The following is a 114,777-nucleotide window of genomic DNA, read 5'->3' as shown; positions in this document are numbered from 1 at the left end:
GCAGGACGGCGCGAGCATCCCGGGTACCTCCGGGGCAGGAGCAGCGGCACAAAGCCGCGAGGCCGCCCTGGAAGCCGGGGATCGTGTGAGGATCGATACGCCGCGCCTGGCTGGTTCCATCAATCTCACCGGCGCGCGGCTGGATGATCTGCTGCTCAAGGATTACCACGTTACGGTCGACCAGGATTCGCCGAATATCGAGCTGCTCAATCCCTCTGCGCTCGAGAACGGCTATTATGTCGAGCTCGGCTACGTAGCCAACGACGCCGGCACCCTACCGGGAGCTACGACGGAGTGGAGCGTTGAAGAAGGCTCGGTGCTCTCACCCGGCAATCCGGTGACGCTCGGATACACCAACGAAAACGGCCTAACATTCCTGCGGACGTTCTCGGTCGACGACAATTACCTGTTCACGATCTCCGACACCATTCGCAACGACGCGGGCGACCCGGTCCAACTGCGCAATTACGGCCGCACCACGCGGATGGGGCATCCCACCACCGAAGGCTTCTACATTCTGCATGAAGGTCTGCTCGGTGTGACCGGCGAGGAGGGGCTGCAGGAGCTCAGCTATTCCAGCGTCGAGGATGACGGCGAGGTTCAGCCGAGCAAGTCCTCCGACGGCTGGCTCGGCATCACCGATAAATATTGGGCCGTGGCGATGGTGCCGCGTGCGAATGAAGTCTTTCAGCCGCGCTACTCCTATTTCGCCAATGGTCGCGACGGCTTCCAGGCCGACTTCCTGACCGATCCGCTGACTGTCGCGGCCGGCGGCGAGACCACCGTGGAAAATCTGGTCTTCGCCGGCGCCAAGGAAGTCAATATCGTCGATGGATACGAACAGCAGTACAACATCCACCAGTTCGAGCTTTTGATCGACTGGGGCTGGTTCTATTTCATTACCAAGCCCATGTTTTACCTGATCGACTGGCTCTTCAGGCTGTTTGGTAATTTCGGCGTGGCCATCCTCGCCACGACAGTCATCGTCAAGCTCGTCTTCTTCCCGCTCGCCAACAAGTCCTACAAATCCATGGCGAACATGAAGAAGGTGCAGCCTGCGCTTCTGGAGATCCGCGAGAAATACGCGGACGACAAAATGAAGCAGCAGCAGGCGATGATGGAGCTCTACAAAAAGGAGAAGATCAATCCGCTGGCCGGCTGCTGGCCGATCCTCATCCAAATCCCGGTCTTCTTCGCGCTCTACAAAGTGCTCTACGTCACCATCGAGATGCGGCACGCGCCCTTCTTCGGCTGGATCAGGGACCTTGCAGCGCCCGACCCGACATCGATCTTCAACCTGTTCGGGCTTCTGCCCTATGACGTGCCGTCGTTCCTGCTGGTCGGCGTGTGGCCGATCATTATGGGCATCACCATGTTCATGCAGATGCGCATGAACCCGACGCCGCCGGACCCGACCCAGGCGATGATCTTCAACTGGATGCCAGTGGTCTTCACATTCATGCTCGCGACCTTCCCGGCCGGCCTCGTCATCTACTGGGCATGGAACAACTTCCTGTCGATCCTTCAGCAGGGGATCATTATGAAGCGCCAGGGCGCCAAGATCGAGCTGTGGGACAATCTCGTGGGGCTGTTCAAACGAAAACCCGATCCGGCGGAATAGCCGGACGGGTAAAGACACATTCTCAAAAGCCCCGCATTGGCGGGGCTTTTTTATTCAGGATAGCCTTCAGCTCCGCAGCCATCCGCTTGTAAGCTGCTATGTGGAAGGGCGGAATGCCATACTCGCCAACGGCCTTCAAAAACACTGGACCCGGTCCACTGGGTGATTCTCAATGTCCAGCGCACGGCGGAAACGAAGCGTGGACCCCAGAGGCCGCGCCTGCAAAGTAACTCGTGTGTTTGCGGGCGGGCGGAAGCAGCGCTACATCTCCGAAAGATTTTCAATGAGGAGGTGTCATGTCTTCAGCCGGCTCTATCCCTGAAACAATGGCTGCGATTGTGCTCACCGGCCATGGCGGCCTCGAGAAGCTTGTCTATCGCGAGGATTTTCCGGTGCCGAAACCGGCCGCGGGCGAGGTGCTCGTCAAGGTCACCGCGACGGCAAAAAACAACACTGATCGAAAGGCGCGGGAGGGGCTTTATCCTGTCAAGGACAAGGGTGATGTGGCGAGCTTTCAGATGGGCGGCGAGCCGACACTGACCTTCCCACGCATCCAGGGCGCCGATATCGCCGGGCGCGTCGTGGCCGTGGGGGAGGGGGGCGATACCGGCCGCATAGGGGAGCGCGGCCTGCTCGACTTTAATATTTACGCCACCAAAGATCGGGACCTCAATTTGATGCCGGATTATTACGGCCATGGTGCCGATGGCGGCTACGCCAAGTATGTTGCCGTGCCGGCGGACCAGTTTCATACCGTCGAAAACGCGGAACTGGCGGATGCGGAACTGGCCGCAATGGGCATGTGTTCCTATCAGACCGCCATGCATATGCTGACCTCGGCCCAGGTCAGCGCCGGCGAGCGCGTTCTGGTGACGGGTGCCAGCGGCGGCGTGGGCACGGCGCTCATCCAGCTCTGCCGCATCATGGGTGCCATCCCCTACGCACTGAGCCAGCCGGACAAGTTCGATGCGCTGCTCAAGCTCGGGGCGGAGGCGGTTTTCGACCGCTCCGACATGGAGGGCTTTAGCGATAAGGTGCGCGAGGCGACCGGCGGTGAACCGATCGATGCGGTTATGGATCTCGTCGGCGGCGAGATGACCAACCATTTTATCGACACGATGATCTTCGACATGAAGCGCCGTTCGACCTACCCGCGCCTCAGCATCGCCGGTGCGAGCGGCGGCAATCTCAGCGAGATCATGTGGACCCGCATCTACCTTTACCAGGTGCGGATTTTCGGCGTTTCGCACGGCACGCGCGCCGAAGCCGAGCAACTGATCGAGTGGATTCGCGGCGGTGAGTTGAAGCCGGTGCTGCATGCCGCCTTCAAACTCTCCGACCTGCACCAGGCCGAGCGCTATTTCGTTGATCGCAGCAAGAACTTTCTGGGCAAGATCGTGATCGTGCCCGATTCGGAATGGGCCGAGCATGGCGCGCCTTTTGCGCTCTCCGATGACGCGTGAGTAGACAGGCGGACGCTCATCTCCGGGCCGGTGTTCCACAGCGGGAAAACACGCGCTCTTCGCTTGTTTGCTCCTCGCTCGCCTCACGGATATAATTATGCGGAATCGTAAGGAGATTGCTCGAATGATCAGCTAAGGGGACCGCAATGCCTGCCACGTTCGTTCGGGACCCGGTCCATCCCGATACGCTACGGCAACGATCGTGCGAACCCAAATACCCTGGCGATCATGGATCATCACATGCACGGACCTAATCCTGAAATCAAACACCCCATTCAGTTGCACAGGCGCGTTGGCTTTCTGAAGCCGCTGGTTGAGAAGCCGAATATCGAGATCGGTGATTACACCTATTACGACGACCCTGATGGACCGGACGCATTCGCCGAAAAGTGTGTACTGCATCATTATGAGTTCATCGGCGATAAGCTGATCATCGGCCGGTTCTGCGCCATTGCCGAGGGCGCCCGTTTCATCATGAATGGTGCAAACCATGTGCTTTCCGGCTTTTCCACCTATCCTTTCAACATTTTCGGCCATGGCTGGGAGGAAGGTTTCGACGAGGAAACCTGGCGCAACGAGGTGCGCGGCGACACCGTGATCGGCAACGACGTCTGGATCGGCATGGACGCCGTCATCATGCCCGGCGTGAAAATCGGCGACGGCGCCATAATCGGCGGCAAGGCCGTCGTCACCCGCGATGTGCCGCCCTATGCGGTGTATGCCGGCAATCCTGCGGTGCTTTTGAAGATGCGCTTCGATGACGACACGGTGAGGCGGCTGCTGGATATTGCCTGGTGGGACTGGCCGGCCGAGAAAATCACACGCAATCTGGACGCCATTCGCGGACAGGATCTGGCGAGGCTCGAGGCGGCAGATTGAATCAATCCGCATTGCCCCTATGGGGCGATTTCGAAGGGCTGTTGCTTCCGCCGTCGCTCAACAGCTTTTCTGCCAACAGCCGGATCGCCGGGCCGATTTCTTCGGCCCGGTTGGCACGCAGTGCGATGCCTTCGGCGGCGGCTATCAGGAGATAGCCGTAGCGCACTGGCTCACTATGACCGTCCTTGGCCAGCGCCTCGATAACTGACTTTTCGAGCCATTGATCGAGCGCGCCCAGATGCTGTGCCGCACCCGGTGGACGACTGCGGTAGAGCTCGTCTGCATGAGCGGACCCCTCCAAAAGCCGGAATACCGAACGATGCTTGGCCGCGAGCGCGTTGGCGGCGCGCTCCCAGCCTGCTCCGGGTTGGCTGAATGCGCGTGTGCATTCCTGCGAAAGCGCCTCGGCTATGCGTTCAACAACCGCGGCATAAACCGCGTCCTTGTCCGGAAACTGGCTGTAAAGTGTGGCCTTCGCCACGCCGGCCTCCCGGGCAATAGCTTCCATTGTCGTTCTGCGAATTCCATTGCGGAGGAAAAGGGTACGAGCAGCCGCAACGATGTGTTCACGCCGTGCGGTGCTTTTCGGACTTGAATGTTCCGGCAAAACAATTACCTTCTATACGAATTAAACGATATTCGTTCATTTAGTATTGACGGAAAGGTGAGTCATGTCGGATGTCGTTCTTGTTACAGGCGTTTCGGGGTTTCTCGGAGGACATATAGCGCTCGAACTCATTCGGCGCGGATACACAGTACTGGGCAGCGTGCGCGATCTCAAGCGTGCGGATCAGGTGCGCACCACTCTGGCGCGCCATGGAGCCGACGTTGGAAAGCTCGATTTCGTAACGCTCGATCTGACCAGCGACAAAGGTTGGAAGGAGGCGATGGAAAGGGTGCGCTTCGTCCAGCATGTCGCATCTCCCTTCGCCATAAGCATGCCGAAGGATCCGCAGGAATTGATCGGTCCGGCCGTCGGCGGAGTGGAGCGAGCCCTCAAGGCCGCCTTTGCCGGTGATGTTGAACGGGTTGTGATGACTTCCTCGATGGCCGCTGTCATGCAGGGCCACGGCGGGCGAACCCGCCCGTACAGCGACGAGGACTGGACCAATCTCGATTCCCGACGGGTCAACGCCTATTCGCGCTCGAAGACGCTCGCCGAGCGCCGTGCCTGGAAAATCGCAGAGGAATATGGGCGCACAGGAGATCTGGTCAGCATAAATCCTTCGGCCATCTACGGTCCATTGCTTGATGATGACCCCGGAACCTCGGCGCTCCTGTTGATGCGGCTACTGCGCGGTGAAATGCCGGGTGTGCCACCATTTAACCTTCCTGCTGTCGACGTGAGGGACATCGCCGCTTTACAAGTGGCTGCAATGACGGCTCCGGAGGCGGGCGGCAAGAGATTGCCGGTTTCGTCACAGTCGATCACGCTTCTTCAGATGGCGCGAGTGTTGGCAGATGCGCTGCCGGAGTACAAGAAGTCGCTTCCCCGCTTCCAGCTTCCGGGCTGGTTCACGCGCTGTTATGCGCTGTTCGACAAGGATGTACGCGATAATCTGGGCGAGTTGGTCTCGGAGCGCAAGATCGATAGCAGCCGTGCGCGTGAACTGCTCGGCGCTGAGTTCATTCCCGCCCGCGAAGCCGTTGCGGCCATGGGCCAAAGCATTGTCGCCCAGAAACTGGTCTGACCCTGTGGCGTTTCCGGTTGACAAGAGGCGTGCGAGGCATGATGCCGCTCAGCACTAGGTAGATGCGGGAGACAAGGCGTGCACGAAGAAAACGGCGTTACAAGTGGAGACGGATTGGACCGCCGCCTGTTCTCCCAGCCCTGGGTATTTATTCGCGGCGTGCCGTCCATGAAATTCCTGCCGCCGGAGGGGCCGCCGGAGGTTGCCTTTGCAGGCCGTTCCAATGTGGGAAAATCATCGCTCATCAATGCACTTCTGGGCCGGAAAGGGCTCGCCCGCACATCTAACACGCCGGGGCGTACGCAGGAGCTGAACTATTTTGTGCCCGATGGCTACAGCGGCGAGAAAGGCGACCTGCCGCCTATGGCCCTGGTCGATATGCCGGGCTACGGTTTCGCCAAGGCGCCGAAGGCGCAAGTCGACGCCTGGACTCGGCTCGTCTTCGACTATCTGCGCGGCCGGGTGACGCTGAAGCGCGTCTACCTGCTGATCGATGCCCGCCACGGCATCAAGGAGATCGACCGGGAAGTGATGGCGCTCCTCGACACGGCCGCGGTGTCATACCAGATCGTTCTGACCAAAGCGGATAAGATTAAGCCGCCTGCGGTCGCCCGGCTGGTTGAGGACACGGTGAAGGAAGTCCGAAAGCGCCCGGCGGCGTATCCCGAGGTGCTGGTGACATCTTCGGAAAAGGGCGCGGGGCTGGACGAGTCGCGGGCGGCGATTATCGACGCTGTGACAGGCGATATCTAGGAGGTACACGCCTAACTCAAGGTTCTGGTAACGCGCGGCTGTAGGCAATGCGGCCATTCGCGATCGCTAAAGTCCGATTGGGGCCTCCTGTCATTCCTGCGAGAAGCCGGATAGACTAGCAAATTGCCAGGGGGTCAACAAAGAACGCCCACCCTGCACTCTCGGTTTCCGCTTGCTTGCACTGCGAAAATCACATTGATTAAGCCGTCATCGGCGGTTCTTCGATAATGCCAGATCAGCGCCGATATCGCGGTCGATCGGGTGGAGGTGCCTTATGCCGGGGTTGGAATACTTGCTGCCGTTTCTGCTGACCGCCCTGCTCCTTTCTATTACGCCGGGGCCGGGATTGCTTTATATCGCCGCTCAATCGATTGGACGTGGCCAGAAAGCCGGCTGGTATTCAGCAATTGGAACGCACTTCGCCAGCTATGTTCATATTGTCGCCGCGGCGTTCGGACTGAGTTTGTTTTTTGTAGCGGTACCCACTGCCTATCTTGTTCTGAAAATCGTTGGCGCAACGTATCTTTTTTGGCTTGGTATTAAGTTTCTGATGACCGAGGAACCGGACACCGGGCAAAGCCTGAAGTCGCAACCATACTCGCATGTCCAAGCGCTTAAGGAGAGCTTAATCGTTGAGTTGACCAACCCGAAGTCCGCTGTGTTCTTCATTGCTTTTCTGCCACAGTTTTCGGATCAGAGTGCGCCTTATCCAATTTGGCTCCAGATTATCCTCTTGGGCATTATTGCGAACGCAATTTTTACCCTCGCGGAAATCTCGTGCGTGATCTTCGCAGATAAAGTCTCATCTTTTCTGAAGAAATCGCGATCTGCCGGTCGCTGGATGCGACGAGCTGCTGGATCGGTCCTGATAGCGCTTGGCGCAAATCTGCTTCTCTCTGAACGCTGAACCAGATCTGCAAGACAAAGTTCTGCCGACGGACAGCACTTCACCGATGTGGCGAACGGCAGCTTCGTCCATTTTCTGCGCGTCCAGGTCGGCGATGGGTGAGAGGCTGGTACTCCGGGCTGAGGTTAGCACGTCGGGGACGTGCGGATTCTTTCCGTCAAAGCAGCCAAGTTTGACCCTTTAGCGATGCAATGCCCGCAACGTTCCGAGCCGGCCTCCACCTCAGCCACAGGGCGTCAGGTTCTCGCAATAGCGCACCCTAAGCCGTTTCCTCCGGCTTGAAGGTCAGCGCCACCCCATTGAGGCAGTGGCGCTTGCCGGTGGGCGGAGGGCCGTCGTCGAAGATGTGGCCGAAATGGCCGCCGCAGCGGCGGCAGTGGCATTCGGTGCGGGTCATGAAGAGGGTGTTGTCGTCCTTTGTGCCGATCGCGTTTGGCAGCGATTCCCAGAAGCTCGGCCAACCGGTACCCGAGTCATATTTGACCTCGGAGGAGTAGACCGGCAGGTCGCACCCGGCGCAATGAAAGAGCCCGGCGCGCTTCTCGTCGTTAAGCGGGCTGGAGAAGGCGCGCTCCGTTCCCTCCTCGCGCAGCACGGCGTATTGCTGCGGCGTAAGGATCTCCCGCCACTCGTCATCGGCTTTCGTGATTTCGAAGTTCTCGGCGGCGGCGGAACCTCCTGGAGCATTGCGCCAGAAGAGCGCGCCTCCCGAAAGGGCGGCAATCGCACCCGCGCTGCCGAGAAGAAAGCTGCGGCGTTTCAGCATTTAAATCCTCCATTTGCCAGAAGGATAGGGCCTCGCCGCCTCACCGGCAAATCAATGCCGCGTGATTGCGTGAGGAGAACTCGCGCCCGAGGATTTGCGCATCGCGAGGAATGCGATAGAAACGGGCAGTCGATCAGCCGGGGCATTGAGAATGACGGACACCGCAGAAACCGCCGAGACGCAAGCACGCGTGCTCTCGGCGGCGCTGCCATACATGCAGCGCTACGAAAACAAGACGGTCGTGGTGAAATATGGCGGCCATGCAATGGCCAGCGAAACGCTCGGCCGCGCCTTCGCCCGCGATATCGCGCTGCTCAAGCAGTCCGGCGTGAACCCGATTGTGGTGCATGGCGGCGGTCCGCAGATCGGCAACATGCTCAAGAATCTCGGCATTGAATCGAAGTTCGAAAACGGACTGCGCGTGACCGACCGGGACACGGTCGAGATCGTCGAGATGGTGCTGGCCGGCTCCATCAACAAGCAGATCGTGGCGCTGATCAATGCCGAGGGCGAATGGGCCATTGGGCTTTGCGGTAAGGACGGCAATATGGTCTTTGCCGAGAAGGCGCGGAAGACCGTGATGGATCCCGATTCCAATATCGAGCGCGTGATCGATCTCGGCTTCGTGGGTGAGCCGGTGCAGGTCGACCGTACGCTGCTCGACCTGCTCGCTCATTCCGAGATGATCCCCGTCATCGCTCCGGTGGCGCCCGGCCGGGATGGGCACACCTACAACATCAATGCCGACACCTTTGCAGGCGCGATCGCCGGCGCGGTAGAGTCTGAGCGCCTGCTTTTCCTGACTGATGTGCCTGGCGTGCTGGATGGCGATGGCAAGTTGATCGACGAACTGACCGTTTCCCAAGCCCGCGCGCTCATCAAGGACGGTACGATTGCCGGGGGCATGATCCCCAAGGTGGAGACCTGTATCAACGCCATCGAGCATGGCGTGCAGGGCGTCGTCATTCTCGACGGCAAGACCCCCCATGCGGTTCTGCTCGAACTCTTCACTGAGCATGGCGCGGGCACACTGATCGTCCCCTAACTGCCCGTCGCTGGAAAAGCTTCCCTTGACCTGGAGTTCACTCCAGAAAGTAGATGCATGTGTGCACACAATGGAGATGCACACATGCAGCAACAGATCATCATCGAAAAATTCCTCTCAGCCCTGAAAGCCGGCGATGTGGACGCGGCCACCGGCTTCGTGGCGAAGATGCCGTATTTGTCGGTCTTCGGCCCGAACCCGAGCCATCAAGCGCGCTATCGCGCCGAAGACGGCGGAAAGGAACACTCCCATGAATACTGAAGCCATCAAGGAGCGCACGGCGCTCGAAAAGGGCTGCGCCATCACGGCGAGCCTCAACCCTGAGCTGGAGGCAATTCTCGCTGACCGTTACGACGGCGCATTACCCGGTTTTTCTGAAACGCTGATCGAAACCGCCTATGGCCGTCTCTACGCCCGTGAGGGGCTGGACCTCAGAACGCGCCAACTCGCCACCGTCGCGGCGCTGACCGTGCTGGGTGGACAGACGGCGCCGCAGCTAAAGGTCAATATCGAGCACACGCTGGCCGCAGGCGCGAGCGAGCGTGAAATCCTCGAAATCATCCTGCAAATGGCGGCCTACGGCGGCTGGCCCGCCGCCATCAACGGCATCAATTCAGCGCTCGAGTTCTTCGCCGAACGGGAGAAATCGGCAGAAGCGTCTGCTTGGGACGGCCAGTAGCGCTATAACAGCACCAGAACGAGGATGCCGGCGACGATCAAAGCACAGCCGGCAATCTCCGTTCGGTTGATCTTTTCGCGAAAGAAGTAAACCGACGAGGCGAAGGTGAAGATCATCTCGATCTGCGCCAGCGCCTTGACGAGCGCGGCCTGCTGCAGCGTCATCGCAGTGAACCAGCCGAAAGAGGCCGTGGCGCCCACGAGGCCGGTGAACAGTGCCGGCTTCCACGCCAGCCTGATGCGCGCGATCTCGCCGCGGTCTTTCCAGAGCATCCAGCCCAGCATGAGAACGGTCTGGAAGGAGATGGTGTAGAGCAGCGTGGTTGCGCTCTGCATGAGGAAATGCGGCCCCCCGAGTGAGAGCGAGGCGGCGCGATAAGCGACGGCGGAAACGCCGAACAGCGTGCCGGAGGCGAGGCCGATTAGCGCATTCCGGCTGACGAGCGAAGCAAAGAGATTACGCCAGTTCATCGGCACATGCGCGACCGAGATCAGCATGACGCCGACCACCGTGATGGCAATGGCTATCAAGGCACCCGGCCCGGCAAGCTCGCCGATGAAGATCAGGCCGAAGATGGCGGCCTGCACGGGTTCCGTCCGGGAATAAGCCGTTCCGACTGCGAAATTGCGGAAAGAAAAGAGATAGATGAGCAGGAACTGCGCGCCGATCTGCCCGAGGCCGCCGACAAGCACCCACGCGAGGAAAGTTCCGTTCGGCTGTGCAAAGGGAATGCCGGCGAGGAAGTAGAGCCCCAGCACGAACAGAACCGCGAAGGGCAGGCCGAAACCGAAGCGCACGAAAGTGGCGCCGGTTGTGCCCATCACGCCCCTCAGGTGCTTTTGAGTGGCCGAGCGCAGGTTCTGCAGAAAGGCCGCGGCAATCGTGATCGGAATCCATAAAGGCATGAAAGAACCGGCTAACGGGAAAGTCGCCGGAGGTTTATTCCCGGACGGGTGTAGACGCAAGCGTGAAGCCGAGGGGCTCTTGTCAGGCCGCGACAGATCCGCTCGCCGGCATGACCACGAGATTACGGCCCCGGCTCTTGGCCTCATAGAGTCGCTTGTCCGCTTCGTCCATCAGTTCGCAGAACTCAGCGCCTTTTTTCGCGACGGCCACGCCGATGCTGACGGTGAGTCGCGCTGACCCGTGATCGCCCGGCACGAACCGGATCATCTCCACGGCATGGCGTGTACGCTCGGCGATGGCCGAGGCCTGCTCAAGCGTTGCCCCGCTGATGAAGACGCCGAATTCCTCGCCGCCCAGCCGCCCCTTTAGATCGTCCTTGCGCAGGGCCATCTCCAGTCCCCGCGCGATCTTGCGCAGTGCTTCGTCGCCGGTGAGATGGCCGAACATGTCGTTGATCTTCTTGAAATTGTCAGCGTCCACGAGGAGGAACGCACCCGGCGAATCCTGCGCGCATTTCTCCTCGACCGCGTCTATGAAGGCGGCGCGATTGAGAAGGCCGGTCATGTCGTCATGCCGCGCTTTCTCGGCCAACCGCCTATGCATTGCCGCAAGTTCTTTGTGGGCGGCCGTGAGAGCCTCGTGGGCTTTTGCGATCTTTCGTTTCTGCCGGTGATTGTAGGCACTGACCGGAAATGCCACAAGAAGGGGCACGAGGATGAACATGATGATTGTGAACGTGTCCATGGAACTGCCCATTATGGTTAGTGCAAGCCAGAAAGCCCCTAGGGACAGCACGGCGGCAAAAAAGGTTACCATTCCGGCATGCACTATACTTTTCTTCATGGATTCTCCTCTTAAAACTCCTATGGCAGAACCGGTTTTCTCTTTCCTTTCCTGCTTACATAAAGTTTGAAACAAGCAGCCAAAAACTGGCACAAGGCCCCATGACAGACCATCCCAACCCGACTGATTTCGCCAATATCCGCGATTGGGTCTTCGACCTCGACAACACGCTTTACCCTCATCACAGCAATCTGTTTTCACAGATAGACGTGAAGATGACCGCCTATGTGTCGGAGCTCCTCAACCTGCCGCGCGAGGAAGCGCGTAAACTGCAGAAGGAACTCTACCGGGAATACGGAACCACGCTCAAAGGCCTGATGGAGAAGTATCGGGTCGATCCGGACGATTTTCTCGAGAAGGTCCATGACATCGACTATTCCTGGCTGGAGCCCAACCCTGCCATGGGTGAGGCCATCCGTGCTCTGCCCGGCCGCAAGTTCATCTTCACCAACGGTAATCGCGACCATGCCGAGCGCGCGGCTCGGCAACTCGGCGTGCTCGATCATTTCGAGGATATTTTCGATATCGTCGCCGCCGGCCTGCAGCCCAAACCCGCTAAAGAGACCTATGACATGTTTCTAGACCTGCACCGGGTGGTGGGTTCAAATGCCGCCATGTTTGAGGATCTGGCGCGGAATCTGCGCGTGCCGAAGCAGCTCGGAATGAGGACCGTGCTCATCGTGCCGCGCAATTTCGAGCCGACTTACTCCGAAATCTGGGAGCGTGACCCGGAGAAGGACGACGAGGTCGACTACGTCACCGACGACCTGACAGGCTTTCTCCAGGCCGTTTCAGGCTGAATGTCACCGTTTTTTAGGATAGGCGGCGCGCTTGATCGCAGATTCCGTTTCGCTCTCCCGATCAGGCGGGATCAGCTCGCCGAGACCGCGATTGGCGCGCGTATTACTCTCGATGTGAGCTTCGGAGGTTTCCTTCTCCGCGTCCTTGGCCTTTCGAGGCTGCGATTTGGTCGCGTGACCAAGATCCTTCGCCTGCTGCTCGTCCATCATGTCGTCTTCGGGTGCGCTTCTGGGCATCGGTATCTCCTGTTCTTTGCCCATGAAAACGCCCGTAAAGGCGCAAGCGTTCCAGTGCAGAGGCGCGCTTTTCGGTCCCCGGCTAGTGCTCGTGCGCGTCCATGCCTCGCCCGGTGCTGGCAGGCAGGACGGGCAGGTCGAGCGAGACCGCGCCTGCCTTCTCGAACTCCAGCGTGACGGGCACCGTTTCGCCTTCGGCGAACGGTTCTTCCACCTGCATGAACATCAGGTGAAAGCCGCCGGGTTCAAGCGCGACACTTTCACCGGCGGGAATTTCGAGACCATCTTCGAGCGGCCGCATGATCATGACGTCGTCCTGCATAGTCATGGTGTGAATTTCGACTTTGCCCGCCGCGGGAGAGGAGACGGAGATGAGCCTATCAGCTTCCTCGCCATCGTTGCGGATCGTCATGTAGGCTCCGCCCGTCGGTTGCCCGGGAAGCATCGCGCGTGCCCAAGGATCCGATATGTGAAGACTGCCGGAACCGGCCTCGCCGGAAAGCGCCGAAAGAGGCGCGCCGACGAAAAAGAGAACCGTTAAGGTCGCCAGGATCCACTCACGCATGAGATACCCTTTCTCCGCAGCTGCGTATGACGTCTCCTCAGTAGACGAGCCGCGACGCCTGCGCCAGCCGCAAACCGTGCGACATGCGAGCGCGGCTAAAGCTCGTAGAACTCCGCGATACGTGCCCATGCCTCGTCGGCCGTTTCGACGAAGGTGATGAGTTCTTCGTCGCCGGGCGAAATCGTGCCCTGCTCGGCAAGAAAGGCGAGATCGATGGCGCGGCTCCAGAACTCCTTTCCGAACAGGACGACCGGCACGCGCTCCATGCGGCCGGTCTGGATGAGGGTCAAAGCCTCGAACAACTCGTCCATCGTGCCGAAGCCGCCGGGAAAAACGGCCACAGCCTTCGCCCGCATCATGAAATGCATCTTGCGAATGGCGAAGTAGTGGAAGTTGAAGCACAGATCCGGCGTGACGTAGGCGTTCGGCGCCTGCTCGTGCGGAAGCACGATGTTGAGGCCGATGGTCGGCGCGCCGACCTCCACCGCGCCCCGGTTGCCGGCTTCCATGACGCCGGGGCCGCCGCCGGTGACCACCACATACTCGCGGTAATAGGATTGGGCCGACTGCTCGGAGCAGAAACGCGCGAATTTGCGGGCTTCCTCGTAATACCGGCTGTTGGCCTCCAGATTCTTCTTCTGCACCTCGTTTTTGGCCGCCCAGGCATTGCCGCCGGGCTCCGGGATGCGCGCGCCGCCAAAGAGGATGACCGTGGAGCGGATGCCGCGTTCGGCCAGTGCCATCTCGGGCTTGAGCAGCTCGAGCTGCAGGCGCACGGGCCTGAGTTCGCGCCGCGTCATGAAATCTTCGTCGTCCCAGGCCAGCCGATAAGTTTCGGCGCGCGTTTGCGGCGTATCGGGCACGCTGCGTGCACGCTTCAAATCCTCGTCCGAATGCGGCAATGGCGTCCAGCCGTTGCTATCCTTGGGATTCATGATGTCCGTCCCATTCTGTTTGCGCATTGCGAGATGCAAGCGCGATTGACCCCTATCGGCGCTTGGCATACGGTCCGCGCCGCGTGTCACCCGACTTGCTCTTAACCTTATGTAGCAGCCCTTTAACAGCTCGTGTAGCGGAGGCCACTTTCAGATGAAAACCCCCGACGTCGTCGCATTGGAACAGACCATCGAAAACGCCTTTGAGGAGCGCGACTCCGTTTCGGCCGAAACGCGCGGCGAGATTCGCGATGCGGTCGAGGCGGCGCTGGAATTGCTCGATAGCGGCACTGCGCGCGTGGCCGAGCGACAGGACAACGGCGATTGGCACGTGAACCAATGGCTGAAGAAGGCGGTGCTTCTATCCTTCCGGCTCAATCCAATGCAGGTCATCGACGGTGGGCCCGGCGGGGCAACATGGTGGGACAAGGTGCCCTCCAAGTTCGACGGCTGGAGTGCCAACGAGTTCGAGAAGGCCGGATTCCGTGCCGTGCCGAATTGCGTGGTGCGCCGCTCGGCCTTCGTGGCGCCGGGCGTGGTGCTGATGCCGTCCTTCGTCAATCTCGGTGCCTATGTTGGGCGGGGGGCCATGGTGGACACGTGGGCGACGGTCGGTTCCTGCGCGCAGATCGGCGAAAACGTCCATCTGTCCGGCGGTGTCGGCATCGGCGGCGTTCTGGAACCGATGCAGGCGAACCCGACGATCATCGAGGACCACTGCTTCGTGGGCGCGCGCTCCGAGGTGGTCGAGGGCTGCATCGTGCGTGAGGGCTCCGTCCTCGGTATGGGGGTCTATATCGGCAAGTCGACCAAGATCGTGGACCGCGAAACCGGCGAAATCTTCTATGGCGAAGTGCCGCCCTACTCGGTGGTGGTGGCCGGTACCATGCCCGGCAAACCGATGGGCAATGGAGAGCCTGGCCCGAACCTCTATTGCGCGGTAATCGTCAAGCGCGTGGACGAAAAGACCCGCGCGAAAACCTCGGTCAACGAGTTGCTCCGTGACTGAGCGGGAAGCGATGAGGCGTAAGGTTGGATAAAAAGGCGTTCATGTGGCTCTTTTTCGGCCTTTCGGGTCGGATCAGCCGCTCGGTCTACTTCCTTGGAAACATCTTTGCCGGCCTGTTTCCGCTGTTCGCATTTTACCGATTGTCGCTGCTTCCGGAAGGTGCGGATACGGAATCCGGCTGGGCACTCTTTTTTCTCGTGTCAGCCGTTATCGCCATCTGGTCGCAGCTCGCACTGGGGGTGAAGCGGTTCCACGATTTTGGCAGGCCGGGGATCTTTGCCGCCTCGCTTTTCATCCCGGTCATCTCGATCCTGGTCTTCGTGGCGCTTTGTCTTTATCCGGGCGATGAAGACACAAATGAATATGGTAAGGTGACCAACGAGCCGCAGTAAACATGACAGTTCTGCGTTGTTCCTCTATCCCTTTCGCCATGACGTTGTTGACGAACCCCGCTGACAATCTTGCTGCACTCATCCGGTGTCCTTCCGTGACGCCGTCGGAGGGTGGTGCCCTCGGCGCGCTTCAGGCCATGCTGGAGCCTCTCGGTGCGAGTGTGGAACGGCCCGTTTTCAGGGAAGATGGCACGGCGGATATCGAAAATCTCTATGCGCGCCTGGGTGCCAAGGGGCCGCACCTGATGTTCGCCGGCCATACGGACGTGGTGCCGCCGGGTGACGAGAGCGCCTGGACCCACCCGCCCTTTGCCGCCGAGATCGCGGATGGCGAAATGTTCGGGCGCGGCGCGGTGGACATGAAGGGGGGCATTGCCTGCTTCGTCGCAGCACTTGCCCGCTATAAGGAAAAGCACGGTGCGCCGGAGGGCTCCGTCTCCTTTCTGATAGCGGGAGATGAGGAAGGTCCGGCCATCAACGGTACGGTGAAGCTGCTCGAATGGGCGGCGGCGAACGGCGAGCGGTGGGACGCGGCAATCGTCGGCGAGCCGACGAACCCGGAGCGGCTCGGCGACATGATCAAGATCGGCAGGCGCGGTTCACTGTCGGGCACGATCACGGTGACGGGGCGGCAAGGCCATGTCGCCTATCCGCATCTGGCCGACAATCCCGTGCCCGGCCTCCTCGCACTGTTCCAGGCGCTCATGCCGCCCTTCGACGACGGGACGAAACACTTCCAGCCGACAAATCTGGAGATCACGACTGTGGACGTGGGAAACCCGGCCACGAACGTCATTCCCGCGCAGGCGAGGGGGAGCTTCAATGTTCGTTTCAACGAAACTTGGAGTGCTGATACGCTGAAATCGGAGATCATGAGCCGGCTCGAGCGGGCGGCCGAAGCTCACGAGAAAGCGCTTGGCCGCATGGTGCCGCTCAGCTTTACTCTGGGATGGCGCGAGCGCCCGAGCCCCGTCTTCCTGACCCATGATGAAAAGCTGACGAAGACGCTCTCCGCTTCCGTGCGGGCGGTCACAGGACGAACACCGCAGCTTTCCACATCCGGCGGCACATCCGATGCGCGATTCATAAAAGATTATTGTGCTGTGGTTGAATTTGGCCTGACCGGACAGACCATGCACATGATAGATGAACGTGTCGCGCTGGCCGACCTTGAAACACTGACGCAAATCTATTTGCGTTTCATCGAAGATTGGTTTTCGTGAATGCCGTCGAGCCTGGAAGTTCAGCAATATTTCATTGGCGTGTGGCGCATGATGATGGGCCGTGAAGACGGGATGAAGCTGCTCGACCTGTCTGCGGATGGCTTCTGGAACTCGTTTTTTGCCATAGTCGTGGCCCTGCCGCCAATGATCGTGGCCTGGGTCGGAGCCGCGAACGGCATTGCCGGTCTTGATACCTTCGGGACACGGCTTTCGCTGGTAAGCCGGCTCTTCGTAGCCGACATCGGCGCCTGGTTGCTGCCGTTAGGCATGCTGGCGCTTGTGTCCAGGATGGCAGGCATTGCAGATCGTTTCGTGCAGTACGTGGTTTCCAGCAACTGGGCATCCGCCCTCTTTGCCTGGGTTATGCTACCTCCGGCTCTCCTGCGCCTTTTTGCCCCTTTCGCCGAGGGGTTGGCGGCGTTTCTCTCGCTCCTCCTGTTTGCGGCCACGCTGTTTCTATTTTGGCGTCTGACGGTCGTCGTGATCGCAAAAGGAGTGGCCGTCGGCTCGGCCGTCTTTTTCGGCATGCTCGTCGCGTCCATAGCGGCGTTGCTTGTTCTGCAGGGAATTCTCGGACTGGGCTATCAGTAATCGACCCTAAGGAGGTAAAGGCCGTCGGCGGGTGCGACTGGTCCGCAGGCTGTCCGGTCGCGCGCTTCCAGTGCGGCCGTGACGTCGTCGGCGGTCCATGCGCCTTCGCCCACCTTCTTGAGCGTGCCTACCAGAGAGCGCACCTGATTGTGAAGGAAGGAGCGCGCCGAGGCGCGGATCTCGATCTCCTCGCCCATCCGCGAGACATCCAGGCGGTCGAGCGTCTTTACCGGACTCTTCGCCTGGCATTGGACAGAGCGGAAGGTGGTGAAATCATGATGGCCGACAAGGCGTAGCGCGGCCGTATCCATAGCTTCCGCATCGAGCCTCTTCGCCACATGCCACGCGCGCCCTCGCTCGAGCGCCGGCGGAGAACGGCGGTTGAGAATGCGGTAGAGGTAGTGCCGTGCGGTGGCGGAAAAGCGCGAATCGAAACCCGCCTCTGCGGGAGCCGCGTTGAGGATTGAAATGGTTTCCCCGGCCATGCCCAGATGAGCATTGATCGCGTCGCGTACGGTGTCGTTTTTCCACTCCCGTGAAAGGTCGAAATGAGCCACCTGCCCAAGCGCATGCACGCCTGCATCCGTGCGTCCGGCGCCGCGCAGGGTGACCTCTTCGCCGCAAAAAGCGGCAATCGACCTCTCGATGGCCTCCTGCACGCTCGGCTGTCCCGCCTGGCGCTGCCAGCCCGCGTAGGGCCCTCCATCATACTCAATGTCGATGCGAAAGCGCGGCATGGGGATCAGCCGAGTTCCGAAAAGGCGGCCGGATAGTCGAGATGCCCGGTATGGGGCGCATCATCCCAGGCGAGTGCCTGCAGCGCTTCGCCCTGATAGACGCTGTCGAACCCTGACGCTCGCCCGTGGCGGTAGCCGAAACGCTCGTAATAAGCGGGATCGCCCAAAACGATCGAAAGGCGTTCATTCTGCGCCTGAAGTCGCAAATGGGCTTCTTCCACCAGTGCCGACCCTATGCCTTCGCCCTGATGATCGCGATCGACCGCAAGCGGCGCCAGCGCGACCGCACGGAAAGCCTTCTCGCCGTCACGGAGGAAAAGACGCGAGAAGAGGATGTGTCCTCTGACATCGCCGTCGCGTTCGGCCACGAGCGACAACACGACTTCGTCATCCCGTCGGAGCGCATCCACCAGCCGCGCTTCGCCATCACTGCCGAAAACCGTTTTATGCAGCGCGTGGATGGCGGTCTTGTCGTCAGCCTCCTCCGGGCGAATGATGAATGCACTCATGACAGCTGCGCCTCCTTTTCCAACCTGACACCGCGCAGAAAGTCATCTGCCGCTACCGCCTTGCCTCCGGCGCGCTGCAGCTTGGCAAGACGCACGGCGCCTTCGCCGCAGGCAATCGTCAGATCCCCATCCAGGACCTCGCCCGGACGGCCGCTTCCCTCGGTGCGCGTGGAGCGCAGGAGCTTCACTCGCTCCATTTTTCCGGAAATTGGCATCTCGCACCATGCACCGGGGAAGGGCGAAAGCCCGCGAATGTGATTGTGAACCTCATGCGCGGGGCGGGTCCAGTCCACACGCGTTTCGTCCTTCGCAATCTTCGTGGCGTAGGTGGCGCCTTCGACAGGTTGCGGCGTCAAGCCGAGTTCGTCCTTTTCGAGCTTTGCCATTGCCTCGACGATCAGCCGCGCACCCACCTCCTTCATCTTGTCGTGAAGTTCGCCGGCCGTCATGTCCGGGTCGATGGCGACGCGCTGCGCGAGAGCGACCGGACCGGTGTCCAGCCCTTCTTCCATCCTCATCACCATCATGCCTGTTTCCCGGTCTCCGGCCATAATGGCCCGCTGGATGGGCGCGGCACCCCGCCAGCGCGGGAGGAGGGAGGCATGCCCATTGAACGCGCCAAGGCGCGTCCCCTCCAGGATCGGTGTCGGGAGGATGAGCCCATATGCGACGACAACAGCAGCGTCCGCCTCGAGCGCTTGGAAGGCGCGCTGTTCATCGTCACTCTTCAGAGAGCGCGGTGTGCGCACCGGGATGTTGAGCGCCCCGGCGGCCATGTGCACAGGGGATTTGGTCAGCTCCAGCCCGCGGCGGCCGGCCGGGCGCGGCGGCTGTGTGTAGACGGCGGCGATCTCGTACCCCGCATCGGCGAGTGCCTGAAGTGCTGGCACGGAAAAATCCGGTGTTCCCATGAAAATCAGGCGTAGGGGCATGGCCTCCTCCAATCGGCGGCCGCGCCGCTTATCCCACCATGCGCGCCGGCGGGTTCTCCCTGGCGAGCTTCTTGAACTTCCGCACGACCATGTCGCGCTTCAGCCGCGAAAGATAATCGATAAAGAGAACGCCATTGAGATGGTCGATCTCATGCTGAAGACAGGTCGCCAGAATGCCCCCCGCTTCAACGGTCTGCTCTTTCCCGTCCAGATCGATGTACTTGACCGTCACGTCTGAGGGGCGCTCCACCTCCGCATAATAATCGGGGATGGAGAGACAGCCTTCCTCATGCACGTTGCGCTCATCCGAGCTGGCGACGACTTCCGGATTGATGAAGACCCGCGGATCGCGCTCTTCCTCCTTTTCCGACACATCGAGCACCAGCATGCGCCGGGGCTCTCCCACCTGAATGGCGGCAAGGCCTATGCCCGGCGCGTCATACATAGTCTCCAGCATGTCGTCGGCAAACTTGCGCACGTCGTCGTCCACGCGCTCGACCGGTTTTGAAACCTCGCGCAACAACCGATCGGGAAGAAGTATCAACGGGCGGACTGTCATGGCGCTCACGTAATGCCTTCGCTGAAAAGCGTCAATATGCGGGATAGCGAAGGACAAGGCAATTTTTGTTCATGTTTTGATCTTCCGCGGCGGCGGCGAATCGCCTAGGGTGCGCGCATGAATGACGCTGCTTCACTCTTTTCATCGCCCGTGCTCCAGCTTGGCGCGACCACGATCTCGCTTGGCAATCTGCTGATTGCCGGGGGCGGGCTGTTCCTCCTCCTGCTCGCGCTCCTCGTGGTGGCGCTTTGGCGGGCAGGGCGCGCGCGCAGCGATTCCGCGGCGGAAGCCGCCGCGCGGGCCCGTGAGGCGGAAGCCCAACTGGCTGAGCTCGCCAGGGCACAGTCGGAGCTTCAGGGGCGGATGGGCTCCATCGCCGAGATCTTTGGTGCGCGCCAGGCGGAATTAACGAAAACCATTTCGGAGCGGCTGGATGGTATGAGTTCCCGCCTCGGACATTCTATCACCGAGCAGACCAAATCCACGCACGAGAATCTGGCCAAGCTTCAGGAGCGGTTGGCCGTGATCGACACGGCGCAAAACAACATACAATCGCTGGCCGGGCAGGTGGTGCAGCTTCAGCACATACTTTCCAACAAGCAGACGCGCGGCGCCTTCGGGCAATCGCGCATGGAAGCCATCATTGCCGACGGGCTGCCGCATACGGCCTATGAGTTTCAGGCCACCCTTTCCAACGGCAGTCGGCCCGATTGCGTGGTAAAGATGCCGAACGATGCGCCTTCGCTCGTGATCGACGCCAAATTTCCGCTGGAATCGTGGAACGCGATACGTGCCGCGGCGGAAAGCGAGGGGGGTGCCCAGGCAAGCAAGGCGGCCGAAACTTCGTTCCGACGCGATATAGAGGTGCATATTAAGGCAATTTCGGAAAAATATCTCATCAATGGCGAGACGCAGGACACGGCTTTCATGTTCGTGCCCTCCGAATCGATTTTCGCCGAGATCCACGAGAATTTCGAGGCGCTGGTCCAGCGCGCACACCGCGCCCGCGTCGTCATCGTCTCGCCTTCGCTTCTGATGCTGTCGATTCAGGTGATCCAGGCTGTCCTAAAGGACGCGCGTATGCGCGAGCAGGCGCATCTGATCCAGGGCGAGGTGACGAAGCTGATGCTTGATGTCGTGCGGCTGGACGATCGCGTGCGCAAGCTTCAGAACCATTTCCAGCAGGCGAACAAGGACATTGACCTGATCCTGACCTCTGCGGACAAGGTGACCAAGCGCGGCGAAAAGATCGAGGCGCTTGAGCTGGGTGCGGCAGAGGAGGAAGCGGAGAAGAATGCTTTGCCGAAAGCCGAGGGCGAGACGGACGAGACCCGGCGCGCCGCCGCGGCGAGCAGCTCGAGTTCGCTGCGCTTGCGCGTGGTGGATGAGTGAGTGCGATCGTCATCAACTTCTGCAGGAGCTGATGAGGCGTCAGGACGTTATCCTCCGGAACAGATCGGTAGCTATTCAGTAATAGCGACGCATGCCAGAGCGGTGACGAACGCACAAATGCTTCCGAACAACCACCCATACGCGCGTCACGAACTCCCTCAGACGCATGACGTGGGCGAGTAGTTCTCTCAGGCGCTCGTCCCGTCCAGCGCCGCCGCCATATCCTCGATCAGCTTCGCCTCTTCGTCCGGCCGCTCCCTCTTGGCCATCACCAGACAAGCCTGGGAGCGCAGGATAACACCATCGTCCAGGACACGCAGGTGATTGGCCTTGAGGGTCGAGCCGGTTGAGGTGATGTCCACGATAACATCAGCGGAGCCCGCAGCGGGGGCGCCCTCCGTCGCACCGAGGCTTTCGACAATGCGGTAGACCTGGATGCCGTGTTTCCGCGAGAAGAACTGCTGTGTCAGCCGCCCGTATTTGGTGGCAATCCTGAGGCGGCGCCCGTGTCGCTGGCGGAACTCAGCGGCAACGTCGTCGAGATCGGCCATGGTGAAGACGTCGAACCACACGTCCGGTACGGCGACAACCACATTGGCCCGACCGAAGCCGAGCCGGGCGGCAATCTCCACCTTCCGCTCCCAATCGGGTATCGTCTCGCGCACGAGATCTTCTCCCGTAACACCGAGATCGATGGTGCCCCGATCCAGCTCGCGGGCGATCTCCGAAGCCGACAGGAAGGCGATCTCAAGCCCGTCTATACCGTCCACCGCCGCGCGATAACTGCGGTCGTTCTCCGGCAGGCGAACGGGATAGCCCGCCCCTTGAAGACGCTCGATCGTCTTGTCCTTGAGCCGGCCTTTGGAGGGAAGCGCGAGCGTGACACTCATTCGGCCTGCTCCTTGAGTGCGGAGACACGGTCGAGCCAAACGGAAAAGCCCACGCCGGGAATAGGCTTTTCCGCGCCGAGCAGCGTGAGCAAGCGGTCGTAGCGCCCGCCACCCACCAGCGTTTGATCCATCCCCTCCGCGCCGATCTCGAAGATAAAACCAGTGTAGTAATCCAGCGGGCGACCGAAATGGGCGCTGTAGGAAATGCCGGAAAGCGGCACGTCCTGTTCCACGATGCGGGAGATCCGCTCGTTGAAGTTCTCCACGGCTTCATCGATGAATAGACCCGCCTCGCCCGCAAAGGCGGCAAGGCGCTCGCCAGCCTCGGCCAGCGGGGCCCGGATGGCAAGGAAGGACTTCAGCACGTCCAGCGCGGAGTCGGCCAGGCGCACGCTGCGCAGCTCGGCTTTCTCTATGAGACGGCGTGCAATTTCGCAGGGTTCCCGGCCGGCGGTGGCAGAGAGTCCCGCTGCCTCCATATCCTGCTGAATGCGGTCGGATAGCGCCGCCTCGTCCCCGCGGGCAACGAGGCTTGCGATCTCCCGCGGCAGGCGCGCTGCCGCCGGCGGGCTGGCGCATTCAGCGATCGCGGCGTCGAGCATCTCGGACGAACCGAAGGCGCGGGCGAGACGTTCCTGCCAGCCGCGCGGCAGCCCGAGCGCGGCCAGCACCGCCTCGAACACGGCCTGATCGCCCAGCGTGACGCGCAGGCCGCGGCCCGGCAGCACCCGCGCAAGAAGCGCATGAGCGTCGGCCAGCGAGCGTGCATCCGCGCCGGCCCGGTCGCCCGCGCCCAGATCCTCGATGCCGGCCTGGAAAAACTCCGCCCCACCTTCGCGTCGCTGGCGGAAGACTTCGCCGAGATAACCGTAGCGGCGCGGCGTGGTCGCCCGTGTTTCGATGTGGTCCCTGCAGACAGGAATGGTGAACTCGGGGCGAAGACAAAGGCTTTTGCCCGTCTCGCTCTCGGTCAGGAAAATACGACGGCGCAGATCCTCGCCCGCCATGTCGAGAAACGGATCGGCCGGCTGGATGATTGCGATGTCCGTCAGCGCCGCCTCGCGTTCTGCGAAGAGATCGAGGATTTCATTGGCAAAGGCGGGATAGCGCGTGGTCATGGACACTGCGGTCTGCTTCGTGCCGTAGGTACCGGTCTCCGGTCACACCGCCCTCTGTCTTGCGAAGGGGTGCCACCATTTCCGATAATGAGGACAGCGCAAAGCATCCCTATGTGTTCCGCTCCTCGGCCTGCGCCACAAGAACGCGTTTCACCGCCTCGACCAGCTCACCCTCGGGCACCGAGAACTGCGCGGGCCGGGCCTCGCGCCATGTAACATTGTCCTCGATCTCACCGGACAGCCGCTTGCCTTCCACGAGGTCCTTGATCTGCACTTCGCCCTTTTCGCGCTCGTCACCGCCCTGGATGACAACGCAAGGGGCGCCGCGCCTGTCGGCATATTTCATCTGCGCCTTCATGCCGGCGCCGCCGAGGTACATTTCCGCGCGGATGCCGGCCTGGCGCAGGTCGGAAACCATCTTTTGATAGCCGCCGAGGCTTTCCGTGTCCTTGTCCATGACAAGGACCACGACCGGCGCGACGGCCTCTGCCGTTTCCAGCTTGCCGAGATTCTTGAGCGCTGTCATCAGGCGCGAAACGCCGATGGAAAAGCCCGTCGCCGGCACCGGCTCGCCGCGAAAGCGCGAGACCAGCCCGTCATAACGCCCGCCGCCGCCGACGGAGCCGAACTGGACAGTCTCGCCCTTTTCGTTGGTGACGGGGAAGGTGAGCTCTGCTTCGAAGACGGGGCCGGTGTAGTATTCGAGACCGCGGACGACGGAAGGGTCGATTTTAACGCGACCGCCATAGCCGGAAGCCACTACTAGTTTTGCAATCGTCCTTAGCTCTTCAATACCTTGGCACGCTATATCATTTCCATGGAACCAACGCTCAAGTAGGTCGAATTCATCGAAGTGTTCTCCTTTCCCAACATCAATGACGATCTCATCCACCTCAATCCTTGCTGGGCCTGTCATGAAGCGAAAGGTGCCATTGTCCTCGGTTAGAGTTGCTTCGATAAAGTCGTCGGCAACCAGCCTACGAATGAGTCGAATATCTTCTTCTTCTAATCCTGCGCCCTTTGTAAAATCACCGCTCTCATCCATTCGGCCAGGGCCAAGCAGCTTCTCTATTTCCTCCCACGGAAACTTGTCTGCTTTGTCGATAGCGCGAAGAACCGTCAGCTTCTTGGCGTCATCCTGAAGCTTTATAGACGCTAGCACCCCATCCAGCACCTTCCGGTTGTTCACGCGGATCACATAATCCCCGCGCTTAATCCCCAGCGCCTCCATCACATCGGCCATCATCATGCACATCTCGGCATCTGCGGCGACGCCGGGGGTGCCGACCGTATCGGCGTCGACCTGCATGAACTGGCGAAAGCGGCCGGGGCCCGGCTTCTCGTTGCGGAAGACCCAGCCGGCGCGATAGCTGCGGTACGGCTTCGGCAGGCGCTCGAAATTCTCGGCCACGAAGCGGGCGAGCGGTGCGGTCAGGTCATAGCGCAGCGATAGCCACTGCTCGTCCTCGTCCTGGAAGGAAAAGACGCCCTCATTCGGCCGGTCCTGATCGGGCAGGAACTTGCCAAGTGCATCGGTATATTCGATCAGCGGTGTCTCCACCGGCTCGAAGCCGTAAAGCTCGTAGACCTCGCGAATCTTCCTGACCATCTCGTCGACGGCGCGGATATCGGGCGCATGGCGGTCGACAAGCCCGCGCGGGAGCCGTGCCTTCACCTTGTCTGCCTTTCCAGCCATTCTGAAAATCCGCCTTTGAATATGGAGAAACCGCGCCCTTTGCCGAGCGCGGCTGTCCTAGCCGATAAGGATGGGAGCGGCAAGGGCGGCGTGCCCGCCCGCGCCCCATCAACTCACCAGGCGCAGGTTCGACAGCTCGTCGGCGATCTCCTTGAACGTCTCGGAAAGCTCGTCGCCCCTGGTATTCCAGAAGAGCTTGATTGCGTTGCCATTGCCGTCGGTCCGGAAGCGGGACTCGGACGCGCATTCTTCCAGCGCCTCGATCTGTTCGCGCTCGTCGCGCTTGTTGCGATCGAGATCCAGCGACACCGTCATCAGGATCACGTTCTCGTCCTTGGCGGTCTGGCATAGCTCCAGCATGTGTTCGTTCATCGCCTCCGAATAGCGGCCATTGTTAAAGCCGCTGACCCGTGTGCCGGCGAAAATGCGCCGCTCATGCGCATAGCCATAGGCGCTGTAGATCGACCTGTTCTCGGCCAAATCGTTGCCGCCGCTCTGCCAGCCCGACCCTGAATATTCTTCCGCCCGTATGCTTTCAGGCGTGTAATAGGTATTCGCGCCGTCGGTCAGAACAATCACGACCTTGTCGTTGCCCTTGTTGTTATCGTCTCGGCCTTCGGTGAACGGAACTGCGCTGGAAATGACGTGCCAGCCCCACTCGATGCCTTGGGGAACATTGGTGGAACCGAGCGGCCACATCGCATCAATTGCAGCTTTAATAGCCTCCAGACCGTCCGCTTCGGTGACATCGGTCAGTGGCGTTATCGGCGCGGTGGTGCAGCTTAGATTGGGACCTTTTCCCACTTCCCTAGCGGCACTGGCGGCTTGCTCATTGAAGTATTTGGGCATGTATTCCTGCCGCTCGCGCGAACTAGGTCTGTCACTTTCATTGATCTTATCCGCCAGCCAGTTGTTGTTAGCCGGCCTGTTGCCATCTTTCTTATCAGTTTCATCCGGAGCAAACATCGGCACGAAGAGCGTGACGGGATCGCTCCTTGTGGGTACCGTGCCTTCCACATTGTGCGGATAAGGACGGGCTTCGACACATCCTCCCCAACGGATGTGATGTTGGTTGTCGAAGAGCGTAAAGCGCGTGACTTTTTCGCCTTCCTCCCGGTTCCAGGCGCGGCCGTTTTTTCTATAGATGCCCATGTCGTCCTGCTCGACACCCTTGTTTTTGTTCCACCCCTTCATGGTTGTCCATTCGAAATTCTCGTGATGGACCGGGGACAACCCGTCCGTATCCATCCACCAAGCATCTGCATATTGCGGCCCGATATTGACCGATGCTGCGAAGGGTACCAAGCCGAACTGCACTGGCTTATCGATTTGCTGAATCAGCCCCGCTTGGCCGGCAAGAGTCTCAACGAGCTGCTTGGAGGCGTCTTTCAGCAGATCGATGCGCTTGCTGCCTGAACCAAACCCCCGATAGTCCATCGAGCCCGAGTTATCCAGCACGAGGGCCACTTCGAGCGTGTTCTTCAGGCGGACCTCGCTGCAGATCGAATAGTGGATGGTCGTGTCCCCGTCATCGCCGCTGAGCATTTTGACGGCCGGCCAGAAATAGGGCGGGTATTTCAGGTCCGCGCAGGTCTTCAGCGTGCCGCCGCCGCCGCTACCGGTGGGTAAAGTGACGGAGACTTGCGGATCGGCCGTGTCGGACGGCTTGAAGTTGGCCTCGAAGTAATCCTGCGCGAATGTGCGCACCTGGCTTTCCGCAGTGCCGTCAAGATAGCTCAGCGCGATGGCGAGGCTGGTCGCGTCGAGCGCGTTTTGCGCCACCTGGCGTTGACGGCTCACTTCGCTGTAGTCGACGGCGATCGTAACCGCCCCCAGAATGGGTAACATCGCCAGCGCGGTGATTATTGCGTAGTTGCCGCGTTGGTCTCTGGCGAATTTGAGAAACATCGACCTTCCCCCGCTTTGTCTTTTGCGAGGGATGATTCCAGCCAATTCGGCAAAGACTTTCTTAAAAATGCATGAGAACTGTCCCGACTGGTTCATGAAGTCTTAACCCGCCGATGGTGCTTGCCCGAAAGCGGGTGACAGCTTGCGACCGATAGGCTAGAGCACCGGCGTTCCCATGCCGGCGTCGTGTTCCGGCCTCTTCAACACGGTCCAGAGAGTTTCCATGTCGCAACCGCAGATGATTGACCGCCTCGATTCGCTCTCCGAGCGTTATTCCGCAATTCTGTGCGATGTCTGGGGCGTTGTTCATAATGGCGTGAATGCTTTCGGGGAAGCAAGCGAGGCGCTTCGGCGCATGCGCCGGCAGGGCAAGGCGGTCGTGCTCATCACCAATGCGCCGAGGCCGCACGAATCCGTGGAGGAGCAGTTGCGCCGCCTGGACGTGCCGGACGATGCCTGGGATGCGGTGGTGACCTCCGGCGACGTGACGCGCGAGCTGGTGCGCGAGGCGCCGCGACGGATTTTCCACATCGGCCCGGAAAGAGACATGATCCTCTATGACGGGCTCGATATCGAATTGGTTGAGGATTTCGAGGCCGGTGCCGTGGTCTGCACCGGGCTCTACGACGACGAAACGGAGACGCCGGAGGATTATGCGGAGTTGTTACAGCGCCTGCGGGCGCGCGATCTTGCCATGATTTGCGCCAATCCGGACATAGTGGTCGAGCGCGGCGACCGGATGATCTTTTGTGCCGGGGCGCTCGCGCGCGACTATGGCCTTCTCGGCGGGCGCACGCTGATTGCGGGCAAGCCGCACCACCCGATCTATGAGGCCGCGCTTGAAGCCGCCGGAAAGGCGCTCGGGCGCGATGTGAAGCCTGAAGAGGCGCTGGCGATCGGCGATGGTGTTCTGACCGATGTGAAAGGCGCGGACGCAGCCGGTATCAACGTGCTTTTCGTCACGGAAGGGATTCACCACATAGAATACGCCGGTAACGGCGGGCCCGATCCGCAGCGTCTCGCGACATTCCTCGAGAAACACGGCCACCGCCCGGTGGCGGCGATCCAGAAATTGCGTTAGAGGCGAAGTGTGCGTGAGTTTGTTCGAAATGCCGGAGTGGAGAATCTTCCGGACACCCTGCGCGGGGGCGTCGTAGCTATCGGCAATTTCGATGGAGTTCACCGCGGCCATCAGACCGTGCTTCAACATGCGCTGGAGAGCGCGTACAAGCACAAGAGGCCGCCGGTAGTGCTGACTTTCGAGCCGCACCCCCGCAGCGTTTTCCGGCCAGACATCCCGCTTTTCCGCCTCACGCCGGCGCCGATGAAGGCGCGCCTGTTCGAGGCGATGGGCTTTGACGGCGTGGTGGAGCAGCCTTTTACGCGAGAATTCTCGCAGCTTTCGCCTGAGGCGTTCGTTCACGCGATGCTGATTGATGGGCTGGGCGCGGCGGAGGCCGTAACCGGTTTCGATTTCCATTACGGAAAGGGCCGCGCGGGCACACCAGAGACACTCAAGCAGGCGGGCGAGCGCTACCGGTTCGACGTTACGAGGGTGGACGCTTTTTCAGATGAGGGCGGTGAGGTGGTGTCCTCCAGCCGCATCCGTGCGCTGCTTTCGCAAGGCAAGGCGGCGGAGGCCGCCGGTCTGCTCGGCTATCGCTACACCGTCGCGGGCGAGGTGAAGAACGGCAAAAAGCTCGGCCGGACACTGGGGTACCCCACCGCGAACATGGTTTTACCGGAAGGGACAGACCTGCTTCACGGCATTTATGCCGTGCGCTTCCGCCGTGCGAACGGCACCATTCATGACGGTGTTGCGAGTTTCGGCCGCCGCCCGACCGTGGAAGACGAAGGGGCGCCACTGCTGGAGACGTTCGTTTTCGACCTGGACGCTGATCTTTACGGCGAAACCTGCGCTGTCTCGCTTTTTGGTCTGCTACGTGGCGAGGAAAAGTTCGACAGCCTGGACGCTCTTGTAGCGAGGATGAAGCAGGACGAGGCCGAGGCCCGCGCACTGCTTTCCGATGTGCGGCCGCTTTCGGAGCTTGACCGGTGCATCGCCTTTTCAACCTGAAAGGCGCGGCGTAGAAAGTAACCGTAAAGCTGCGTCGTTACAGCGGCAATGCCGACGTCTCCTTCAGCGTTTGCAAGACAATGGCCGTTTTCACGTGCTGCACGGATTCGTGCGGCAGGAGTACGTTGTTGACGAAGTCCGACAGGGATTTGAGGTCGGGTGTGACGACCTTGAGCACGTAGTCCATTTCACCCGTCAGCGCATGCGCCTCCTGCACCTCGGGCAAATGCGCGAGAAGGTCGGCGAAGCGGCGCGCGTTGTTCGGGTTATGCGTCGCGAGCGTGACGGTGATGACATTGACCAGCGGAAAGCCGAGCCGCTCTCTGTCCAGAACAGCGCAGTAGCCACCGATCAGCCCTTCCTCTTCCAACCTCTGGCGCCGGCGCGAGCACTGCGAGGGTGACAGGTTCACCCGTTCCGACAGGTCGTTGTTCGTCAGCCTCCCATCTCGCTGGAGGAGAGACATGATCTTGCGATCAAATTGATCGATCTGCGCGTCATTCATGCCCTGTTATCCTTTCGCGCACACTTCATGCGCTAGTGGTGCATATCACGATCGAGAATGCAAGCCGCTTGCGCTTACTCGGGGCTAGAATATGCCCAGATTCGGATTCCCACATACAGGAGGAGACGATGGGTCCCTTTCCGCATGATGCGCCGCCACCCGAGATCGGCCCCGAAAACCCGGCGGGCACGGACGGTTTCGAGTTCGTGGAGTTCGCCCATCCCGAGCCCGAGAAGCTTTCGGAGCTTTTCACCAGGATGGGATATGTCGAGGTCGCCCGGCACAAGGCCAAGAAGATTTCCGTCTGGCGGCAGGGCGACATCAACTACATCGTGAATGCCGAGCCGGGCAGCCACGCCATGCGCTTCGTCGACGAGCACGGTCCGTGCGCGCCTTCCATGGCCTGGCGGGTCGTCGATGCGAAACATGCTTTCGAGCATGCGGTCTCCAAGGGCGCGACACCCTATGAGGGCAATGACAAGACGCTCGACGTGCCGGCCATTGTCGGCATCGGCGGCTCGCTGCTCTATTTCGTCGAGACCTATGGCGAAAAGGGTTCGGCCTATGATGCCGAGTTCGATTGGCTCGGCGAGCGCGATCCGAAGCCCGAGGGCGTCGGCTTCTATTATCTCGACCACCTGACCCACAATGTCTATCGCGGCAATATGGACAAGTGGTGGGATTTCTACCGCGATCTCTTCGGCTTTAAGCAGATCCACTTCTTCGACATCGACGGCCGCATCACCGGTCTCGTCAGCCGCGCCATAACCTCACCTTGTGGCAAGATCAGGATCCCGCTGAACGAGTCCAAGGACGACACCAGCCAGATCACGGAATATCTGAAGAAGTACAAGGGCGAAGGCATCCAGCACATCGCGGTCGGCACGGAAGGGATCTACGACGCCACAGACAGGCTGGCCGATAATGGACTGAAATTCATGCCTGCCCCGCCCGACACCTATTACGAAAAGTCTCATGCCCGTGTGGAGGGGCATGACGAGCCCATCGAACGCATGAAGAAACACGGCATTCTGATCGACGGCGAAGGCGTGGTGAATGGCGGGATGACCAAGATCCTGCTGCAAATCTTTTCCAAGACGGTCATCGGCCCGATCTTCTTCGAATTCATCCAGAGGAAGGGCGATGAAGGTTTCGGGGAGGGCAACTTCCGCGCGCTCTTCGAGTCCATCGAGGAGGATCAGATCCGCCGCGGCGTCATCAAGGTGGATGCGGCGGAGTAGCGTCTCTGGCCGAATCGGATTTCAGCAATATGTACCCGGGAGGTCGCGGTTCAACGCGGCCTCTTCTCATTCGTTGATCTCATAACGGGGATAGAGCCATGTTTCGTTTCGCCAGCCTTCTGTCCGGTGCCCTGCTTCTCGCCGGCACCGCCTACGCCGATGTCGTCCGTCATCCGATACCCAACTCCGACTTCCCGATTGCGCGTGCTGTTGAGGTGCCGGACGATGCCACGACGGTCTATCTGAGCGGCGCGGTGCCAAGCGTCGTCAACGAGGATGCGGAGGAGACTTCCGTGGATGCCTATGGCGACATGGCGGAGCAGACCCGCAGCGTGTTCCAGTCCATAGAGCAGACACTTCAGGACATGGAAATGGCCATAGGCGATATCGTCAAGCTGCAGGTCTTCCTTGTCGGCCAGGATGGCGAGCCGATGGATTTTTCGGGCTTCATGGAGGGCTATACCGAGTTCTTCGGCACGGATGACCAGCCGAACCTGCCGGCGCGTTCGGTCTTTGAGGTGGCGGGGCTCGCCAATCCGGGCTGGCTGGTCGAGATTGAGGCCATCGCAGTGCGCGAAGACGACTGACATTTCGTTAGAAAACCGGCGGCGCGGTCAGGCGCCGCCGGTTTTGCAGAGTTGAGGCAGGCTTCTGCCAGCCTCAACGGCCTTCGTATTTCTCCACCGCTTGTTCAATGGCGCCGAAAATAGAGTGGCCGGCCTCGTCCTTCATCTCGATGCGCACAGTATCGCCGAAGCGCATGAACGGTGTCTTCGCCGCGCCGGTATCGATCGTCTCGATCATGCGGATTTCGGCGATGCAGGAATAGCCGACTCCGCCCTCGCTCACCGGCTTGCCCGGACCGCCCTCGAGCTTGTTCGAGACCGTGCCGGAGCCGACAATCGAGCCCGCACAGAGCGGCCGCGTCTTTGCCGCATGGGCGACGAGCGTGGGGAAATCGAAGGTCATGTCGACGCCCGCCTCGGCCCGGCCGAAGGGCTCGCCATTGTAATCGACCACCAGCGGCAGGTGAAGTTTCCCGCCATCCCAAGTATCACCCAATTCATCCGGCGTAACAGCGACGGGCGAGAAGGCGGAGGATGGCTTTGACTGGAAAAAACCGAAGCCCTTGCCGAGCTCGGCGGGAATAAGTCCGCGCAGCGACACATCATTGACCAACATGATCAGCCGGATCGCCTCGCGCGCCTCATCGAGGCTGGCGCCCATCGGAACATCGTCGACGATGACGGCCACCTCGCCCTCGAAATCTATGCCCCACGCCTCGTCGGCCATTTGGATGGGCGCGCGGGGGGCGAGGAAGCTGTCGGAGCCGCCCTGATACATCAGCGGATCGGTCCAGAAGCTTTCCGGCATCTCGGCACCGCGTGCCTTCCGCACCAGCTCGACATGGTTCACATAGGCCGAGCCGTCCGCCCACTGGTAAGCGCGGGGGAGCGGTGAGAGGGCATCATGCTCGTGGAAGCGTTCGGCCGGCACCGAGCCATGCTCAAGGCTTTCGGCTAGCGCCGACAGATGCGGTGCGACGCGCGCCCAGTCATCCAGCGCCGCCTGCAGCGTGGGGGCGAGGAAAGAGGCATCCGTATAGCGGGTGAGGTCGCTGGAGACGACCACCAGCTTTCCGTCGCGTGTTCCGTTGTTCAGCGTTGCGAGTTTCAAGGGGCGTTCCTCTCTATCAGTCTCGAATGACGTGGCGGTGCGTAATGCCCCTCTCTTGCGATTTCTAAGGGCTTAGCTTCGCTAAACCCAAGAAGTCGCTTTCTCTCCCACAAGGGGGGAGAGAAGGGCGTTCGACCGCACCGTTCAGCAAGTCACCCCAATTTGCAGATTGGTGAGACATCGGTGCAAGCGATATCTCCCCCTTGGCGGGGGAGAAAGCAAATTCTTAGGTTTAGCAAAGCTAAGCCTTAGAATTTGCAAGAGAGGGGGTCTGCTCTGCGGATCAACTCCAGTCGCCTTCCGGCGTGCCATTGAAGCGTTTTTTCAGATCCTTCCAGCAATCGATATAGTTGTCCTGCCGGGTCTCTGTTTCCGCCGCAAAACGGGTCAGTTGCTGGGGAAAGCGCGTTTCGAACATGAAGGCCAGGGTCTCCTCGAGCTTTACAGGCTTCAACTCCGCTTTCGTCGCCTTGTCGTAGCCATGCGCATCCGGCCCGTGTGGCAGCATCATATTGTGCAGTGAGATGCCGCCCGGCACGAAGCCCTCTTCCTTCGCATCGTACTGGCCTTTGATGAGCCCCATGAACTCGCTCATGATGTTGCGGTGATACCAGGGTGGGCGGAAGGTGTGCTCGGCCACCAGCCAGCGCGGCGGGAAGATGACAAAATCAACGTTCGCCGTGCCTTCCTCTCCGCTGGGCGCGGTCAGCACGGTGAAAATCGACGGATCGGGGTGATCGAACAGAATCGCGCCCACCGGCGAGAAGGTGGATAGATCGTATTTGTAGGGCGCATAGTTGCCGTGCCAGGCCACCACGTCGAGCGGCGAATGGTCGATCTCGGTGCGGTAGAAGCGACCGCACCATTTCACGAACAGCCGGCAGGTCGTCTCCTTGTCCTCGTACCACGCCTCCGGCGTCTTGAAGTCGCGCGGATTGGCAAGGCAGTTGGCGCCGATCGGACCGCGATCGGGCAGGGTGAACTTGGCGCCGTAGTTCTCGCAGATATAGCCGCGAACCGGGCCGTCCATCTCGACCTTGAAGATCATGCCGCGCGGGACGATGCAGATCTCCCCGGGTGTGACCTCCATCACGCCCATTTCCGTCATCACGCGGATGTCGCCTTCCTGCGGCACGATCAGAAGCTCGCCATCGGCATTGAAGAAATAGTCATCCGCCATGGAGGTGTTGGCGGTATAGACATGGGCGGCCATGCCGACCTGAGTCTGCGCGTCGCCGGAGGTTGTCATGGTGCGGATGCCGGAGAGGAAATCGGTCTCCTCGTTGGGCATCGGCGTGGGGTCCCAGCGAAGCTGGCCGATCGGCAGTTCGTGATCGTCCAGATTGGGTGCCGTCTTCCAGCTTTCAAAGGAGGTCGGCTTGAACCGGCCGGTGTGCTTCACGCTGGGGCGGATGCGGTAGAGCCAGGAGCGCTCATTGGTGCCGCGCGGGGCGGTGAAGGGCGAGCCGGAAAGCTGCTCCGCGTAGAGGCCGTAAGCAGGGCGCTGCGGTGAATTCTGTCCCTGAGGCAGCGCGCCGGGAAGGCTCTCCGTCTCGAAATCATTGCCGAAACCGGGCATGTAGCGAAAGGTCATGTCTCACTCCGTGATCGCGGGATTGACCAAGATGGTTTCATTTGTAACGGTTGGGAATGTAACTATCAAACGCGTTGCGAGTGATATAATGGCAAGCGAGATTCTGGTTCTCGAAGATTTTCTGCCTTACCGACTGAACCGGCTGGCGGACGCAATCAGCCGCGATTTTTCTAAGATCTATCGCGACCGTTATGGTTTGAACCGCCCCGAATGGCGTACTCTGGCCACGCTCGGCCAATACGGAACGATGACGGCGACAGAAATCGGCGCGCACTCGGCGATGCACAAGACCAAGGTTTCCCGAGCGGTCGTGGCACTGGCGAAGCGGGGCTGGCTCAAGCGCGAAGCGGATCCATCAGATCGCCGCGTCGAGCATCTGACACTGACAAGAAATGGCATCAGCGCCTATCGTGCACTTGTGCCTTTGGCCAGCGCCTATGGAGAGAAACTCCTGGCGGCACTGGCGCCAGAAGATCAGGCAAAGCTTTCCGAGGGCCTGCGCGCGCTGGAACAGGCCCTCAGCGGCAAATGCAATCGGCTCGTCAGTCGATCCGCACGGGATACTGCTTCCGCGGCGGCAACCAATGGTGCAAAAGCGCAAGCGAAATAAGGCTGATGCAGCCAATCAACACGACAACAAACAGGTTCGGCCCTTGAAAAGGAGAAGCCATCGCGACCAGCGGCAACGCACCTGCCGGTGGATGGGTCACACGCAGCATCAGCATCAGCGCTATGGCAATGCCGACCGCTAAGGCAGCCGCCAACCAGGACGCCGGGAAAAGCGCCATTGCGCCAGCCCCCACAAAGGCTGCGACCAGATAGCCGCCAAAAATATTCATAGGCTGGGCAAGCGGGCTTGCCGGCTGACCGAACAGAAGTACAGCTGTCGCTCCGAGTGGAGCTATCAGTAGCGGAAGCCCCGTCAAGGTGGACAAGCCGCCGACAAGCGCCATGCCAACCATGGCGCCGGAACCGGATTTCACATGGGAGATGAATGTCCCTCGCGGCTCATGTCTGGCGGTGAAAGGTCTGATGTGGCGGCGCATTGTGCAAACTGGTCCCCTCGGAAACATGTCGATAGCAAGGGAGGGCGACACCCGGCAATAAACCGGGTTCGAGATATGTCGGCGAAAGCGGAATTGTTTTCTCCTACAGCATCGACCCGAAAAATCGGGTTCGATTTTCGGAAAGCACGATGTGTAGTTTCTAAGATGTAGAGCATCCGTCGTGCGCCCAATTGGACGCAAGACGCTCCTATGGGTACCGGGATATCGGGCGAATTTTGTCACCGGCCGCGATAAAACACACAGGCAGTTTGAGCCGGTGAACAGCAAGGATGACAGCGCAAAATTCGCGCGCAGTCCTGCACTTCCTACCAATCCATCACGACCTTGCCGGCCTCGCCGGTCCGCATCGCATCGAAGCCCTCGCGGAAATCGTCCGCCCCGATCCGGTGGGTGATTAGCCCGGAGACATCGAGCGGACCCTGCACGAGCGCGATCATCTTGTACCAGGTCTCGAACATTTCGCGGCCATAGATGCCCTTCAGATGCAGCATTTTGAAGATGACCTTGTTCCAGTCGATCTCAAAGCCGGTCGGCGCGATGCCGAGAATGGCGATTTTGCCGCCATTGTTCATGGCGTCGATCATGTCGCGGAAGGCTGGCGCCGCGCCGGACATTTCCAGCCCGATGTCAAAGCCTTCCGTCATTCCAAGGCGCTGCATGACGTCGGGGAGCTTTTCTTCCGCTGCATTGACGGTGTTCTGAACGCCGAGCTTTTTGGCCAGTTCCAGGCGGCCCGGATTGATGTCCGTGATGACAACTTTGCGCGCGCCGACGCATTGCGCCACCAGCGCACCCATAATGCCGATGGGCCCGGCACCGGTTACCAGAACATCCTCGCCTACCAGGTCGAAGGAGAGGGCCGTGTGAACCGCGTTGCCCAGCGGATCGAAAATCGCGGCAATCTCGTCGGGCACGTCGTCGGGGATCGCCACGACATTGTGCTGCGGCAGGGCGAGATATTCGGCGAAGGCGCCGGGGCGCTGGACGCCGACACCCAGCGTGTTGCGGCAAAGGTGCCCGCGCCCGGCACGGCAATTGCGGCAATGGCCGCAGACGATGTGCCCCTCGCCGGAGACGCGCTGGCCGACGCGGTATTCGCTGACAGCCGAGCCGACATCTCTCACCTCGCCGACGAATTCATGGCCCGTGACGAGCGGCACGGGCACGGTCTTCTGCGCCCACTCGTCCCAGTTCCAGATGTGAACGTCGGTGCCGCAGATCGCGGTCTTCCTGACCTTGATGAGCACGTCGTTGGGGCCGATCTCGGGCAGCGGCACGCGCTCCATCCAGAGGCCTTCCTCCGGCTTTGCCTTCACCAGCGCTTTCATCATGTTGGACATGTCGTTTCCTATGCTGCCAAAGATGCAGGAAAGCACCCCACTCCGTCTTGCTTTGCAAGCCACCTCTCCCCCCGGCCGGGGGGAGAGGAAGGGCGCGCTAACGTGTCGACCAGTGCTTCCTCTCCCCCGTCGACCGGGGGAGAGGTGGTCCGCGAAGCGGATCGGAGTGGGGTCGATCCCACACATCATCCAATTAACCTTAATTCCCGCCCTACGCTCACAAACGCCTCCACAGCGCGGTCGATGTCCTCCGGCGAATGGGCCGCAGACATCTGCGTGCGGATGCGCGCCGCGCCTTTGGGCACAACGGGGAACGAAAAGCCGATCACATAAATGCCGTGGTCGAGCAGCCGGTCCGCCATTTGCGAGGCCAGCGAAGCATCGCCGACCATAACCGGAATAATCGGATGGCCGCTGCCTGCGAGCGTAAAGCCCGCCTTGGTCATTTCCTCGCGGAAGCGCTCTGCATTCTGATAAAGACGCCGGCGCAGATCGTCGCCGTTTTCGATCAGATCGAAAACCTTGAGCGATGTGGCCGCGATGACCGGAGCGAGCGTGTTGGAGAAAAGGTAGGGGCGCGAGCGCTGGCGCAGCCACTCGACCACCTCTTTCTTCGCGCTCGTATAGCCGCCCGACGCGCCGCCCAGCGCCTTGCCGAGCGTGCCGGTGACAATATCCACGCGGCCCTCAACGCGGCAGGCTTCCGGCGTGCCGCGGCCATGTTCGCCGACGAAGCCGATGGCATGGCTGTCGTCCACCATCACCATGGCATCATATTTCTCGGCCAGATCGCAGATCGCCGGTAGGTTGGCGATAATGCCGTCCATGGAGAACACGCCATCCGTGGCGATCAGCCGAAAACGCGCGTCGGCGGCCTCCTTCAAGCGCTCTTCCAGTTCGCCCATGTCATTGTTGGCGTAGCGATAGCGCCGCGCCTTGCACAGGCGCACACCGTCGATGATCGAGGCATGATTGAGCGCGTCGGATATGATCGCGTCTTCCGGGCCGAGCAGGGTTTCAAACAGGCCGGTGTTTGCGTCGAAACAGGAGGAGTAGAGGATCGTATCCTCGAAGCCGAGGAAATCGGAAATGCGCTTTTCGAGTTGCTTGTGTTCTTCCTGTGTGCCGCAGATGAAGCGCACCGAAGCCATGCCGTAGCCATAGCGGTCGAGCGCTCCCTTAGCGGTTTCGCGCAGTTCCTCATTGTCGGCGAGTCCGAGATAATTGTTGGCGCAGAAGTTTAGAACCGTTTTGCCGTCGCTCTCGATTTCAGCGGACTGCATGGAGGTGATGACGCGCTCGGACTTGTAAAGGCCGGATTGTTTCAAGCCCTCGATCTCGGTGGAGAGGTGTTTCAAGAAGGAAGCGGTCATTTGAACCTCGTTATATAAGCGGCGCGAGAGCCCTCTCTTGCGATTTCTAGTACCTAGCCATTGGTGAAGTGTTGAATCGCTTTCTCCCCCAAGGGGGGAGATATCGCTTTCATCAACGCTTCCGCCAATCTCCAGCATGGCGATTTGCGGAGGGAAGTGCAGGACAACTCCTCCCCCTTGGCGGCGGAGAAAGCAAATTCTTGGGTTGGCGCAGCCAAGCCCTTGGAATTTGCAAGAGAGGGGGCCCAGCACCATCCAAATTGGCCTGCCTTAGAAAAACGCCTGCAGCCCGGTCTGCGCCCTTCCGAGGATCAGCGCATGCACGTCATGCGTACCCTCATAGGTATTCACGGTCTCCAGGTTCTGCGCGTGGCGCATCACGTGATATTCTATCTGGATACCGTTGCCGCCGTGCATGTCGCGTGCCTGCCGGGCGATATCAAGAGCCTTGCCGCAATTATTGCGCTTGACGAGCGAGATCATCTCCGGGGCCATCTTCCCTTCGTCGAACAGGCGGCCGACGCGCAGGCTCCCCTGAAGTCCCAGCGCGATCTCCGTCTGCATGTCGGCGAGTTTTTTCTGGAAAAGCTGGGTCTGGGCGAGCGGCCGGTCGAACTGCTTGCGATCCAGGCCGTAATTGCGGGCGCGGAACCAGCAATCCTCCGCCGCGCCCATGACGCCCCAGGAGATGCCGTAACGGGCGCGGTTGAGGCAGCCGAAAGGCCCTTTCAGCCCGGAAACATTGGGCAGAAGCGCGTCCTCGGAGACCTCAACACCGTCCATGACGATCTCGCCGGTGATCGAAGCGCGCAGCGAAAGCTTGCCGCCGATTTTCGGAGCGGAGAGGCCCTTCATGCCCTTTTCCAGCACGAAGCCGCGAATCTTGTTGTCATGGGCGGCGGACTTCGCCCAGACGACGAAGACATCGGCGATGGGCGAGTTGGAGATCCACATCTTGGAGCCGGTGAGCCGATAGCCACCGTCAATCTTCTCCGCGCGGGTCTTCATGCCGCCGGGATCGGAGCCCGCATCCGGCTCCGTCAGGCCGAAGCAGCCGATCCACTCGCCGCTCGCGAGCTTGGGCAGATATTTCTTGCGCTGCTCCTCGGAGCCATAGGCATGGATCGGGTACATGACGAGGGAGGACTGCACGCTCATCATGGAGCGATAGCCGGAATCGATGCGCTCGACCTCGCGGGCAACCAGGCCATAAGACACATACCCGGCGCCAACGCCGCCATATTCCTCCGGAATTGTGACGCCGAGCAGGCCGGACTCGCCCATCTCGCGGAAGATTTCCGGATCGCTTTCCTCATTCATATAGGCGTGCTCGATGCGGGGGGCGAGCTTGTCGGCGGCGAAGCTTGCCGCCGCATCGCGGATCATCCGCTCCTCTTCGGAAAGCTGGTCTTCGAAAAGAAACGGGTCATCCCATTTGAAGGACGCGGCTGCGGCAGCGGGTTTGTCCTGCATGTTCATTCTTCCTGATGCCTTTTTGTTATCTCGGTCAGGTTTTGAACCTTTCCGGCGGGGCGGTCAAATTGCCTGCGCAGCAATTCGCTGTCATGCGACAATAGGGACGTTTTAATGGCACAAGCTCGGCCGGCCATATGCCACAGCTACGGACCATCTAAGGATACCCCATGACGGATGCAAAAACGCTGACCCAATTGGTTCAAACACACACATGATCGCCCGGCGGATTGTCGAGGCGACAAAGCCGCTGTGGCTCAGGATAGGGACTGTTGGTAGTCGCGCGGTGGCATTCCGGTGATGTTTTCTGGACGACCGGCGATCGGCCCAAAGGCGCATGGCTGCCGGATATAGGCATGCCCCCTTATCGCGGGCGTGGATAGCCTTGAGAACACCTAGTCCGTGCCTTCGCACACGTTGCGAATCCGCCTATGATGGCGACATGTCCATTCGTCAGCTCTCCGACACCGTCATCAACCAGATTGCCGCCGGCGAGGTCATCGAACGGCCGGCGAGCGTCGTCAAGGAACTGGTCGAAAACGCGCTGGATGCCGGAGCAAGACGGGTCGAGGTGGCAACGGCGGGCGGCGGATTGTCGCTTATCCGCGTGATCGACGATGGCAGCGGCATCTCCGCCGAGGAATTGCCGCTAGCTGTGTCTCGTCACTGCACATCGAAGCTGTCGGAGGATATTCACGACATCCGTTCACTCGGTTTTCGCGGCGAGGCGCTGCCCTCCATCGGCTCGGTCGCCCGCCTCAGCCTGCGCTCGCGCACGCCGGACGGTGACAGCGGCACGGAAGTGACGGTCGAGGGCGGGCACGTCGGCCCGGTCAAACCGGTGGCGGCCAACCGCGGCACGACGGTCGAGGTACGCGACCTTTTTTTCTCCACACCGGCGCGGCTGAAATTCGTCAAGAGCGCGCGAGCGGAAGGCACCGCCATCACCGACGTGATCAAGCGGATTTCCCTGGCCTTCCCCGCCGTGCGCTTTGCCCTTTCAGGCACGGATCGCGCAACGCTCGACCTCGCCGCCGTGCCGGAGGACGGCGATGGGCTGCTGCGCCGCTTGGGCCAGGTGATGGGCAAGGAGTTCCCGGAGAACGCGCTGCCGATTGAGGCCGAGCGCGAGGGTGTCAGCCTGACCGGCTATGTCTCGATCCCGTCCTTCACGCGCGGCAACGCGCTCAATCAGTTTGCCTATGTCAATGGCCGGCCGGTGCGCGACAAGCTGATCGCCGGCGCAATCCGCGGCGCCTATATGGATGTCCTGCCGCGCGACCGGCATGCGGTGACCGCGCTTTTTCTCAATCTGGACCCCGCGCTTGTCGATGTGAATGTGCACCCGGCGAAGGCGGATGTGCGCTTCCGTGATCCCGGTTTGGTGCGTGGTCTCATTGTCGGAGCGATCCGGCAGGCGCTTGAAGCCAGTGGAGTACGCTCATCCACCAGCGGGGCTGCGGCGATGCTGGACGCCTTCCGGGCACCTCAGGGCCGGGGCTCGGGCAATGAGCATCACCCTTTCACTGATACAAGGCCAAACCGCAACTGGGATTTAAATGAATCCCCTAGCCGTCCACTTGAGACGGTAGCCCCGACGAACGGCGGTTTCACCGAACCCGAGCAAGCCGGGTTCGATATCGGAGTGGCGATCAGCGCGGATGCACGCGCGGGAGAGATCGAGCCGGAACCTGTTTTTGCCCGGAGCCCGCTCGGCGCAGCACGCGCGCAGGTGCACGAAAACTATATCGTCTCGCAGACCGAGGATTCGCTCGTCATCGTCGATCAGCACGCCGCCCATGAGCGCCTTGTCTACGAAGCGCTGAAACAGGCGATCCATTCGCGCCCCCTTCCTTCGCAGGGGCTGCTCATGCCGGAGATCATAGATGTGCCGGAAGAGGATGCGGAGCGGCTCGACGCGCACGCGGAGTTTCTGGCGCGACTCGGCTTGCGGCTTGAGCGTTTCGGGCCGGGTGCCGTCGCGGTTCGGGAGACTCCGGCCATGCTGGGTGAAGTGGATGCCGCCGCGCTCGTGCGCGATCTGGCCGACGAAATCGCCGAGAACGACACTACTACCAGTCTCAAGGAGCGGGTTGACCGCATTGCGGCGACCATGGCCTGCCATGGCTCGGTGCGCGCCGGTCGCAGGTTGAAGGCGGAGGAAATGAACGCTCTACTGCGCCAGATGGAGGCGACGCCCGGCTCTGGAACGTGCAACCACGGCCGGCCTACCTACATTGAGCTTAAGCTGGCCGACATCGAGCGGCTGTTCGGGCGACGCTGACGATAAAGCAATACGTACGGGGGAACGGCTCCGCATCTAGCCAGTAATGGATAGACCCGCTAGAGACACAAGCAGAACGTGAAATCGTCAAAACCCCTTACTTGTGCGGGGCGTCGTTCATGAAGTTCGTTCCTGCCATATTGCTTCTGCTTTTTGCATCTGCCTTTCTCGGTCTTTGGGCCTTGGAGCGGAAACGTCGCTTCATCCTCACGCTTGGTGCCGGTTTCGCCTCGCTTGGGCTGGGGATGCTGCAGCAGGTAGGTGGCGTGCCGCAGAGTGTCGGCCTTGGAGCTGTTATCTCCGGTTTTCTCTACACCGCCGGTGTCCTGCTCGTTTGCAACGGAATTCTTGAACGCTCCGGCACGCGCATGCCTGCCGGGATGGCGGTTCTTTATCTCGCGGGCATCGTCGGCGGGCTCTGGTATTTCTATTATATCGACCGCGATCTCATCGCGCGCATCTACATTCTCAATTTCGGACTCGGACTGATTTTCCTGCACACCTGCTGGCTCGCGCGTTTCCTGCTGCGCGGGGCGTGGACGGACAAGGCGCTGTTTTTCCTCATGGCCGCCTTCGGCCTCCATTTTGCGCCGCGTACCCTGCTGACGATCAATTCGGTCTCGCGTGTTACCACGGCGCCGGAGTTTGGCCGTACCGACTTCTGGCAGACAGTCGTTCTGTCGAGTTCCGTCCTCGGTGCTGCCGGCGGCCTCGGTCTTCTGTTCATCCTGTTCGTCGATCACGTTGCCAAACTGCATCAGGAGCGCGATATCGACCCACTGACGGGGTTGCTGAACCGTCGCGGTTTGGAGCGCTCGTATTCGCGGCTTGCCCGCGCTCGCGAGGCGCGCTTTCTGGCAATCTGCGACCTCGACAAATTCAAGGCTATCAACGACAGCTACGGCCATCCCACCGGTGACCTGGTGCTCTCGGCTTTTGCCGACATCCTCCGCCGCAACATGCGGAAAACCGATGTGGTGGCCCGCATCGGCGGTGAGGAGTTCGTGCTGATCCTGTGCGACGTGACAGAGGACGAGGCGCTGGCGTTTTCCGAGCGTCTGCGCAAGATCCTGGAAAACACCAGATTTCGCGAAGTCGCCGCCGTCGGTCCGGTTACAGGTAGCTTCGGGCTGGCACGCATCGGTGCGGGCGAGCCACTCCTGGGCGCACTTGAGCGCGCGGACCGGGCGCTTTACGAAGCCAAACGCACCGGGCGCAATCGAATTTGTGCCGAGTGGCTCATGGATGCCATCCATGCCACGCGGCTGAGGGGACGCAAGACGGCATGAGCTGGCGCCAGTTTAAAGGACGCGGCGGCCCAGAATGGTTGGAGGCGCCAGCCAATAAAACTATATGCTGGCTGGGAGGATGGTTTTGGACGGCATGTCGGGCTAGGCGGCTTGACGAGCCGGAAGAAATATGGCGCAAACGCTCTGAACAGAGGCGACTGGCATGAACCGTTTTGAAGGCCCGGGGGGCCGGGAAGCGAAAATTCGGTATTTGGATGGCGATTTCCAGGTGTTGGCCCCCGGCGCCTTTGTGCGCTGCGCCGTCACCGGCGAGCCGATACCGCTCGAGGACCTGAAATACTGGAGCGTCGCGCGCCAGGAGCCTTATCGCAACGTTGAAGCCTCCCTCGAGCGGGAACTGGAGATCAACCCGCAGCTGGGCAAGCCGCGCTAATGCGGCCTGCCCAGAGTCCCTAGCCGCCTCTTCACGCGCTAAGCGCCACAATACGGTTTTCGGCCTGCGCCAGGGCGAACTGCTCGGCTTCGGCACCCATGCCTACCCCCTCGACACGAACGATTTCCACGTCGGTCAATCCGACGAACGAAAGTGCAGTCTTTAGATAGGGGATGGCATGGTCGAATTGCGCGGCGGAACCGCGCGAGTAGACACCGCCTGAAGCAAGCACGATATAGACCTTCTTGCCACGGATCAGGCCCTCCGGACCATCTTCCGTGTAGCGGAAGGTGATGCCTGCGCGCAGCAGGTGATCGAGCCAGGCCTTCAGGGTCGAGCTGATGCTGAAATTGATGAATCCTGTCGCGATGACGATCGCGTCCGCGGCAAATACCTCCTCCACCACCGCGTCGGAAGGAGCGACGGCGCGCGCCTGCTCCTCTGTGCGGTGCTCCTCCGGCAGATGAATCCCGCCGACGAAGTCCGGCCCGATATGCTCGAGTGGATCGCGGACGAGATCACGGTGCACGATCTGAGCCGACGGGTCGGCAGCGGCTAGGTTCCGGGCCAGTTGCGCGGCAACCCGTGTCGAGTGCGATGCCTCGCCGCGGGGGCTGGATGTTACAAGCAGGATCGATTCCATTGTAGGGTCTCCTTGGAAATGCTGTGTTGCGTGTCGCGTTGGAACCTGCCAATAAATTCCAATCAGAAAAACAGGTAAAATATAGGAGATACTTATCGGAAAACTTGATTGGATAAGGATGGAAGCTCATCCCACGCTCGACCAACTCGAGATCTTTCTAGCGGTGGTAGAGGAGGGCGGCTTCTCGGCAGCCGCCCGCAAGCTCAACCGGGCACAGTCCGTAATCAGCTACGGGGTTTCAAACCTCGAAGCACAGCTTGGGCTACAGCTCTTTGAGCGCACCGGCACGCGACAGCCGCGGCTGACGGAATCCGGCGCCAGCCTGCTACAAGACGCGCGCCGCATGATAGCCGGACTGCAAATGCTCCGTGCCCGTGCCCACGGACTTGCACAGGGGCTTGAAGGCGAGGTCCGGCTTGCGGTAGACGTGCTGGTCCCGATGCCGGTGCTAACGGTTGTCCTTGAAAGCTTTCGCACCGCGTACCCTACCGTGGGCGTGCGTCTCTACACCGGCGCCCTTGGCGCGGCCGCCGATGTCGTGATGCGTGGCGAGGCAAATATCGGCATTGTCGGCGAGGCAATGTCTTCCCTTCCCGAACTTGTCAGCCATCTTGTGGGTGGAAACCAGATTTCGCCTGTCGCGGCTCCCTCCCACCCACTTGCACGGGCTGATGCACCTGTTCCCAAGGCGGTTCTGCGCGAATATCCACAGGTGGTCATCAGCGACCTGAGCCGATGGACCGACGGGAGAGACTTTCATGTATATGCGCTCAACACCTGGCGCGTCAGCGATCTCGCCACGAAGCACGCACTTATTTCCGCCGGGCTCGGCTGGGGCGGGCTGCCGGTCTGGCTGATCCACGACGAACTCGAAAGCGGCCGCCTCGTCGCCCTTTCACTGGAGCCTTATCCGCCCTCGAACTACTCTATGTTTGCCATCCGACGGGACGATAAGCCCTTTGGGCCGGCTGCATCATGGATGGCGGAGCGCTTCGAGGCCGCATTCGCGGATTTCAGCCGAATCAGGAAATAGGTGCGAGACGCGAAGCTCTATCGCTACAAGCTGCGCTCGCGCCAGGCGGTCACCGTTTCTGCAACGATGCGCTCAGGCATTCCCGAGCTTTCGAATACCGCTTCCACCGGCAACAGCCGAACGGTCGCTGCAAAATCGCGGACGGGGCCGTGCCCGTGGTGGAGGCGCACGAGATCCTTCTCCGTGGTCACGAGTTGCAGCCTCTCCGCCTCGGCTTGCGCTGACAGCTCGGCCACGTCGTCCTCGCTGTAGGGATAGTGGTCGGGAAAGGAGCGCGTGGCCACCACCTCGGCGCCGATCATCCGCAAGGTATCGTAAAACTTGTCGGGGTTACCGATTCCCGCGAAGGCGAGTACGCGCGCGCCTTTCAATGCCCGGGTCCCCTTCGGCTTCAGGTGGGCGCTGAAGACGGACCTCCCGGCGCGAGCCGCCCTGCGCACCACATCCATCGCTGCCTGGCCATCGCCCATGGTCACGATCCCATTAGCGTAACGCAGTTGATCGATCAGTGGCGCGCGCAGTGGGCCGCCCGGAATGACATGCCCGTTTCCGAGCCCGCGCCGCGCGTCAACGACGATCAGCGCGTAATCCATCCGCAGACGCGCGCTCTGAAAACCATCATCCATGATGATGAAGTCGCACCCTTCGGCAATGAGCTTTCGCGCGCCGGCGACCCGGTCGGGCGAGACCACCGTCGGCGCATGGCGCGCCAGGAGCATTGGTTCGTCACCAACATGGCGTGGCGTGTCGTGCTTCCGGTCGACGAGATGCGGGCCGCCCGAATGGCCGCCATAACCGCGTGAGAGAAAGCCGACGCGGCGCTTTTGCCGCTTAGCCTCCTTCGCCAGCGCGATTGCGATCGGGGTCTTTCCTTCCCCGCCAACCGTCAGGTTACCCACGCAGAGGACGGCAGCCGAAACGTGCTGGCGTTTCGCGCCCGCCATGCGTGCGGACGCGACCAATCCATAAACAGCAGAGAGCGGCCACAGCGCCCAAGGCCGCCAGTCGGCTTGCTTCCACCAGAAGGGTGGTGCTTCACTTGCCGCCATTACTCACTCCGAACCGCCGCCGCCGCCGTTGAGACGGCTTTTGACGATGAGTGGATGAATGAACGGCTCCAGCGCGGTCAGTGTGCGGCTGAGCGCGCCGGACATGCCCTCCACCGTAGAGCGCCCGGCCGCCATCATTCTGTGGCGCACGTCGTCGTTCTTCAGCAGGAAGTTCACCGCGCCGCCAAGCATACGGCTGTCATTGACCAGCTTCGTGCCGCCGCTTGCGACGAGGCAGCTAAATGCGTCTCGAAAGTTTTGCACATTTTCGCCGGAAAGCACTGCTGTGTCGAGCATAGCCGGCTCAAGCGGATTATGCCCCCCGCCTTGGCCAGTCAGCGAATTTCCCACAAAGGCGATTTCGGTCAACCGCAGATAAAGTCCCATCTCGCCGATTGTATCCCCAAGCAGGATATCCGTTTCGGGCCCGATGGGGGCGCTACTGCTTCTGGACACGACATTGAGGCCTTGTGCGGCGAACGCCTCCTTCAACGTCAGCGCGCGCTCGGGGTGGCGAGGCACTATGATCGTCAAGAGGCCCGGATGGTGCCTGCGCAGCAGCTTGTGCAGTTCGGCCGCGATCTGCTCTTCCCCCTCATGGGTGGATACGGCCGCCCAGGTCTTGCGGGCTCCGATGGCGGCTTGCATATTCGAAAGCACTTCCGGGGCAACCGGCGGGAGCTGGGTGTCTGCCTTCAGATTGCCGGAAACGGTGACGGGGCGGGCCCCTAACGCGTGAAAACGCTCTCCATCGGTTTCCGATTGGGCAATCACATGGGCCAGGTTCTCGAAAAGCGCTTCGGCGAAAAAGAGGCGCTTGCGCCATCGTGCGTAGGAGCGGTCGGACATGCGGCCGTTTACCAGAACCTGCGGCACGCGACGCGCGCCGAGTTCCAGGATCGTCATAGGCCAGATTTCCGACTCGGCCATGATGGCGAGATCCGGCTGCCAATGATTGAGAAAGCGACTGATGGCCGGCTTGAGATCGAGCGGCACATATTGATGAATGACACGCTGGCCCAGCCGCTCCGAGACGAGCTTTGCCGAAGTGACCGTGCCAGTCGTCAGCACAATGTTGATCTCGCTGGCCAGCAGATTCTCGATGAGATTGGAGACGGCGACGGTCTCGCCAACACTAGCCGCATGAACCCACACGAGCGGCCCGTCGGGACGCGGATGACTGGTGCGGCCATAGCGCTCGTGCCGCCGCAGTCGGTCTTCCTTTCCCTTGCTGACACGCCAGCCGATATAGCTGCCGACCAGCGGGTAGGCGGCGGCGCCTGCCCATCGGTAAGTGGTGAGAATGGCGCGCGCCCAGCGTTCGCTCATTGGCCACCGTCGATAAGCTGATAGGCATCATGGGTGGCGCTGTTGAGCGCATCGGTGATCTGCCGGCGCTTCTGCTCCATTCTTTCGTCGTCAGCTTCGGCGTCGACATAGATCGGGTCGCCGAAAATGATGGCGCTGCGGCCGAAAGGAAGATTGATCGTGGTCTTGTCCCAGGTTCCTTCGAGAACCTTTCGCCTGCTGGTCGCAACCGCTACCGGCACAACCGGGCGTCCGGAGAGCCGAGCAAGGGTAACGATACCGAGGCCCGCCTCGCGCGCCTTGCCGTGGGAAACGTCTGCAATCATTGCAACGTTGAAGCCTGAATCGATGTGGCGTTTAAGTTGAATGAGCGCCGATGCGCCCCCCTTCTTGACGCTCTGTACGCCTCCGCGTCCACCGGATCCGCGTACGATGGCAATACCCATCTTCTCGGCTACTAGGGCATTCAGCTCCGCGTCCGCGCTTCGGGAGAACAGGGCCACGACGGGATTGTCACGCGGGTATAACGCAGGCGCCAGCAGGTGCTGGCCATGCCACATGGCGAAGATCATGGGCGCGTTGCCCGCCACCTTTCTCTCCGCATCGTGTGAACCTTCGACAGTGGGGTTCGTGCGCACGACGAAACGGACGGCCGCCGCGATAAACGAGGCGATGATATTCTTGAGCGTAGGCGACTCTGCCAGCGGCTCGCGGATACGCCGCCAGAAGCTCTTCATAGGTCGCGCTCCGCCGCGCACACGCGAGCGCGCCTCGACCGGCGCCGAAGACATGGCTGTCTTGTTCGGCATGCGTTCAATCCTGCTTCGCTCCGCCGGTCGCGGCCGGATCCAGGAGACGGTGCAGGTGAACGATGAAATAGCGCATATGCGCGTTGTCGACCGTTTGCTGCGCCTTTGCCTTCCAGGCGGTCTCGGCGGACTTGTAGTCCCCGTAGATGCCGACGATGTCCAGTGCGTCGAGATCGCGGAACTCAGTTCCCGACAATGATTTCAGCTCACCACCGAAGACGAGGTGGAGAAGCTGCGTGTTTCCGGTTTCCTCACCCATTGCTCTGCCCATCCGCTCGAAAATGTTCTAGTCGGTGCCGGTACGGGAAGTCCTTGATCGACCTAAATGAAATCGCCCCGCAGTGATTTGCACGACCGCATCTGCCCATAGCGCACCGTCTGGCCCGCGTCACCCCTGGAGTTTTCCAACCACACCGGACATGATCCGCAGCAGATCGCCGCTGCCAGCTGCAAGCGCACCGAGCTGTGGATTGGGTCCGGCATACTGTGGACGCCGGTGCTTGCCGTCTACGATACTTCCCCCTGCTTCACTCAGGATCACATCTGCCGCGGCCAGATCCCAGTCATGGGATGCAGGTTTGATGAAGGTCGCATCCAGCATTCCGCTCGCCACCAGGCCGATTCTATAAGCAAGCGAGGGTACATAGGGATGCGGCGAAACGCGGGCATAAAGCGCCGGCGGCAATCGGTTCATCATATTTTTTGGCCCCGCGAGCGCCAGATCGCGGCCGGCATTCTTCACCCGGATCGGCTCCCCATTACGATGTGCACCGCCGCCCCGGGCCGCACTGAAGAACTCGTCGCTGGCCGGGCAGTCCAGAACTCCGGCAATCGCTCGTCCGTTCTCCACAACGGCAACGCTGACACACCACACCTCACGTCCATCGATAAAGGCGCGCGTGCCATCGATTGGATCGACCACAAAAGTGCGTGGTGCGAGCAGCCGCTCCTTGTTGTCCGCTGTTTCTTCCGATAGCCAGCCGTAGCTGGGGCGGGCCTGGAGCAGATGTTCGCGCAGGAACTGGTCAACCTCGAGATCGGCCTGGCTGACCGGGGAGGCGCCTTCCTTCCACCAGACTTCTGGGTCGCGACGGAAGTAGCGCATCGCGACGCGGCCGGCCTCGCGGGCTGCATCCTCGATAAACGCGAGATCTTCCTCCGGCGCATGAGTTTGAACGGGGTCACTCACCGGCAATGGTTATCCCTTCGATGAGCAAGGTCGGTGCCGCAGTGGCGAAATTTCGGTCGAGATCGTCGGCCGCGGTCATGTTCAGGAACATCTGCTTCAGGTTCGAGGCGATGGTGATCTCGGAAACGGGATAAGCGAGCTCGCCATTCTCGATCCAGAAGCCGGATGCGCCGCGGCTGTATTCGCCGGTAATCATGTTCACGCCCTGGCCGAAAACCTCTGTCACATAAAACCCGGATTTCACCGACTTTAACAGCTCTTCCGCAGACGTTCTCCCCGGCTCGATGGCGAAGTTCGTCGCCGACGGGTTGACCGAGGATGAGGAGCGCGAGCCCCGCCCGTTTGTCTCTAGCCCGAGCTCCCGCGCGACGGAAGAGGAGAGAAGCCAGTGCTTCAGAATGCCTTGCTCGACCGGCGTGATCGGCTCGCCCGCGACACCTTCGCCGTCGAACGGTCGGGAGCTCAGGCCGCGCTGCAGAAAGGGGTTGTCGGTTACGACTACGCCTTCGGCAGCGATCCTTTGGCCCATCATGTCGCGCAAAAAGCTTGTCTTGCGTGCGACGGAAGCTCCGTTGATTGCCGATGCGATGTGACCAGCAATACTGCGTGCCACCCGCGGATCGTAGACGACGGGGAAGACGCCGGTCTTTACGCGGCGGGGATTGATACGCCGGACGGCGCGTTCGCCGGCCGTCCGCCCGATCTTTTCCGGTGCTTCGAGATCGCTGAAGTGCAACCGCGAGGAATAATCGTAGTCGCGCTCCATCTTTGTTCCCTCTCCGGCGATGACACTTACCGAACGGGAAAACCGTGTTACTGCATATTGCCCAACGAATCCGTGAGACGTCGCCAGCACCAGGCCTCCGGATCCGGCGCTTGCCGTCGCCCCGCTGGAATTGGTGACACCGGCGACCGTCATCGCTGCTTCTTCCGCCGCAAGCGCGTCCTCCTTCAAGCGATCCGGCGAGACCTCCGTTTTGTCGATCAGATCAAGGTCGGGAAATTCCTGCGCCAGGCGGTTCGTATCCGCTAGCCCCTGGTGGGGATCTTCTGGAGAAACCCGGGCCATGGCGACCGCCCGCTCGGCCAGGGCCACCGGATCGGAGCCGACCGTCGCCGAAACGCTCGACACGCGCGCACCGACAAAGACACGCAAGGACATGTCGTCGCTCTCGGCGGATTCGGTCGCCTCGACTTTGCCGAGACGCACCGACGCGCTATTGGAGCGGGAACGGATCACCACCGCGTCCGCTGCATCGGCGCCGGCCTTTTTTGCCGCCTCCACCAGTGCTGCAACGCGATCGAGTAGTTTCTGCTGGTCGGACATTGTGTTCCTATGGGCCTGTGGTCGGTTGTTGTCGCGTCCGTGTCACCCACGGATAATCTGGCGGAGGTGGTGGAGTCGGCAAGACATCGATATCACAACCATTTATGACTCGAGGGATTGTAGCGCAATGGCAGCGAAGCAGCGTTAACCGGAACTTGAGCGAGGAATGCGATGGAAGCGGTAACCAACGGCATCTACTATGAGCCGCTGCTCCTGCTGGCTGGCGCTGTTATCGCGGTGCCCCTGTTCAAAAAATTGGGGCTCGGCACGATCCTTGGTTATCTCGCCGCTGGCGTTGCAATCGGTCCCGTTGCGCGGCTGATTGCCGATGGAGAAGAGCTTCTGCATGTTGCCGAGTTGGGTGTCGTCCTGCTGCTATTCATCATAGGATTGGAGCTCAATCCCTCCCGGCTGTGGGCCATGCGACGAGATATTTTCGGGCTCGGCTTGGTCCAGGTGACGGTTACCGGTGCCGTCCTGGCTCTTATCGGCTATTTCGCACTCGGTTTCTCGGCCTCCGCCGCCGTGGTGGCAGGATTTGGTTTGGCGCTTTCATCCACGGCCTTTGCCGTGCAGACGTTGGAGGAACAAGGCTCGCTCAACCAGCGCTTTGGGCAGACTGCCTTCTCGGTGCTGCTTTTTCAGGATCTGGCGATCGCTCCGTTCCTTGTCGTGGTCCCATTGCTTTCGCCGGGAGGCGAGGGGGCAGACGCCTTCAGCGGCGCGGACTTTGCAATCGCGCTAGCGTGTATCGTGGCGCTGATCGCCGCCGGCCGCTATCTGCTCAATCCGCTCTTTCGCATCATTGCCAGCACGGGAGCGCGGGAGGCTATGGTCGCAGCCGCGCTGCTGGTGGTCTTGGGATCGGCGACGTTGCTCCAGATCGCCGGGCTTTCCATGGCCCTTGGCGCCTTCGTCGCCGGTGTTCTGCTGGCCGATTCCTCGTTCCGGCATGAATTGACCGCCGACATCGAGCCATTCCGGGGCGTTCTTCTGGGGCTTTTCTTCATGGCCATTGGCCTGTCGCTCAATCTCGATGTGGTTATCGAGAGCTGGGTCATAGTTCTGGCTGCAGTGCCGGTTCTGATGCTGGTCAAGGCGCTTGTTTTATACGGCCTCTGCAGGCTGTTCAGCACCGAGCATGATGATGCGGTTCGTGTGGCCGCACTGCTGCCGCAGGGCGGCGAGTTCGGCTTTGTGCTTTTCACTGCCGCCTCGGCCGCGCTCATTTTTCCTGCTGCAACGGCGTCGCTGCTGACGGCCGTCGTCACGCTTTCAATGGCGGCGACTCCGCTCTCCGTGCGGCTGGGCACATATCTCACGAGCGCAGAAGAGCCGGACGAGATGGATGAAAGCTTCGACGGGGCCGGTGCGGATGTGCTGATGATCGGCTTTTCCCGTTTCGGCCAGGTCGCATCACAGATCCTGCTGGCCGGCGGCAGCGACGTGACGATCATCGATCACTCGGCGACGCGGGTGCGTGCGGTCGAGAAATTCGGCTTCCGCATCTATTTCGGGGACGGTCGCCGCAAGGATGTGCTGGAGGCAGCCGGAATTCGCCGCGCGAGACTTGTCGCCCTATGCACGAACGATCAAAGGACCACTGACGCCATTGTCGATTTGATCCGGTCTGAATATCCGCAAGTAAAGCTATACGTACGCTCCTACGACCGTGCACATACACTGTCGCTCAGGACTCGGGGCGTCGACTACGAGATACGCGAAACCGTCGAGTCGGCGCTGATGTTCGGGCGAAAATCGCTGGAGGCCCTTGGGGCCGACGAGGATCTGGCCCGCGCCGTGGCAGACGATGTGCGTAAGCGTGACGAGGAGCGCCTGGCCCTGCAGGCGGTTGACGGCTGGTATGCTGGGCAGGACAAGATGCATGTGCGCCCAGTGACGCCGGAACCGCTTGTCAAGCCTGCTCGCGAAGCAAGGCGGCTTAACCGCGCGACGGAAGACGCCGAAAGCTGATCCAGTCAGGCCACATGCCGCTCGAGAATGGATTCGACCGAGCGTTTCAACTCGTCCTTTATCGACTCCGTCTCCGCCATGATGGCGTCGATCTTCATGAAGTCGAGCACGCGAAAACCCGCTATCGACGGCCGTAGCAGAATGTCCGGACGCTTCTTTTCCAGTTTCATGGAGATGATCGACTGCATCATGAGCTGCGTGGCGCCGAACATCATCTCGACCGTGCTGGGGAGTTTCGGCGAGCGGACCGTCGGGACCCCGACCACGTCGACCGCTATCAGGATGTCGGCCTCACCTTCAAGAATGTCGAAGGGAACGGGATTGTAAATACCGCCATCGATCAGGGTCATGCCATCCCGCTCGATCGGGCGGAAAATCGAGGGCAAGGCAGCTGAGGCCGCCAGTGCTGAGCGCAATTCACCCTTGTCGAAGACGGCCAGACAGTGACCGTAATAGTCGGTCGCAGTGACGCGCAGTGGGATCTTCAGTTCCTCGAATGTGCCGGGGATCTCCTGCGGCAGGAAGGCCCTCAGAATGCGGTCGGCGTTGAATTGGCCCAAACGCAGGCCGCCTTCCATCATTTCCGAAAACTTCGCCGGACGCGCGCGCCAAACGCGGGCGGCCACCTCCGCCCGGCTTGCCAGCACCGCACGCGCATGTTCACGTATTTCAGAGCCGCGCATTCCCGCGGCCATGCCTGCCCCCATGATCGCCCCGATCGAGGAGCCGGAGATAACCGTCGGACGAATACCAAGTTCGTCCAGGGTCTCGATGACGTGAATGTGCGCCAATCCCCGTGCACCACCACCGCCTAGGGCGATCGCAAAGCTGGGTTCGGAGCGCGGCCCGGGACCTGCCGTCGCCTCCGCCGCCGGTTTGCTGTCAGCCATCATGTTTCCCACATTATACCCGCAGCCACCCGCCTTACTGATCGCCGTCCTCGACGGGGCCGACGATGAGCGTTGTCGGTTCCACTGAAAACATCTGGCGGGCGAGATCCTGCACGTCTTCAACGGTGACAGCATCAAAGAGTTCAACGCGACGTTCTAGATAGTCGCGCCCACGGCCAAGCCTCTGCAACCCGACCAGCGTGCGTGCGATGGCGCTTGTGGAACTGAGCTGGCTGATAGCATAGGAGCCGATGGAATATTGCTTGGCGCCATCCAACTCCTCTTGGCTGGGCCCGTCGGTCGCGAATTCCTCGATCACCTGCTGCGCTGCGTCGATGGCCTGTTCGGTCTGGTCGCCACGGGTGGAAAAATTAACCGTCAGGTCGCCCCATTCCGGCGCGCTGTCGAGATATGCTCCGGCGCTGTAGGTTAGCCCCCGTTCCTCGCGCAATGCCTCGAAGAGGCGGGATACGAGACCGCTGCCGCCCAGCATCTCGGCAATCAGACTGGCGGTGTAGATTTCCGCGTCTTTAGCTCCGACGGCGGGATATACCATCTGTATGGAGGATTGCGGCCTGTCATAGGTCTGGACCACTTTTTTACCGAAATTTATATCGGGTGGAGGGACGTCGGCCGGGTCGGCTTCGGCCGGAAGATCGCCGAAAACCTCGTCCAGAATCGTGGCTAGCCTCTCTTGATCAATGTTGCCGACGGCGCCGATAAACAGGTCCGAGCGGGCAAAAGTCTTTTCGTGGAGCGATGCGAGGTCATCGCGCGTGATCTCTTGCAGCGACTCGACGGTCGCCTGGCGGCCGAGTGGATGATCGCCATAAAGAGCGGCCATCAGCGCACGCTGGCCTTGATCGTCCGGGTCATTCGCCTCTGCCCTGACCCGGGAAATTGCCACCGACTGCTCCCGCGTGAAGGGCGCTTCGTCGAATCGGGGTTCGGTCAAAGCGAGCTTTAGAAGTTCCAGCGGTTCCTCCGTTTCGTCCGCCAGCATGCGTATGGTGCCTGCCACCAACTCCCGGCTTGATCGAAAGGAAAGATCGGCGCCTGTCTCGTAAAAGCGTTGCTGAAACGCCGAGGAGTCCAAATCCCCGGCCCCTTCATTGAGGAGCGAGGTCATCAGATCGGTCATTCCCTCCTTGCCTTCGGGGTCCTGGCTGGTGCCGCCCAGAAAAGCGAAGGAGATGACCACCATCGGATCGGTCGGATCCTCGACCAGCCATGCGGTAACGTCTCGCTCGGACGTAACCTCGGCAATGTCGAGTTCCGCATGGGCAGGCAAGACGAACGCGGAAAGCGCGAGAGCAAGCAGCGCTATGCTCGACGCCGCGTGATGGGAAAGCGACTGAAGCTTCATCGATCTATATCCTTTCATGCCGGATCCTCCTCCTGTGGCGGTTCCGGCAGAAGATAGCCGGCAGCGCTGCGCTGCGTGGTCAGGTAATTCTGCGCTGCCTCGCGAATATCGTCGACGGTAACGGCTTCGATGCGCTCTCGAGTCTTACCGAAATCCTCGACCGTACCGCCCGTCATCAGCATGGTGCCGTATTCACGCGCCCGCGACATCTGGTTTTCCTGGCTAAAGATGAGGCGGCTGGCCAGAACTTTCTTCGCCGTTTCCAATTCGCTTTCGGAGATGCCGTTCTCGATTACTTTCTGAAGTTCTTCGTTCACCGCTTGCTCGACCGCGTCGAGTTCCCTGGTCTCGATAGGTTGCGCATAGACGCCGAACTGCGCGTAATCGAGACGGTTGACGTCCATGAACGCGCCCGCCGCGGAAGCGATCCGCTGCTCCACGACAAGCGCTTGGTGCAGCCGGCTGCGCTCGCCACCACCGAGAATTTCCGATAGTACAAGGAGGGCGTCCGCGGTCTCTCGCTGTTCGGAGAAATAGGCGGGAGTGAACCAGTTCAGCGTAAAGCTCGGCAGGTTTGCGCGCGGGTCATGCAATCTCACTTCACGCTCCGGCCGTGCTGGCGGCTCGGTCGGCCGTTCGCGCGGCGGCAATTCCGGGCCGGTTTCCAATTGGCCGTAGGTTTTCTCTGCCAGTTCGCGCACTGATTCTACGTCAACGTCACCAGCCACGACCAACACCGCATTATTGGGCCGGTAATACCGGTCGTAAAACGCGATCAGTTGCTCGCGGGTCAGTGCCTCGATTTCATGCATCCAACCGATCACCGGCCGGCCATACGGGCTGTTGCGGTACAGAGCGGCGTTAATCGCCTCACGCAGTATGCCGGAGGGGCGGTTGTCGACCCGCATCAGGCGCTCTTCTATGACCACCTGGCGCTCGGTCTCGATCACCTCGTCGGTGAGCACAAGATTGCGCATCCGATCGGCTTCGAGCCGCATCATGTCTTCCAGTGCGTCCGGTGGCACCTGTTGGTAATAAGCGGTGAAGTCATAGCTGGTGAAGGCATTCTGCTCTCCGCCCACCGATTTCACCGCGGCATCGAAGACACCCGGTCCGTTGTTGGATGTGCCTTTGAACATCAGATGCTCGAAAAGATGCGCGATCCCGGAGTGTCCTGGCGCCTCATCGGCGCTGCCGACCTTGTACCACAGCATGTGCGTGACGACGGGGACACGCCTTTGCGGAATGACGACGACCTCCAGCCCGTTATCGAGCATGAAAGTCTCCACTTCCATATTTGCCGTTTCCTGCTGGGCGGTGTCCTGCGCATGGGCCGCCCCGACAAATAGGCAGAGCGCGGTGACCAAGGAGAGAAATTTCATCGAGATTGTCCTCGTGTCGGCTCAAAGGAATACCGCGATTGTTAGGGCCGCGGCGTTAAAAAGTCATTGGCCGGCAAGGATGGCCAAACTCAGGCAATCTCGCCAAAGCTCAACGTAGACCCGGTATAGTCCCGCCGCTCGATTAGCCGGATACCCTCCGGCGGCTCGAATGGCGTATCGGCAGCCTCTTCGACCACTATGAGAACCTTGGGCGCCAGCCAGCCGCCGGCAAGCGCCGCCTCTAACGCTTTCTCGCCCAGGCCACCCCTGTAGGGCGGATCAGCAAAGACGAGCGTGAAGGGCCGCATCGTCCCGATGGGCCCGAGTCGTGTGGCGTCGCGGCGAAACATGCGGGTACAGCCTCCAAGGCCAAGACTTTCCACGTTCTCGCGCACCAAAGCGCGCGCCGCGGCTGACTGTTCCACGAAAAGACAATAGTCTGCTCCACGCGAAACCGCCTCAATGCCGAGCGCACCGCTGCCGGCAAAAAGATCGAGCACCCGCGCCCCTTCGATCGCCCCCGGATAGCCATGCTCCAGAATGTTGAACAGCGCTTCGCGGGCGCGGTCGGTCGTGGGACGGATCGCGTCCGAGCGCGGGGAAGAAAGATGCCTGCCGCGAAATCTGCCGCCGACGACCCGCATCGTCACGACCTCTTCGGGCCGCTTCCTGGGCGATGAATTTTTCCACGGCCCGGTCGCCGCTCTGCAGCGCCTTTGCGGTTTTCCTCGCGGGGTTTTCGGTCTTTCCCCGCGAAAGACCGTTTAGGCGCAGTTTTTTCATCCGCGGGACGCGTTTCCTCTTCGGCCCGTTTCTTTCCGACCGGCCGGGCGCCCGGCGCCATCCAGACATTGGAGGCGCGTGAGCGGCGTTGCACGGGGCGTGACGGCCCCTTGCCATCGCCTTGGCGGGTGCCTGGCTTCGTCTGCAGCCGGTCGCGCACTTCCTCGCGCTTTTCCTCACGTTGCCTTTTGCGGTTGAGCGGCTTCCGCTTGTCTTCGCCTTCCGGATCGCGCTCTGCTTTTCTCTGCGTGTCCGCTCGGATCGGTTTGTTGGCAAAGGGCGTTGTGATCGGCGCATCGAAATTGGCGCCGGCCGCCTCGACGAGTCGCTGCCCGAGCTGATCGCGCAGCATACGGCCCTTGATTTCCTGCACCGCCCCTTCCGCCAGCTCTCCGAGCTGAAACGGGCCGTAGGAGACGCGAATGAGACGAGTGACTTCGAGGCCCAACGCCCCGAGGATGTTTTTGACTTCTCGGTTCTTGCCTTCGCGCAAGCCGAGGGTAAGCCAGGCATTCGACCCCTGCTTGCGGTCCAGCGTGGCCTCTATAGCACCGTAAAACACGCCGTCGACGGCAATCCCTTCCTCCAACTCGCCCAGTTTCACCGGATCGACATGACCATGAACGCGCACGCGATAGCGCCGCAGCCAACCCGTGGAGGGAAGCTCCAGGATCCGCGCCAGTCCGCCGTCATTGGTGAGAAGAACAAGCCCCTCGGTATTGATATCGAGCCTGCCCACGCTGATGAGGCGCGGCAAGGAGCTGGGCAGGATGTCGAAAATGGTTTTGCGCCCCTCCGGATCGCGTGTCGTGGTGACCACACCAGCCGGTTTGTGAAAGAGGAAGAGGCGGGTTCTTTCGATCTCGGGGATAGGTTTTCCATCGACCGCAATACGATCCGCGGAGCGCACGTTGAAGGCGGGCGTCTTCAGGACGTTGCCGTTCACGGCCACGCGCCCGGCCTCGATCATGGCTTCGGCGTCACGCCGCGAGGCAATGCCCGCCCGCGCCAGGCGCTTGGCTATGCGCTCGCCGCCTTCGCTCGCCTGAGTGGGGGTCGATGAGGTTTTGGCGCCCGCCGGATTCTTCGGCCCGCGCCCGCCGGCATTCTTCGGGCGCTGGTTGTTCTTCTTGCTCTTCATGGTGGCTATTGCCTTTCAACGCCGCTAGTTATCAACTCTGAAGTACGCTTGCGAGAGAAAAGATTGCACCGGCAACAGCCAAGTCACTACCGGAGTTTCATGGATGTCGCGCTCCAAGAAGCGCGCGCCGCGGCCGCACGCGGCGAAGTGCCTGTAGGCGCGGCGGTGGTGCGCGACGGAACACTTGTGGCGCAGGCGGGCAATCGCACCCGCGAGCATAACGACCCAACCGCCCACGCCGAGATCCTGGCGATCCGCGCGGCCTGCAAAACCGAAGAAGCCGAGCGCCTGACCGGTGCCGATATGTATGTCACGCTCGAGCCTTGCGCCATGTGTGCGGGCGCAATCTCTTTCGCGCGGATTCGCCGGCTATACTTCGCCGCAGGCGACGAAAAGGGAGGCGGCGTTATTCACGGGCCGCACTTTTTCAGCCAACCCACGTGTCACCACGCGCCCGAAATCTACGAGGGCCTGTGCGAAAGTGAAGCTTCCGCGCTGCTCAGGAACTTCTTCGAAGCAATGCGCTGAACGAACAGCGAGTGATGCCTTGGTTCACCAGGGCAGGAGCCGACCAATGCCGCGGCGCTCACCGCTCTGGCGTTTTCTGGCGCGTTCTTTCTTCCATTCGTCTTGGCCCGGATCTCCCGCCGGCGCACTTTCGGCCGCTTGCCGGTATTCGGTCGGCGGATCGCTGAGATAGCGCCGTGTCGTCGGGCTGCCCTGCTGCGTCATCTGTCGGCGACGCAAAACCTCTTCACGCTGCATGGCGCGCGTCCGGGGGTTGGTGATTCCCGGATTATTATCCTCGGAAGAACGGTTCACATCATGGATGATGTTGGGACGGTAGTGAAGATTGTCCTGGTTTGCGGTCGCTTCGGCGCGAACGCGTGCCAGCCGCTGTTCCGGAGATTCGGGCCATTGAGGGTTTTCCGTGGCCAGCTCGATCTGGGGCGGCGGCAAGACATTGGTCGAGGGAGGCTTAACGAGACCGGGCCGGGGCTCATAATCGATCTGCGCCTTGTTCTTCGGCGCCAGCGATAACGCACCGGTCAAGTCTTCGAGCAGGAGCTGTTCGGCCGGCTTTCCGGTGCCATAAGTCGGGCCGGCACAACCTGCCAGGACCGAGGCCGCAAGGACCGCCGCCGCACCCATGAGCGTGCGCGTTGTCAGCGTCCTGCCTTGCCGGTTTCCATTTTTCAAAAGTATTCTCCCCAGCGCCTATGGACGGATCAGAATCGCCCGAACCCTGTTTTCTTCGAAAATCCGACGATAAAATGACGCCTGCCCCGCTTTCTAGCCGAAAGAACGGGGCGGACGCAATGGCGGTTGAGCTCTACAAACGTCCCAACGCTCTCAGCTCGCGCAGGGCCGCGGCATCGCGCGCCGAGACATCCGGGAACTCGGGATCCGAGCCAACATCGTCCGTGTAGCGCCAGGAACGGGCGCATTTGATGCCGGATGCACGGCGGAAGACGACCGCCACACCCTTCACCTCGTCAAGGGTAAAAGCATCGGCCGGTGGTTCATCGTCGCGAATCTCGATCCCGCTGGTGATGCAGATCTCCGCCATGTCACGGTCGGCGATCGCCGCGCGCAGCTCGGGGTCGGTCACGTGAACAATGGGTGAAGCTTCAAGGGACGCGCCGATGGTCTTTTCCCTGCGCTCGATTTCGAGCGCCCCCATCACGACGCGCCGCACCTGGCGGACCTTCCGCCACTTTTCGGCCAGCTTCTCGTCGCGCCAGCTCTCCGGAATCTTGGGAAACTGGGCCAGATGCACCGACTCTGTGTTCGGATAGCGCTCCAGCCAGGCCTCTTCCGTGGTGAAAGGAAGCATTGGGGCCATCCAGGTGACGAGGCAATCGAAAAGATGACGCACCACCTGAAGCGCAGCCTTGCGGCGCGTGCTCGACGGCGGGTCACAGTAGAGCGTGTCCTTGCGGATGTCGAAATAGAAGGCGGACAGATCCACGACCATGAAATCGAGGGCGGAGCGCATGGCGCGCTTGAAATCGAAATTGTCGTAACTCTTATCCACCAGCGCATCGAGTTCCGCCAGCCGATGCAGCATCAGCCGTTCGAGCTCCGGCATTTCTGCAAACGGCACCTCCTCGCCCTCGTCATGAGAAAGCGTGCCGAGCATCCAGCGGGTTGTGTTGCGCAGCTTACGGTAGGCATCGATGTTGGTCTGCAGGATGTTTTGGCCGAGCCGCTGGTCTTCCCAGTAGTCGGTGGTGACCACCCACAGGCGCAGGATATCGGCGCCTGATTTGGCCATCACGTCCTGCGGCACGACCGTGTTGCCGAGCGACTTCGACATCTTGCGGCCTTCCTCGTCCATGGTGAAGCCATGGGTGATGACATTGTCGTAGGGCGCCCGGCCGCGCGTCCCGCAGCTTTCCAGCAGCGAAGAATGAAACCAGCCGCGATGCTGATCCGAGCCTTCGAGGTAGACATCTGCCGGCCATTTTAGGTCCGGCCGGTCTTCGAGCGTGAAGACATGGGTGGAGCCGGAATCGAACCACACGTCGAGGATGTCCATCACCTGGTGCCAGCGATCCTTGTCCTCGCGGCCTTCCAGGAACCGCTCCTTCGCACCTTCGGCGAACCAGGCGTCAGCGCCTTCCTTCTCGAACGCTTCGAGAATGCGGGCATTCACCGTCTCGTCCTTCAGGATTTCGCCGTCCTCGTCAGCGAAGACACAGATGGGCACGCCCCAGGCGCGCTGGCGCGAGAGCACCCAGTCCGGCCGCTCCTCGATCATGGAACGCAGGCGCGTCTGGCCGGCCGCCGGCACGAAACGCGTGTCATCGATGGCGCTGAGCGAGCGGCTGCGCAACGTGGTATCGTCACCCAGGTCCTTGTCCATATAGACGAACCATTGCGGCGTGTTGCGGAAGATGACCGGCTTCTTCGACCGCCAGGAATGCGGATAGGAGTGCTTCAGCCTCCCGCGCGCAAAGAGCATATCCTTTGCGATGAGCGCTTCGATGACTCCCTTGTTGGCATCGCCCTTCTTGCCCTTGTCGTCGATGACGCGGGCGGGGCCGCCGTCGCGGTCCGGGCCGAAGCCAGGCGCGTCCTTGGTAAAGAACCCGCCATCGTCCACCGTGAAAGGAATGGTCGTATCGATCCCGCGCGGCTCCAGTTCGGCGCGCGCGTCCATCCAGGCGTCGAAGTCCTCGCGGCCATGACCGGGCGCTGTGTGCACGAAGCCGGTACCGGCGTCGTCGGTGACATGCTCGCCGGGGAGGAGCGGAACATCGAAATGATAGCCGCCGCCAAGGCCCTTCAGTGGGTGGGCGCAGACAATTGACCTTAAGTCCTCAGATTTTACGTCCCACAAGCGCTTGTAGTCGAGCTTGGCTTTGGCGAACGATTCCTCCGCAAGCGCATCAGCAAAGATCAACTTTTCGCCGGCCTGTGGGCCGAAATCGTTCTCAGCCGCGGTAACCTCATAGAGCCCGTAGGCTATGCGCGGCGAAAAAGAGATGGCGCGGTTACCGGGTATTGTCCAAGGCGTCGTGGTCCAGATAACCACGTACGCATCCTGAAGATCGAGTGACTTCTCACTCTGCTCTGAAACTTCATCTTCCCTAGGGGGTAATAGATCACCTTCAGGTGTTACATCAGCGGAAAGACGCTCATAAACGCTGGCCTCCACGACCGGAAACTTCACCCAGATCGTATCGCTCTCATGGTCGTGATACTCGACCTCGGCCTCTGCCAGCGCCGTCCTCTCCACGACCGACCACATCACCGGCTTCGAGCCGCGGTAGAGCTGCCCCGACATCGCGAATTTCAGAAGCTCGCCGGCGATGCGCGCTTCCGCGTGGTAGGCCATGGTTAGATACGGGTTGTCGAAATCGCCGACCACACCGAGGCGCTGAAACTCCTCGGTCTGCACCTTGATCCAGTGCGTGGCGAAGTCGCGGCATTCCTTGCGGAACTCGTTGACCGGCACCTCGTCCTTGTTCTTGCCCTTGGCGCGGTACTGCTCCTCGATCTTCCATTCGATCGGCAGGCCGTGGCAGTCCCAGCCGGGCACATAGTTGGAGTCGTAGCCGCGCATCTGGAATGAGCGCGTGATGACGTCCTTCAGCACCTTGTTGAGCGCGTGACCGATGTGGATGTTGCCGTTGGCATAGGGTGGGCCGTCATGCAGCACGAATTGAGGCCGGCCCTTCGCGTCCTCGCGCAGGCGCTTGTAAAGGTCCATCTCCTGCCAGCGCGCGACGATCTCCGGTTCTTTCTTGGGCAGGCCGGCGCGCATCGGAAAATCCGTCTGCGGAAGGAAAAGGGTTTTGGAATAGTCCAGCTTGTCGGGTGTTTCGCTCATGGTCTCGCCGTGGAAATACGAAGCCCAGTTGGCCTCGCGGATGACAGTATCAAGAGGCGGAAGCGCCGAAACGGCGCGCAGAAATCCCGGACCTTCCGCGGCGTTCAGCCCGCTCGGAAGGCCGGGCCAGTAATTCGTATGGCAATCAGCGTAAAGCCGGCGCTCGTCATCATGTCCGGGCTTTTACCGAAGACGCGCGAAAGAATAAAGGGCCGATTCCTGTCTGCCAATGTAGCCGCGGCGGTTCTACAATGAGAAGGAGCTTCCGGAAGCTCGGCTATCTCTTCATTTCCTGCACCAGCGTATAAAGGTTGAGACAACGTCCGCCGCTGCGGCAATAGGCCAGCACCGGCCGGGGCAGCGTCTCCAACATCTCGCCCATTTCCCGCACGTTCTCCTCGGTGATGGCACCGGAAACAACGGGAAGGAAACGGAACTCGAGACCAGCATTCCGCGCTGCGTTCTCGACGTCATCGTGCGGCACCGCACCGTCTTCCGTGTCGGGACGGTTGCAGACGATGCTCTTGAAACCGGCACCGGCAATTTCGGAGACCTGCGCCGATCCGATCTGCCCCGTAACCGCAAAATCCTCGTTAACCCGGCGAATTTCCATTTCCCGTCCTTTCCGGTGTGTCTAGCCGATCTCCACAGCAAACGTGCGGATAAGCTCGGACATCTTTTCAGTCTGTTCGATGCAGGGCAAGTGGCCCGCATTCTCGATGATTTCAAGGCGAGCGCCCACGATCAAAGAGGCAAGCTCCTGCATCAGCTCGGGCGGCGTCGAGCCGTCCTGATCTCCGCCGACACACAGGGTGGGCACCTTCAGCGCTCGAGTCGACTCCGTCAGGTCGGCGTCGCGCAGAGCCGCACAGGTTCCGGCATAGCCATCGGCGGGGGTGCGCGTCAGCATCGCGGTGTACCCGATGAATTCCGGGTTACTCGGCGTGCGGTAGTCCGGCGTGAACCAGCGCTGCATGATGCCATCAGCGATAGCCGCGATACCGCTTTCATTGACGGCCTGAATGCGGCCGTTCCACAGATCGTCATTGCCGATCTTGTGGGCGGTATTGGACAGCACCAGTGCTTTCACCAACTCGGGCCTGCGCGTGGCCAGCCCCTGAGCGATCATGCCGCCGACCGACACCCCGACGATCATTGCCTTGGCTATCCCCAAATGATCCAGCAATGCCGCGAGATCGTCCACGTGGTCGGCAAGCTTGTAGGGCTGAGGCGTGGCTTCCGAGAGCCCGTGGCCGCGCTTGTCGTAGAAGACAAGGCGAAAGTCGTTTTCCAGCCGTGCCGCCACCTTCGTCCAGATCCGGAAATCGGTGCCGAGTGAGTTGGAAAAGACGAGGACAGGCTTGTCCGCTGGTCCTTGGACGTGATGATGCAGGACGACGCCGTTCACGCGCACGAACTTCATCTCTCAGCCTCCTTTCGGTCCGCTTCTGTATGAGGAAAACGATTGCCGACGTCAATTCAAGAGCTTGACCCAATCGGCTCTCAGATCATCGGCATTCGCGGGAGAAAGTCCGAGCGCATGAAATGCGCCTGCTGCGCTGGCCACGCTCGCCCTGTTGTCCGGCGCGAGGCTGCTGTCCGGCAGGTACAAATTGTTCTCGAAACCCACGCGGGCATGCCCGCCCAGCAGAGCAGCCATGGTCACACAGGCCGTCTCGCGCGCGCCGAAGGCGCAGACCATGAAATGAGAGAACTGGGGCATGTCTGGCGCGAGGAATGGCAGGAGATCGGCAGGCGCGGAACGCTGCCCTTCAGTGTAACGTCCGAGCACATAAAGAACCGGGATGTCGGTAAAGGGTACAAGTCCTCGCCGCATCATGTCGGCTAGCTGCCGAACCTCTTCCGGATGGTAGAGAATAATCTGCGGCACGATGCTCTCTTCCTTCATGAAGGCGAGGAAGCGGGCGAACTCTGCTTCATGCGCGGAATCCGGCACCAGCTCCTTGAGCGCCAGGGAGGCGGCCTCGGGCTTCACCGCGCGCACAACCTCCATTTGTTCTTGCGGCTGGTAGCGCCCCACTGCCTCGGTCGTGATCTGGATGACCAGCCGGTCACCGACCGCCTCTTGGACCGCCTCGATTGTTTCGCGATAGGCACCCGCATCCAGTATGTGTCGGCCTTCGCGATCGCGCACATGGCAATGAAGCATCGCAGCGCCCGCATCGAGACAGGCTGCGGCCGTCTCTGCCAGTTCCTTTGCGGTCTGCGGCAGGGCAGGGTGGTCCGCCCAGGTGCGCCGACCGCCATTGGGCGCCGCCGCAATTGTTACAGGTTTCCCCTCGGCATCGCTCGCCTTTTGTACCACGGAAAATCCTCCATTCATTGCAGCGTTTGCAACATTTGTTGCATACGCTGCAAACACCGTCTACGATGAAGATATGGACTGCGCCGCCTTTACTGACCAGATCACCCGGTCCGTTGACGTGCTCCCCGGCCAATTGGGAGCGGCGGCGCGGTATATCATGGAGAATCCCGGCGACGTGGCGCTGCTTTCCATGCGCGAGCAGGCGCGCCGCGCCGGCGTTCAGCCCTGGACCATGACGCGGCTGGCCAAGCGCTTCGGGCTGGAGGGCTATGAAGAGGTCCGACAACTTCACGGTGAGGCGCTGAAGGAGCAGGCGCTCGGTTTTTCCGGCAAGGCGGGGGCGCAGGTGGCGCGGCAGCGCGAAGCGGGTGGCCGAGCCCTGGGCGGCGAGATCGCGACGGTGACCGCCGAACAGATTTCGGTTCTCGGGCAGTCTGGCGCAGTCGATGCTTTGGTCGAAGCCGCAGGCGCCATAGCTAAGGCGCGCCGCATTTACTGCTTCGGCCTGCGATCCAACCGGCCGGTGGCCGATCATCTGGTGTATCTCCTGTCCTTTCTGGGCGAGAAGGCGCGCATGCTCGAACCAGACGGCAGCGCGGGTCTCGATTCTCTGCGCTTTGCCACTGCGGAGGACGTTTTCTTCGTCGCCACCGTGGCGCCCTATACGCGCGCCAGCGTCGAGGCTGCGCGCCATGCCCGGGCTCAAGGCTTGACGGTCATTGCACTGACCGACCGCCCGACGTCGCCAGTTGCCGCGCTGGCCCGCCACTCTATTCTTGTGGGCACGGAAAGCCCGTCCTTCTTCCATGCCGTGGCGCCCGCGCTCGCGGCGGTGGAGGTCATAGCGGCGCTCGTGGCCGGGGAGGGCGGCGAGGCGGCGCTGGAAGAGATCGCCCGGACAGAGCGGCAGCTCTCCGAACTCAATATACATGTTCTCGAACAGCCAACGGTTACGCGACAGGAAGGCAACCGATGACCCGAATCTTGCATCGCCAGATCCACGCGGACCTTCCCACCGCCGTTAGAGGCGAGGGCGTGCGGATATTCGACAGCGAAGGAAAAGCTTATATCGACGCGTCCGGCGGGGCGGCAGTCTCCTGTCTCGGACACAGCCACCCCGATGTCGTGGCGGCGCTCAAGAGCCAGGCCGACAAGCTCGCCTACGCACACACCAGCTTCTTCACCAACGAGCCGGCGGAGGCGTTAGCGGAAAAGCTGGTGAAGGCTGCGCCCGACGGCATCAGTCATGTCTATTTCGTTTCCGGCGGGTCAGAAGCCAACGAGGCCGCGCTCAAGATGGCGCGGCAGTATTTCGTCGAGAAAGGCGAGGATCAGCGCCGAAACATCATTGCCCGTCGCCAGAGCTACCACGGCAATACGTTGGGCGCACTCGCGACCGGCGGCAATGAATGGCGCCGTGCGCAGTTCCAGCCGCTGCTCATCGACACCCATCACATCGATCCCTGTTACGCCTACCGTTACCAACAGCCGGGCGAAAGCCTTGAGGCCTATGGCCAGCGCGCCGCACAGCAGCTTGAGGACAAGATCCTCGAACTCGGTGCCCATACGGTCATGGCCTTTGTCGCTGAGCCCGTGGTGGGGGCCACGGCGGGAGCTGTGCCTGCCGTTCCCGGCTATTTCAAACGTGTCCGCGAAATCTGCGACCGCTACGGCGTGCTGCTCATCCTTGACGAGGTGATGTGCGGCATGGGGCGCACCGGCACGCTCTTCGCCTGCGAGCAGGAGGGGATTGCGCCCGACCTCATCAGCATCGCGAAGGGCCTCGGTGGCGGGTACCAACCGATCGGCGCCGTGCTCCTGTCGCAACAGATTTTCAGCGCCTTCGAGTCCGGCTCCGGCTTGTTCCAGCACGGCCACACCTATATGGGTCACCCCGTCGCCTGCGCGGCTTCACTCGCGGTGCAGGAGGTGATCGAACGCGACGACCTGCTGTCCAATGTGCGCGAAATGGGAGGGTACCTGCGCGAGCGGCTGGAGAGTCGTTTCGGCAATCATCCGCATGTGGGCGACATAAGGGGCAGGGGCCTTTTCCTTGGCGTGGAACTGGTGACCGACCGGGCGAGCAAGGAGCCATTCGATCCTGCGTTGAAGGTTCACGCGCGGGTGAAGACGGAGGCGATGGCGCGCGGCCTCATGGTCTATCCGGCGGGCGGCACGATCGATGGCAAGCGCGGTGATCATGTTCTGCTGGCGCCGCCGTTCATCATCGACAGGCAAATAGCAGACACCATTGTCGAGCGCCTCGGCGAGGCGGTCGATGCGGCAACTGCATAGAGGGGAAACAAGGAGGAAGAGACAGGGAGGACAAGTCGCGATGCGTCACCATCTATTGGCGAATGATCGCAATAAGACGTTGCAACTTTTAGGAAAATGGGCAGTCTTTCATTGACTTGGGCGAGCGGGCGTTTAACGCTTCTCACTTGGGCTGCGCATGTTGCAGTCGGACATCGTGCACGCAGTGTCCGGCCGCGCGCTGCCCCGAACGGGCGGCGAATACAGCGTGCAAACAGTTACTGCACTAACACTCAGGGAGTCATTTAGATGAAACCAAATCGAATTCTCGGATTTGGCCTCGCTGCGACGATGCTCGGCGGCCTTGCTGGAACTGCCGCCGCGCAGGATCAGCAGTTCGTGTCGGTGGGCACGGGTGGTGTCACGGGGGTTTATTACCCGGTTGGTGGCGCCATGTGCCGCCTAGTCAACCAGACGCGCCGCGACCACGGCATCCGCTGCTCGGTTGAGTCCACCGGCGGATCGGTCTTCAACGTCAACGCCATCAAGGGCGGCGACCTTGAGTTCGGCGTCGTGCAGTCGGACGTTCAGTATAATGCCTACAATGGTGAGGCCGGTTTCGCCGACACCGGCGCGCATGAAAACCTGCGTTCGGTCTTCTCGCTGCATCCTGAGCCTCTCACTCTGGTGGCCCGCGCCGACGCCGATATCAGCGAGTTCGACGATCTGCAGGGCAAGCGCGTCAATATCGGCAATCCCGGGTCCGGTCAGCGCGCGCTGATGGACCTCCTGATCGCCGAAAAGGGCTGGACGAACGACGACTTTGCCCTGGCGGCAGAGCTCGCGCCGGCCGAACAGAGTTCCGCGCTCTGTGACAACAACATCGACGCCTTCGCCTACACTGTCGGCCATCCGGCGGGCTCCATCGAGGAGGCCACCACCACCTGCGACAGCGTCATCGTGCCGGTCGAGGGCGAGGCTGTCGACACACTGGTCGAGAACAACCCCTACTACTTCCAGGCGACCATCCCCGGCGGCATGTATCGCGGCAACCCCGACGACGTGAACACCTTCGGTGTCGGCGCGACCTTCGTGACCTCCGCCGACGTGTCCGACGACGTGGTCTACACCGTGGTCCAGTCCATTTTCGAGAATTTCGAGGACTTCCAGGGCCTGCATCCGGCGCTGGAAAATCTGACGCCTGAGCAGATGGTGAGCCAGGGCAACTCCGCACCGATGCATCCCGGCGCTGAGCGCTATTACCAGGAGCAGGGCTGGCTCAACTAAGCACGGCTTGCACCAGGGGCGCCCGCCAGGGCGCCCTTTTTCCGCATTGTCGCCGGGGAAAACAGCGGCAGTGCGCAATAAGCAAGAATTTTTCCGGGAACAGAGTGATGGCTGAGATGTCGAACGGCGCCGCAGGCGAGCAATCGCATACAGCGGACGATTTAAAGGATCTTGTCGCTTCCACCGATACCGGCGCGCGTAATCCCATCGGACCGACCGGCTATATCATTGCCGGCGTGGCGCTTTGCTGGTCGCTCTTCCAGCTCTACATCGCTTCGCCGCTGCCCTATATGCTTTCGAGCCTGACCGGGCTCAGCCTGGTCCTGAATCAGGCGGAGTCCCGCGCCGTCCATTTGGCTTTCGGTCTCTTCCTGGCCTATATGGTTTTTCCTGCCTTCAGCCGTAGCCCGCGTGACCGTGTTCCCGGGTTGGATGTGGTTCTGGCGGCCGCCGCCGCGGCTTGCGCCCTGTATAATTTCTTTTTTTACCACGAATTGGCCCAGCGGCCGGGCCTTCCCATTACGCGGGATCTGATCGTTGCCGGGATTGGCATGGTCTTGCTGTTGGAGGCTGCGCGCCGGGCGTTGGGGCCGCCGCTCGTCGTCGTCGCCCTTGTTTTCCTGGGCTACGTATTTTTCGGCTCCTCAACGCTTATTCCCGACATCATACGCTGGGGTGGCGCGTCCTATGGGCGCGCGATGTATCAGATGTGGCTGTCGCCCGAAGGCGTTTTCGGCGTGGCGCTCGGCGTTTCGTCGGCTTTCGTCTTCCTGTTCGTCCTGTTCGGCTCGATGCTCGACCGGGCTGGCGCCGGTAATTTCTTCATCAAGCTCGCCTTTGCGCTGCTCGGGCACTTGCGCGGAGGCCCGGCAAAGGCAGCGGTGCTTGCCTCGATGATGACCGGCATCATCTCCGGTTCCTCGATCGCCAACGTGGTCACAACCGGCACCTTCACCATTCCTCTGATGAAGCGGGTGGGATTCACGCCGGAAAAGGCCGGCTCCGTCGAGGTGGCGAGTTCGGTCAACGGACAGATCATGCCGCCCGTCATGGGCGCGGCTGCCTTTCTGATGGTCGAATATGTCGGCATCCCCTATCTCCAGGTCATCAAACACGCCTTCCTGCCGGCTGTAATCTCCTACATCGCGCTGCTTTACCTCGTGCATCTGGAAGCGGTGAAGAACGACATGCCGGTGCTCGAAAAGCCGCAGATACATCCAGCGACCGTGGCCCTCCTGCGCGCCGGCATCACGATCGCTTCGATAGTGATCCTTGCCGGGCTTACCTATTACGGCGTGTCGCTCATTCGCTACTTGATTCCCGACGTCTCCGGCCCGGTGTTGATGATCGCCATGCTCGGCATCTACGCGCTGCTCGTGTGGTATGCAGCACAAGCGCCGGACCTGGAACTGGACGATCCGGAAGCACCGGTGGTGGAACTGCCACTGGCCGTCGAGGTGCTGAAGACGGGGCTGCATTACCTCCTGCCGCTCGTCGTCCTCATCTGGTTCCTGATGATCGAGCGTTATTCGCCCGGCCTGTCGGCCTTCTATGCCGTGCTGCTGCTCATCTTCATCATCCTGACCCAAAAGCCGCTCAAGGCGCTCTTCCGCGGCATGCAGTCCCATGAACAGCGTGCCGCATTCATGGAAGGCTTTTACGATCTGGTCTCCGGCCTCATCACGGGCGCGCGCAACATGATCGGCATTGCCTGCGCGACCGCCACCGCCGGCATCGTCGTCGGCACCGTCACGCTGACGGGCATTGGCCAGGTCATGGCCGAGTTCGTGGAGCTCCTGTCAGGCGGCAACATCTTTCTGATCCTCGTCTTCACGGCGATGATCAGCCTTGTGCTCGGGATGGGGCTGCCGACGACGGCGAACTACATCGTTGTCTCCTCGCTCATGGCTCCGGTGATCGTGCAGTTGGGTGCCGCCAACGGCGTTTTAATCCCGCTGATCGCCGCCCATATGTTCGTCTTTTATTTCGGAATCATGGCGGATGTGACGCCACCGGTGGGTCTTGCCTCGTTCGCGGCGGCGGCCGTATCGCGTGGCGATCCGCTAAAAACCGGCTTTACTGCCTTTTTCTACTCGCTGCGCACGGTGCTGTTGCCTTTCATCTTCGTGTTCAACACCGACCTGCTGCTCATCGATGTCGGCTGGGTGGGCGCCGTCTGGATATTCTGCCTGGCGACGGTGGCCATGCTGATATTCGCCGCCGCCACCCAAGGTTTCTTCATGGTGAAGTCGCGCCTGTGGGAGTCGGCGGCCCTGCTTCTCGTCACCTTCATGCTGCTGCGGCCGGGCTTCTTCCTGGACATTGTCCAGCCACCTTATGACCAGATCGAACCGCAGCAACTTTTCCAGGTGACGGAACAGGAGCCGTCCGACGCGCAGATACGGCTCGTCATTCGCGGGCCGAGCTTCGACAACCCGGACGAGATGCTTCAACGCACAATGGCCTTCAGCCTTGGGCAAGCTGGTCCCGGAGGGGAAGAGCGCTTTGAGGAGGCAATCGGCCTTCCCGTGCGCATCGAGGACGGAACAGTCATTCTCGACGAGCCGCTCGACTTCAACAGTCTTGCCGGCCGCGCACTGTCGGACATGGATTTCTATGCCGAGGAGCCCGTGCAGATCACCGCGGTCGAGGTGACGGCGGAGCGAATGCCTCGCGAGGTGTTCTATATCCCGGCGGCTCTCATCCTGGCGCTGGTTGTGTTCCTCCAGCGCCGGCGCGGAGGCACGCTCGCGGGAAACCCAAACCCTGAGCCTGCTGCTCGGAGGGAAAAGGCACATGTATAGGAATATCCTCGTTTCCATCGACTTGGGCGACCCTGAGCACGAGACGCGTACGCTCGAAACGGCGGTGGATTATGCCCGCACCTTCGCCAGTCGCCTGCATGTGATGACCGTCGTGCCTGATTACGGCATGTCTATCGTCGGCGGTTTCTTCCCCCAGGGTCATGAGCAGGATGCGCTCGATCACGCGAACAAGGCGTTGCACGAGTTCACGAAAAAGCACGTGCCGGCAGACATCAAGCACCGCCACATTGTCGGCCACGGTTCGATTTATCGCGAGATTCTGCGCTATGCGGGTGTCGTAAAGGCGGATCTCATTGTGCTATCGGCCAAGCGGCCGGGCCCGGAAGACTATCTGCTCGGCCCGAACGCCGCCCGCGTCGTCCGTCATGCGCAGATCTCGGTGCTGGTTGTGCGATAGAGTGGCGATCGCCGCGTCAATGGGCTGTGCATGGTCCATGCCTGAGCAGTGCCCTAAACACACCAGCATTTCGGAAAACCACCGCACGCGGCATCATCCCGAACAGCCTTTACCTTGCGGCCTTCCGCTCCTCGACGACTGTGCTGAAATGTTTCAATCCTGTTTAACCGCGCTCTGCCCCAGCGGCGCCGTGCTCTTGCGTTCGACCAGCTCCACCGTCAGCACTTGGTGAGCGATAGTGCGCTCACGTCCCTCGCTGTTTATGCGCTCGATAAGTGCCTTGGCGGCGGTCGTGCCGATCTGGGTGCGGGGCTGGTGGATCGTCGTCAGCGGTGGAATGAAACGCTGGGCGATATCGATGTCGTCGAAGCCAACGACGGAAACGTCGTCGGGCACCGAATAACCTTCCATGCTCAATTCCGAGATAAACCCGCAGGCCATCTGATCACTGGCGCAGAAAACAGCGGACGGGCGCCGTTTCAGCGTAAGCCATTGGCGCGCCGCTTCCACGCCGGAGTGAAGTGAAAAGTCGCCACTGAAGAACCACTCCGGAGCGATCTCGACGCCCAGATCGGCCAGCGCGGCCCGTGTCCCCTCACGTCGCGTTTCGGTCAGCACGTTTCCGGGCGGGCCCATCACATGGCCGATACGCCGGTGGCCTAGTTCGTGAAGGTGGCGAACCGCTGTCGCGCTGCCCGCCTCGTTATCGATGACAACTTTTGAAAAAGGGCTGTCGGCGATCCATTCACATGCAAAGACAATCGGCGGCATTCTGCCGGGCGCATCCATCTCCCCCAGAAACTCGAGCGGCAGCGAACCGTCGAGTACGATCAGGCCGTCGGCCCGCGCGCTGTGGAGATAGGTGAAAAGCTGATTCTCGTTTGCGTGTGGTTGCTTGGTGTCAACAATGAGCACCGAAAAGCCGGCTTGCGCAGCAGCCTGCTCCACGCCGGCAAGAATGCGCGAGAAGAAGGGATTGCCGAGATTGGGCACAAGCACGACGATGGCGCCTGTGCGCCGCTGCCGCAGGTTTCGCGCGACCATGTTCGTGTGATAGCCGGTGCTCCGAATGGCCTCCAAGACAGCCTCGCGAGTCGCGGCAGAAACGACGGACGGATTGGAAATCGCCCGGCTCACGGTCGCGGTCGACACTCCGGCTTCCCGGGCGACGTCCTGAATGTTCGGCGTTTTCTTGTCCAAGTTCTATATTTTATCCGAGTCGTGAAAAAAATTGATCCAGGTGAGATGAAAAGGGTTGACACCTTTGGTCTCGCTAATCAAGCTTGATGTAATCGATTACAGGCACCGCGCGCAAGCGCCGCCGGTCGATTGTGTCGGCAGGAGGCCGATGCTGAGAGTTTCGGTCCATTGTGGACGCGAACGGGAGGAAAAGATGAAGCTTTTCAAGACGATATTGACCGCATCGACTTTTCTTGGTGCTGCCGCGGCGGTTCACGCAACCGAACTGGAGGTAACCCATTGGTGGACGTCCGGCGGTGAAGCCGCGGCCGTTGCCGAGTTCGCCAAGGCGTTCGATGCCACGGGCAACAAATGGGTGGACGGCGCTATTGCCGGTGGCGGCGGCACGGCGCGTCCGGTCATGATCAGCCGTATCACCGGTGGCGATCCGATGGCCGCTACCCAGTTCAACCATGGCCGCCAGGCCGAGGAACTGGTCGAAGCCGGGCTGATGCGTGACCTTACCGAAGTTGCGGAAAAGGAAGGCTGGAAGGATATCATTCGGCCCGCCAGCCTGCTGGAAAGCTGCACGCTCGACGGCAAGGTCTACTGTGTTCCGGTGAATATTCACTCGCAGCAGTGGTTGTGGCTCTCTAACAAAGCTTTCGAGGATGCGGGCGTGCCCGTTCCCACGAATTGGGAGGAGTTCGCTGCCGCGGCTCCGGCGCTGGAGGAGGCCGGCAAAATTCCGCTCGCGATGGGCCAGCAACCTTGGCAGACGACGCTGGCGTTCCAGGTTCTCCTGGTCGCGCTGGCCGGACCCGACGCCTATACCAAGATTTTTGGCGAACAGGATGCGGAATTGGCCGCAAGCCCCGAGATCACAAAGGTCTTCGAAGCTGCGGACCAGGCGCGCAGCATGTCGGCTGACTCCGATGTGCAGGACTGGAACCAGGCCACCAACCTCGTCATCACCGGTGAAGCCGGCGGCCAGATCATGGGCGATTGGGCGCAGGGCGAATTCCAGGTGGCCGGGCAAGTCGCCGGTGAGGATTATACCTGCCTGCCCGGTCTCGGCGTCAACGAGGTCATTATGACCGGCGGTGACGCGTTCTACTTCCCGGTTATCGACGATCCGGAAGTCTCTGCTGCGCAGGATCAGCTTGCCTCGGTCATGCTGTCGCCGGAGACCCAGGTCGCCTTCAACCTCAAAAAGGGATCGCTGCCGGTGCGCTCGGATGTCGATCTCGAAGCGGTCAATGATTGCATGAGGAAAGGCCTGGATATCCTTGACCAGGGCAACATCATCCAGTCGCCCGACCAGCTCATGTCGGCAGACTCGCTGGTGCAGATCAACGATCTGTTCGTGCAGTTCTTCAACGACCCGAACATGTCGGCCGAAGCTGCGCAGAACACGTTCGTCCAGCTCATCGAGAACGCCGATTAAGCAATAGCTTACGGCTTGGCCGGCCGGCTTCGTACCGGCTGGTTCCGCTCGTTGCATTTTCCGCTGGGAGGTCTTCATGTCTGCGTCCCGCCGACCGAATCAATTGTTCCGGAACCTGACCGCCAAGATCGCCGCCATTCCGATGATCCTGACCGCATCGGTGGTTTTTGTCGGCGGCACTGCCTGGACGGCCATTTACTCCTTCACCGATTCAGGGCTTTTGCCGCGTGGGGAATTCGTTGGGCTGAAGCAGTATGATCGCCTATGGGCCTCCAACAAGTGGCTCATCTCCATCGAGAACCTGTTTATCTACGGCGTCTGCACGCTGGTTCTCTCGCTCGTCATCGGGTTTGTCCTCGCGGCGCTGCTGGATCAGAGAATCCGCTTCGAAAACACGTTTCGCACGATTTTCCTCTACCCGTTCGCCCTGTCCTTCATCGTCACCGGGCTTGTCTGGCAGTGGCTTCTCAATCCGCAATTCGGCATCCAGCATGTCGTCCGTTCGATGGGCTGGGAAAGCTTCACCTTCGACCCGCTCTACAATCCCGAGATCGTTATTTACGGCATACTGATCGCTGGCGTCTGGCAGGGCACCGGGCTGGTCATGTGCCTGATGCTGGCGGGGCTCCGCGGCATCGATGAAGACATCTGGAAGGCCGCTCGCATCGACGGTATCCCGATGTGGAAGACGTATCTCTTCATTGTCATTCCCATGATGCGGCCGGTCTTCATCACCGCGCTCGTCATCATCGCCACCGGCATCGTGCGCGTCTACGACCTCGTCGTGGCCCAGACCGGCGGCGGACCGGGCATCGCGTCGGAGGTGCCCGCAAAATACGTCTACGATGCGATGTTCTTGTCGCAGAATCTCGGCCAGGGCTTTGCAGCTTCGACCATGATGCTGCTTGCCGTCATCATCGTCATCGTGCCTTGGGCCTATCTCGAATACGGGGGCAAGAAGCGCCATGTCTAGCACCGGTGCAATCAACATCGCGGGGGTGAGCGCCGACGCCAGCGCCGAAGATCTCGTCGGCCCACGCGGAGCGCGCCCGCGCCGCGCGCTCTCCCGCCGCAACATCATGCTCTACGGCACGCTCTTCGTCATCGCGGTTTATTATATTCTGCCGCTCTACGTAATGATCGTGACCTCGCTGAAGGGAATGCCGGAGATTCGCCTCGGCAATATCTTCGCGCCGCCCGTGGAAATCACCTTCGAGCCATGGGTGAAAGCCTGGTCGAGCGCCTGTACGGGGCTGAACTGCGAAGGACTATCTCGCGGCTTCTGGAATTCGGTCCGCATCACCATTCCGTCGATCGTTCTGTCCATCGCCATCGCCTCGGTGAACGGTTATGCCCTCGCCAATTGGCGCTTCAAGGGCGCCAATCTCTTCTTCACGATCCTCATCGTCGGCGCCTTCATCCCCTATCAGGTGATGCTCTACCCGCTGGTGATCATCCTGCGCGAAATGGGCCTTTATGGCAGCCTCACGGGGCTCGTTTTGGTGCACGCAGTGTTCGGCATGCCGATCCTGACCCTGCTCTTTCGCAACTATTTCACGTCTGTGCCCGAAGAGTTGTTCAAGGCCGCCCGTGTCGATGGCGCAGGTTTCTGGGGAATCTACTTCAAGATCATGCTGCCCATGAGCCTGCCGATCTTCGTCGTCGCGATGATCATCCAGGTCACCGGCATCTGGAACGACTTCCTCTTCGGCGTCGTCTACACCCGACCCGAATACTATCCGATGACGGTTCAGCTCAACAACATCGTCAACTCGGTCCAGGGCGTGAAGGAATATAACGTCAACATGGCGGCAACGATCATCACCGGCCTAGTGCCGCTGATTGTGTACTTCGCCTCCGGAAAACTGTTCGTGCGCGGCATTGCGGCCGGCGCCGTGAAGGGATGAGCAATGGCCAACGTCTCGGTTAAAGATCTCGACCTGAATTTCGGTGAGATCAAAGTCCTGCAGAACCTGAACATCGATGTCGGCGAGGGCGAATTCCTGGTCCTTCTGGGTTCGTCCGGATGCGGCAAGTCCACGCTCCTCAACTGCATCGCCGGCCTGCTCGACATCAGCGACGGGCAGATTTTCATCGGCGACCGGAATGTGACATGGGAGCAGCCCAAGGACAGGGGCATCGGCATGGTGTTCCAGTCTTATGCGCTTTATCCGCAGATGACGGTGGAAGGAAACCTTGCCTTCGGCCTCAAGAACGCCCGCATGTCGAAGGACGAGATCAAGAAGCGCATCGCGCGCGCTGCGGAATTCCTGCAGATCGAGCCGCTTCTGGGCCGCAAGCCGGCACAGCTTTCCGGCGGTCAGCGCCAGCGCGTGGCCATCGGCCGGGCACTTGTGCGCGATGTGGATGTCTTCCTGTTCGACGAGCCGCTGTCGAACCTGGACGCCAAGCTGCGCGCCGAGCTCAGGGTGGAAATCAAGCGCCTGCATCAGCAGCTCGAAAACACCACCATGATCTACGTCACGCATGACCAGATCGAGGCCATGACGCTGGCCGATCGCATCGCCATTATGCGCGGCGGATCGATTCAGCAGCTTGCCGCTCCGAACACGATCTACAACAAGCCGGTCAATAAGTATGTCGCCGGCTTCATTGGCTCGCCAAGCATCAACTTCATCGATGGCGAAGTCCGGTTCAACAGCGATCCCGTCTTCGTCGCGGGGGATACGAAAATCGATGTGGCGCGGTATGAATTTACCGGCAACGGGCCGAAACCCGGTCCGGTGACCTTCGGCATTCGCCCCGAGCATATCTTTCTGGAACGCGGTGGTGAGGACGAGCCCTTCACCGCCGAAGTGGAGGTGGACGTGGTTGAGCCCATGGGCGCGGACACGCTCGTCTGGTCGCACATGGGCGGCAACGAGCTGCGCTTCCGTGTCGACGGCCAGACCTCACTGTCAAAGGGTGACCGGGTGACGATCGGTTTCGATCCCGCCCGGGCGTCCATCTTCGACGCGGAAACCGAATTGCGTCTGTAAGCATGCGGCGCGCACGGCGCGCGGCTGCTTTCCCTCATTTCACGGCCGCAAATGGCTGTGGGGATTTTATGAGCGGCAGCCCCCGTGGGTGGCCGAATTGTGGAGAGATGTGGATGACCGAATTTTCCTACCAGCTTTATTCCTCTCGAGAGTTTCCGCCCCTTTCCGACACGCTCAGGATGCTCAAGTCCCTGGGCTACGCTCAGGTCGAGGGGTACGGCGGTATTTACGGCGACCTCCCCGCGCTCAAGGCAGCGCTGAGCGAGACCGGGCTTGCGATGGCTTCGGGGCACTTCGGCCTCGACATGCTCGAGCAGGAAACCGACCGAGTCCTTGATATCGCCAGCACTGTCGGCATGAAAGCCGCCTTCTGCCCCTTCCTCATGCCGGATCAGCGTCCGTCGGACGCTGCCGGTTATGCCCGCTTTGGCGAAAGGCTGCAGAAGGCGGGCGAGCCGCTAAGGAAAGCCGGCCTCGTCTTTGGGTGGCATAATCATGATTTCGAGTTCCGCCCGCTGCCCGACGGGGCTATTCCGCAGGCGGAAATGTTTAAGGGCGGGCCGGAGCTTGCCTGGGAGGCGGATATCGCGTGGATCGCGCGCGGCGGTGCCGACCCGATCGAATGGATCGAAAACTACGCGGACCGTATCGTCTCGATCCACGTCAAGGATATCGCACCCGAAGGCGAATGCGTGGACGAGGATGGCTGGGCTGATGTCGGCACTGGCACGATGGATTGGAAAAAGATCATGGATGCCGTGCGTGAGCAGACGAAGGCGCAGCTGTTCGTGATGGAACACGACAAGCCGAACGACCACGAGCGCTTCGCGCGCCGGTCGATCGAGAATGCGAGCAAGTATTAGGACAGAAACGTGGATTTGAACTGCTGGTGAGTGGCGTGCTCAGGCATGGATCTCGGGTCAGGCCCGTGCCTGAGCGTTGCCACCGCCGCCAGCGGCCAAGGTTAAGAGGTATAAACATGTCGAAGAAACTCGGGGTTGGAATCATAGGCTGCGGAAACATTTCCGAAGCCTACATGAAGCTGTCGCCGCTCTTCCGCGGGATTGAGGTCCGCGCCTGCGCTGACATGAACGCTGCGGCTGCCGAAACTCGTGCAAAGGAATTCAATCTGCGCGCCGATACGGTCGAGAACCTGTTGGCTGCCGACGACATAGACATCATCGTTAACCTGACAATTCCCGCGGCCCATTACGAAATATCGAAGAAGGCCATCGAAGCCGGGAAGCATGTCTATTCGGAAAAGCCTTTTGTGCTTACGGTGGAGGAAGGTAAGGCACTTGCCGCGCTTGCTAAGGAAAAGGGTGTGCGGGTCGGCTCCGCGCCCGACACTTTCTTGGGGGGAGCGCACCAGCTCGCCCGCCACATCGTGGATTCGGGTGCTGTCGGTGAGATTGTCAGCGGCACGTGCCACGTCATGAGCCACGGCATGGAGCACTGGCACCCGAACCCGGACTTCTTCTTCAAGCCCGGCGCTGGTCCTGTCCTCGACATTGGCCCTTACTACGTCACCAATCTCATCCAACTCATTGGCCCGGTGAAGCGCGTCGGCGCACTGGCCTCCATTCCGGCCAGGGAGCGGACGATCCTTTCCGAGCCGCGCAAAGGCGAAAAGATCAGCGTCGAGACGCCGACCACCATCCACGCCGTCATGGAATTCGCCAATGGCGCCATCGTCACGCTTGGGGCATCCTGGGACGTATGGCATCACAAGCACGCGAACATGGAGCTTTACGGCGAAAAGGGATCGCTGCACGTTCCCGATCCGAATTTCTTCGGCGGCGAACTCATCGTTACTGACGAAAAGAAGGTGGTGGATACGCCGAAATGGCAGCATCCCCTGAGCGTCGCCAATCAGGAGGGTAAGGACGGCAAGGCCTTGGCCAATTATCGCGCGGCTGGCTTGGCCGACATGGCGCTGGCGATCATTGAAGGCCGCCCGCATCGCTGTTCTCAGGAGATGTCGCTGCACGCGATCGATGTTATGACCTCTATACTGAGATCCGGCGAACTGGGCTCGTTCGTCAACCTGACGACGACCTGCGAGCGGCCGGCCGCTCTCGACATTGAGTCGGCGCGTGAGCTCTTGGAGGAAAAGGAATTCGCTTAAGGGCGGCAACGCAATGATAACGTGGCGTAGACGAAGAAGAGGAAGCGGCGGCGGTTATGCAGGTGCCCCTGTGGGCACTCCGTTCGGCACCTCCCTCGGCAAGGGGGAGGAGGGCGCCCTTCGTTGCACCCGATCCAATCTTGTCCCCGTCCTGAGCTTGTCGAAGGAGGTGCCGGCATGACTTGGCGTCCTGCTGAAGACCGTTATGAACGTATGCAGTATCGCCGCTGCGGGCGCTCTGGGCTTAAGTTGCCGGCGCTCTCGCTGGGCCTATGGCACAATTTCGGCGATGATCGCCCGCACGAGTTGAAGCAGGCGATTTGCCGCAAGGCATTTGATCTGGGCATCACCCATTTCGACCTCGCCAACAATTACGGCCCGCCGCCCGGCTCGGCTGAAAAAGCTTTCGGCGAGATCCTGCGCTCGGATTTTGCCGGCTACCGCGACCAGCTCATCGTCTCCTCGAAAGCTGGCTACGGCATGTGGCCCGGGCCGTACGGCGAGTGGGGCAGCCGCAAATATCTGATTGCAAGCTGCGACCAGAGCCTGAAGAGGCTCGGCCTCGACTATGTCGATATCTTCTATTCCCACCGCTTCGACCCGGAAACGCCGCTCGAAGAAACGATGATGGCGCTCGACCACATCGTGCGCTCGGGCCGGGCGCTCTATGCCGGCATTTCCTCCTACAACGCGCAGCGAACGCGCGAGGCCGCGGCAATCCTGAAGGAGCTGGGCACGCCCTGCCTGATCCACCAGCCGAGCTATTCCATGATCAATCGCTGGGTAGAAGACGACGGGCTTTTGGACGCGCTGGACGATCTGGGCATCGGCTCAATCGTCTTCTCGCCGCTCGCGCAGGGAATGCTCACCGACAAGTATCTCTCCGGCATTCCGGAGGAAAGCCGGGCGGCGCAAGGCAAGTCGCTGCGCAAAGAATTCCTGAACGAAAAGAACGTGGAGAACATCCGCGGGCTGAACGAGATCGCCAAGCGCCGCGGCCAGAGCCTCGCGCAGATGGCCCTTGCCTGGGTGCTGCGCGGCGGACGTGTAACCACGGCTCTCATCGGCGCCAGCCGGCCGGAGCAGGTTGAAGAGTGCGTCGGCGCGCTGGAAAACCCCGACTTTTCCGATGAGGAACTGGCCGAAATCGACAAGTTTGCGCGCGATGCCGACATCAATCTCTGGGCGGCTTCTGCCGAACGTAAAGGACCGCCGCGGAAATGATCGTCAATCCCATCCTGCCCGGTTTCAATCCCGATCCCTCCATATGCAGGGTGGGTGAGGACTACTATATCGCGACCTCCACCTTCGAGTGGTTCCCTGGCGTACAGATTCATCACTCTCGCGATCTGGTGAACTGGCGGTTGGCAAAGCGGCCGCTCGACCGCGCCAGCCAGCTCGACATGCGCGGCAATCCCGATTCCGGCGGCATCTGGGCCCCGTGCCTCTCCTATGCGGATGGGCTGTTCTGGCTGGTCTATACGGACGTGAAGCGGATCGACGGCAACTTCAAGGACGCGCACAATTACATCGTCACCGCACCTTCCATCGAGGGCCCCTGGTCCGACCCGGTCTATGTGAATTCCTCCGGCTTTGACCCTTCGCTCTTCCACGATGACGATGGCCGCAAATGGTTCCTCAACATGGTCTGGAACCATCGCTCCAATTCCGTAGGCGGCCAGCCAAAGCACCCGGCCTTCGCCGGCATCCTCTTGCAGGAATATGACGCCGAGGCAGGCAAGCTGATCGGCGAGGTGAAGAACGTCTTCGCCGGCAGCCCGCACGGGCTGGTCGAAGGCCCCCATCTCTTCAAGCGCGATGGCTGGTACTACATGACCGTCGCCGAGGGCGGAACGGGCTATAGCCACGCCGTCACCATGGCGCGTTCGCGACAGATCGACGGGCCATATGAGTTGCACCCGGACGTGTATCTCTTCACATCGAAGGACACGCCGAACGCCACCTTGCAGCGCGCGGGGCATGGCCAGATCGTCGAGACGCCCGAGGGTGCCATCTATCACACCCACCTCTGTTCGCGCCCGCTGCCGGGCACGCGCCGCTCGCCTCTCGGCCGCGAAACGGCGATCCAGAAATGCGTCTGGAAGGAGGATGGCTGGCCTTATCCCGAAACGGGAAGTCCCGTGCCGGAGGTCCGTGTGCCAGCGCCAACCGAGGCCGAACCCGCGCCGCCGCAAGCGAAAGAGCACGTCTTCAACGGCAATACCTTGCCGGAAGAGTTCCAATGGCTGCGCACGCCACACCCCGAGCGCATCTTCACATTCACCGGTTCTGCGCTGCGGCTGATCGGACGGGAATCCATCGGAAGCTGGTTCGAGCAGGCACTTGTCGCCCGCCGGCAGGAGCATTTCTCCTACCGCGCGGAAACCGAGCTCGACTTCCAGCCGACGACCTATCAGCAGGTGGCGGGGCTAACCGCCTATTACAATCGCCACAAGTTTCACTTCCTGGCCGTCACCTGGCACGAGGAACTGGGCCGTGTGCTAACCATTCTGAGCTGCCCGGGCGACTGGCCGGACGGGCGGCTCTCATTCCCGCTCGAGGAACCGGTGAAGCTACCGGAAGAAGGCCGGATCGGCCTGGCTGTGGAGGTCAGGGAAGCCGAACTGCAGTTCTTCTACAAAACCGATGGTGGCTGGCAGCCGGTCGGTCCGGTGCTGGACGCCAGCGTGATTTCCGATGAGGGCGGGCGCGGGGAGCACGGCTCCTTCACCGGCGCGTTCGTAGGCATGGTCTGCTTCGATACCAGCGGGTCCGCCATTCCCGCCGATTTCACGCGCTTCGCCTATCATCCGGAGACCGACGGATGACGAGCTTCCTGGAAGTCTATGACTGCCGCAGCGGGCAGTCCCGTGAGCTCTATCGAACACACGATTCGGGAGAGGTGCCGTCGCTCATAGAGGCCCCGAACTGGTCGCCGGACGGACGTTTTCTGGTCTTCAACGGCGGCGGGCTGCTTTACCGGCTGGACCTTGAGGAGGGTGCAGAGCCACGGCAGATCGATACCGGCTTCGCCGTCAACTGTAACAACGACCATGGCATTTCGCCTGATGGCTCGACGCTTGTCATCAGCGACAAGACCGAAACCTGCCAGTCCTGCATCTATACGCTCTCCGTCGAGGGGGGGACGCCCCGGCGCGTGACGGAAAACGTCCCGTCTTGGTGGCATGGCTGGTCGCCGGACGGGAAACGCCTCGCCTATACGGCAAAGCGGGATGACGAATTCGCCATCTACACCATTCCCGTAGAAGGCGGACCGGAAACGCGGGTGACCGACGGAAAGGGGCACAATGACGGGCCGGATTACACGCCGGACGGCGAGTGGATCTGGTTCAACTCCAGCCGTGGCGGAGCCATGCAGCTTTGGCGCGTGCGCGTGGACGGCAGCGGGCTTGAGCAGATGACCGATGATCAGCGGGTGAACTGGTTCCCGCATCCTTCGCCCGATGGCCGCTCGGTGCTCTATCTATCCTACGCGCCGGGCGTCGAGGGACACCCGCGCGACCACGAAGTGGAATTGCGCCTCATGGATATCAACGGCGGCAATGCCCGCACGCTGGTGAAACTCTTCGGCGGCCAAGGCTCGATCAACGTGCCGTGCTGGGCGCCAGATGGAAGCGCGTTCGCCTATATCCGCTATGCACGCCCAGACGAAATTCAAAGGGAGACTGACAATGCCTAAAACAATGAGGGGAGCGGGTATTTTCCTGGCTCAGTTCGCCGGCGACGAGGCCCCGTTCAACACACTGCCGAACATTGCCCGTTGGGCGGCCGGCCACGGCTATCAAGGTATCCAGATTCCCTCCTGGGACGGCCGGTTGTTCGATCTCGCCAAGGCGGCTGAATCCAAGGACTATTGCGATGAGGTGAAGGGCATCTGCAAGGAGGCCGGCGTGGAAGTCACCGAGCTTTCCACGCACCTCATTGGCCAACTCGTCGCCGTCCATCCGGCCTATGACATTCCCTTCGACGGATTCGCGCCGGAAAAGGTGCACAACAATCCGAAAGCGCGCCAGGAATGGGCCGTCGAAAACATGCTGCTCGCGGCCAAGGCCTCGCGCAATATGGGCCTGGATGTCAGCGTGTCCTTCTCGGGCGCACTGGCTTTCCCCTATCTCTATCCTTGGCCGCAGCGCCCGGAGGGCTTGATTGACGAGGCGTTCACCGAGCTTGCCCGCCGCTGGAAGCCGATCTTCGATGCCTACGAGGATTCCGGTGTGGATGTCGCGTTCGAGCTGCACCCCGGCGAGGATCTGTTCGACGGCGCCACCTTCGAGATGTTCCTCGACAAGGTGGATGGCCACAAGCGCTGCATGATCAACTACGATCCTTCGCACTTCCTGCTGCAGCAACTTGATTATCTGGCCTTCATCGACATCTATCACGAGCGCATTTCAGCCTTCCACGTGAAGGATGCCGAGTTCAATCCCGACGGCCGCCAGGGCGTGTATTCGGGCTATCAGGGCTGGGTGAACCGCGCCGGCCGTTTCCGCTCGCTGGGCGACGGGCAGGTGGACTTCAGCGGCATCTTTTCCAAGCTCGCGCAGTACGACTATGACGGCTGGGCAGTGCTGGAATGGGAATGCGCGCTGAAACACCCCGAGCAGGGAGCGGCCGAGGGTGCGCCTTTTATCGATCATCACATCATCCAGGTGACCGAGAAGGCGTTCGACGACTTCGCCGGCGGCGAGACCGATACGGCCAAGCTGCGCAAGATGCTCGGGCTGGGATAAGGAGAGAAAAATGGTTTCAGCATCCGCGACTTCATCCGCCACAAGCCCGATCCGCCTCGGCATGGTGGGCGGCGGGCAGGGCGCCTTCATCGGTGCGGTTCACCGTATGGCCGCGCGTCTCGACGGGCACTACACGGTGGTGGCCGGCGCGCTTTCCTCCGATCCCGAACGGGCAAAGGCTTCGGCCGCCGAGATCGGCCTCGACCCCGAGCGCTCCTATGGCAGCTTTCAGGAAATGGCCGAGAAAGAGGCCGCCCGCGAGGATGGCATCGAGGCCGTCAGCATCGTCACGCCCAACCATATGCACTATCCGGCGGCGAAGGCCTTTCTGGACGCCGGCATTCACGTCATCTGCGACAAGCCGCTGACCTCCAGCCTGGACGACGCGAAAGCACTGGCGGAGACGGTGAAGACGAGCGGCAAGCTCTTCGTGCTGACGCATAATTATTCCGGCTATCCGATGATCCGCCACGCCCGGCAGATGGTCGAGGACGGCACGCTCGGCGACATCATCCTCGTGCAGGCGGAATACCCGCAGGACTGGCTGGCCGAACCCATCGAGGAGACCGGCCAGAAACAGGCCTCCTGGCGCACGGATCCTGCGCGTTCCGGTGCGGGCGGGGCCATTGGCGATATCGGCACGCATGCCTATCAGCTTGCCACCTTCATCACGGGTCTGCAGGCTGAAAGCGTGGCGGCCGATCTCGACAGCTTCGTGCCGGGACGGCGGCTGGACGACAACGGGCATATTATGATGCGCTTTCCCGAGCGCGGTGGCCGGCGGCCCAAGGGCACTGTCTGGGTGAGTCAGGTAGCACCCGGAAACGAGAACGGGCTGAAGCTGCGCGTTTACGGCACCAAGGGCGGCATCGAATGGGTGCAGGCCGATCCGAATTACCTCTGGTACACCCCCCTGGGTGAGCCCAAGCGCTTGATCACGCGTGCCGGGGCAGGGGCCAATGAGGCGGCGGCGGCAGTCTCGCGCATTCCTGGTGGCCATCCGGAAGGCTATCTTGAGGCCTTCGCCACGCTTTACACGGAAGCAGCAGGCGCCATTCGTCAGATGCGCGAGGGCAAGCAGCCGGAAGGTCTCGTCCTTCCGACCGTGGAGGACGGTGTTCACGGCATGCGCTTTATCCAGGCGTGCGTGAACTCCTCGCAGGCCGATGCCGCCTGGACGCGGCTCGACGCGGTGTGACCGAGTAGGGGAAGGGTGTGTTACCCCCTCGCGCAAACACTTGGGCTTGGCTGCGCTCAAGTCTAAGTGTTTGCTTTTTCTCTTCCTAGCGGAGAGATATCGCTTGCATCGCTCTCACCGCTGGTCGCCAGTGTTGGCGGTGCTGGGGCACCCACCTGTTCTCTTGTGGGAGAAAAAGCGGTTCCAACATCTTAGCTGGAGCGCAGCGGAAGCTAAGTGTTAGTTACGCCAAAGAGGGGTGAATCCACCCGGAAACCAGGGAGACAACATGGCGAGCGAACCGAGACGGATCGGCACATTCGACGGACGTAATGTGTTGGAGACGACGCTGGAAAGCGAAACCGGCGTGCGCATCTCCATCATGAGCTATGCGGCGGCGATCCGCGACTGGCAAGTGCCGGTTGGAAACGGGATGCGCTCGGTCGTTCTCGGGTTCGACCGTTTCGAGACCTATCCGGGATACAGCCCCTATTTCGGGGCGATAGCCGGTCGCATGGCAAATCGCGTTGGCGGCGCGCGTTTCACCCTGAACGAAAAAGAATACCGCCTTCCGGCAAACGAGGGCGAAAACCATCTGCACGGCGGGCCGAAGGGCATCGGCAAGCAGGTCTGGCGTATGGAACCCTTGGCCGGTGAGGAGGGCGTGCGCCTACGGCTTACCAGCCCCGACGGTGAAATGGGGTACCCGGGCCGGCTCGACATTTCAGTCACCTACAGGCTTGTAGGCAACCGCCTGCGCATCGATTTTGCGGCCGAGACGGATGCACCGACCCCAGTCAACATTGCCCAACACAACTACTTCAATCTGATGGGCGATGGTGATATCCGCGATCACACGCTGCAGGCGGCGGCAAATGCCTATACGGTGACCGGTGAGGATCTCATCCCCACGGGCGAGATCCGGCCGGTGGCCGGCAGCCATCTTGATTTCAATAATCCTCGCGAACTGAAGAACGAGGCCGGCGAGCCCATTGCCTACGACAACAATCTGGTTCTGAATACGGACCGCGATCCTTCCGCTCCTGTGGCAACCGTCACCGCGCCCGACAACTCGTTGATGCTGACCCTGAAAACCGATCAGCCGGGACTGCAGGTCTATACCAGCGACAAGCTGAATGTCACCGTTCCCGGCCTGGGTGGGCGGCGCTATCCGCGCTTCGGTGGTCTATGCCTGGAGGACCAGAACTTTCCCGACGCCATCAACCACCCGCACTTTCCCTCGCCCGTGATCACGCCCGAGCGGCCATACAGCCACTGGTGCGAGATCGAGATCGGAGCCCCTCATGGTTAGTTTGGCCCATTTTACCAATTGAATTCGGCTTGCGTCCCATCGCGGACGGCGGATGACAATTGATCAAGCAGTCTCGCTTGGGGGAATATCGGAGAACGCCGCGCAATAGAGAAAACAGAGCTTGTTGCCCTCGGGATCGCGGACATAAGCAGCATAAAAATCATCGCTGTAGATCGGGCGATCGCCAGGCCCGCCCTCATCTGATCCGCCGTTCGCGAGTGCCGTTCGCCATGCGGCATCTACCGCCTCGGGCGAGCTGCACATGAAGCTTACCTGCACCCCGTTTCCCGCTGAGGCGGGCTTGCCATTAAGCGGCGCGCGAAGGGCAAACTGCGGCCATCGCTGCCGATCTTTCTGCCATATGACGCCGGCAGGGCTAACGGATTGAAGAGAAGTTGTCCGGTCCAATCCGATGCGAGCTAGCACCGCATCGTAGAACGCGACCATCCTCCCCAAGTCGTTCGCACCGATCATCACATGGCTGAACATTGATCATCCGGCCTCTTGCTGCGCCCCACCCCGCAGGGATTATAAATACGTCCTCATCCTCGCCTTTTGGCAAAAATCCATGGCCAAAAGCCGAGGCGCGCGCGAACGATGACGGCCAGCGTAATGCTGAAACCGACTGTCGAGATCGCCGTTGCGACCGCAGCGCCGATAGCGCCCAGCCGCGGGATCAGGACCACATTCATCGCTATGTTGGCCAGCGCCGACACAGCCATTACCACCGAGAGGGACTTCTGCAATCCGGTCATGGCCATGGCGAAGCGAACCGGACCGATGGCAGCCTGGACGACAAGGCCGGACAACAGGATGACCAGCACAGGATAGCCGCTGGTGAAGTCGGGTCCAAACAGGTGCAAAACCTGCTTTCCCAGGACAACAAGAAAGATGGCACATGCCAGGGTTGGCAAAAAGCTCCACAACGCGAACTGACGCGAGAGATCGGCAATCCTTCCATTGTCTCCGTTGGTATGAGCCTGAGCGAACGGCCTGGCGGCGGCCGAACCTGCCGCCATTTGAAAGAAGAAAACAAGTGCGGCGATCTTGGCGGCCGCGAAATAGACCGCGATTTCGGCATCTGAGACGAAGGCCTTCAGGATGACGATATCGGTATGTGAAATAATGAGGTAATAGGCATCCACGAAGACGAGAGGGGCCGACGTTGCAAGCCAATAGCGGCCGTGGGTGGTGTGCATCCGACCCGTCGACGTATCTTTGGTGCGGCGCGCGATACGCAGCCACTGGAGACCGAGAGTCGTAAGCAATGCTACCAGAGAGATGATCATCAAGGTTTCCGGTCGCACCGTAACACCTGCCACGACCACTAGAAGGGTGAGCGTGATAATGACCAGGGGGCGCTCCAGAAAGCTTGGCGAATAGGCAAGCACATTCCAACCAAAGCCGCGGGCCACGCCCCTGAGCATTTCACCCATGGCAAAGACGGGGATACATGCTGCCGCGACGACGAGGGGCGCAAAGTCCGGCGAGGCATACCACTCCCCGATGACCAGGGCCGTGACCGCCATGAAGGCCGCAGCCACCAGACAGCCGAACAGGAAGACAAAAATGCTGGCGAAGCGCGTAAAGCTTTGTGCGCGGCGCAATCGGTGCTTCTCAACATACTGCGCGACGAAACGCGTCGCCGATGTGCTCAGACCCAGATGCGACAAGGTCCCCAGGATGATGACCCAGGTCCAGGCGAAGGAGAACAGCCCGTAACCCTGAGTGCCGAGCAACCTGGCGAAAAAGATGTGACTGAGAAATCCGACGCCGGCTCCGCCCGTTCGGACCGCCAGCGTGACAAAAGCAGCCACGGAGTTGGCATCGCTCAAGCGCGCGAAAAGCTTTCGCACATGCTTCGCCGCACTTGCGAAAGCGGTTGGCTTGGCCGGTGGCTTGTCCGGCTTGTCAGCCTCAACTCTGAGGGGTGACATTCCGGCTTTCCGGTAGCTTCTGCTTGCGTTGATTGATGCGGCCGACCAGGACCCGGGGGAGAGCGGTGATTTCTCGGAAGCCGGGTGCGAAGTCCTTCCGGTCGAAGCTGTCAAAGCAAAGATTCCGCGGTCCCAGCCCCACCCCTTTCAAGGCTGCCATGCCGATATCGGTGAAACTTGACCAGATGCCTTTCCAGCGACGCCCTTCGCTCCTGAACAGATGATCGTAGACGCTGTTGACGAGATTTTGTGCCTGGCAACCGATACGGTAATCCGGCTGTTTGGGCTGTTTGCCTTTAACCAGCATCTCGTAGAGCATGCACGGGAAATCCACGCCGGCAAATATGGCCAGGGGCAGCGAACCCCAGAATCTGGGGTTGACCTCCACCAGTATGGCCTCGCCCGTTACCCGATCGCGCCTGAATTCGAACATCGCAACACCATTCAGCACGGTTCGTTGGGCCAAACTGCGGCAGGCCTCCAACAGCTGTGGATCGAGCTGTTCGCTGATGCGTATCGAACTTCCGCCTCCGCCGGCCGGCTCCAGCAGTCTGGCATGTTGGAAAGCAATCAGCACAGTCCCTTTACTGGCCAGCACCGACACACCAACGCCCTGTCCTTTGCCGGAAGGTGGGAAGTAACCCTCGACGAGGTGAGGCTCGGCCGGATCCAGGTCCGCAAGGGCTGCGCTAAGCTGCTCGGGCTTGCGGGCAATGGAGACCTTGCTGCGGTAGTCGAGTGACTCGATGCGATAGGATGCCGTATTCTTGATGACGATGGGCAGATCGAACTCGTCGATCAGGTTGTCGGCATTGTCGCTCGTACGCAGCAAACGGCCGGGCGCAACGGGCACGTTGCATGCAAGAGCAAGCGATTTGGTTTCGGCCTTGTCAATGAAGGCAGCAAGCGCCTGTCGCCCCGGATGAGCAATCTGCCCGGGTTCGAACAGGTCCTCATACTTCACCAACGGCAAGAGAGAGCGCTCGCACATCGGAACGATCAGGTCATAGCCTCGGCGCTTGACGATTTCCGCAGTTTCCTCGGCCCACCGGCGGGGATCCTGGGAAGGATGCGGCAAGTAATGAATGTTGCTGATGTAGCGCGAGTGCAAAGCCGGCGATTTCCAGTCGAACGGCGCAACGTCGATCTCAAGGCCGGCTTTGCCGAGTGAGCGAACAGTCGCGAGGAACGCGCGCATGTCATCGCCAATCAGCAGAACTCGACCGGAAGGGCTTTCCGGGACGAGATGGGGGTTATGAAGGGCCATTGACCAAAGCTATTCCACCAGAGACATCCGCGCGACTCTTCACCTCGCGTCCTGAATGCTTCTTTGTAAGTTGGTTAACCATGCGGGCATCGTCGGTGCTTGAGGGTCGATATCGACTCGTATAAGGAGGGCGGCATGTCCAGTTGGTAAACAAGCCGCCGATTTTTGAAAGAATCGTGCGAGGAAGGGCGATACAGCGATTTGGCCCAGCCTGGAAAGCCCTGTCTCCGAACGGATTCGGAAACGCTCAAGTGTTGTGGCGGCACCAATCGCGGAAACTGGCGAGCACTTCAGCTTCCGCCTCTACCTTGTGTCCGGCCTGCGGATAGCCGCCGGAGCGTACGTCTTCGGCGAATTCGCGGTAGGCGTTGACGCGCTCCTCCTGCAGCCGGGCGTATTCGGCCGCGAAGTTGCGGTAGGTTTTGGCGTGTCGCGGCACGTGCCCGGTATTGGCGCCGAGCACGTCGCCGGAGAATAGGTATTGCGCATCGCAGCCCGCACCCGCGCCCATGGAGATCATGAAAAGCGACGTGCGGCTTGCGATTTCCGTGGCGATGGCCTCGGGCACCACCTCGATTTCCGCCGCAAAGGCGCCGCCTTCCTCCAGCGCTTTGACTTGGCGCCAGACGAGCTGCGCAGTCTCTAGCGTCTTGCCGACCGCCTTGAAGCCGCCCGTCCATGTGGCCTTGGAGGGGATGAGGCCGACGTGGCCGCACACGGGGATGCCTTCTCCGGCAAGCCGGCGGATGGTGCCTGTGCCGGCCGAGCAATAGATGGCGTCCGCGCCCGCCTTGTAGAGCGGGAATGCCCAGTGGATGAAATCGTCTGGCGTGCCGATCTCGAAGAAGTTGTCGCCGGGAATGGCAAAGACGGTGGGAGCGGCGTCGCGGAAAGCGGAGTCGAGGATCAACGCTGGCGGCACGGAGACCATATCGATGCGGGCACGCTCGGCGGCCTCGGCTTCCTCAAGCGTTTCCACACGCAACATGACAAGCTGGCGCTTGCCCTTCAGCGCGCGCAGATCCGCAACTGTCATCCGGTTCGGCCGCTTCATGCCGGTATCCCCTTCAAAAGCTTTTTCAGATTGACTGCCGGGTCGGCGAGCTGCGCGGGATCCGGCCTGATGCCCTTTTCCATCATCATTTCGGCAAGGCGGATGTTCTTGGCCACGGCATTGCCGATGCCGACGCCGCTGGCCGAGACGAGACGTCCGTCCGCTCCGAACTGGAACAGGATGAAGGCGTCGTCGAGAGTGCGGCGCACATGACCGAGCGACGGATCGGGAATGCCGGCCACCTGCAGCGTGAGATCGTACTGATCGGACCAGAACCACGGCACGCGGGTGTAACGGTCCTTTCTGCCCAGCATCGTATGCGCGGCGTGCGTCCCTTGGTCCTGGGCGCAGCGCCAGCTTTCAAGCCTCACGCGCTCTCCATTGTAAGGAAAAGAGCAGCAGTCGCCGGCGGCGAAGATGTGCGGGTCACTCGTGGCTAGCCGGCCATCGACAACGATGCCGTTGGCCACCTCGAGCCCGGCTTCTGCCGCAAGCTGCGTCTCCGGCTCCGCGCCGACACCGGCCACCACCATGTGAGCCTCGATCTCGCGCCCGTCGGCGAGCGTGAGACCGTCGGGCCGCACCGCGGTCACACCTGCGCCGAGGATCAATTCGACACCCTCGGCCCGATGCCGCTCAGCGACCGTTTCGGCGATCTCCGCCGGCACGATGCGCGCCATCAACCGGTCTGCCGCCTCCACCACGGTGACCCCGACTCTCAACTTGCGAGCGGTGGCGGCAAGCTCCAGCCCGATGAAGCCGCCGCCAATGATCGTAAGCCTGACGCCTGGCCGGACCGCGCCGAGTATGGCTCGCGCGTCGTCCAGACTGCGCAGAGTGAATGCGGCCTCCATGCCGAGGGGACGGCGCGCGCGGGCGCCGGTGGCGATCAGAAGCTTGTCGTAGGAAAAGGTTTCGCCCGTCGACAGCCGCACGCGCTTGCCAGCACGGTCGATGCTTTCGACGCGGCTGCCACGCATGAGCTCGATGTCCGCCTCACCGTAGCGGGCCTCTTCTGCGATGAGCTTCGGAGTTGTCGAAGCCGTCTTTGAAAGGGGCGGGCGCTCATAGGGCAGATGCGGCTCCTCGCCGATGAGCCGGATGCCGCCCTCGTGGCCGGTCTCGCGCAGGGCGAAGGCAGCGCGCACTCCGCATTCGCCGGCGCCGATGATGAGGATATCGCCCATGGCGCTCACGCCACGTCGATGAAGACGCGGTCGTCCTCGACTTTGACCGGATAGGTCTTCAGGTTGACGCAGACGGGCGCGCCCTGGGCCTCGCCGGTGCGGTAGTCGAAGCGGCCGTTATGCTTGGGACATTCGATGATGTAGTCCATCACCAGCCCGTCGGCGAGAAACGCATGCTCGTGCGTGCAGATGCCATCGGTCGCGAAGAACTCGTCATTCGGGCTGCGATAGACTGCAAAGACCTTGCCGTCATGGTCAAAGCGGATGAGATCCTCCTCCTCCACATCGTCGACGGCGCATGCATCCACCCATTGGGACATGTCTTGCCTCCCCTTGGTTTTTGTTTCTATTCGGCCGCCTCAGGCGCCACATCGTGGAACTCGGCCCGGTAGGGCCTTGCTGTCGGGGGCAGTTCACGTTTGATGAAGTAATCCTCGTAGCGAAGCTGGCGCAGGAAGGCAGGCAGCATCTCCCGGTAACCATCGAGGATCGACATACTCGGCGCCGGCAGGTCATGCCTGATCATTTCATGCAGCCTGGGCAGCGCGTGATAGGGCACCATCGGGAACATGTGGTGCTCCACGTGATAGTTCATGTTCCAGTAGATGAAGCGGCTGACCGGGTTCATGTAGACCGTGCGGCTGTTGAGCCGATGATCGGTCACGTCCTCGGCAAGCCCGCCGTGTTGCAGAAGCCCCGTCATCACATGATGCCAGGCGCCGTAAAGGCGCGGACCGCCGATGATGAGGAACGGCAGGATAGAACCGGTGTAGACGGCGGTCGCCCCCGTGGCGACATAGATGGTCACCCAGATGCGGGCCACGAAGATCGCCTTCGATTGCTCCTGCTCGGGGATGAAAGTCTTCTCCTCCGCACTGACGACGCCGGCCGCATTGCGCACCATGTCGACCATGGCGTGCCAGACATCGAGAATGCCGAAAAAGTTGAGTGTCAGGCGCAGCAGATCCGGCGGGCGCATGACGGCGATCTCCGGATCGCGCCCGACGATGATCGTGTCGGTGTGATGCCGCGCGTGGCTCCAGCGCCAGGTGACGGGATTGCGCATCATGAAGAACGATGCGATCTGGTAGACCGCATCGTTCATCCAGCGTGTCTTGAAGGCAGTGCCGTGGCCGCATTCGTGCCAGCGCGAGTCGCCGGCCGAACCGTAGAGTACGCCGTAGGCGAGGAAGAAGGGGGCAGACCAAAGCGACGGCCACAGCCAGACGGCCGTACCGGCCAGTACGATCATCGAGCCGAGCCAGATAACCGTGTCGCGGATGGCTGGACCATCGCTGCGCCTCATCAGCGCCTTCATCTCCTTGCGTGAGACGTCCGTATGATACCATTCCGCCGAGGCGAGGCCAGTTTCGACTGCACGGTGGGCGTTCGGTCCGATAAGGCTGTAATCGCGTTTGGCCATATCAACACCTCCTCCAAGTCGCCCAGCATGCTATGCGCGGGGAAGAGACACCTCAAGAAGTATGCAATCTTTTATATCATTTCCTATCAGAATGTGATTTTATTTCATGATAGATTACTATCAGAGAGGGACCCTGCATGGGCCAGCGCCCGACAATTGCCGATGTGGCCCACGAGGCCGGAGTAAGTGTTGCCACCGTGGATCGGGTGCTGAACGGTCGGCATCGGGTGCGTGAGGAGACGGCGCGGCGCGTATACGAAGCCGCCCAAGCGGTCGGCTATCATGCGGCGGCGCTTATTCACCAGCGCATTACGGCCGAGCTGCCGGTGATGGACTTCGGCTTTCTCCTGCAAAAGGAGGCACAGCCCTTCTATCAGGGGCTGGCGCGGGCGCTGACGGAGGCCGCGGTGGGCGTGCGAGACGTGCGGGTGCGTCCGCACATTGCATTTGCGGAGGGGCAGGCCCCCTCCGCAATCGTGGCACAGCTGGAGCCGCTCGCCACTCGCACCCAGGCCATTGCAGCCGTTAGCGTCGACCATCACAGCGTCACGCAGGCCGTGGAGGCGCTTAAGGTCAACGGCAAACCGGTCTTTGCGCTCCTGTCGGATTTCGCCCAAGGGGTGCGGGAAAGCTATGTTGGCTTGAACAATATCAAGGTGGGGCGCACGGCGGCATGGCTCATCGCGCACACGGCGCGCCGGCCCGGGAAAGTGGCGCTCTTCGTCGGCGGCCATCGCTGGCACGGCCATGAGTTGCGCGAGACCGGTTTCCGCAGTTTCTTCCGCGAATATGCGCCGGAGTTCGAAATCCTTGAGACAATGGTCAATCTGGATACGCGCCGGCTTACCTACGAGGCAACGCTGAACCTTCTCGATCGCTACCCCGACATTGCCGGCTTCTATGTAGCCGGTGGCGGGATGGAGGGTGCGATCATGGCACTACGCGAGGAGATGTCTGAGAGAGACGGATCCGCCATGCGACCCTCGGTTATCGTCAACGAGCTGACGCCGGATTCGACTGCTGCCCTGCAGGAGCATCTGATTACGGGTATACTCGCGACGCCGCTGCAATCCATGTGTCGCTCATTGCTCGAGCACATGGTCAATTCCGTTCGTTCCGGGCAGGCCGAGACGTCGGGACAGCTTTTCTTGCCGGTTACAATTCATGTGCCGGAAAGTCTGTGATGTGGAATGATAGAAACAAGTCTCTTGAGAGACGAATTCTGTCATACTTGATAGGCTTTGTCGCACGTTCGCGTTGACGCCCCTGCGGGTCCCCGCCATGCTTCGATTAAAATCAAAGTCTATGGGGAGGCCTCTCATGACCGCAGGTACGCCGGCTTTTGCACTCAACCACATGTGCGCGCCCAACCATTCCATCTCCGATTTCTTCGACCTTGCTAAGGCAGTCGGGGCGACCGGCGTTGAAATCCGCAACGACATTCAGGGCAATGCCATTGCCGACGGGACCGATCCGGAGGCGATTGCCGAGGCCGCCGCCTCGCGGGGCTTGCGTATCGTCTCCATCAACGCGCTGCAGCGCTTCAACCAATGGAATGACGCGCGGGAGAACGAAGCGCGGGCGCTTGCCGCCTATGCAAAAGCGTGCGGGGCGGAGGCGCTGGTCCTGGTGCCCGTCAACGACGGCACAGGCAGCGCGAACGGCGAGCGTCAGGCAAACTTGCGTATCGCCTTGAAGGAACTGCGGCCGATCCTGGCCGAAGCTGGGATTGCCGGCCTAGTGGAACCGCTTGGCTTTGACACGTCTTCACTGCGCTACAAATCCGAAGCCATCGAGGCAATCGAGGGGCTCGGCGCCAGTGCGGTCTTCCGTATCGTCCACGATACGTTCCATCATTTCTTGTCCGGTGAAGAGTCAATTTTTCCAGCGCAGACGGGGCTCCTACACGCTTCCGGAGTGACGGACAGTGCCATCGGCGTAAATCAGATGTGCGATGGCGACAGAGTGCTGGTCGGCCGGGGGGACCGGCTCGACAATATCGTCCAGATCGCAGCCTTGCGCAGGGGTGGCTTTAACGGACCGCTATCATTCGAACCGTTCTCCGAGGCGGTGCACCGTCTGCCCGATCTCGCCTCGACGATAGCCGACAGCATGACATTCATCACAGAAGGTATGCGACAACTCGCTTAACCGCAGCGCAAGCGGCCACAAAATGGAATTCGCCTTGACGTTAGGTCAAAAAATGGAATAAATATTTTATATTGAGCATCTCGCGGTGATGGCGTTCCATTTTGGAGGAGAAGGTGCCGTCGTCATTTATGGAGCGTCGCTGGGGGGCTCGCAAGTTCCCGGTACGGGAATCCGGCTGAAAACGGGTGCCGCCGGTCACCCATCTGCGGAGGAGCATCAAATGAAGAAGCTAATAATGAGCGCTGCGGTTTCGGCGCTGATGACGACGTCGGCCATGGCCGAGACCATCGGCGTGTCCATGGCCTTGTTCGACGACAACTTCCTGACTGTTTTGCGTAACGGTATGGAGGATTATGCAAACGAAATGGACGACGTGGATGTGCAGATCGAAGATGCGCAGAACGACGTCGGCAAGCAGCTCAACCAGATTCAGAACTTCATCGCATCCGGTGTGGACGCCATCGTCGTCAATCCGGTCGATACCGACGCTACCGTTGCCATGACCAAGGCAGCGGCTGATGCCGGCGTGCCGTTGGTCTTTGTAAACCGCGAGCCAGTCAACGTGGAGGATCTGCCCGAAAACCAGGCCTTTGTGGCTTCGGACGAGCGAGAGTCCGGAACGCTGGAAACTCAGGAGATTTGCCGTCTTCTACGGGAGCAGGGCAAGGACGATGGCGCCAAGATCGTCGTCATGATGGGCGAGCTGTCGAACCAGGCGGCGCGCATGCGCACGCAGGATATTCATGACGTGATCGCCACTGAAGAGTGCTCGTTTATGGAGATCGTCGAGGAGCAGACTGCCAACTGGCAGCGCACGGAAGCCGCCGACCTCATGTCCAACTGGCTTTCAGCTGGCGTCGAGTTCGATGCAGTGATTTCCAACAATGATGAGATGGCCATTGGCGCGATCCAGTCAATGAAGGCGGCGGGAATGTCCATGGACGAAGTGCTCGTCGGCGGCGTCGACGCGACCCAGGACGCGCTGGCCGCCATGGCGGAAGGTGATCTCGACGTCACCGTATTCCAGGATGCGGCAGGACAGGGGCATGGTGCCATCGATACAGCGCTGAAGCTGGCACGCGGCGAAGCGATCGAAGATCAGAAAGTCTACATTCCCTTCCAACTCGTCACACCCGACAACATGGATGAATTCACGAGCAAGAACTGAGGTGGGACAGCCGGCGGGAGGATTCCGCCGGCTATCAGGCGGCCGGCTGTAAGGCCGGCCAGCCCAAGAGGGAGGTCGGCATGGCGGAGAGAATGGCGACAGATCAGGCGGAAGCCGGGGCCACGCCAGATGTGGCGGAAGGAAAGAAACCGCGTTCCCATGAGTTGAATGCTCTTATCGGGCTCCTTGGGGTCGCAATCATTTTCGAGCTTCTCGGCTGGCTTTTTCAGGGTCAGAGTTTCCTGTTCAACACCCAGCGCCTGAGTATCATGATCCTTCAGGTTGCGGTGGTGGGAATCATTGCCGTTGGCGTGACCCAGGTGATTATCACCGGCGGGATCGACCTTTCCTCGGGCTCGATAGTTGGCTTGACAGCGATGGTCTCCATGAGCCTCGCCCAGGTCGGTACCTATCCACGCGCGGTCTATCCAAATCTGACTGACCTTCCAGTCATTATACCGATCCTTGCCGGGCTGGCTTGCGGGCTGGGGGCGGGATTCATAAACGGCGCGCTGATCGCCTACACCCGAATTCCGCCTTTCATCGCCACCCTCGGCATGATGGTCACAGCGCGCGGGGCCGCTAAGTGGTACACGCGCGGACAACCGGTGTCCTTCCCGACCGACAGCTATGCAGCCATCGGACAAGGCATGATGCCCGTCGTCATCTTTCTGGCCGTCGCGCTGCTTTTCCATGTCGCTCTGAAATATACTGTCTATGGAAAGCACACCTATGCCATCGGTTCGAACCAGAATGCGGCGAGGGTTTCCGGCATCAGTGTCGAGCGCCACTTGGTCCTTGTGTATTCCATCGCCGGTCTTCTTGCCTCTCTCGCCGGCATTGTCGTCGCCGCCCGCGGGCTGACCGCTCAGGCCGGGATGGGTATGATGTACGAGCTGCAAGCCATCGCCATGGCCGTCATTGGCGGCGTATCGCTGACGGGCGGACGCGGCTCGGTGGTGGGCACGGTGATCGGTGCCGCCATCTTCGGCGTTATCATCTCCGGCTTCACCTTCTTGAAGCTCAGCGCCTACTACCAGGAGATGATCATGGGCGCGATCATCATCGCGGCCGTGGTTGCCGACGTTTACCGCCAGCGATTCCGGACGAGCACCTAGTCGCTGCCAAGTGGGAGGATAAAGTGGCCGATAGCAATTCCAAGATCATCCTGCAGACGGAAAATCTGACCAAGCATTATGGGGGCGTTCATGCGCTCGAGGATGCGGATTTCACGCTGCGGGAAGGCGAGCATGTGGCCATTGTCGGCGACAATGGTGCGGGGAAATCCACTTTCGTGCGTCAGATCACCGGCGTTGAACAGCCCACGGCGGGCAAGATCTTCTTCGAGGGAAAGGAGGTGACGTTCAGCAGCCCGCTGGATGCGCGCGATGTCGGCATCGAAGCAGTCTTCCAGAACCTCGCGCTGGCGGACGATCTGGACGTTCCGTCCAACATCTTTCTCGGCCGTGAGGAGGTCTACTTCAATCTTGGCCCGTTCAGTTTCCTCAATGAGAGAAAGATGTATCGTCGGTCCATGGAGGCGCTGGAACGCACCGGTATTAAGATACCAAACTTGCATAACCCGATCGCCAATATGTCCGGGGGCCAGCGCCAATGCGTCGCCATCTCGCGCGCGGCGAGCTTCGCCTCCAAGCTTATCATCATGGACGAGCCGACTGCGGCACTCGGCGTTCAGGAAACCACGCAGGTGGAGAACATTATCCGTGGTCTCAAGAAGCAAGGGATCCCCCTTATTCTCGTTAGCCACAATCTGCGCCAGGTCTTCAATCTCGTGGACAAGATCTGGGTGTTCCGGCGCGGGCGCATCGCCGGAATGCTGGAGGCCGACAAGACCGACGGCAACGAAATCGTCTCTTTGATCACCGGGGTGAAAGCCGGTGTGCACGAGAACGCGAGCTATATTTAGAGCTGACCTGTTTCACGGCACAGCCCCGGCTACGAGGGAATACTTGAGCCATGCCAAATTCGCGCATTAGCGCCGCCGTTGTTGGCGGAACCCAGGAGCTCGGGTGGGCAGTTACCGCCCAGGTTATTGCAGAAGGCTGCCGCGCCCTTGTCATACCGGCCCCGGGTGCCTATCCCGAACAAGGTGAGCCGCACCCGGAAAACACGAACGAAAAGGAAAGAAGAAGGATGACAGTACGATTCGGCCTGCTGGGTGCCGGGCGCATCGGCAAGGTGCATGCCCGTGCTATCTCCGGCAATAAGGGCGCGCAGTTGACGGCCGTCGCCGATGCGGTCGCCGATGCCGCCAGCGCGATCGCAGAGGCGCAGGGCTGTGCTGTGCGCACCATCGAGGAGATCGAGGCGGCTGCGGACATCGATGCCGTTGTGATCTGCACGCCCACCGACACCCACGCTGATCTGATCGAGCGCTTTTCCCGAGCCGGCAAGGCGATCTTCTGCGAAAAGCCCATCGATCTCGACTACGACAGGGTGAAGGCTTGCCTGAGAGTCGTTGAGGAGACGGATGCGACGTTTATGGTCGGCTTCAACCGCCGCTTCGATCCGCATTTTTCCGCCGTCCGCGCAGCGATTAACGAAGGCAGGATCGGCGATGTCGAGATGGTGCAGATCGTCTCCCGCGATCCGGGTCCGCCGCCGGCACAGTATATCGGCTCGTCGGGCGGTATTCTGAGGGACATGACCATTCACGATTTCGATATGGCGCGCTTCTTGTTGGGCGAGGAGCCGGACACGGTTTTCGCCACGGCTTCTGTCCTGGTTGATCCGGAGATCGGCAAGCTGGGAGATCACGACAGCGCATCGGTGGTGCTCACGACACCTTCGGGCAAGCACTGCACGATTTCGAATTCCCGCCGCGCCACCTACGGCTATGACCAGCGCATTGAGGTGCACGGATCGAAAGGAGCCATTTCAGCCGAGAACCAGCGTCCGGTCTCGATAGAGATCGCGACGAATACAGGCTACACGAAGCCGCCTCTGCACGACTTTTTCATGACGCGCTATACGGAGGCCTATGCGGCGGAAATGGCGGCTTTCGTCGCCGCTATATCGGAGGGAAAGCCCGCTTCACCATCGGGGCAGGACGGCCTCAGGGCCTTGGCGCTGGCCGATGCGGCGTATTTGTCGATCGAACAGGGCAGGGCGGTCAAAGTGTCTGAGGTGCTGGGGTAGCCTGGGAGGCCGGGAGTACCTTCATAAGGTAAGGGGATCCTTTGCCTGGGCTCTTGCAGATCGAGAGTGATTTGCAATCCGGTAAGCTCGACAAGCTTGTCGGTGGCCGGTTGACCTACACCGCCACCCTTCGCTCCTCGCGCGCTGCCGCCGCGATGGCGTGGATAACCCTTTCGTATTCCAGGGCCTCGAAAAAATCAGGTGAGGATTTTTCGCCTCCTGCGACCCAGCGCAGGAAGGCGCCGGCCTCCAGCGTCTTGAGGTCGTTGAAGCCGAGTTGGTGGCCCGGCGCCGGGCAGAAGTTCCCGTAAGGAGGGTGATCCGGGCCCGTGAAAATCGTTTTGAAGCCTTGCTGCGCCCGGTCTCCTTCATTCTGGTACAAGTGCAACTCGTTCATGCGCTCTTGGGCGAATACGAGCATGCCCTTGGTTCCATGGACTTCCCAGTCCAGCCGGTTCTTGCGGCCCCAAGCTGTCCGTGAAGTTGAGAGCGAGCCATGCGCGCCGCTTTCAAAACGCACGAGTGCAGAAGCGGTATCCTCGTTTTCCACCTTCTTGCGATCCGTCCCATCCGGCGTTGCGCGCGTTTCGTGGACGGTTTGCATATCCGCGACCAGACTGGCGATCGGCCCCATGAGGTCGTAGGCCATCGAAACGAGGTGGCAGCCCATGTCCCCGAGTGCGCCCAGACCGGCCTCCTCCAGTCGCGCGCGCCAGCTCCAGGGCAAGTCGGGATCCGCCTGGTAATCCTCGTCCACCCAACCGCGAAAATGGATGATGCGGCCGATAGCGCCTTCGCGGATCAGCGTACGGGCATGGAGAAAGGCCGGGTTCTTGATGTAATTGTAGCCGACGATCGTCTTGACGCCCGCCCGTTTGGCCGCCGCAGTCATCTCCTCGGCCTCGGCCAATGTCAGGCCCATAGGCTTTTCGCAATGCACATGCTTGCCCGCGGCGATCGCCGCAAGGGCGATCTCTCGGTGCATGTGGTTCGGGGTGGTGATTGAGACGATTTCCACGCGCGGGTCCTGTACGACCTCCCGCCAGTTATCCGTCGACCGGGCAAAGTCGAATTGCTCGGCCATTTGCCGGGCCTTGTCGGCCGGAGTATCGCAGAGGATCTCCAGCCGCGCCGCCGGCACATCACCCAGAACGGCCTTTGCCGTGCGATAGGCAAGCGCGTGGGCCTTGCCCATGAAACCGGTGCCGATTAGTCCAATGCCAATCTCGCGCATCTGCCCTCCTCATCCCCCGCTTTGATAGACTCGTACCATGGTAGAATTTTTATTCCAAAGGCGCTAGGATTGAGCAGGTGTACTGTCAAGCATAGAAAGTCACGCATGGACGCCCGTTCCGCCCCCGCTTCCATCGAGCAACTTCTCGACAGGATGTTGCAAATCTCCGACGATTTACCCAAGCGACTGAAGCAATGCGCCGATTACGTGGCAACCAACCCGGACCGCGTCGCCGTGTCGACCGTCGCGGAGATGGCGGAAGGAGCTGGCGTACAGCCGTCTGCCTTCATGCGCTTCTGCCAGGTGCTCGGGTTTTCAGGCTATTCGCAGATGCAGCGCCTGTTCCGGGAATCTTATGCGCAGAACTGGCCCGATTATGCGACCCGGCTGGAAAAGCTGCGTGAAAGCGGTGCGGGCCGACCTTCGGCGCTTCTGGCGGAGTTCGTCGAGGCGGGACGGCTGTCACTGGAAAACCTCGCCAAGACCATCGACCCGCAGGTGCTGGACTCGGCCATAAAGGCGCTCGCCGAGGCGCATATGGTCCATATCGTCGGCTTGCGCCGGGCTTTCTCCGTCGCCTCCTATCTTGCCTATGCATTCGAGAAAATGAACGTTCCCACCATGCTGCACGACAGCGTGGGCATGCTCGATAGCCGCCATGCCATTCGTGCAGACGATGCCGTGATTGCAATCACCTTTGCGCCCTATACACCGGAAACCGTGAAGTTGGCCGAAACCGCCCACCATGCAGGCGCCGACGTGGTGGGCATCACGGATTCACTGGCGAGCCCGCTGAGGCCGGTAACCACCCAAATTCTAACCGTTTCGGAGGCAGATTTCGGTGACTTTCGCTCGCTTTCGGCCACGCTTTCGCTTGCCGTGACTCTGGTTGTGGCGGTTGGAACGGAAATGCGTGCGCGGGAAAATGGAATTTCCTTGTTGAGGAGCGACGATAAATAGAATATATCTTCTATAACTCTTAAGGATCGAATAGCGGCCAGATTCCGCCATCCGAAGGAGGGAGGACGTGCGCTCAATGCGCGCAACAGCAGGGAGGCGCGATGTGACGAAAAAGCTTGACGTCATCACCATCGGCCGCTCGTCGGTTGATCTCTACGGCGCGCAGGTTGGCGGGCGGCTGGAGGACATGGCCTCCTTCAACAAATATATCGGCGGCTCCCCCACAAATATCGCGGCCGGCGCGGCGCGGCTCGGCCTGAAGTCGGCGCTGATCACTCGCGTGGGTGACGAGCATATGGGCCGCTTCATCCGCGAGGAGCTTCAACGCGAGGGTGTGGACGTGCGCGGAGTCAAGACGGATCCGGAGCGCCTGACCGCACTTGTCCTTCTCGGCATCCGTGATCAGGAGCAGTTTCCGCTGATCTTCTATCGCGAAGACTGCGCCGACATGGCGCTCAGCGAGGATGATATCGATCCGGACTTTGTCGCGGAGGCGCGCGCCGTTTGCGCCACCGGCACACACCTCTCCCATCCGCAGACGGAAGCTGCCGTGCTTAAAGCGCTGAAGCTCGCCCGTGAGAGCGGCGCCAAAACCGCGCTCGACATAGATTACCGGCCCAATCTCTGGGGCCTGGCCGGCCACGGCGCCGGCGAGAGCCGCTTCATCGAATCCGAGCGCGTAACGGCAAAGCTTCAGACGACATTACCGCTCTTCGACCTGATCGTCGGCACGGAGGAGGAGTTCCACATCGCCGGTGGTTCCACTGACACCATCGAAGCATTGCGCGCTGTCCGCCGCCTCACTGATGCGGTGCTCATCTGCAAGCGCGGGCCAATGGGTGCTGCGGCCTTCACTGGCGGGATCCCCGGCACGCTGGATCAAGGTGAGGCGGGCGAGCATTTCCCCATCGAGGTCTTCAACGTGCTGGGCGCCGGCGACGGTTTCATGGCCGGCCTTCTAAAGGGCTGGCTCGACGGGGAGGTCTGGCCCACCACGCTTAAATACGCCAATGCCTGCGGTGCCTTCGCCGTCTCTCGCCACGGCTGCACGCCGGCTTACCCCTCCTGGGAGGAGCTGCAATATTTCTTCCGCACCGGCCTAAAGAACCGCGCGCTCCGCAAGGATACCGTGCTCGAACAGGTGCACTGGTCGACCAACCGGAAGGGTGACTGGCAGGACATGCGGGTCTTCGCCTTCGACCACCGTAGGCAGTTGGAAGAGATGGCCGAAGCGGCTGGGGCGCCGGCGGAGCGTCTCGGTGATTTCAAGGTGCTGTGTTTGGAAGCCGCGAAGCAGGTTGCGGGCGACAGGCATGGCTATGGCATTCTGTGCGACGGGCGGCTCGGCCGCGATGCCCTGTATCAGGCTGCGGGCAGCGGTCTTTGGATCGGAAGGCCGGTCGAACTGCCGGGATCGCGCCCGCTGGAGCTGGAGCCGGAGATCGGACCGGATTTCGGCGGGCTGGCCGAGTGGCCGCTGGAGTACGTGGTGAAGGTGCTGTGCTTCTATCATCCGGATGATGACGCGGAAATGAAGGCGCGGCAGGAGGACGTGGTCAAGCGGCTATTTGCCGCCAGCCGCCGCAATCGGCTGGAGATGCTTCTGGAAGTCATACCTTCCACGGTCCGCTCCTGTGATGAAAGGACGACCGCGGCCGTCATCGAGCGTTTCTACGAGATCGGCGTCTATCCTGACTGGTGGAAGCTGGAGCCGATGACCTCGCAGAAGGCTTGGGCCAATGCTTGCGAAGCGATCACGCGAAACGACCCCTATACACGCGGCATTGTGGTGCTGGGGCTCGATGCGCCAGCCGACGAGCTGGAGGCAAGTTTTGCTGCCGCTGGCGGGTTCGATCTCGTTAAGGGCTTTGCCGTCGGACGCACCATCTTCGCCGACGCCGCGCGCCGCTGGCTGGCTGGCGAGATCGGCGACCGGGAGGCCGTGCGAGACATCGCCCAACGTTACCGAGCACTTTGTGAGGTGTGGGATCGTGCACGCGCGATGAAAGGGAGGGCCGCATGAAGACAATCAGGCTGACCGCCGCCCAGGCTGCAACGCGCTATATCGCCGCCCAGATGAACGAGGACGGCGAGCCCTTCATCGCCGGTGTGTGGGCGATCTTCGGCCACGGCAATGTGGCGGCCCTCGGCGAGGCCCTCCATGCCGTACGTGAGGAGCTGCCCACTTATCGCGGCCACAACGAACAATCCATGGCCCATGCGGCCATCGCCTACGCGAAGCAGCTTCGCCGCCGCCGCGCCATGGCCGTGACCTCCTCTATCGGCCCCGGCGCCACCAACATGGTGACCGCCGCTGCGCTCGCCCATGTGAACCGTCTTCCCGTGCTTCTGATGCCGGGAGACGTGTTCGCCGGGCGCGGTCCGGACCCGGTATTGCAGCAGGTCGAGGATTTCGGCGACGGCACCATTAGCGTCAATGACTGCTTCCGCCCGGTCTCGCGCTACTTCGACCGCATCACGCGGCCCGAACAGCTTCTGACGGCGCTTCCCCGCGCCTTTCGCACCATGACGGATCCCGCCGATTGCGGGCCGGTGACGCTCGCCTTCTGCCAGGACGTGCAGGCGGAGGCCTATGACTGGCCGGAAAGCTTCTTTGAGCGGCAAGTCTGGCGGATGCGCCGCGTGCAGCCCGACCCGGTTGAGGTCGAGCAGGCAGCAAAACTTATCGCCGCCGCGGAGAAACCGGTCATTGTCGCGGGCGGCGGCGTCCACTATTCGGACGCCCACGAGGCGTTCCGTTTCTTCATCGAGACGCATCAAATTCCGGTGGTGGAGACCCAGGCGGGCAAATCGGTACTGCCCTGGGATCACCCGCTCAATCTCGGCCCCGTCGGCGTCACCGGCTCGTCGAGCGCCAATGCCCGCTGCGCCGAGGCCGACATGGTTATCGGCGTCGGCACCCGCTTCCAGGACTTCACCACCGGCTCGTGGTCGCTGTTCTCACGCCCAGGACGCGAGCTCATCAGCCTCAACGTCAACGCCTATGACGCGGTCAAGCATGGTGCGACACCCCTTTGCGCGGATGCCTGCGTCGGGCTTGAAGCGCTGTGGCGCGCGCTGGGCGACAAGCGCTTCGATCCGCCTCCCGCCTCGCTCAAGGAAGAGTGGTTCGCCGCCGCCGATGCGGTGACCGCCGCGCCGACCGACACCAACGCGCTGCCCACCGACATGCAGGTGATCGGCGCGGTGCAGCGTGCCGCGACTGATGACACCGTGGTCATGTGCGCGGCCGGCACCATGCCCGGCGAACTGCACAAGCTCTGGAAAGCCGGCCGCCCCGGCTCCTATCATATGGAATACGGCTACTCCTGCATGGGTTACGAGATCGCCGGCGGGATGGGCATCAAGATGGCCGAGCCGGACCGGGACGTGGTCGTGATGGTCGGGGACGGCTCCTACATGATGATGAACTCGGAGGTGGCGACGGCAGTGATGATGGGCATCAAGATCACCGTCGTGATCACCGACAACCGCGGCTTCGGCTGCATCAACCGGCTGCAGATGTCGACCGGTGGGGCCGAGTTCAACAACCTGCTCGACCACGCCCAGCACGTAAATCCCTCCCAGATCGACTTCGTCGCCCACGCCGCTTCCATGGGCGCGCATGCGGAGAAAGCGAGTTCCGTGGCCGAACTGGAAGGCGCGCTGGCGAGGGCCCGTGAGGTCGATGGGCCCTTTGTCGTGGTGATCGATACCGATCCCTACCCGTCCACGGAGGCCGGGGGGCACTGGTGGGATGTCGCCGTGCCGGAAACGTCCGAGCGCGCCGAGGTGAAGAACGCGCGCGACAAGTACGAAGCCGCGCTGAAGAAGAGGAACTGATGATCCGCTACGGCACCAACCCAATCGCCTGGTCGAATGACGATGATCATTCGATCGGCGCGCATATCCCGCTGGAGCAGTGCCTGCGCGAGGCGGCCGAGATCGGCTTCGATGGGATCGAGAAGGGCCACAAAATGCCCGACGACGGGCAGGCGCTGAAAGAAGCGCTCGGTGCGCACGGCCTCGTCTTCATCTCCGGCTGGCACTCGACCAACCTGCTCGTCAACGACCTGGAGACCGAAAAGCGCGCGATCCAGCCGCATCTCGAAAGGCTGAAGGCGAACGGCTGCAGGGTCTGCATTGTCTGCGAGACCTCCAACGCCATCCACGGCAACGATGCCGTTCCGCTGAAGGACAAGCCGGTGCTGGCCGAGCCTGAATGGCCGGCCTTCTGCGCTGGGGTCGAGGCCCTGGGCGAATATTGCGGGAGCCAAGGCATAGACCTCGTTTATCACCACCACATGGGCACCGTCGTGCAGACGCGGGAAGAAATTGATCGCCTGATGATGGGTACGGGCCCGGCCACGAAGCTGCTGCTCGATGTCGGGCACGCATGGTTTGGCGGCGCCGACCCGGTGGCACTGGCGCGCGCCTATGCGGGCCGGGTGGGCCACTTCCATGCCAAGAATGTGCGCCACGAAATCCGCAGACAGGTGGAGGAGGAGGGCCTTTCCTTCCTTGAAGGGGTGCGCCGCGGTGTCTTTACCGTTCCCGGCGATCCGGAGGGTGCACTTGAGTTTTCGGCGGTGCTGAAGGTTCTGGCCGAGCACGGCTACAAGGGATGGCTTGTCATCGAAGCCGAGCAGGACCCGCTCAAGGCGGACCCGGTGAAATACCAGTCGATGGGACTGAAGGCACTGCGCGAGGCCGCGCACTCAGCCGGGCTGGAGGGGGGTTAGGCAAAGTGAGAGGGGCGGCACTCCTCCGTGCCCCGCTCTGTCCTGTCGGAAGGAGCGGGCAATGAAGCGCTCTCCCGTCGTCACCCGTCCCAGCGATTGCAACACTTTTGCAGCCTTTTATAGTGGCACGATGCATAAGCTCTTCGATCTTTATCATCCGTTCTTCCGTCCGCTCTGGCGGAGGGTCGCTGTCATCGTGGTTTGTCTCGGCTGGGGCATCTTCGAATTTTCCATGGACGAGCCCTTCTGGGGCGCGCTCTTTTCCGGCCTTGGCGTTTACTGCGCCTGGGTTTTCCTCTTCGACTACAAGCCTGACACAGGCACCGATAGCGACACGCAATAGGGAGCGAGACAAATGCCCAACCTCCTGGTCAAGCCCGCCGGCACGGGCGGCAAGGTCCACGATATTACGCCGAAATCGGCGGGCTGGGGCTATGTGGGTTTCAGCCTCTATCGTCTGAAGCCGGGCGAGACCGCCACGGAGGAAACTGGCGACCGCGAGGTCATTCTGGTGCTGGTCGAAGGTAAGGCGGAAATTGCCGCGGAAGAGAAAGACTTCGGTGAACTCGGCGAGCGCATGGACGTATTCGAGCGCCTGCCGCCGCACGCGGTCTATATCCCGAACGGGTCCCGCTGGTCCGCGAAAGCGACGACGGAGTGCACGCTCGCCGTCTGCTCCGCGCCGGGAGAGGGCGGGCATGATGCTCAGGTGATCGGGCCCGCGGGCATTTCGCTTGCCGAGCGCGGCAAGGACGCCAACACGCGCTATATCCATGCCATTGCCATGGAAGAGCGCGACGTCGCCGACAGCCTGCTGGTGACCGAAGTCTTCACGCCCCAGGGCAACTGGTCGTCCTATCCGCCGCATCGGCACGATGAGGATAACTATCCCGAGATGACCTATCTGGAAGAAACCTATTATCACCGCCTCAACCCGGCGCAGGGTTTCGGCTTTCAGCGGGTCTTCACCGAAGACGGTGAGTTGGACGAGACGATGGCCGTTTCCAACCACGATGTCGTGCTCGTCCCGCGCGGGCATCACCCCTGCGGCTCGCCCTATGGCTATGAGATGTATTATCTCAATGTCATGGCAGGCCCGCGCCGCGCCTGGCGCTTCCAGAACCACCCAGACCACGACTGGATTTTCCAGCGCGACAGCGCCTGACGGCCGGCATCACACGCCGATTGGCGCCCCTCATTTCGCCCGCGCCAGCAACGAGACAGGCCATGCCGTTGGCGTGGTCCTTGGCCGCGATCACCCGCCATCCACGTCCGTCTCTCAATCTCCCTCGAGTAAGGGATGCCCGGCAGGACAGAGGCGGGCGCGAAGGGGCGCTGAGTTCTGGCCTCATACATTCCGGGCGGTATAGGGCACCTCTCCTCCAGTACATTCGACACCGATTGCGACCACAACCTGTGGCAGAACTGACACATACGAACCACGACATCAAGAAAGCTGCAATTTTCTGGAGTGAGTGCTGAGTATTTTGAAAAAATCAGTAACTTCCTGAAAGACCCTTGCAGAATTTCCTGTCTTCCTGCCCTGGCGGAATCATCTGTTTGGGGTTGTTCCTGCCGAGGCATTGATGCAGCGCATTGGATTCATTGAAGAATTCACTGCAATGTTTCGGTAGTGCAGCTTGAAGCACAGGAAGCGGCCCCCTCCGATGATCGCAGATTGAGGGGGTCGTTCATGCATCTGCCAGCTTTGCTCAGCCGGGTAGCACACCGTCGGCAGAAATTCATTCAACTCACTCTGGCAACGGCGGTTGAAGCCCGAAGGAAACTGCGCGCCGCGCGACGCATCCTCACTTTGGGCGGGGCAGCGACCCTGGTGTCGCTCGCGGGTGTCCTGTCCGCAACGATGCCGGCAAATGCGCAGCAGACCCCCTTCGCCGCCTGTACGTCGACCATGTATCTGTCGATGGGCTACAATCCGACGCAGCTCCGCAGTATCGATACCAGCACCAACCCGTTCACCTATCCGACCATCGGCTCGCAGGACACACCCGGCTATAACGGCATCGGCTATCATCCCACCACCAACTTCATCTACGCGTCGGTTTGGAACGCCACAGGCGACAACAGGCATCACCTCGTTCGCATCGACAGCAATGGCGTCGTGCGGGATATGGGCGTTATCGGGGGGGGGAGTATCAATCAATCTCCTTATACCTCAGCGATCGCTTCGGGTGTAGTCGGGACGGACGGCTTTCTCTACCTCAAGCACAATGGGCTCGCGGGCAATGTAGGTTCGACCCGGATGTGGCGCGTCAACGTATCGACGCGGGTCGCGACAGCTATTGACCTTGACCGAGCAGTCCGTCACGGAGACATCGCCTGGCACAACGGGCTGATCTACGCTCACGATCTGGACAACGACCTGTTGGTCACGATGAATCCCGCCTCGGGGGCAGTGAACACAGTCGGGACGTCGGGTGTTCCCGCAGCTGGGTTCGGATCGTTGATCAGCGCCAGCAACGGCATTTTTGGTCGTTCGAATAGTACTGGAGGCTTCTACCGGTTCGATACGGCGACGGGCGCGGCAACGCTGATCTCCGATGGTCCATCCGGCGGCGGCGACGGCGCCAAATGCCCGACCACGGCGGTAACCCTGCCCGCCGACACGCAGATTACCAAGGACGACAGTTCGGATCACTATGCCAACGGCGGGCAGGTAACGTACGAGATCGTTGTATCCAACGCGGGTCCGTTCGGCGTGCAGAACGCGGTGGTCAACGATGCGCTGCCTTCCGGCGTCACCGAAGCGACGTGGACCTGCGGTGCGGCTACCGGTGGCGCAACCTGCTCCGTGGCGAGCGGCACGGGCCCCATCGAGGATATAGCCGTCAACCTGCCCGACGGCGCCTCCGTCACCTTCGAACTCACCATCGAGGTTCCGTTCAGCTACACCGGCGACCTCACCAATACGGCGACGGTCACCAACCCGGCCGACGTGCCTGACCCCGACACGACTAACAACACCGCGGCGGATACGGACACCGCGCAACCGAATTTTGGCGCCTGCGACGCAACCATGTATCTGGGGCAGCACACCCCGACCCGGCTCTTCCAGTTCGACACCTCGTCGAACCCCTTTGACGTTACGCCCATGGGAGATGCCTCCTCCTACACTTACAACGGCATGGGGTACAATCCGGACGACAACTACATCTATGCAATGGACCGGACGACAGCCGGCCAAGTGCTTCGCGTCGGCAGTGATGGCAGCGTGACGACGATGGGAGTGCCGACGGAACAGGGGACAGGCGATCCCCTGCCGGTTAGTCCCTACACGGGCGAGATCGCTCCCGACGGCACATTCTATATAGTGTCCGGCGCGACGCTCTATGCCATCGACATACCCAGCATGACGTGGACCTCCGTCGGGCTTACCCGGAGCGTCAACGGCCATGATATAGCCTGGCACGACGGACGCCTCTGGATAGCCGCGTCGAGCGATAACCCGCTTTATACGATCAATCCGTCGACCGGTCAGGTTTCGGCGTCGACCGGTACCACCGGCATTGCCAATAGCTTCGGCGCCATGTTCGGCAGCACCAACGGTGTCTTCGGCGCTAACAACGCTGGCGGCTTCTACCGCTTCAACCTGACCACCGGCGAGGCGACGCTGATCTCGAACTTGCCGGGCTCCAACAACAACGACGGCGCCAAATGTGTCAACACGGCGATGACGTTCCCGGCCGACACGCAGATCACCAAGGACGACGGCAGCACAACCTACGTGCCGGGCACGGATGTGGAATACACCATCGTCCTGTCGAACAACGGTCCGTTCGGGGTTCAGAACGCGCTGGTGAACGATCCGCTTCCCGCCGGCATCACCGCCGCCGATGTCACGTGGACCTGCGACACCCCGGTGAACGGCGCCACATGCGGCGCCGCGAACGGCACCGGCGCCATCACCGACGTTCCCGTGAGCCTGCCGGATGGCGGTTCCGTCACCTTCACCCTGACGATGAGCGTACCGGATGACTTCACCGGCGATCTCGTCAACACGGCGACGGTCGATAACCCGGCCGACGTTCCGGACCCGGACACCACAAACAACACGGCGACGGACACCGACGTCTCCGTCCCGCGCCTGACGCTCGAGAAGCAGGTGACGAACGACGATGGCGGGACGGCGGATACGGCGGATTTCACGCTCACCGCCGACGGGCCCGTGACCATTTCCGGCGTCAGCGGCAGTGCCGACGTGACGGATGCCGCGGTATCGGCGGGCACCTACACGCTGAGCGAGACGAACCAGCCGGGCTACACGGCCAGCGACTATAGCTGCGTGGTCGATGGCGGCTCGCCTGTCACCGGCAACGAGATCACGCTTGCAAACGGCCAGGTCGCCGTCTGCACCATCACGAACGATGATGCCCTGCCGACGCTTACCCTCGCCAAGACCGTCGTCAATGACGACGTGGGCACGGCCACCACGGACGATTTCACGCTTGAAGCATCGGGTCCGACATCGTTCTCCGGCGTCAGCGGCGACTCTTCCGTCACCAACGTGCCCGTCGAGGTCGGGACCTACACCCTGAGCGAAACCACCCTGCCGGACTATACCGGTTCCGACTACAGCTGCGTCGTCAATGGCGGTGCGCCGGTCTCCGGCAACATCATCGACATCGCGGTTGGCGACGACGCGGTGTGTACCGTCACCAACGACGACAACGAGCCGACAGACCTGGCGATTACCAAGACCAACGGCAGCGACACGTACAATCCGGGCAACCAGACGATCTACACGATCACCGTCAGCAACAACGGCCCCATCGACGTGACCGGTGCGCTCGTCAACGACGCCGTTCCCGGCCCCGCCTCGGGTGCGAGTTGGACGTGTATCGGCGACGGCGTGAGCGGCGTCTGCGGGGAAGCCAACGGCACTGGTGCCATAGAGGACGTGCCGGTAGACCTCGTTGACGGCGGCTTTGTCACGTTCACGTACACCGTCGATATTCCCGCGGGTACAGATGGTGAGCTCATCAACACCGCCACGGTCACGAGCCCGCCGGAAACGCCCGATTCTGATCTTTCCAACAACACGGCGACGGACGGGGACATTTACCCTCTCATCCACCGCATGAAGTCGCTGACGGGCGAAGATGGCCTAATCGACGGTGTCGCCGAGCCGGGCGAGACGCTGACCTATACGGTGGCGCTCGAGAACGCAGCAGGTTTCGACGTCGTGTTCGACCTCATCGACAACATAGACGACAACACCACCTATGTGGCGGGCACGGCGGCGGTGGACGGGAATCCGACGGAGCCGGATGTCACTGGCGATCCACTGGAATGGACTGACGTAGATGTTCCGGCGGGAACGACCGTCCTGGTTGAATACAATGTCCTCGTGGACAACCCGCTCCCCGATAGCGTGACGGAGATCCACAACGCGGCGACAAGCGATTGCGCTGGTTTCCCGGATGCGTGCACGACCACACCGACGCCGGGAACGGCTGTTCCGTCCAAGGAACTGACGGGCGAGGACGGGCTGGTCGACGACGTGGCCGAACCGGGCGAGACGCTGACTTATACGGTCACGCTCACCAATCCGGGTACTGTCGACGCGCTTCACGACCTCCGCGACAACATCGACGACAACACGACCTATGTGCCAAACTCGGCGACGGTGGGCGGAACACAGCAGGCGCCGGATCAGGACGGCGATCCCATTGAGTGGTACGATCTTGTCGTTCCCGCCGGTGGCACGCTGGAGGTGGTCTACGACGTTCAGGTGGCCGACCCGATCCCCGACGGTGTGACGGAGATCCGCAACGCGGCGACCGACGATTGCGGCGCCAATCCCGATGCTTGCGTTACCACACCGACACCGGCAACGGCCGTTCCGTCCAAGGCACTGACGGGCGAGGATGGGCTGGTAGATGATGTGGCAGAGCCGGGCGAGACGCTGACCTATACGGTCACGCTGACCAATCCAAGCGCTTTCGGCACGCTTCATGACCTGTCCGACAACATCGACGACAACACGACCTACGTAGCCGGCTCGGCGAGCGTCGGCGGCACGGCCCAGGAGCCTGTCGGCGCCGATCCACTAACTTGGGACGACATCGTCGTGCCGGCGAACGGCAGCATCGACGTGACCTATCAGGTGATCGTTGCTAACCCGCTTCCCGACGGCGTGACAGGGATCCGCAATGCCGCGACCGACGATTGCGGCGCCAATCCCGATGCCTGCGTTACCACACCAACACCGGGAGCGGCCGTTCCGTCCAAGGCCCTGACGGGCGAGGACGGGCTGGTCGACAATGTGGCCGAGCCGGGCGAGACGCTGACCTACACGGTCATGCTCACCAATTCGGGTACGGTCGACGCGCTTCACGACCTTCCCGACAACATCGACGACAACACGACCTACGTGGCGGGCTCGGCGATGGTGGGCGGAAGCCCGCGGGAGCCGGACACCGCAGGCGATCCCCTGGAGTGGGACGATCTCGTCGTTCCGGCAAACGGCACGCTTGAGGTGGTCTATTCGGTCACGGTGGCCGACCCGCTTCCCGATGGCGTGACGGAGATCCGCAACGCGGCGACCCTGGATTGCGATGCCTTTCCGGACGCTTGCGTCAGCACGCGTACGCCGGGCGTGGCCGCACCCTCCAAGGAACTGAGGGACGAGGACGGTCTGGAAGACGATGTCGCCGAGCCGGGCGAGACCCTCACATATACGGTCACGTTGACGAACGAGACCGAGGCCGGCGCACTTTTCGATTTGGCCGACAACATCGACGACAATACCGAGTATGTCGCCGGTTCCGCCACTGTGGGCGGGAGTAGCCAGGAGCCGGACTCCGCGGGCGATCCTCTGGTGTGGAACGATCTCGTCGTTCCGGCGAGCGGCACGCTGGAAGTGGTCTACCAGGTCTTGGTGGCCGACCCTCTCCCCGAGGGTGTCACCGAAGTCAGAAACGTCGCCTACGAGGATGGAACGCCGGAGCCCGATTGCAGCGCCAACCCCGGGCAGTGTGTCGTGATCGATTTGCAAGATCCTTCACTCGGCTTGTTCAAGGCCGGCGCGTACGAGGACGTGGATGGCGACGGCGCCTCCAGCCCCGGCGATCTGATCCGCTACACCTTCACCGTGACGAACACGGGCAACGTGCCGGTTTCCGATGTCGTGCCGCAGGACGAGGGCCCGCTCTTCGGTGGCGCCCAGGGCGAGAACGATCTTTCGGACTTCGAGCCGGAGAATCTAACCCTGGCTCCGGGAGAAGAAGGCACCTTCACTGCGACCTACTCTCTGGGGGAGATGGACATCGATAATGGAGCCGGTCTCGACAACGGCGTGGAGAACACGGCTACGGCGATCGGCTATGTCAACGGCACGCAAGTGACCGGCACGATGGTGGAGTCCGACGAAAGCGTGTCGGTGCTGTCGCTGCCGCTTGCGGCAAGCGATATCTCGATCATCAAGATCGCAAACCTCCGGCAGATCCGCCGGGGTGAGCAGGTGCCGTTCACGATCCGGGTGACGAACAATGCCGGTTCGTTGGCGGAGGGGCTGACGGTGATCGACACGATGCCGTCTGGTTTCCGCTATGTTGAGGGCTCGGCGTCAATTGATGATGCGGCTGTGGAGGCTGTTGTTGCCGGACGTCAGATCCGCTTCGAGGGCCTGTCTCTGGAGGGCAATGGCGAACGCGACATCCGGCTGCGGTTGCAGGCGTTGAGCACGGCCGGGCCGGGCGAGCACACGAACCGGGCGAGCGTCACGGATGTGAGCGGGCGGCGGCTGGGCGCGGAGGCCACCGCCACGGTGGAGATCCTGGCCGAGCCGGTGTTCGACTG

At 61.2% G+C, this 114,777-nt stretch carries 104 protein-coding genes and 1 pseudogene (1 of these 105 only partly in view); 57 read left to right on the top strand and 48 right to left on the bottom strand.

What is annotated here, in order from left to right; translation table 11 throughout:
* The 3 genes from yidC to LY631_RS18170 all read left to right on the top strand — a co-directional run.
* Positions 1 to 1,621, top strand: the 3' portion of a protein-coding gene (gene yidC, locus LY631_RS18180) for a membrane protein insertase YidC (protein ID WP_274427008.1). 218 nt of this gene lie to the left of the window's left edge; only the last 1,621 of its 1,839 coding nucleotides appear in the window; the start codon falls outside the window, past its left edge; its stop codon occupies positions 1,619 to 1,621.
* Positions 1,622 to 1,917: 296 nt separating this feature from the next.
* Positions 1,918 to 3,084, top strand: coding sequence for a zinc-binding dehydrogenase (locus LY631_RS18175; protein ID WP_274427007.1), 1,167 nt, complete (start codon positions 1,918 to 1,920; stop codon positions 3,082 to 3,084).
* Between the two features lie 228 nt (positions 3,085 to 3,312).
* Positions 3,313 to 3,963, top strand: a complete 651-nt coding sequence (locus tag LY631_RS18170; RefSeq protein WP_445082907.1) for a CatB-related O-acetyltransferase — start codon at positions 3,313 to 3,315, stop codon at positions 3,961 to 3,963.
* Position 3,964: 1 nt separating this feature from the next.
* Here LY631_RS18170 and LY631_RS18165 read toward each other — a convergent pair whose 3' ends face one another.
* The gene (locus LY631_RS18165) at positions 3,965 to 4,570 is read right to left on the bottom strand and encodes a TetR/AcrR family transcriptional regulator (RefSeq protein WP_274427005.1); all 606 of its coding nucleotides are present in this window, start codon (positions 4,568 to 4,570) and stop codon (positions 3,965 to 3,967) included.
* 64 nt (positions 4,571 to 4,634) lie between these two features.
* Here LY631_RS18165 and LY631_RS18160 point away from each other — a divergent pair, with 64 nt between their 5' ends.
* From LY631_RS18160 to LY631_RS18150, 3 genes are all read left to right on the top strand, one after another.
* Complete coding sequence (locus tag LY631_RS18160; RefSeq protein WP_274427004.1) at positions 4,635 to 5,654, top strand: NAD-dependent epimerase/dehydratase family protein; 1,020 nt, start codon at positions 4,635 to 4,637, stop codon at positions 5,652 to 5,654.
* A 78-nt stretch (positions 5,655 to 5,732) separates the two neighbouring features.
* Entirely contained in the window at positions 5,733 to 6,407 is a 675-nt protein-coding gene (yihA, locus tag LY631_RS18155; RefSeq protein ID WP_274427003.1) for a ribosome biogenesis GTP-binding protein YihA/YsxC, read from the top strand.
* Between the two features lie 274 nt (positions 6,408 to 6,681).
* Positions 6,682 to 7,314, top strand: coding sequence for a LysE family translocator (locus tag LY631_RS18150; protein ID WP_274427002.1), 633 nt, complete (start codon positions 6,682 to 6,684; stop codon positions 7,312 to 7,314).
* A 259-nt stretch (positions 7,315 to 7,573) separates the two neighbouring features.
* Here LY631_RS18150 and msrB read toward each other — a convergent pair whose 3' ends face one another.
* The gene (msrB, locus tag LY631_RS18145; RefSeq protein WP_274427050.1) at positions 7,574 to 8,077 is read right to left on the bottom strand and encodes a peptide-methionine (R)-S-oxide reductase MsrB; all 504 of its coding nucleotides are present in this window, start codon (positions 8,075 to 8,077) and stop codon (positions 7,574 to 7,576) included.
* 154 nt (positions 8,078 to 8,231) lie between these two features.
* On the opposite strand from msrB, the gene argB reads away from it, so the two are divergent.
* From argB to LY631_RS18130, 3 genes are all read left to right on the top strand, one after another.
* Positions 8,232 to 9,125: an acetylglutamate kinase gene (argB, locus tag LY631_RS18140; protein ID WP_274427001.1), complete on the top strand. Its 894-nt coding sequence runs from the start codon at positions 8,232 to 8,234 to the stop codon at positions 9,123 to 9,125.
* Positions 9,126 to 9,209: 84 nt separating this feature from the next.
* A complete protein-coding gene (locus LY631_RS18135; RefSeq protein WP_274427000.1) occupies positions 9,210 to 9,386 on the top strand; it encodes a hypothetical protein in 177 nt (58 codons plus the stop codon).
* Positions 9,376 to 9,804: a carboxymuconolactone decarboxylase family protein gene (locus tag LY631_RS18130; protein ID WP_274426999.1), complete on the top strand. Its 429-nt coding sequence runs from the start codon at positions 9,376 to 9,378 to the stop codon at positions 9,802 to 9,804. The genes LY631_RS18135 and LY631_RS18130 overlap by 11 nt, the downstream gene beginning before the upstream one ends.
* A gap of 2 nt (positions 9,805 to 9,806) precedes the next feature.
* Here the strand turns inward: LY631_RS18130 and LY631_RS18125 are convergent, their stop codons facing one another.
* Positions 9,807 to 10,709, bottom strand: a complete 903-nt coding sequence (locus tag LY631_RS18125) for a DMT family transporter (protein WP_274426998.1) — start codon at positions 10,707 to 10,709, stop codon at positions 9,807 to 9,809.
* Between the two features lie 82 nt (positions 10,710 to 10,791).
* A complete protein-coding gene (locus tag LY631_RS18120) occupies positions 10,792 to 11,553 on the bottom strand; it encodes a GGDEF domain-containing protein (protein WP_274426997.1) in 762 nt (253 codons plus the stop codon).
* Positions 11,554 to 11,654: 101 nt separating this feature from the next.
* Here LY631_RS18120 and LY631_RS18115 point away from each other — a divergent pair, with 101 nt between their 5' ends.
* On the top strand, positions 11,655 to 12,353 hold the full coding sequence (locus LY631_RS18115; RefSeq protein ID WP_274426996.1) for a pyrimidine 5'-nucleotidase: 699 nt from the start codon (positions 11,655 to 11,657) through the stop codon (positions 12,351 to 12,353).
* A gap of 3 nt (positions 12,354 to 12,356) precedes the next feature.
* On the opposite strand, the gene LY631_RS18110 is transcribed toward LY631_RS18115, so the two are convergent.
* From LY631_RS18110 to LY631_RS18100, 3 genes are all read right to left on the bottom strand, one after another.
* Positions 12,357 to 12,590 (bottom strand): hypothetical protein, encoded by a 234-nt coding sequence (locus LY631_RS18110; protein ID WP_274426995.1) that lies wholly within the window; start codon positions 12,588 to 12,590, stop codon positions 12,357 to 12,359.
* Between the two features lie 82 nt (positions 12,591 to 12,672).
* Entirely contained in the window at positions 12,673 to 13,155 is a 483-nt protein-coding gene (locus LY631_RS18105; protein ID WP_274426994.1) for a copper chaperone PCu(A)C, read from the bottom strand.
* A 95-nt stretch (positions 13,156 to 13,250) separates the two neighbouring features.
* Positions 13,251 to 14,090: an LOG family protein gene (locus tag LY631_RS18100; RefSeq protein ID WP_274426993.1), complete on the bottom strand. Its 840-nt coding sequence runs from the start codon at positions 14,088 to 14,090 to the stop codon at positions 13,251 to 13,253.
* A 154-nt stretch (positions 14,091 to 14,244) separates the two neighbouring features.
* Between LY631_RS18100 and dapD the strand changes: the two genes are divergently transcribed.
* The 4 genes from dapD to LY631_RS18080 are packed head-to-tail and all read left to right on the top strand — an operon-like array spanning position 14,245 to position 17,305.
* Positions 14,245 to 15,099, top strand: a complete 855-nt coding sequence (gene dapD, locus LY631_RS18095; protein ID WP_274426992.1) for a 2,3,4,5-tetrahydropyridine-2,6-dicarboxylate N-succinyltransferase — start codon at positions 14,245 to 14,247, stop codon at positions 15,097 to 15,099.
* A gap of 23 nt (positions 15,100 to 15,122) precedes the next feature.
* Positions 15,123 to 15,491 (top strand): DUF805 domain-containing protein, encoded by a 369-nt coding sequence (locus tag LY631_RS18090; RefSeq protein ID WP_274426991.1) that lies wholly within the window; start codon positions 15,123 to 15,125, stop codon positions 15,489 to 15,491.
* A 38-nt stretch (positions 15,492 to 15,529) separates the two neighbouring features.
* Positions 15,530 to 16,714, top strand: a complete 1,185-nt coding sequence (gene dapE, locus LY631_RS18085) for a succinyl-diaminopimelate desuccinylase (protein ID WP_274427049.1) — start codon at positions 15,530 to 15,532, stop codon at positions 16,712 to 16,714.
* Positions 16,715 to 17,305 (top strand): transporter, encoded by a 591-nt coding sequence (locus tag LY631_RS18080; RefSeq protein WP_274426990.1) that lies wholly within the window; start codon positions 16,715 to 16,717, stop codon positions 17,303 to 17,305.
* On the opposite strand, the gene truA is transcribed toward LY631_RS18080, so the two are convergent.
* Genes truA through def form a run of 4 tightly spaced genes read right to left on the bottom strand, consistent with a single transcriptional unit; the run spans position 17,299 to position 20,042 of the window.
* Positions 17,299 to 18,042, bottom strand: a complete 744-nt coding sequence (truA, locus tag LY631_RS18075) for a tRNA pseudouridine(38-40) synthase TruA (protein ID WP_274426989.1) — start codon at positions 18,040 to 18,042, stop codon at positions 17,299 to 17,301. The genes LY631_RS18080 and truA overlap by 7 nt on opposite strands.
* 5 nt (positions 18,043 to 18,047) lie before the next feature.
* Complete coding sequence (locus LY631_RS18070; RefSeq protein ID WP_274426988.1) at positions 18,048 to 18,551, bottom strand: GNAT family N-acetyltransferase; 504 nt, start codon at positions 18,549 to 18,551, stop codon at positions 18,048 to 18,050.
* Positions 18,548 to 19,483: a methionyl-tRNA formyltransferase gene (fmt, locus tag LY631_RS18065; RefSeq protein ID WP_274426987.1), complete on the bottom strand. Its 936-nt coding sequence runs from the start codon at positions 19,481 to 19,483 to the stop codon at positions 18,548 to 18,550. The genes LY631_RS18070 and fmt overlap by 4 nt, the downstream gene beginning before the upstream one ends.
* Positions 19,484 to 19,511: 28 nt before the next feature.
* Positions 19,512 to 20,042 carry a peptide deformylase gene (gene def / locus LY631_RS18060; RefSeq protein ID WP_274427048.1) on the bottom strand — a complete coding sequence of 177 codons (531 nt, stop codon included), beginning with the start codon at positions 20,040 to 20,042 and terminating at the stop codon, positions 19,512 to 19,514.
* A gap of 117 nt (positions 20,043 to 20,159) precedes the next feature.
* Between def and LY631_RS18055 the strand changes: the two genes are divergently transcribed.
* On the top strand, positions 20,160 to 21,434 hold the full coding sequence (locus tag LY631_RS18055; protein WP_274426986.1) for a DNA recombination protein RmuC: 1,275 nt from the start codon (positions 20,160 to 20,162) through the stop codon (positions 21,432 to 21,434).
* 188 nt (positions 21,435 to 21,622) lie between these two features.
* Here LY631_RS18055 and hisG read toward each other — a convergent pair whose 3' ends face one another.
* From hisG to LY631_RS18035, 4 genes are all read right to left on the bottom strand, one after another.
* Entirely contained in the window at positions 21,623 to 22,324 is a 702-nt protein-coding gene (hisG, locus tag LY631_RS18050) for an ATP phosphoribosyltransferase (protein ID WP_274426985.1), read from the bottom strand.
* Entirely contained in the window at positions 22,321 to 23,442 is a 1,122-nt protein-coding gene (locus tag LY631_RS18045) for an ATP phosphoribosyltransferase regulatory subunit (protein WP_274427047.1), read from the bottom strand. Before LY631_RS18045 ends, hisG begins: the two co-directional genes overlap by 4 nt.
* A 109-nt stretch (positions 23,443 to 23,551) precedes the next feature.
* Entirely contained in the window at positions 23,552 to 25,138 is a 1,587-nt protein-coding gene (gene hisS, locus LY631_RS18040) for a histidine--tRNA ligase (protein WP_274426984.1), read from the bottom strand.
* 108 nt (positions 25,139 to 25,246) lie between these two features.
* A complete protein-coding gene (locus LY631_RS18035) occupies positions 25,247 to 27,046 on the bottom strand; it encodes a TadE/TadG family type IV pilus assembly protein (protein ID WP_274426983.1) in 1,800 nt (599 codons plus the stop codon).
* 223 nt (positions 27,047 to 27,269) lie between these two features.
* Here LY631_RS18035 and LY631_RS18030 point away from each other — a divergent pair, with 223 nt between their 5' ends.
* Together LY631_RS18030 and LY631_RS18025 are read left to right on the top strand one after the other, a co-directional pair.
* Complete coding sequence (locus tag LY631_RS18030) at positions 27,270 to 28,127, top strand: TIGR01459 family HAD-type hydrolase (protein ID WP_445082906.1); 858 nt, start codon at positions 27,270 to 27,272, stop codon at positions 28,125 to 28,127.
* Positions 28,128 to 28,136: 9 nt separating this feature from the next.
* Positions 28,137 to 29,123, top strand: a complete 987-nt coding sequence (locus LY631_RS18025; protein WP_274426982.1) for a bifunctional riboflavin kinase/FAD synthetase — start codon at positions 28,137 to 28,139, stop codon at positions 29,121 to 29,123.
* Between the two features lie 37 nt (positions 29,124 to 29,160).
* Here the strand turns inward: LY631_RS18025 and LY631_RS18020 are convergent, their stop codons facing one another.
* Complete coding sequence (locus LY631_RS18020) at positions 29,161 to 29,628, bottom strand: Lrp/AsnC family transcriptional regulator (RefSeq protein ID WP_274426981.1); 468 nt, start codon at positions 29,626 to 29,628, stop codon at positions 29,161 to 29,163.
* Between the two features lie 128 nt (positions 29,629 to 29,756).
* Between LY631_RS18020 and hppD the strand changes: the two genes are divergently transcribed.
* Together hppD and LY631_RS18010 are read left to right on the top strand one after the other, a co-directional pair.
* Complete coding sequence (gene hppD, locus LY631_RS18015) at positions 29,757 to 30,869, top strand: 4-hydroxyphenylpyruvate dioxygenase (protein WP_274426980.1); 1,113 nt, start codon at positions 29,757 to 29,759, stop codon at positions 30,867 to 30,869.
* Positions 30,870 to 30,967: 98 nt separating this feature from the next.
* Entirely contained in the window at positions 30,968 to 31,456 is a 489-nt protein-coding gene (locus tag LY631_RS18010; RefSeq protein ID WP_274426979.1) for a RidA family protein, read from the top strand.
* A gap of 73 nt (positions 31,457 to 31,529) precedes the next feature.
* Here LY631_RS18010 and LY631_RS18005 read toward each other — a convergent pair whose 3' ends face one another.
* Both LY631_RS18005 and hmgA read right to left on the bottom strand, forming a co-directional pair.
* Positions 31,530 to 32,546 (bottom strand): fumarylacetoacetate hydrolase family protein, encoded by a 1,017-nt coding sequence (locus tag LY631_RS18005; RefSeq protein WP_274426978.1) that lies wholly within the window; start codon positions 32,544 to 32,546, stop codon positions 31,530 to 31,532.
* A gap of 283 nt (positions 32,547 to 32,829) precedes the next feature.
* Positions 32,830 to 34,140, bottom strand: coding sequence for a homogentisate 1,2-dioxygenase (gene hmgA / locus LY631_RS18000; protein ID WP_274426977.1), 1,311 nt, complete (start codon positions 34,138 to 34,140; stop codon positions 32,830 to 32,832).
* Positions 34,141 to 34,150: 10 nt separating this feature from the next.
* On the opposite strand from hmgA, the gene LY631_RS17995 reads away from it, so the two are divergent.
* Positions 34,151 to 34,750 carry a MarR family winged helix-turn-helix transcriptional regulator gene (locus LY631_RS17995; protein ID WP_338000446.1) on the top strand — a complete coding sequence of 200 codons (600 nt, stop codon included), beginning with the start codon at positions 34,151 to 34,153 and terminating at the stop codon, positions 34,748 to 34,750.
* Here LY631_RS17995 and LY631_RS17990 read toward each other — a convergent pair.
* From LY631_RS17990 to LY631_RS17975, 4 genes are all read right to left on the bottom strand, one after another.
* Complete coding sequence (locus LY631_RS17990; RefSeq protein WP_274426976.1) at positions 34,683 to 35,186, bottom strand: HPP family protein; 504 nt, start codon at positions 35,184 to 35,186, stop codon at positions 34,683 to 34,685. The two genes, LY631_RS17995 and LY631_RS17990, sit on opposite strands and share 68 nt — an antisense overlap.
* Before the next feature lie 326 nt (positions 35,187 to 35,512).
* Complete coding sequence (tdh, locus tag LY631_RS17985; RefSeq protein ID WP_274426975.1) at positions 35,513 to 36,547, bottom strand: L-threonine 3-dehydrogenase; 1,035 nt, start codon at positions 36,545 to 36,547, stop codon at positions 35,513 to 35,515.
* A 185-nt stretch (positions 36,548 to 36,732) separates the two neighbouring features.
* Positions 36,733 to 37,920, bottom strand: a complete 1,188-nt coding sequence (locus LY631_RS17980; protein ID WP_274426974.1) for a glycine C-acetyltransferase — start codon at positions 37,918 to 37,920, stop codon at positions 36,733 to 36,735.
* Between the two features lie 270 nt (positions 37,921 to 38,190).
* Entirely contained in the window at positions 38,191 to 39,393 is a 1,203-nt protein-coding gene (locus tag LY631_RS17975) for an acyl-CoA dehydrogenase (RefSeq protein WP_274426973.1), read from the bottom strand.
* A 208-nt stretch (positions 39,394 to 39,601) separates the two neighbouring features.
* On the opposite strand from LY631_RS17975, the pseudogene LY631_RS17970 reads away from it, so the two are divergent.
* The 4 genes and pseudogenes from LY631_RS17970 to LY631_RS17955 all read left to right on the top strand — a co-directional run.
* Positions 39,602 to 39,776 (top strand): annotated as a pseudogene (locus tag LY631_RS17970) (preQ(1) synthase); the annotation flags it as partial.
* Positions 39,777 to 39,835: 59 nt separating this feature from the next.
* Complete coding sequence (gene mutL, locus LY631_RS17965) at positions 39,836 to 41,677, top strand: DNA mismatch repair endonuclease MutL (protein ID WP_274426972.1); 1,842 nt, start codon at positions 39,836 to 39,838, stop codon at positions 41,675 to 41,677.
* A 119-nt stretch (positions 41,678 to 41,796) separates the two neighbouring features.
* Positions 41,797 to 42,966, top strand: a complete 1,170-nt coding sequence (locus LY631_RS17960) for a GGDEF domain-containing protein (protein WP_274426971.1) — start codon at positions 41,797 to 41,799, stop codon at positions 42,964 to 42,966.
* A 163-nt stretch (positions 42,967 to 43,129) separates the two neighbouring features.
* Positions 43,130 to 43,360 carry a DUF2093 domain-containing protein gene (locus LY631_RS17955; RefSeq protein ID WP_274426970.1) on the top strand — a complete coding sequence of 77 codons (231 nt, stop codon included), beginning with the start codon at positions 43,130 to 43,132 and terminating at the stop codon, positions 43,358 to 43,360.
* Positions 43,361 to 43,391: 31 nt separating this feature from the next.
* Here the strand turns inward: LY631_RS17955 and LY631_RS17950 are convergent, their stop codons facing one another.
* Entirely contained in the window at positions 43,392 to 44,003 is a 612-nt protein-coding gene (locus LY631_RS17950; protein ID WP_274426969.1) for an FMN-dependent NADH-azoreductase, read from the bottom strand.
* A 118-nt stretch (positions 44,004 to 44,121) separates the two neighbouring features.
* Between LY631_RS17950 and LY631_RS17945 the strand changes: the two genes are divergently transcribed.
* The gene (locus LY631_RS17945) at positions 44,122 to 45,036 is read left to right on the top strand and encodes a LysR family transcriptional regulator (RefSeq protein WP_274426968.1); all 915 of its coding nucleotides are present in this window, start codon (positions 44,122 to 44,124) and stop codon (positions 45,034 to 45,036) included.
* Between the two features lie 23 nt (positions 45,037 to 45,059).
* Here the strand turns inward: LY631_RS17945 and lpxK are convergent, their stop codons facing one another.
* From lpxK to LY631_RS17915, 6 genes are all read right to left on the bottom strand, one after another.
* A complete protein-coding gene (gene lpxK / locus LY631_RS17940) occupies positions 45,060 to 46,085 on the bottom strand; it encodes a tetraacyldisaccharide 4'-kinase (RefSeq protein WP_274426967.1) in 1,026 nt (341 codons plus the stop codon).
* Positions 46,086 to 46,088: 3 nt separating this feature from the next.
* Complete coding sequence (gene waaA / locus LY631_RS17935; protein WP_274426966.1) at positions 46,089 to 47,414, bottom strand: lipid IV(A) 3-deoxy-D-manno-octulosonic acid transferase; 1,326 nt, start codon at positions 47,412 to 47,414, stop codon at positions 46,089 to 46,091.
* Positions 47,411 to 48,202 carry a lysophospholipid acyltransferase family protein gene (locus LY631_RS17930; protein WP_274426965.1) on the bottom strand — a complete coding sequence of 264 codons (792 nt, stop codon included), beginning with the start codon at positions 48,200 to 48,202 and terminating at the stop codon, positions 47,411 to 47,413. Before LY631_RS17930 ends, waaA begins: the two co-directional genes overlap by 4 nt.
* Positions 48,203 to 48,206: 4 nt before the next feature.
* Complete coding sequence (locus tag LY631_RS17925) at positions 48,207 to 48,461, bottom strand: DUF4170 domain-containing protein (RefSeq protein ID WP_274426964.1); 255 nt, start codon at positions 48,459 to 48,461, stop codon at positions 48,207 to 48,209.
* A gap of 129 nt (positions 48,462 to 48,590) precedes the next feature.
* Complete coding sequence (locus LY631_RS17920; RefSeq protein ID WP_274426963.1) at positions 48,591 to 49,397, bottom strand: 3'(2'),5'-bisphosphate nucleotidase CysQ; 807 nt, start codon at positions 49,395 to 49,397, stop codon at positions 48,591 to 48,593.
* The gene (locus tag LY631_RS17915) at positions 49,384 to 50,718 is read right to left on the bottom strand and encodes a TldD/PmbA family protein (protein WP_274426962.1); all 1,335 of its coding nucleotides are present in this window, start codon (positions 50,716 to 50,718) and stop codon (positions 49,384 to 49,386) included. Before LY631_RS17915 ends, LY631_RS17920 begins: the two co-directional genes overlap by 14 nt.
* A 171-nt stretch (positions 50,719 to 50,889) precedes the next feature.
* On the opposite strand from LY631_RS17915, the gene LY631_RS17910 reads away from it, so the two are divergent.
* Positions 50,890 to 52,692: a monovalent cation:proton antiporter-2 (CPA2) family protein gene (locus LY631_RS17910; protein ID WP_274426961.1), complete on the top strand. Its 1,803-nt coding sequence runs from the start codon at positions 50,890 to 50,892 to the stop codon at positions 52,690 to 52,692.
* A gap of 5 nt (positions 52,693 to 52,697) precedes the next feature.
* Here LY631_RS17910 and LY631_RS17905 read toward each other — a convergent pair whose 3' ends face one another.
* The 5 genes from LY631_RS17905 to LY631_RS17885 form a co-directional block, all read right to left on the bottom strand.
* Positions 52,698 to 53,582 carry a patatin-like phospholipase family protein gene (locus LY631_RS17905; RefSeq protein ID WP_274426960.1) on the bottom strand — a complete coding sequence of 295 codons (885 nt, stop codon included), beginning with the start codon at positions 53,580 to 53,582 and terminating at the stop codon, positions 52,698 to 52,700.
* A 34-nt stretch (positions 53,583 to 53,616) separates the two neighbouring features.
* Complete coding sequence (locus LY631_RS17900; protein WP_274426959.1) at positions 53,617 to 54,966, bottom strand: M16 family metallopeptidase; 1,350 nt, start codon at positions 54,964 to 54,966, stop codon at positions 53,617 to 53,619.
* Positions 54,963 to 56,330: a M16 family metallopeptidase gene (locus LY631_RS17895; RefSeq protein ID WP_274426958.1), complete on the bottom strand. Its 1,368-nt coding sequence runs from the start codon at positions 56,328 to 56,330 to the stop codon at positions 54,963 to 54,965. Before LY631_RS17895 ends, LY631_RS17900 begins: the two co-directional genes overlap by 4 nt.
* 89 nt (positions 56,331 to 56,419) lie before the next feature.
* A complete protein-coding gene (gene rsmD / locus LY631_RS17890; protein ID WP_274427044.1) occupies positions 56,420 to 56,974 on the bottom strand; it encodes a 16S rRNA (guanine(966)-N(2))-methyltransferase RsmD in 555 nt (184 codons plus the stop codon).
* Between the two features lie 2 nt (positions 56,975 to 56,976).
* Positions 56,977 to 58,254 carry a pseudouridine synthase gene (locus tag LY631_RS17885; RefSeq protein ID WP_445082905.1) on the bottom strand — a complete coding sequence of 426 codons (1,278 nt, stop codon included), beginning with the start codon at positions 58,252 to 58,254 and terminating at the stop codon, positions 56,977 to 56,979.
* A gap of 99 nt (positions 58,255 to 58,353) precedes the next feature.
* Here LY631_RS17885 and LY631_RS17880 point away from each other — a divergent pair, with 99 nt between their 5' ends.
* Positions 58,354 to 58,782 carry a nucleoside deaminase gene (locus LY631_RS17880; protein ID WP_338000445.1) on the top strand — a complete coding sequence of 143 codons (429 nt, stop codon included), beginning with the start codon at positions 58,354 to 58,356 and terminating at the stop codon, positions 58,780 to 58,782.
* Positions 58,783 to 58,806: 24 nt separating this feature from the next.
* On the opposite strand, the gene LY631_RS17875 is transcribed toward LY631_RS17880, so the two are convergent.
* From LY631_RS17875 to LY631_RS17855, 5 genes are all read right to left on the bottom strand, one after another.
* Positions 58,807 to 59,454 carry a hypothetical protein gene (locus LY631_RS17875; protein ID WP_274426956.1) on the bottom strand — a complete coding sequence of 216 codons (648 nt, stop codon included), beginning with the start codon at positions 59,452 to 59,454 and terminating at the stop codon, positions 58,807 to 58,809.
* Between the two features lie 133 nt (positions 59,455 to 59,587).
* Entirely contained in the window at positions 59,588 to 62,593 is a 3,006-nt protein-coding gene (gene ileS, locus LY631_RS17870) for an isoleucine--tRNA ligase (protein WP_274426955.1), read from the bottom strand.
* A 277-nt stretch (positions 62,594 to 62,870) separates the two neighbouring features.
* A complete protein-coding gene (locus LY631_RS17865) occupies positions 62,871 to 63,206 on the bottom strand; it encodes a TIGR01244 family sulfur transferase (RefSeq protein ID WP_274426954.1) in 336 nt (111 codons plus the stop codon).
* Positions 63,207 to 63,227: 21 nt separating this feature from the next.
* On the bottom strand, positions 63,228 to 64,016 hold the full coding sequence (gene pcaD, locus LY631_RS17860) for a 3-oxoadipate enol-lactonase (protein WP_274426953.1): 789 nt from the start codon (positions 64,014 to 64,016) through the stop codon (positions 63,228 to 63,230).
* A gap of 51 nt (positions 64,017 to 64,067) precedes the next feature.
* Positions 64,068 to 64,919 carry a 3-keto-5-aminohexanoate cleavage protein gene (locus LY631_RS17855; RefSeq protein WP_274426952.1) on the bottom strand — a complete coding sequence of 284 codons (852 nt, stop codon included), beginning with the start codon at positions 64,917 to 64,919 and terminating at the stop codon, positions 64,068 to 64,070.
* A gap of 73 nt (positions 64,920 to 64,992) precedes the next feature.
* Here LY631_RS17855 and LY631_RS17850 point away from each other — a divergent pair, with 73 nt between their 5' ends.
* From LY631_RS17850 to LY631_RS17830, 5 genes are all read left to right on the top strand, one after another.
* Positions 64,993 to 65,895, top strand: a complete 903-nt coding sequence (locus LY631_RS17850) for a MurR/RpiR family transcriptional regulator (RefSeq protein ID WP_274426951.1) — start codon at positions 64,993 to 64,995, stop codon at positions 65,893 to 65,895.
* Positions 65,892 to 67,214 carry an aspartate aminotransferase family protein gene (locus LY631_RS17845; protein WP_274426950.1) on the top strand — a complete coding sequence of 441 codons (1,323 nt, stop codon included), beginning with the start codon at positions 65,892 to 65,894 and terminating at the stop codon, positions 67,212 to 67,214. Before LY631_RS17850 ends, LY631_RS17845 begins: the two co-directional genes overlap by 4 nt.
* Before the next feature lie 267 nt (positions 67,215 to 67,481).
* Complete coding sequence (locus LY631_RS17840) at positions 67,482 to 68,459, top strand: TAXI family TRAP transporter solute-binding subunit (protein ID WP_274426949.1); 978 nt, start codon at positions 67,482 to 67,484, stop codon at positions 68,457 to 68,459.
* Between the two features lie 107 nt (positions 68,460 to 68,566).
* Positions 68,567 to 71,263 (top strand): TRAP transporter permease, encoded by a 2,697-nt coding sequence (locus LY631_RS17835; protein ID WP_274426948.1) that lies wholly within the window; start codon positions 68,567 to 68,569, stop codon positions 71,261 to 71,263.
* Entirely contained in the window at positions 71,256 to 71,681 is a 426-nt protein-coding gene (locus LY631_RS17830) for a universal stress protein (RefSeq protein WP_274426947.1), read from the top strand. Before LY631_RS17835 ends, LY631_RS17830 begins: the two co-directional genes overlap by 8 nt.
* A gap of 153 nt (positions 71,682 to 71,834) precedes the next feature.
* On the opposite strand, the gene LY631_RS17825 is transcribed toward LY631_RS17830, so the two are convergent.
* On the bottom strand, positions 71,835 to 72,881 hold the full coding sequence (locus LY631_RS17825; RefSeq protein ID WP_274426946.1) for a LacI family DNA-binding transcriptional regulator: 1,047 nt from the start codon (positions 72,879 to 72,881) through the stop codon (positions 71,835 to 71,837).
* 193 nt (positions 72,882 to 73,074) lie between these two features.
* Here LY631_RS17825 and LY631_RS17820 point away from each other — a divergent pair, with 193 nt between their 5' ends.
* The 12 genes from LY631_RS17820 to LY631_RS17765 all read left to right on the top strand — a co-directional run bounded on the left by LY631_RS17820 (position 73,075) and on the right by LY631_RS17765 (position 86,674).
* On the top strand, positions 73,075 to 74,307 hold the full coding sequence (locus LY631_RS17820; RefSeq protein ID WP_274426945.1) for an ABC transporter substrate-binding protein: 1,233 nt from the start codon (positions 73,075 to 73,077) through the stop codon (positions 74,305 to 74,307).
* Positions 74,308 to 74,383: 76 nt separating this feature from the next.
* Complete coding sequence (locus LY631_RS17815) at positions 74,384 to 75,280, top strand: carbohydrate ABC transporter permease (protein WP_274426944.1); 897 nt, start codon at positions 74,384 to 74,386, stop codon at positions 75,278 to 75,280.
* Positions 75,273 to 76,214, top strand: coding sequence for a carbohydrate ABC transporter permease (locus LY631_RS17810; protein WP_274426943.1), 942 nt, complete (start codon positions 75,273 to 75,275; stop codon positions 76,212 to 76,214). Before LY631_RS17815 ends, LY631_RS17810 begins: the two co-directional genes overlap by 8 nt.
* 3 nt (positions 76,215 to 76,217) lie before the next feature.
* Positions 76,218 to 77,306: an ABC transporter ATP-binding protein gene (locus tag LY631_RS17805; RefSeq protein ID WP_274426942.1), complete on the top strand. Its 1,089-nt coding sequence runs from the start codon at positions 76,218 to 76,220 to the stop codon at positions 77,304 to 77,306.
* A gap of 113 nt (positions 77,307 to 77,419) precedes the next feature.
* Complete coding sequence (locus tag LY631_RS17800; protein ID WP_274426941.1) at positions 77,420 to 78,169, top strand: sugar phosphate isomerase/epimerase family protein; 750 nt, start codon at positions 77,420 to 77,422, stop codon at positions 78,167 to 78,169.
* Between the two features lie 116 nt (positions 78,170 to 78,285).
* The gene (locus LY631_RS17795; protein WP_274426940.1) at positions 78,286 to 79,434 is read left to right on the top strand and encodes a Gfo/Idh/MocA family protein; all 1,149 of its coding nucleotides are present in this window, start codon (positions 78,286 to 78,288) and stop codon (positions 79,432 to 79,434) included.
* Positions 79,435 to 79,611: 177 nt separating this feature from the next.
* The gene (gene mgrA / locus LY631_RS17790) at positions 79,612 to 80,658 is read left to right on the top strand and encodes an L-glyceraldehyde 3-phosphate reductase (protein ID WP_274426939.1); all 1,047 of its coding nucleotides are present in this window, start codon (positions 79,612 to 79,614) and stop codon (positions 80,656 to 80,658) included.
* A complete protein-coding gene (locus LY631_RS17785; RefSeq protein WP_274426938.1) occupies positions 80,655 to 82,262 on the top strand; it encodes a glycoside hydrolase family 43 protein in 1,608 nt (535 codons plus the stop codon). The genes mgrA and LY631_RS17785 overlap by 4 nt, the downstream gene beginning before the upstream one ends.
* Positions 82,259 to 83,134 (top strand): TolB family protein, encoded by an 876-nt coding sequence (locus LY631_RS17780; RefSeq protein WP_274426937.1) that lies wholly within the window; start codon positions 82,259 to 82,261, stop codon positions 83,132 to 83,134. The genes LY631_RS17785 and LY631_RS17780 overlap by 4 nt, the downstream gene beginning before the upstream one ends.
* Entirely contained in the window at positions 83,127 to 84,185 is a 1,059-nt protein-coding gene (locus LY631_RS17775) for a sugar phosphate isomerase/epimerase family protein (protein WP_274426936.1), read from the top strand. Before LY631_RS17780 ends, LY631_RS17775 begins: the two co-directional genes overlap by 8 nt.
* 10 nt (positions 84,186 to 84,195) lie before the next feature.
* The gene (locus LY631_RS17770) at positions 84,196 to 85,383 is read left to right on the top strand and encodes a Gfo/Idh/MocA family protein (protein WP_274426935.1); all 1,188 of its coding nucleotides are present in this window, start codon (positions 84,196 to 84,198) and stop codon (positions 85,381 to 85,383) included.
* A 268-nt stretch (positions 85,384 to 85,651) separates the two neighbouring features.
* Complete coding sequence (locus tag LY631_RS17765; protein ID WP_274426934.1) at positions 85,652 to 86,674, top strand: aldose epimerase family protein; 1,023 nt, start codon at positions 85,652 to 85,654, stop codon at positions 86,672 to 86,674.
* 63 nt (positions 86,675 to 86,737) lie between these two features.
* On the opposite strand, the gene LY631_RS17760 is transcribed toward LY631_RS17765, so the two are convergent.
* The 7 genes from LY631_RS17760 to LY631_RS17730 all read right to left on the bottom strand — a co-directional run bounded on the left by LY631_RS17760 (position 86,738) and on the right by LY631_RS17730 (position 93,542).
* Positions 86,738 to 87,163, bottom strand: coding sequence for a VOC family protein (locus tag LY631_RS17760; RefSeq protein WP_274426933.1), 426 nt, complete (start codon positions 87,161 to 87,163; stop codon positions 86,738 to 86,740).
* A gap of 53 nt (positions 87,164 to 87,216) precedes the next feature.
* Positions 87,217 to 88,611 (bottom strand): flippase, encoded by a 1,395-nt coding sequence (locus tag LY631_RS17755; RefSeq protein ID WP_274426932.1) that lies wholly within the window; start codon positions 88,609 to 88,611, stop codon positions 87,217 to 87,219.
* Complete coding sequence (locus LY631_RS17750; protein ID WP_274426931.1) at positions 88,592 to 89,809, bottom strand: carboxylate--amine ligase; 1,218 nt, start codon at positions 89,807 to 89,809, stop codon at positions 88,592 to 88,594. Before LY631_RS17750 ends, LY631_RS17755 begins: the two co-directional genes overlap by 20 nt.
* Positions 89,810 to 90,125: 316 nt before the next feature.
* Positions 90,126 to 90,932, bottom strand: coding sequence for a 3-methyl-2-oxobutanoate hydroxymethyltransferase (locus tag LY631_RS17745; protein WP_274426930.1), 807 nt, complete (start codon positions 90,930 to 90,932; stop codon positions 90,126 to 90,128).
* Positions 90,929 to 92,119: an NAD(P)/FAD-dependent oxidoreductase gene (locus tag LY631_RS17740; protein WP_274426929.1), complete on the bottom strand. Its 1,191-nt coding sequence runs from the start codon at positions 92,117 to 92,119 to the stop codon at positions 90,929 to 90,931. The genes LY631_RS17745 and LY631_RS17740 overlap by 4 nt, the downstream gene beginning before the upstream one ends.
* A 5-nt stretch (positions 92,120 to 92,124) precedes the next feature.
* Positions 92,125 to 92,439, bottom strand: a complete 315-nt coding sequence (locus LY631_RS17735; RefSeq protein WP_274426928.1) for a MocE family 2Fe-2S type ferredoxin — start codon at positions 92,437 to 92,439, stop codon at positions 92,125 to 92,127.
* Between the two features lie 26 nt (positions 92,440 to 92,465).
* Positions 92,466 to 93,542: a fatty acid desaturase family protein gene (locus LY631_RS17730; RefSeq protein ID WP_274426927.1), complete on the bottom strand. Its 1,077-nt coding sequence runs from the start codon at positions 93,540 to 93,542 to the stop codon at positions 92,466 to 92,468.
* A 137-nt stretch (positions 93,543 to 93,679) separates the two neighbouring features.
* Here LY631_RS17730 and LY631_RS17725 point away from each other — a divergent pair, with 137 nt between their 5' ends.
* The 6 genes from LY631_RS17725 (at position 93,680) to iolG (ending at position 100,020) form a co-directional block, all read left to right on the top strand.
* Positions 93,680 to 94,726 carry a LacI family DNA-binding transcriptional regulator gene (locus LY631_RS17725; protein ID WP_274426926.1) on the top strand — a complete coding sequence of 349 codons (1,047 nt, stop codon included), beginning with the start codon at positions 93,680 to 93,682 and terminating at the stop codon, positions 94,724 to 94,726.
* A gap of 136 nt (positions 94,727 to 94,862) precedes the next feature.
* Positions 94,863 to 95,693, top strand: a complete 831-nt coding sequence (locus tag LY631_RS17720) for a TIM barrel protein (RefSeq protein ID WP_274426925.1) — start codon at positions 94,863 to 94,865, stop codon at positions 95,691 to 95,693.
* A gap of 220 nt (positions 95,694 to 95,913) precedes the next feature.
* Positions 95,914 to 96,861, top strand: coding sequence for a sugar ABC transporter substrate-binding protein (locus tag LY631_RS17715; RefSeq protein ID WP_274426924.1), 948 nt, complete (start codon positions 95,914 to 95,916; stop codon positions 96,859 to 96,861).
* Positions 96,862 to 96,953: 92 nt separating this feature from the next.
* The gene (locus LY631_RS17710) at positions 96,954 to 97,979 is read left to right on the top strand and encodes an ABC transporter permease (RefSeq protein WP_445082909.1); all 1,026 of its coding nucleotides are present in this window, start codon (positions 96,954 to 96,956) and stop codon (positions 97,977 to 97,979) included.
* Positions 97,980 to 98,002: 23 nt separating this feature from the next.
* Positions 98,003 to 98,788 carry an ATP-binding cassette domain-containing protein gene (locus LY631_RS17705; protein ID WP_274426922.1) on the top strand — a complete coding sequence of 262 codons (786 nt, stop codon included), beginning with the start codon at positions 98,003 to 98,005 and terminating at the stop codon, positions 98,786 to 98,788.
* Positions 98,789 to 99,015: 227 nt separating this feature from the next.
* Positions 99,016 to 100,020 carry an inositol 2-dehydrogenase gene (gene iolG, locus LY631_RS17700; protein WP_274426921.1) on the top strand — a complete coding sequence of 335 codons (1,005 nt, stop codon included), beginning with the start codon at positions 99,016 to 99,018 and terminating at the stop codon, positions 100,018 to 100,020.
* 115 nt (positions 100,021 to 100,135) lie between these two features.
* On the opposite strand, the gene LY631_RS17695 is transcribed toward iolG, so the two are convergent.
* Complete coding sequence (locus tag LY631_RS17695; protein ID WP_274426920.1) at positions 100,136 to 101,254, bottom strand: Gfo/Idh/MocA family protein; 1,119 nt, start codon at positions 101,252 to 101,254, stop codon at positions 100,136 to 100,138.
* A 105-nt stretch (positions 101,255 to 101,359) separates the two neighbouring features.
* On the opposite strand from LY631_RS17695, the gene LY631_RS17690 reads away from it, so the two are divergent.
* The 7 genes from LY631_RS17690 to LY631_RS17660 all read left to right on the top strand — a co-directional run.
* A complete protein-coding gene (locus LY631_RS17690; RefSeq protein ID WP_274426919.1) occupies positions 101,360 to 102,214 on the top strand; it encodes a MurR/RpiR family transcriptional regulator in 855 nt (284 codons plus the stop codon).
* Between the two features lie 103 nt (positions 102,215 to 102,317).
* On the top strand, positions 102,318 to 104,237 hold the full coding sequence (locus LY631_RS17685; RefSeq protein ID WP_274426918.1) for a bifunctional 5-dehydro-2-deoxygluconokinase/5-dehydro-2-deoxyphosphogluconate aldolase: 1,920 nt from the start codon (positions 102,318 to 102,320) through the stop codon (positions 104,235 to 104,237).
* The gene (gene iolD / locus LY631_RS17680; RefSeq protein WP_274426917.1) at positions 104,234 to 106,057 is read left to right on the top strand and encodes a 3D-(3,5/4)-trihydroxycyclohexane-1,2-dione acylhydrolase (decyclizing); all 1,824 of its coding nucleotides are present in this window, start codon (positions 104,234 to 104,236) and stop codon (positions 106,055 to 106,057) included. The genes LY631_RS17685 and iolD overlap by 4 nt, the downstream gene beginning before the upstream one ends.
* The gene (gene iolE / locus LY631_RS17675; RefSeq protein ID WP_274426916.1) at positions 106,057 to 106,956 is read left to right on the top strand and encodes a myo-inosose-2 dehydratase; all 900 of its coding nucleotides are present in this window, start codon (positions 106,057 to 106,059) and stop codon (positions 106,954 to 106,956) included. The genes iolD and iolE overlap by 1 nt, the downstream gene beginning before the upstream one ends.
* 61 nt (positions 106,957 to 107,017) lie before the next feature.
* Positions 107,018 to 107,299 (top strand): hypothetical protein, encoded by a 282-nt coding sequence (locus tag LY631_RS17670; protein WP_274426915.1) that lies wholly within the window; start codon positions 107,018 to 107,020, stop codon positions 107,297 to 107,299.
* A 12-nt stretch (positions 107,300 to 107,311) separates the two neighbouring features.
* Positions 107,312 to 108,121, top strand: coding sequence for a 5-deoxy-glucuronate isomerase (gene iolB / locus LY631_RS17665; protein WP_274426914.1), 810 nt, complete (start codon positions 107,312 to 107,314; stop codon positions 108,119 to 108,121).
* A gap of 528 nt (positions 108,122 to 108,649) precedes the next feature.
* A partial coding sequence (locus tag LY631_RS17660) for a DUF6923 family protein (RefSeq protein ID WP_274426913.1) occupies positions 108,650 to 114,777 on the top strand: 6,128 nt, incomplete at its 3' end.

This window comes from Chelativorans sp. YIM 93263 (genome assembly GCF_028767125.1).
In the GTDB taxonomy this organism is placed as follows: domain Bacteria; phylum Pseudomonadota; class Alphaproteobacteria; order Rhizobiales; family Rhizobiaceae; genus Chelativorans.
The sequence above is the reverse complement of the archived record's forward strand: the minus strand, read 5'-3'. Positions and strand labels throughout refer to the sequence as shown.

Bases quoted from the DNA above. Each gene is read 5' to 3' on its own strand.
- LY631_RS17765 (WP_274426934.1), top strand. From the start codon at position 85,652: ATGGCGAGCGAACCGAGACGGATCGGCACATTCGACGGACGTAATGTG.
- LY631_RS18130 (WP_274426999.1), top strand. From the start codon at position 9,376: ATGAATACTGAAGCCATCAAGGAGCGCACGGCGCTCGAAAAGGGCTGC.
- LY631_RS17745 (WP_274426930.1), bottom strand. From the start codon at position 90,932: ATGAAGCGGCCGAACCGGATGACAGTTGCGGATCTGCGCGCGCTGAAG.
- LY631_RS17670 (WP_274426915.1), top strand. From the start codon at position 107,018: ATGAAGCGCTCTCCCGTCGTCACCCGTCCCAGCGATTGCAACACTTTT.
- LY631_RS18120 (WP_274426997.1), bottom strand. From the start codon at position 11,553: ATGAAGAAAAGTATAGTGCATGCCGGAATGGTAACCTTTTTTGCCGCC.
- LY631_RS18100 (WP_274426993.1), bottom strand. From the start codon at position 14,090: ATGAATCCCAAGGATAGCAACGGCTGGACGCCATTGCCGCATTCGGAC.
- LY631_RS17930 (WP_274426965.1), bottom strand. From the start codon at position 48,202: ATGCCGAACAAGACAGCCATGTCTTCGGCGCCGGTCGAGGCGCGCTCG.
- LY631_RS17815 (WP_274426944.1), top strand. From the start codon at position 74,384: ATGTCTGCGTCCCGCCGACCGAATCAATTGTTCCGGAACCTGACCGCC.
- LY631_RS18160 (WP_274427004.1), top strand. From the start codon at position 4,635: ATGTCGGATGTCGTTCTTGTTACAGGCGTTTCGGGGTTTCTCGGAGGA.
- LY631_RS18020 (WP_274426981.1), bottom strand. From the start codon at position 29,628: ATGAATGACGCGCAGATCGATCAATTTGATCGCAAGATCATGTCTCTC.
- LY631_RS18105 (WP_274426994.1), bottom strand. From the start codon at position 13,155: ATGCGTGAGTGGATCCTGGCGACCTTAACGGTTCTCTTTTTCGTCGGC.
- dapE (WP_274427049.1), top strand. From the start codon at position 15,530: ATGACGTTGTTGACGAACCCCGCTGACAATCTTGCTGCACTCATCCGG.
- LY631_RS17770 (WP_274426935.1), top strand. From the start codon at position 84,196: ATGGTTTCAGCATCCGCGACTTCATCCGCCACAAGCCCGATCCGCCTC.
- LY631_RS17775 (WP_274426936.1), top strand. From the start codon at position 83,127: ATGCCTAAAACAATGAGGGGAGCGGGTATTTTCCTGGCTCAGTTCGCC.
- LY631_RS17725 (WP_274426926.1), top strand. From the start codon at position 93,680: ATGGGCCAGCGCCCGACAATTGCCGATGTGGCCCACGAGGCCGGAGTA.
- hisG (WP_274426985.1), bottom strand. From the start codon at position 22,324: ATGAGTGTCACGCTCGCGCTTCCCTCCAAAGGCCGGCTCAAGGACAAG.
- LY631_RS17690 (WP_274426919.1), top strand. From the start codon at position 101,360: ATGGACGCCCGTTCCGCCCCCGCTTCCATCGAGCAACTTCTCGACAGG.
- LY631_RS17900 (WP_274426959.1), bottom strand. From the start codon at position 54,966: ATGAAAGGATATAGATCGATGAAGCTTCAGTCGCTTTCCCATCACGCG.
- LY631_RS18125 (WP_274426998.1), bottom strand. From the start codon at position 10,709: ATGCCTTTATGGATTCCGATCACGATTGCCGCGGCCTTTCTGCAGAAC.
- LY631_RS17695 (WP_274426920.1), bottom strand. From the start codon at position 101,254: ATGCGCGAGATTGGCATTGGACTAATCGGCACCGGTTTCATGGGCAAG.
- tdh (WP_274426975.1), bottom strand. From the start codon at position 36,547: ATGTCCAACATGATGAAAGCGCTGGTGAAGGCAAAGCCGGAGGAAGGC.
- LY631_RS17710 (WP_445082909.1), top strand. From the start codon at position 96,954: ATGGCGACAGATCAGGCGGAAGCCGGGGCCACGCCAGATGTGGCGGAA.
- LY631_RS17820 (WP_274426945.1), top strand. From the start codon at position 73,075: ATGAAGCTTTTCAAGACGATATTGACCGCATCGACTTTTCTTGGTGCT.
- LY631_RS17720 (WP_274426925.1), top strand. From the start codon at position 94,863: ATGACCGCAGGTACGCCGGCTTTTGCACTCAACCACATGTGCGCGCCC.
- LY631_RS18070 (WP_274426988.1), bottom strand. From the start codon at position 18,551: ATGAGTGCATTCATCATTCGCCCGGAGGAGGCTGACGACAAGACCGCC.
- LY631_RS17835 (WP_274426948.1), top strand. From the start codon at position 68,567: ATGGCTGAGATGTCGAACGGCGCCGCAGGCGAGCAATCGCATACAGCG.
- LY631_RS17780 (WP_274426937.1), top strand. From the start codon at position 82,259: ATGACGAGCTTCCTGGAAGTCTATGACTGCCGCAGCGGGCAGTCCCGT.
- LY631_RS17760 (WP_274426933.1), bottom strand. From the start codon at position 87,163: ATGTTCAGCCATGTGATGATCGGTGCGAACGACTTGGGGAGGATGGTC.
- mutL (WP_274426972.1), top strand. From the start codon at position 39,836: ATGTCCATTCGTCAGCTCTCCGACACCGTCATCAACCAGATTGCCGCC.
- LY631_RS18045 (WP_274427047.1), bottom strand. From the start codon at position 23,442: ATGACCACGCGCTATCCCGCCTTTGCCAATGAAATCCTCGATCTCTTC.
- def (WP_274427048.1), bottom strand. From the start codon at position 20,042: ATGACAGTCCGCCCGTTGATACTTCTTCCCGATCGGTTGTTGCGCGAG.
- dapD (WP_274426992.1), top strand. From the start codon at position 14,245: ATGAAAACCCCCGACGTCGTCGCATTGGAACAGACCATCGAAAACGCC.
- truA (WP_274426989.1), bottom strand. From the start codon at position 18,042: ATGCCGCGCTTTCGCATCGACATTGAGTATGATGGAGGGCCCTACGCG.
- iolG (WP_274426921.1), top strand. From the start codon at position 99,016: ATGACAGTACGATTCGGCCTGCTGGGTGCCGGGCGCATCGGCAAGGTG.
- LY631_RS17810 (WP_274426943.1), top strand. From the start codon at position 75,273: ATGTCTAGCACCGGTGCAATCAACATCGCGGGGGTGAGCGCCGACGCC.
- LY631_RS18035 (WP_274426983.1), bottom strand. From the start codon at position 27,046: ATGTTTCTCAAATTCGCCAGAGACCAACGCGGCAACTACGCAATAATC.
- LY631_RS17785 (WP_274426938.1), top strand. From the start codon at position 80,655: ATGATCGTCAATCCCATCCTGCCCGGTTTCAATCCCGATCCCTCCATA.
- fmt (WP_274426987.1), bottom strand. From the start codon at position 19,483: ATGCCCCTACGCCTGATTTTCATGGGAACACCGGATTTTTCCGTGCCA.
- LY631_RS17980 (WP_274426974.1), bottom strand. From the start codon at position 37,920: ATGACCGCTTCCTTCTTGAAACACCTCTCCACCGAGATCGAGGGCTTG.
- LY631_RS17795 (WP_274426940.1), top strand. From the start codon at position 78,286: ATGTCGAAGAAACTCGGGGTTGGAATCATAGGCTGCGGAAACATTTCC.
- LY631_RS17915 (WP_274426962.1), bottom strand. From the start codon at position 50,718: ATGTCCGACCAGCAGAAACTACTCGATCGCGTTGCAGCACTGGTGGAG.
- LY631_RS17755 (WP_274426932.1), bottom strand. From the start codon at position 88,611: ATGTCACCCCTCAGAGTTGAGGCTGACAAGCCGGACAAGCCACCGGCC.
- pcaD (WP_274426953.1), bottom strand. From the start codon at position 64,016: ATGAAGTTCGTGCGCGTGAACGGCGTCGTCCTGCATCATCACGTCCAA.
- iolB (WP_274426914.1), top strand. From the start codon at position 107,312: ATGCCCAACCTCCTGGTCAAGCCCGCCGGCACGGGCGGCAAGGTCCAC.
- LY631_RS18170 (WP_445082907.1), top strand. From the start codon at position 3,313: ATGGATCATCACATGCACGGACCTAATCCTGAAATCAAACACCCCATT.
- LY631_RS17955 (WP_274426970.1), top strand. From the start codon at position 43,130: ATGAACCGTTTTGAAGGCCCGGGGGGCCGGGAAGCGAAAATTCGGTAT.
- hisS (WP_274426984.1), bottom strand. From the start codon at position 25,138: ATGGCTGGAAAGGCAGACAAGGTGAAGGCACGGCTCCCGCGCGGGCTT.
- LY631_RS18055 (WP_274426986.1), top strand. From the start codon at position 20,160: ATGAATGACGCTGCTTCACTCTTTTCATCGCCCGTGCTCCAGCTTGGC.
- LY631_RS17850 (WP_274426951.1), top strand. From the start codon at position 64,993: ATGGACTGCGCCGCCTTTACTGACCAGATCACCCGGTCCGTTGACGTG.
- LY631_RS17880 (WP_338000445.1), top strand. From the start codon at position 58,354: ATGGATGTCGCGCTCCAAGAAGCGCGCGCCGCGGCCGCACGCGGCGAA.
- LY631_RS17805 (WP_274426942.1), top strand. From the start codon at position 76,218: ATGGCCAACGTCTCGGTTAAAGATCTCGACCTGAATTTCGGTGAGATC.
- LY631_RS17740 (WP_274426929.1), bottom strand. From the start codon at position 92,119: ATGGGCGATATCCTCATCATCGGCGCCGGCGAATGCGGAGTGCGCGCT.
- LY631_RS17960 (WP_274426971.1), top strand. From the start codon at position 41,797: ATGAAGTTCGTTCCTGCCATATTGCTTCTGCTTTTTGCATCTGCCTTT.
- LY631_RS18030 (WP_445082906.1), top strand. From the start codon at position 27,270: ATGTCGCAACCGCAGATGATTGACCGCCTCGATTCGCTCTCCGAGCGT.
- LY631_RS17840 (WP_274426949.1), top strand. From the start codon at position 67,482: ATGAAACCAAATCGAATTCTCGGATTTGGCCTCGCTGCGACGATGCTC.
- LY631_RS18150 (WP_274427002.1), top strand. From the start codon at position 6,682: ATGCCGGGGTTGGAATACTTGCTGCCGTTTCTGCTGACCGCCCTGCTC.
- LY631_RS17885 (WP_445082905.1), bottom strand. From the start codon at position 58,254: ATGAAGAGCAAGAAGAACAACCAGCGCCCGAAGAATGCCGGCGGGCGC.
- LY631_RS17990 (WP_274426976.1), bottom strand. From the start codon at position 35,186: ATGCGCCGCCACATCAGACCTTTCACCGCCAGACATGAGCCGCGAGGG.
- hmgA (WP_274426977.1), bottom strand. From the start codon at position 34,140: ATGACCTTTCGCTACATGCCCGGTTTCGGCAATGATTTCGAGACGGAG.
- LY631_RS17910 (WP_274426961.1), top strand. From the start codon at position 50,890: ATGGAAGCGGTAACCAACGGCATCTACTATGAGCCGCTGCTCCTGCTG.
- LY631_RS17925 (WP_274426964.1), bottom strand. From the start codon at position 48,461: ATGGGTGAGGAAACCGGAAACACGCAGCTTCTCCACCTCGTCTTCGGT.
- LY631_RS18115 (WP_274426996.1), top strand. From the start codon at position 11,655: ATGACAGACCATCCCAACCCGACTGATTTCGCCAATATCCGCGATTGG.
- LY631_RS18080 (WP_274426990.1), top strand. From the start codon at position 16,715: ATGCCGTCGAGCCTGGAAGTTCAGCAATATTTCATTGGCGTGTGGCGC.
- LY631_RS17715 (WP_274426924.1), top strand. From the start codon at position 95,914: ATGAAGAAGCTAATAATGAGCGCTGCGGTTTCGGCGCTGATGACGACG.
- LY631_RS18010 (WP_274426979.1), top strand. From the start codon at position 30,968: ATGTTTCGTTTCGCCAGCCTTCTGTCCGGTGCCCTGCTTCTCGCCGGC.
- hppD (WP_274426980.1), top strand. From the start codon at position 29,757: ATGGGTCCCTTTCCGCATGATGCGCCGCCACCCGAGATCGGCCCCGAA.
- LY631_RS17800 (WP_274426941.1), top strand. From the start codon at position 77,420: ATGACCGAATTTTCCTACCAGCTTTATTCCTCTCGAGAGTTTCCGCCC.
- iolD (WP_274426917.1), top strand. From the start codon at position 104,234: ATGAAGACAATCAGGCTGACCGCCGCCCAGGCTGCAACGCGCTATATC.
- LY631_RS17845 (WP_274426950.1), top strand. From the start codon at position 65,892: ATGACCCGAATCTTGCATCGCCAGATCCACGCGGACCTTCCCACCGCC.
- LY631_RS17830 (WP_274426947.1), top strand. From the start codon at position 71,256: ATGTATAGGAATATCCTCGTTTCCATCGACTTGGGCGACCCTGAGCAC.
- lpxK (WP_274426967.1), bottom strand. From the start codon at position 46,085: ATGGCGGCAAGTGAAGCACCACCCTTCTGGTGGAAGCAAGCCGACTGG.
- LY631_RS17730 (WP_274426927.1), bottom strand. From the start codon at position 93,542: ATGGCCAAACGCGATTACAGCCTTATCGGACCGAACGCCCACCGTGCA.
- LY631_RS18110 (WP_274426995.1), bottom strand. From the start codon at position 12,590: ATGCCCAGAAGCGCACCCGAAGACGACATGATGGACGAGCAGCAGGCG.
- LY631_RS17750 (WP_274426931.1), bottom strand. From the start codon at position 89,809: ATGCGCGCGTTCCTCGCGACTGTTCGCTCACTCGGCAAAGCCGGCCTT.
- LY631_RS17865 (WP_274426954.1), bottom strand. From the start codon at position 63,206: ATGGAAATTCGCCGGGTTAACGAGGATTTTGCGGTTACGGGGCAGATC.
- LY631_RS18135 (WP_274427000.1), top strand. From the start codon at position 9,210: ATGCAGCAACAGATCATCATCGAAAAATTCCTCTCAGCCCTGAAAGCC.
- argB (WP_274427001.1), top strand. From the start codon at position 8,232: ATGACGGACACCGCAGAAACCGCCGAGACGCAAGCACGCGTGCTCTCG.
- LY631_RS17735 (WP_274426928.1), bottom strand. From the start codon at position 92,439: ATGTCCCAATGGGTGGATGCATGCGCCGTCGACGATGTGGAGGAGGAG.
- LY631_RS17905 (WP_274426960.1), bottom strand. From the start codon at position 53,582: ATGGCTGACAGCAAACCGGCGGCGGAGGCGACGGCAGGTCCCGGGCCG.
- rsmD (WP_274427044.1), bottom strand. From the start codon at position 56,974: ATGCGGGTCGTCGGCGGCAGATTTCGCGGCAGGCATCTTTCTTCCCCG.
- LY631_RS18175 (WP_274427007.1), top strand. From the start codon at position 1,918: ATGTCTTCAGCCGGCTCTATCCCTGAAACAATGGCTGCGATTGTGCTC.
- LY631_RS17950 (WP_274426969.1), bottom strand. From the start codon at position 44,003: ATGGAATCGATCCTGCTTGTAACATCCAGCCCCCGCGGCGAGGCATCG.
- LY631_RS17895 (WP_274426958.1), bottom strand. From the start codon at position 56,330: ATGAAATTTCTCTCCTTGGTCACCGCGCTCTGCCTATTTGTCGGGGCG.
- waaA (WP_274426966.1), bottom strand. From the start codon at position 47,414: ATGAGCGAACGCTGGGCGCGCGCCATTCTCACCACTTACCGATGGGCA.
- mgrA (WP_274426939.1), top strand. From the start codon at position 79,612: ATGACTTGGCGTCCTGCTGAAGACCGTTATGAACGTATGCAGTATCGC.
- ileS (WP_274426955.1), bottom strand. From the start codon at position 62,593: ATGAGCGAAACACCCGACAAGCTGGACTATTCCAAAACCCTTTTCCTT.
- LY631_RS17975 (WP_274426973.1), bottom strand. From the start codon at position 39,393: ATGCAGGACAAACCCGCTGCCGCAGCCGCGTCCTTCAAATGGGATGAC.
- iolE (WP_274426916.1), top strand. From the start codon at position 106,057: ATGATCCGCTACGGCACCAACCCAATCGCCTGGTCGAATGACGATGAT.
- LY631_RS17945 (WP_274426968.1), top strand. From the start codon at position 44,122: ATGGAAGCTCATCCCACGCTCGACCAACTCGAGATCTTTCTAGCGGTG.